General features: G+C 65.2%; 106 protein-coding genes, 1 tRNA gene and 1 pseudogene (1 of these 108 only partly in view). 61 read left to right on the forward strand and 47 right to left on the reverse strand.

Features of this window, described 5'->3' with window-relative positions; translation table 11 throughout:
* From H6G16_RS03165 to H6G16_RS03260, 20 genes and pseudogenes are all read left to right on the forward strand, one after another.
* On the forward strand, positions 1–702 hold a 702-nt coding region (locus H6G16_RS03165; RefSeq protein WP_190388880.1), incomplete at its 5' end, for a GDP-mannose 4,6-dehydratase.
* Positions 699–1,679: pseudogene (locus tag H6G16_RS03170) on the forward strand (GDP-L-fucose synthase). The gene H6G16_RS03165 and the pseudogene H6G16_RS03170, both read left to right, overlap by 4 nt.
* A 334-nt stretch (positions 1,680–2,013) precedes the next feature.
* Positions 2,014–2,511 carry an acyltransferase gene (locus H6G16_RS13255; protein ID WP_347238772.1) on the forward strand — a complete coding sequence of 166 codons (498 nt, stop codon included), beginning with the start codon at positions 2,014–2,016 and terminating at the stop codon, positions 2,509–2,511.
* 594 nt (positions 2,512–3,105) lie between these two features.
* On the forward strand, positions 3,106–3,528 hold the full coding sequence (locus H6G16_RS12950; protein WP_277874968.1) for a leucine zipper domain-containing protein: 423 nt from the start codon (positions 3,106–3,108) through the stop codon (positions 3,526–3,528).
* A 45-nt stretch (positions 3,529–3,573) separates the two neighbouring features.
* Entirely contained in the window at positions 3,574–4,062 is a 489-nt protein-coding gene (locus H6G16_RS12955; protein WP_347238773.1) for an integrase core domain-containing protein, read from the forward strand.
* A gap of 95 nt (positions 4,063–4,157) precedes the next feature.
* Positions 4,158–4,349: a hypothetical protein gene (locus H6G16_RS03185; protein ID WP_190388882.1), complete on the forward strand. Its 192-nt coding sequence runs from the start codon at positions 4,158–4,160 to the stop codon at positions 4,347–4,349.
* Between the two features lie 346 nt (positions 4,350–4,695).
* Entirely contained in the window at positions 4,696–6,396 is a 1,701-nt protein-coding gene (locus tag H6G16_RS03190; RefSeq protein ID WP_242036147.1) for an ABC transporter ATP-binding protein, read from the forward strand.
* 529 nt (positions 6,397–6,925) lie between these two features.
* Positions 6,926–8,026: a polysaccharide pyruvyl transferase family protein gene (locus H6G16_RS03195; RefSeq protein ID WP_190388883.1), complete on the forward strand. Its 1,101-nt coding sequence runs from the start codon at positions 6,926–6,928 to the stop codon at positions 8,024–8,026.
* A 2-nt stretch (positions 8,027–8,028) separates the two neighbouring features.
* On the forward strand, positions 8,029–8,964 hold the full coding sequence (locus H6G16_RS03200; protein ID WP_190388884.1) for a hypothetical protein: 936 nt from the start codon (positions 8,029–8,031) through the stop codon (positions 8,962–8,964).
* Positions 8,961–10,061, forward strand: coding sequence for an N-acetylneuraminate synthase family protein (locus H6G16_RS03205; RefSeq protein WP_190388885.1), 1,101 nt, complete (start codon positions 8,961–8,963; stop codon positions 10,059–10,061). Before H6G16_RS03200 ends, H6G16_RS03205 begins: the two co-directional genes overlap by 4 nt.
* 3 nt (positions 10,062–10,064) lie before the next feature.
* Entirely contained in the window at positions 10,065–10,760 is a 696-nt protein-coding gene (locus H6G16_RS03210) for an NTP transferase domain-containing protein (RefSeq protein ID WP_190388886.1), read from the forward strand.
* Positions 10,757–12,199 (forward strand): hypothetical protein, encoded by a 1,443-nt coding sequence (locus H6G16_RS03215; RefSeq protein WP_190388887.1) that lies wholly within the window; start codon positions 10,757–10,759, stop codon positions 12,197–12,199. Before H6G16_RS03210 ends, H6G16_RS03215 begins: the two co-directional genes overlap by 4 nt.
* A gap of 26 nt (positions 12,200–12,225) precedes the next feature.
* Complete coding sequence (locus H6G16_RS03220) at positions 12,226–12,549, forward strand: Uma2 family endonuclease (RefSeq protein ID WP_190388966.1); 324 nt, start codon at positions 12,226–12,228, stop codon at positions 12,547–12,549.
* An 869-nt stretch (positions 12,550–13,418) separates the two neighbouring features.
* Positions 13,419–14,654 carry a glycosyltransferase family 4 protein gene (locus H6G16_RS03225; RefSeq protein ID WP_190388888.1) on the forward strand — a complete coding sequence of 412 codons (1,236 nt, stop codon included), beginning with the start codon at positions 13,419–13,421 and terminating at the stop codon, positions 14,652–14,654.
* 115 nt (positions 14,655–14,769) lie between these two features.
* Entirely contained in the window at positions 14,770–15,561 is a 792-nt protein-coding gene (locus tag H6G16_RS03230; protein WP_190388889.1) for a glycosyltransferase, read from the forward strand.
* 1,924 nt (positions 15,562–17,485) lie between these two features.
* Complete coding sequence (locus H6G16_RS13260) at positions 17,486–17,962, forward strand: DapH/DapD/GlmU-related protein (protein WP_199289134.1); 477 nt, start codon at positions 17,486–17,488, stop codon at positions 17,960–17,962.
* 284 nt (positions 17,963–18,246) lie between these two features.
* Positions 18,247–19,062, forward strand: a complete 816-nt coding sequence (locus H6G16_RS03245) for a glycosyltransferase family 2 protein (protein ID WP_190388892.1) — start codon at positions 18,247–18,249, stop codon at positions 19,060–19,062.
* Positions 19,063–19,114: 52 nt separating this feature from the next.
* Positions 19,115–20,053 (forward strand): hypothetical protein, encoded by a 939-nt coding sequence (locus H6G16_RS03250; RefSeq protein WP_190388893.1) that lies wholly within the window; start codon positions 19,115–19,117, stop codon positions 20,051–20,053.
* Between the two features lie 245 nt (positions 20,054–20,298).
* Positions 20,299–21,066, forward strand: a complete 768-nt coding sequence (locus tag H6G16_RS03255; protein ID WP_242036139.1) for a glycosyl transferase — start codon at positions 20,299–20,301, stop codon at positions 21,064–21,066.
* Positions 21,066–22,946 carry a nucleoside-diphosphate sugar epimerase/dehydratase gene (locus H6G16_RS03260; RefSeq protein ID WP_190388895.1) on the forward strand — a complete coding sequence of 627 codons (1,881 nt, stop codon included), beginning with the start codon at positions 21,066–21,068 and terminating at the stop codon, positions 22,944–22,946. The genes H6G16_RS03255 and H6G16_RS03260 overlap by 1 nt, the downstream gene beginning before the upstream one ends.
* A 10-nt stretch (positions 22,947–22,956) precedes the next feature.
* On the opposite strand, the gene rfbB is transcribed toward H6G16_RS03260, so the two are convergent.
* From rfbB to rfbA, 4 genes are read right to left on the reverse strand one after another with little or no spacing between them, the layout of a single operon-like run.
* Positions 22,957–24,036 carry a dTDP-glucose 4,6-dehydratase gene (gene rfbB / locus H6G16_RS03265; protein ID WP_190388896.1) on the reverse strand — a complete coding sequence of 360 codons (1,080 nt, stop codon included), beginning with the start codon at positions 24,034–24,036 and terminating at the stop codon, positions 22,957–22,959.
* Positions 24,033–24,935, reverse strand: a complete 903-nt coding sequence (gene rfbD, locus H6G16_RS03270) for a dTDP-4-dehydrorhamnose reductase (protein ID WP_190388897.1) — start codon at positions 24,933–24,935, stop codon at positions 24,033–24,035. The genes rfbB and rfbD overlap by 4 nt, the downstream gene beginning before the upstream one ends.
* Complete coding sequence (rfbC, locus tag H6G16_RS03275; RefSeq protein WP_190388898.1) at positions 24,935–25,606, reverse strand: dTDP-4-dehydrorhamnose 3,5-epimerase; 672 nt, start codon at positions 25,604–25,606, stop codon at positions 24,935–24,937. The genes rfbD and rfbC overlap by 1 nt, the downstream gene beginning before the upstream one ends.
* Positions 25,596–26,480: a glucose-1-phosphate thymidylyltransferase RfbA gene (gene rfbA / locus H6G16_RS03280; RefSeq protein ID WP_190388899.1), complete on the reverse strand. Its 885-nt coding sequence runs from the start codon at positions 26,478–26,480 to the stop codon at positions 25,596–25,598. The genes rfbC and rfbA overlap by 11 nt, the downstream gene beginning before the upstream one ends.
* A gap of 29 nt (positions 26,481–26,509) precedes the next feature.
* Here rfbA and H6G16_RS03285 point away from each other — a divergent pair, with 29 nt between their 5' ends.
* Entirely contained in the window at positions 26,510–27,037 is a 528-nt protein-coding gene (locus tag H6G16_RS03285) for a GNAT family N-acetyltransferase (protein WP_190388900.1), read from the forward strand.
* Here the strand turns inward: H6G16_RS03285 and ribH are convergent.
* Both ribH and psbZ read right to left on the reverse strand, forming a co-directional pair.
* Positions 26,961–27,440, reverse strand: a complete 480-nt coding sequence (gene ribH, locus H6G16_RS03290) for a 6,7-dimethyl-8-ribityllumazine synthase (protein WP_190388901.1) — start codon at positions 27,438–27,440, stop codon at positions 26,961–26,963. The genes H6G16_RS03285 and ribH overlap by 77 nt on opposite strands.
* 40 nt (positions 27,441–27,480) lie before the next feature.
* Positions 27,481–27,669, reverse strand: coding sequence for a photosystem II reaction center protein PsbZ (gene psbZ / locus H6G16_RS03295; protein ID WP_190388902.1), 189 nt, complete (start codon positions 27,667–27,669; stop codon positions 27,481–27,483).
* A gap of 164 nt (positions 27,670–27,833) precedes the next feature.
* On the opposite strand from psbZ, the gene mutS reads away from it, so the two are divergent.
* The gene (gene mutS, locus H6G16_RS03300) at positions 27,834–30,605 is read left to right on the forward strand and encodes a DNA mismatch repair protein MutS (protein WP_347238774.1); all 2,772 of its coding nucleotides are present in this window, start codon (positions 27,834–27,836) and stop codon (positions 30,603–30,605) included.
* On the opposite strand, the gene H6G16_RS03305 is transcribed toward mutS, so the two are convergent.
* Positions 30,563–31,264 carry a precorrin-8X methylmutase gene (locus H6G16_RS03305; protein ID WP_190388904.1) on the reverse strand — a complete coding sequence of 234 codons (702 nt, stop codon included), beginning with the start codon at positions 31,262–31,264 and terminating at the stop codon, positions 30,563–30,565. The genes mutS and H6G16_RS03305 overlap by 43 nt on opposite strands.
* A 143-nt stretch (positions 31,265–31,407) precedes the next feature.
* Between H6G16_RS03305 and H6G16_RS03310 the strand changes: the two genes are divergently transcribed.
* From H6G16_RS03310 to H6G16_RS03320, 3 genes are all read left to right on the forward strand, one after another.
* Positions 31,408–32,199: a hypothetical protein gene (locus H6G16_RS03310; protein WP_347238775.1), complete on the forward strand. Its 792-nt coding sequence runs from the start codon at positions 31,408–31,410 to the stop codon at positions 32,197–32,199.
* Between the two features lie 12 nt (positions 32,200–32,211).
* Entirely contained in the window at positions 32,212–33,192 is a 981-nt protein-coding gene (holA, locus tag H6G16_RS03315; RefSeq protein ID WP_190388905.1) for a DNA polymerase III subunit delta, read from the forward strand.
* A 74-nt stretch (positions 33,193–33,266) separates the two neighbouring features.
* Positions 33,267–35,093 (forward strand): aspartate kinase, encoded by a 1,827-nt coding sequence (locus H6G16_RS03320; RefSeq protein ID WP_190388906.1) that lies wholly within the window; start codon positions 33,267–33,269, stop codon positions 35,091–35,093.
* Here the strand turns inward: H6G16_RS03320 and uvrB are convergent.
* The 3 genes from uvrB to H6G16_RS03335 all read right to left on the reverse strand — a co-directional run bounded on the left by uvrB (position 35,090) and on the right by H6G16_RS03335 (position 38,421).
* Positions 35,090–37,096, reverse strand: a complete 2,007-nt coding sequence (gene uvrB / locus H6G16_RS03325; protein WP_190388907.1) for an excinuclease ABC subunit UvrB — start codon at positions 37,094–37,096, stop codon at positions 35,090–35,092. The genes H6G16_RS03320 and uvrB overlap by 4 nt on opposite strands.
* Positions 37,097–37,147: 51 nt before the next feature.
* Entirely contained in the window at positions 37,148–37,573 is a 426-nt protein-coding gene (locus tag H6G16_RS03330; RefSeq protein WP_190388908.1) for a phage holin family protein, read from the reverse strand.
* Positions 37,574–37,641: 68 nt separating this feature from the next.
* A complete protein-coding gene (locus tag H6G16_RS03335) occupies positions 37,642–38,421 on the reverse strand; it encodes a DUF561 domain-containing protein (RefSeq protein WP_190388909.1) in 780 nt (259 codons plus the stop codon).
* A 26-nt stretch (positions 38,422–38,447) separates the two neighbouring features.
* Between H6G16_RS03335 and tilS the strand changes: the two genes are divergently transcribed.
* Complete coding sequence (gene tilS / locus H6G16_RS03340; protein ID WP_347238776.1) at positions 38,448–39,533, forward strand: tRNA lysidine(34) synthetase TilS; 1,086 nt, start codon at positions 38,448–38,450, stop codon at positions 39,531–39,533.
* Positions 39,530–40,192, forward strand: a complete 663-nt coding sequence (locus H6G16_RS03345; RefSeq protein ID WP_190388910.1) for a hypothetical protein — start codon at positions 39,530–39,532, stop codon at positions 40,190–40,192. The genes tilS and H6G16_RS03345 overlap by 4 nt, the downstream gene beginning before the upstream one ends.
* Positions 40,193–40,211: 19 nt before the next feature.
* On the opposite strand, the gene H6G16_RS03350 is transcribed toward H6G16_RS03345, so the two are convergent.
* The 3 genes from H6G16_RS03350 to H6G16_RS03360 are packed head-to-tail and all read right to left on the reverse strand — an operon-like array spanning position 40,212 to position 44,269.
* Positions 40,212–42,227 carry a ribonuclease J gene (locus H6G16_RS03350; RefSeq protein WP_190388911.1) on the reverse strand — a complete coding sequence of 672 codons (2,016 nt, stop codon included), beginning with the start codon at positions 42,225–42,227 and terminating at the stop codon, positions 40,212–40,214.
* Positions 42,228–42,287: 60 nt separating this feature from the next.
* The gene (gene dapA / locus H6G16_RS03355) at positions 42,288–43,193 is read right to left on the reverse strand and encodes a 4-hydroxy-tetrahydrodipicolinate synthase (protein WP_190388912.1); all 906 of its coding nucleotides are present in this window, start codon (positions 43,191–43,193) and stop codon (positions 42,288–42,290) included.
* Complete coding sequence (locus H6G16_RS03360) at positions 43,190–44,269, reverse strand: aspartate-semialdehyde dehydrogenase (protein WP_199289143.1); 1,080 nt, start codon at positions 44,267–44,269, stop codon at positions 43,190–43,192. The genes dapA and H6G16_RS03360 overlap by 4 nt, the downstream gene beginning before the upstream one ends.
* 228 nt (positions 44,270–44,497) lie before the next feature.
* Here H6G16_RS03360 and tig point away from each other — a divergent pair, with 228 nt between their 5' ends.
* The 5 genes from tig (at position 44,498) to H6G16_RS03385 (ending at position 50,592) form a co-directional block, all read left to right on the forward strand.
* Positions 44,498–45,931 (forward strand): trigger factor, encoded by a 1,434-nt coding sequence (gene tig / locus H6G16_RS03365; protein WP_190388913.1) that lies wholly within the window; start codon positions 44,498–44,500, stop codon positions 45,929–45,931.
* Positions 45,932–45,989: 58 nt separating this feature from the next.
* Positions 45,990–46,649, forward strand: coding sequence for an ATP-dependent Clp endopeptidase proteolytic subunit ClpP (gene clpP, locus H6G16_RS03370; protein WP_190388914.1), 660 nt, complete (start codon positions 45,990–45,992; stop codon positions 46,647–46,649).
* 77 nt (positions 46,650–46,726) lie between these two features.
* A complete protein-coding gene (gene clpX, locus H6G16_RS03375) occupies positions 46,727–48,094 on the forward strand; it encodes an ATP-dependent protease ATP-binding subunit ClpX (RefSeq protein ID WP_190388915.1) in 1,368 nt (455 codons plus the stop codon).
* A gap of 13 nt (positions 48,095–48,107) precedes the next feature.
* Positions 48,108–48,755 (forward strand): lecithin retinol acyltransferase family protein, encoded by a 648-nt coding sequence (locus tag H6G16_RS03380; RefSeq protein WP_190388916.1) that lies wholly within the window; start codon positions 48,108–48,110, stop codon positions 48,753–48,755.
* A gap of 49 nt (positions 48,756–48,804) precedes the next feature.
* Positions 48,805–50,592, forward strand: a complete 1,788-nt coding sequence (locus H6G16_RS03385) for a DNA polymerase III subunit gamma/tau (protein WP_190388917.1) — start codon at positions 48,805–48,807, stop codon at positions 50,590–50,592.
* 4 nt (positions 50,593–50,596) lie between these two features.
* Here the strand turns inward: H6G16_RS03385 and H6G16_RS03390 are convergent, their stop codons facing one another.
* The gene (locus H6G16_RS03390; RefSeq protein ID WP_190388918.1) at positions 50,597–51,961 is read right to left on the reverse strand and encodes a glycosyltransferase family 2 protein; all 1,365 of its coding nucleotides are present in this window, start codon (positions 51,959–51,961) and stop codon (positions 50,597–50,599) included.
* Between the two features lie 24 nt (positions 51,962–51,985).
* Complete coding sequence (locus H6G16_RS03395) at positions 51,986–53,569, reverse strand: SpoIID/LytB domain-containing protein (RefSeq protein WP_347238777.1); 1,584 nt, start codon at positions 53,567–53,569, stop codon at positions 51,986–51,988.
* Between the two features lie 77 nt (positions 53,570–53,646).
* Here H6G16_RS03395 and rpmI point away from each other — a divergent pair, with 77 nt between their 5' ends.
* Genes rpmI through H6G16_RS03410 form a run of 3 tightly spaced genes read left to right on the forward strand, consistent with a single transcriptional unit; the run spans position 53,647 to position 54,804 of the window.
* Positions 53,647–53,844, forward strand: a complete 198-nt coding sequence (rpmI, locus tag H6G16_RS03400) for a 50S ribosomal protein L35 (RefSeq protein ID WP_094558996.1) — start codon at positions 53,647–53,649, stop codon at positions 53,842–53,844.
* A gap of 50 nt (positions 53,845–53,894) precedes the next feature.
* A complete protein-coding gene (gene rplT, locus H6G16_RS03405) occupies positions 53,895–54,242 on the forward strand; it encodes a 50S ribosomal protein L20 (RefSeq protein WP_190388920.1) in 348 nt (115 codons plus the stop codon).
* 19 nt (positions 54,243–54,261) lie between these two features.
* Positions 54,262–54,804 (forward strand): tetratricopeptide repeat protein, encoded by a 543-nt coding sequence (locus H6G16_RS03410; protein WP_190388921.1) that lies wholly within the window; start codon positions 54,262–54,264, stop codon positions 54,802–54,804.
* Positions 54,805–54,835: 31 nt separating this feature from the next.
* On the opposite strand, the gene H6G16_RS03415 is transcribed toward H6G16_RS03410, so the two are convergent.
* Positions 54,836–55,480: a hypothetical protein gene (locus H6G16_RS03415; protein ID WP_190388922.1), complete on the reverse strand. Its 645-nt coding sequence runs from the start codon at positions 55,478–55,480 to the stop codon at positions 54,836–54,838.
* A 167-nt stretch (positions 55,481–55,647) separates the two neighbouring features.
* Here H6G16_RS03415 and H6G16_RS03420 point away from each other — a divergent pair, with 167 nt between their 5' ends.
* The 4 genes from H6G16_RS03420 to H6G16_RS03435 all read left to right on the forward strand — a co-directional run bounded on the left by H6G16_RS03420 (position 55,648) and on the right by H6G16_RS03435 (position 59,107).
* Complete coding sequence (locus tag H6G16_RS03420; protein ID WP_190388970.1) at positions 55,648–56,394, forward strand: thiazole synthase; 747 nt, start codon at positions 55,648–55,650, stop codon at positions 56,392–56,394.
* 101 nt (positions 56,395–56,495) lie between these two features.
* Positions 56,496–56,663 carry a ssl1498 family light-harvesting-like protein gene (locus H6G16_RS03425; RefSeq protein ID WP_190388923.1) on the forward strand — a complete coding sequence of 56 codons (168 nt, stop codon included), beginning with the start codon at positions 56,496–56,498 and terminating at the stop codon, positions 56,661–56,663.
* A 96-nt stretch (positions 56,664–56,759) separates the two neighbouring features.
* Positions 56,760–57,953 (forward strand): NAD-dependent epimerase/dehydratase family protein, encoded by a 1,194-nt coding sequence (locus H6G16_RS03430; protein ID WP_190388924.1) that lies wholly within the window; start codon positions 56,760–56,762, stop codon positions 57,951–57,953.
* 17 nt (positions 57,954–57,970) lie between these two features.
* Positions 57,971–59,107: a glycosyltransferase family 1 protein gene (locus H6G16_RS03435; RefSeq protein WP_190388925.1), complete on the forward strand. Its 1,137-nt coding sequence runs from the start codon at positions 57,971–57,973 to the stop codon at positions 59,105–59,107.
* Between the two features lie 7 nt (positions 59,108–59,114).
* On the opposite strand, the gene mrdA is transcribed toward H6G16_RS03435, so the two are convergent.
* The 5 genes from mrdA to cbiD form a co-directional block, all read right to left on the reverse strand.
* Positions 59,115–60,836, reverse strand: coding sequence for a penicillin-binding protein 2 (mrdA, locus tag H6G16_RS03440; RefSeq protein WP_190388971.1), 1,722 nt, complete (start codon positions 60,834–60,836; stop codon positions 59,115–59,117).
* 38 nt (positions 60,837–60,874) lie between these two features.
* Complete coding sequence (locus H6G16_RS03445; RefSeq protein ID WP_190388926.1) at positions 60,875–61,276, reverse strand: hypothetical protein; 402 nt, start codon at positions 61,274–61,276, stop codon at positions 60,875–60,877.
* 51 nt (positions 61,277–61,327) lie between these two features.
* Positions 61,328–61,909, reverse strand: a complete 582-nt coding sequence (locus tag H6G16_RS03450; protein WP_190388972.1) for a hypothetical protein — start codon at positions 61,907–61,909, stop codon at positions 61,328–61,330.
* Positions 61,910–62,003: 94 nt separating this feature from the next.
* On the reverse strand, positions 62,004–63,623 hold the full coding sequence (guaA, locus tag H6G16_RS03455) for a glutamine-hydrolyzing GMP synthase (protein WP_199289145.1): 1,620 nt from the start codon (positions 63,621–63,623) through the stop codon (positions 62,004–62,006).
* A gap of 33 nt (positions 63,624–63,656) precedes the next feature.
* The gene (cbiD, locus tag H6G16_RS03460) at positions 63,657–64,802 is read right to left on the reverse strand and encodes a cobalt-precorrin-5B (C(1))-methyltransferase CbiD (RefSeq protein ID WP_347238778.1); all 1,146 of its coding nucleotides are present in this window, start codon (positions 64,800–64,802) and stop codon (positions 63,657–63,659) included.
* Positions 64,803–64,884: 82 nt separating this feature from the next.
* Between cbiD and H6G16_RS03465 the strand changes: the two genes are divergently transcribed.
* Positions 64,885–66,036, forward strand: a complete 1,152-nt coding sequence (locus tag H6G16_RS03465) for an alanine--glyoxylate aminotransferase family protein (protein ID WP_190388927.1) — start codon at positions 64,885–64,887, stop codon at positions 66,034–66,036.
* A 119-nt stretch (positions 66,037–66,155) separates the two neighbouring features.
* A tRNA-Gly gene (locus tag H6G16_RS03470) sits at positions 66,156–66,227 on the forward strand.
* 147 nt (positions 66,228–66,374) lie between these two features.
* On the opposite strand, the gene H6G16_RS03475 is transcribed toward H6G16_RS03470, so the two are convergent.
* The 3 genes from H6G16_RS03475 to H6G16_RS03480 form a co-directional block, all read right to left on the reverse strand.
* Positions 66,375–66,557, reverse strand: coding sequence for a hypothetical protein (locus H6G16_RS03475; RefSeq protein WP_190388928.1), 183 nt, complete (start codon positions 66,555–66,557; stop codon positions 66,375–66,377).
* 217 nt (positions 66,558–66,774) lie between these two features.
* Complete coding sequence (locus H6G16_RS12965; protein WP_242036140.1) at positions 66,775–67,020, reverse strand: hypothetical protein; 246 nt, start codon at positions 67,018–67,020, stop codon at positions 66,775–66,777.
* A 44-nt stretch (positions 67,021–67,064) separates the two neighbouring features.
* Complete coding sequence (locus tag H6G16_RS03480; protein ID WP_242036141.1) at positions 67,065–67,382, reverse strand: chemotaxis protein; 318 nt, start codon at positions 67,380–67,382, stop codon at positions 67,065–67,067.
* A gap of 98 nt (positions 67,383–67,480) precedes the next feature.
* On the opposite strand from H6G16_RS03480, the gene H6G16_RS03485 reads away from it, so the two are divergent.
* From H6G16_RS03485 to H6G16_RS03495, 3 genes are all read left to right on the forward strand, one after another.
* Positions 67,481–68,002: an AbrB family transcriptional regulator gene (locus H6G16_RS03485; protein WP_190388929.1), complete on the forward strand. Its 522-nt coding sequence runs from the start codon at positions 67,481–67,483 to the stop codon at positions 68,000–68,002.
* A gap of 68 nt (positions 68,003–68,070) precedes the next feature.
* Entirely contained in the window at positions 68,071–68,535 is a 465-nt protein-coding gene (locus H6G16_RS12970; protein WP_242036142.1) for a DUF6554 family protein, read from the forward strand.
* Positions 68,516–68,953: a hypothetical protein gene (locus tag H6G16_RS03495; RefSeq protein WP_190388930.1), complete on the forward strand. Its 438-nt coding sequence runs from the start codon at positions 68,516–68,518 to the stop codon at positions 68,951–68,953. The genes H6G16_RS12970 and H6G16_RS03495 overlap by 20 nt, the downstream gene beginning before the upstream one ends.
* Before the next feature lie 5 nt (positions 68,954–68,958).
* Here H6G16_RS03495 and H6G16_RS03500 read toward each other — a convergent pair whose 3' ends face one another.
* Positions 68,959–70,548, reverse strand: a complete 1,590-nt coding sequence (locus H6G16_RS03500) for a DEAD/DEAH box helicase (protein WP_190388931.1) — start codon at positions 70,546–70,548, stop codon at positions 68,959–68,961.
* 74 nt (positions 70,549–70,622) lie between these two features.
* Between H6G16_RS03500 and H6G16_RS03505 the strand changes: the two genes are divergently transcribed.
* The 3 genes from H6G16_RS03505 (at position 70,623) to pdxA (ending at position 73,341) form a co-directional block, all read left to right on the forward strand.
* A complete protein-coding gene (locus H6G16_RS03505) occupies positions 70,623–71,045 on the forward strand; it encodes an HNH endonuclease (RefSeq protein WP_190388932.1) in 423 nt (140 codons plus the stop codon).
* A gap of 223 nt (positions 71,046–71,268) precedes the next feature.
* The gene (locus H6G16_RS03510) at positions 71,269–72,198 is read left to right on the forward strand and encodes an SDR family NAD(P)-dependent oxidoreductase (RefSeq protein WP_190388933.1); all 930 of its coding nucleotides are present in this window, start codon (positions 71,269–71,271) and stop codon (positions 72,196–72,198) included.
* 108 nt (positions 72,199–72,306) lie between these two features.
* Entirely contained in the window at positions 72,307–73,341 is a 1,035-nt protein-coding gene (gene pdxA, locus H6G16_RS03515) for a 4-hydroxythreonine-4-phosphate dehydrogenase PdxA (RefSeq protein WP_190388975.1), read from the forward strand.
* Between the two features lie 29 nt (positions 73,342–73,370).
* On the opposite strand, the gene accB is transcribed toward pdxA, so the two are convergent.
* Positions 73,371–73,856 carry an acetyl-CoA carboxylase biotin carboxyl carrier protein gene (gene accB, locus H6G16_RS03520; protein ID WP_190388934.1) on the reverse strand — a complete coding sequence of 162 codons (486 nt, stop codon included), beginning with the start codon at positions 73,854–73,856 and terminating at the stop codon, positions 73,371–73,373.
* Between the two features lie 5 nt (positions 73,857–73,861).
* Entirely contained in the window at positions 73,862–74,422 is a 561-nt protein-coding gene (gene efp, locus H6G16_RS03525; protein WP_190388935.1) for an elongation factor P, read from the reverse strand.
* A gap of 114 nt (positions 74,423–74,536) precedes the next feature.
* On the opposite strand from efp, the gene H6G16_RS03530 reads away from it, so the two are divergent.
* Entirely contained in the window at positions 74,537–75,640 is a 1,104-nt protein-coding gene (locus H6G16_RS03530; RefSeq protein WP_190388936.1) for a peptidylprolyl isomerase, read from the forward strand.
* Positions 75,641–75,724: 84 nt separating this feature from the next.
* Here the strand turns inward: H6G16_RS03530 and gap are convergent, their stop codons facing one another.
* Complete coding sequence (gene gap, locus H6G16_RS03535) at positions 75,725–76,747, reverse strand: type I glyceraldehyde-3-phosphate dehydrogenase (RefSeq protein WP_190388937.1); 1,023 nt, start codon at positions 76,745–76,747, stop codon at positions 75,725–75,727.
* A gap of 190 nt (positions 76,748–76,937) precedes the next feature.
* On the opposite strand from gap, the gene murC reads away from it, so the two are divergent.
* From murC to H6G16_RS03550, 3 genes are read left to right on the forward strand one after another with little or no spacing between them, the layout of a single operon-like run.
* Positions 76,938–78,398, forward strand: a complete 1,461-nt coding sequence (murC, locus tag H6G16_RS03540; protein WP_190388938.1) for a UDP-N-acetylmuramate--L-alanine ligase — start codon at positions 76,938–76,940, stop codon at positions 78,396–78,398.
* A gap of 5 nt (positions 78,399–78,403) precedes the next feature.
* Positions 78,404–79,315, forward strand: coding sequence for a UDP-N-acetylmuramate dehydrogenase (gene murB / locus H6G16_RS03545; RefSeq protein ID WP_190388939.1), 912 nt, complete (start codon positions 78,404–78,406; stop codon positions 79,313–79,315).
* Positions 79,316–79,350: 35 nt separating this feature from the next.
* Complete coding sequence (locus H6G16_RS03550; RefSeq protein WP_190388940.1) at positions 79,351–79,692, forward strand: YbaB/EbfC family nucleoid-associated protein; 342 nt, start codon at positions 79,351–79,353, stop codon at positions 79,690–79,692.
* Here the strand turns inward: H6G16_RS03550 and rsgA are convergent.
* The 4 genes from rsgA to grpE are packed head-to-tail and all read right to left on the reverse strand — an operon-like array spanning position 79,667 to position 82,836.
* On the reverse strand, positions 79,667–80,752 hold the full coding sequence (gene rsgA, locus H6G16_RS03555; RefSeq protein ID WP_190388941.1) for a ribosome small subunit-dependent GTPase A: 1,086 nt from the start codon (positions 80,750–80,752) through the stop codon (positions 79,667–79,669). The two genes, H6G16_RS03550 and rsgA, sit on opposite strands and share 26 nt — an antisense overlap.
* Positions 80,742–80,987 carry a sulfurtransferase TusA family protein gene (locus H6G16_RS03560; RefSeq protein WP_190388942.1) on the reverse strand — a complete coding sequence of 82 codons (246 nt, stop codon included), beginning with the start codon at positions 80,985–80,987 and terminating at the stop codon, positions 80,742–80,744. Before H6G16_RS03560 ends, rsgA begins: the two co-directional genes overlap by 11 nt.
* Positions 80,984–82,102 carry a molecular chaperone DnaJ gene (dnaJ, locus tag H6G16_RS03565; RefSeq protein WP_190388943.1) on the reverse strand — a complete coding sequence of 373 codons (1,119 nt, stop codon included), beginning with the start codon at positions 82,100–82,102 and terminating at the stop codon, positions 80,984–80,986. Before dnaJ ends, H6G16_RS03560 begins: the two co-directional genes overlap by 4 nt.
* A complete protein-coding gene (grpE, locus tag H6G16_RS03570) occupies positions 82,102–82,836 on the reverse strand; it encodes a nucleotide exchange factor GrpE (RefSeq protein ID WP_242036143.1) in 735 nt (244 codons plus the stop codon). Before grpE ends, dnaJ begins: the two co-directional genes overlap by 1 nt.
* A gap of 88 nt (positions 82,837–82,924) precedes the next feature.
* On the opposite strand from grpE, the gene H6G16_RS03575 reads away from it, so the two are divergent.
* The 3 genes from H6G16_RS03575 to H6G16_RS03585 are packed head-to-tail and all read left to right on the forward strand — an operon-like array spanning position 82,925 to position 87,127.
* On the forward strand, positions 82,925–84,760 hold the full coding sequence (locus tag H6G16_RS03575; RefSeq protein WP_190388944.1) for a GspE/PulE family protein: 1,836 nt from the start codon (positions 82,925–82,927) through the stop codon (positions 84,758–84,760).
* Positions 84,761–84,767: 7 nt separating this feature from the next.
* Positions 84,768–85,847 (forward strand): type IV pilus twitching motility protein PilT, encoded by a 1,080-nt coding sequence (locus tag H6G16_RS03580; RefSeq protein WP_190388945.1) that lies wholly within the window; start codon positions 84,768–84,770, stop codon positions 85,845–85,847.
* A 20-nt stretch (positions 85,848–85,867) separates the two neighbouring features.
* On the forward strand, positions 85,868–87,127 hold the full coding sequence (locus tag H6G16_RS03585; protein ID WP_190388946.1) for a type II secretion system F family protein: 1,260 nt from the start codon (positions 85,868–85,870) through the stop codon (positions 87,125–87,127).
* Positions 87,128–87,134: 7 nt separating this feature from the next.
* Here H6G16_RS03585 and H6G16_RS03590 read toward each other — a convergent pair whose 3' ends face one another.
* Positions 87,135–88,433 (reverse strand): aminoacetone oxidase family FAD-binding enzyme, encoded by a 1,299-nt coding sequence (locus H6G16_RS03590; protein ID WP_190388947.1) that lies wholly within the window; start codon positions 88,431–88,433, stop codon positions 87,135–87,137.
* A 44-nt stretch (positions 88,434–88,477) separates the two neighbouring features.
* Here H6G16_RS03590 and dusA point away from each other — a divergent pair, with 44 nt between their 5' ends.
* Entirely contained in the window at positions 88,478–89,503 is a 1,026-nt protein-coding gene (gene dusA / locus H6G16_RS03595) for a tRNA dihydrouridine(20/20a) synthase DusA (protein ID WP_190388948.1), read from the forward strand.
* 15 nt (positions 89,504–89,518) lie between these two features.
* On the opposite strand, the gene H6G16_RS03600 is transcribed toward dusA, so the two are convergent.
* From H6G16_RS03600 to H6G16_RS03630, 7 genes are all read right to left on the reverse strand, one after another.
* Positions 89,519–90,055, reverse strand: coding sequence for an RNA-binding protein (locus H6G16_RS03600; RefSeq protein ID WP_190388949.1), 537 nt, complete (start codon positions 90,053–90,055; stop codon positions 89,519–89,521).
* 90 nt (positions 90,056–90,145) lie between these two features.
* A complete protein-coding gene (gene argH / locus H6G16_RS03605; protein WP_190388950.1) occupies positions 90,146–91,540 on the reverse strand; it encodes an argininosuccinate lyase in 1,395 nt (464 codons plus the stop codon).
* A 64-nt stretch (positions 91,541–91,604) separates the two neighbouring features.
* Positions 91,605–92,993 carry a SpoIIE family protein phosphatase gene (locus H6G16_RS03610; protein ID WP_190388951.1) on the reverse strand — a complete coding sequence of 463 codons (1,389 nt, stop codon included), beginning with the start codon at positions 92,991–92,993 and terminating at the stop codon, positions 91,605–91,607.
* 69 nt (positions 92,994–93,062) lie between these two features.
* A complete protein-coding gene (gene ftsY, locus H6G16_RS03615; RefSeq protein ID WP_199289147.1) occupies positions 93,063–94,757 on the reverse strand; it encodes a signal recognition particle-docking protein FtsY in 1,695 nt (564 codons plus the stop codon).
* Between the two features lie 7 nt (positions 94,758–94,764).
* Positions 94,765–95,406 carry a transcription antitermination factor NusB gene (nusB, locus tag H6G16_RS03620; protein ID WP_190388953.1) on the reverse strand — a complete coding sequence of 214 codons (642 nt, stop codon included), beginning with the start codon at positions 95,404–95,406 and terminating at the stop codon, positions 94,765–94,767.
* 15 nt (positions 95,407–95,421) lie between these two features.
* On the reverse strand, positions 95,422–96,147 hold the full coding sequence (locus H6G16_RS03625; RefSeq protein WP_190388954.1) for a DUF502 domain-containing protein: 726 nt from the start codon (positions 96,145–96,147) through the stop codon (positions 95,422–95,424).
* A gap of 72 nt (positions 96,148–96,219) precedes the next feature.
* Positions 96,220–96,891 carry an HpsJ family protein gene (locus H6G16_RS03630; RefSeq protein WP_190388955.1) on the reverse strand — a complete coding sequence of 224 codons (672 nt, stop codon included), beginning with the start codon at positions 96,889–96,891 and terminating at the stop codon, positions 96,220–96,222.
* 47 nt (positions 96,892–96,938) lie between these two features.
* On the opposite strand from H6G16_RS03630, the gene queG reads away from it, so the two are divergent.
* Genes queG through H6G16_RS03645 form a run of 3 tightly spaced genes read left to right on the forward strand, consistent with a single transcriptional unit; the run spans position 96,939 to position 101,408 of the window.
* Positions 96,939–97,886, forward strand: coding sequence for a tRNA epoxyqueuosine(34) reductase QueG (gene queG / locus H6G16_RS03635; RefSeq protein ID WP_190388956.1), 948 nt, complete (start codon positions 96,939–96,941; stop codon positions 97,884–97,886).
* A gap of 24 nt (positions 97,887–97,910) precedes the next feature.
* Complete coding sequence (locus H6G16_RS03640) at positions 97,911–98,849, forward strand: tetratricopeptide repeat protein (protein ID WP_190388957.1); 939 nt, start codon at positions 97,911–97,913, stop codon at positions 98,847–98,849.
* 60 nt (positions 98,850–98,909) lie between these two features.
* Positions 98,910–101,408 carry a DNA topoisomerase (ATP-hydrolyzing) gene (locus H6G16_RS03645; RefSeq protein ID WP_190388958.1) on the forward strand — a complete coding sequence of 833 codons (2,499 nt, stop codon included), beginning with the start codon at positions 98,910–98,912 and terminating at the stop codon, positions 101,406–101,408.
* A gap of 35 nt (positions 101,409–101,443) precedes the next feature.
* Here H6G16_RS03645 and purF read toward each other — a convergent pair whose 3' ends face one another.
* From purF to H6G16_RS03680, 7 genes are all read right to left on the reverse strand, one after another.
* Complete coding sequence (gene purF / locus H6G16_RS03650) at positions 101,444–102,949, reverse strand: amidophosphoribosyltransferase (RefSeq protein ID WP_190388959.1); 1,506 nt, start codon at positions 102,947–102,949, stop codon at positions 101,444–101,446.
* A 75-nt stretch (positions 102,950–103,024) separates the two neighbouring features.
* Positions 103,025–105,352, reverse strand: coding sequence for a phosphoribosylformylglycinamidine synthase subunit PurL (purL, locus tag H6G16_RS03655; protein WP_190388976.1), 2,328 nt, complete (start codon positions 105,350–105,352; stop codon positions 103,025–103,027).
* 89 nt (positions 105,353–105,441) lie between these two features.
* The gene (locus H6G16_RS03660) at positions 105,442–106,227 is read right to left on the reverse strand and encodes an RNA methyltransferase (protein WP_190388960.1); all 786 of its coding nucleotides are present in this window, start codon (positions 106,225–106,227) and stop codon (positions 105,442–105,444) included.
* Between the two features lie 2 nt (positions 106,228–106,229).
* Positions 106,230–107,375 (reverse strand): DNA polymerase III subunit beta, encoded by a 1,146-nt coding sequence (gene dnaN, locus H6G16_RS03665; RefSeq protein WP_190388961.1) that lies wholly within the window; start codon positions 107,373–107,375, stop codon positions 106,230–106,232.
* A 398-nt stretch (positions 107,376–107,773) separates the two neighbouring features.
* A complete protein-coding gene (gene thrC / locus H6G16_RS03670) occupies positions 107,774–108,832 on the reverse strand; it encodes a threonine synthase (RefSeq protein WP_190388977.1) in 1,059 nt (352 codons plus the stop codon).
* Positions 108,833–108,918: 86 nt separating this feature from the next.
* Complete coding sequence (locus H6G16_RS03675) at positions 108,919–109,515, reverse strand: alpha/beta hydrolase (RefSeq protein WP_190388962.1); 597 nt, start codon at positions 109,513–109,515, stop codon at positions 108,919–108,921.
* 49 nt (positions 109,516–109,564) lie between these two features.
* A complete protein-coding gene (locus H6G16_RS03680) occupies positions 109,565–111,400 on the reverse strand; it encodes an AarF/ABC1/UbiB kinase family protein (RefSeq protein ID WP_347238779.1) in 1,836 nt (611 codons plus the stop codon).
* A 300-nt stretch (positions 111,401–111,700) separates the two neighbouring features.
* On the opposite strand from H6G16_RS03680, the gene recN reads away from it, so the two are divergent.
* The 3 genes in view from recN to uvrA are tightly spaced (at most 38 nt apart) and all read left to right on the forward strand, a layout consistent with a single transcriptional unit that may run on beyond the window.
* Complete coding sequence (gene recN / locus H6G16_RS03685; RefSeq protein WP_190388963.1) at positions 111,701–113,389, forward strand: DNA repair protein RecN; 1,689 nt, start codon at positions 111,701–111,703, stop codon at positions 113,387–113,389.
* Between the two features lie 29 nt (positions 113,390–113,418).
* Positions 113,419–114,387 (forward strand): oxidoreductase, encoded by a 969-nt coding sequence (locus H6G16_RS03690; protein ID WP_190388964.1) that lies wholly within the window; start codon positions 113,419–113,421, stop codon positions 114,385–114,387.
* 38 nt (positions 114,388–114,425) lie between these two features.
* Positions 114,426–114,489: the 5' end (the start) of an excinuclease ABC subunit UvrA gene (gene uvrA, locus H6G16_RS03695; RefSeq protein WP_242036144.1), read on the forward strand. 2,963 nt of this gene lie beyond the right edge of the window; the window shows 64 of its 3,027 coding nt (coding positions 1–64); the start codon lies at positions 114,426–114,428; the stop codon falls past the right edge of the window.

Raw genomic sequence — 114,489 nt, forward strand, 5'->3', positions numbered from 1 at the left:
CAGAAGGAAACCACGCCCTTCTATCCGCGCAGCCCCTACGGGGTGGCCAAGCTCTACGCCTACTGGATCACGGTGAACTACCGCGAGGCCTACGGCATGTATGCCTGCAACGGCATCCTGTTCAACCACGAATCCCCGCGACGCGGGGAAACGTTTGTGACGCGCAAAATCACACGGGGGCTGGCGCGCATCAACGAGGGCCTGGAGGACTGCCTCTACATGGGCAACCTCGATTCGCTGCGCGACTGGGGCCACGCCCGCGACTACGTGGAGATGCAGTGGCGGATGCTGCAGCAACCCGGCACCCCGGAAGACTTCGTGATCGCCACGGGCCGGCAGGAATCGGTGCGCCGCTTCATTGAGCTCACGGCCTTGGAGCTGGGCTGGGGAGCCCTCACCTGGGAGGGCAGCGGCGTGCAGGAAACGGGGCGCCGCAGCAGCGGCGAGGTGGTGGTGCGGATCGACCCGCGCTACTTCCGCCCCGCTGAGGTGGAAACGCTGCTCGGCGATCCCACGAAGGCGCGCGAGAAACTGGGCTGGACGCCCACCACCACCCTCGAAGAGCTGGTAGCCGAGATGGTGACGGCGGATCGAGAAGAAGCCCGCAAGGAGGCGATCCTGCGGCTGAAGGGCTTCAACGTGGTGGGCTCAATGGAGAACCCGCCCACCAATCCCTCTGCCGTGGCCGCTGCCCAACCATGAGTGCGCTGATCACCACGACCGACCGGATCTTCGTGGCCAGCCACCGCGGCATGGCGGGCAGCGCCATCGGCCGGGCGCTGCAGCGCGCCGGTTATGGCGATCTAGCCTAGGGGGGTGCCCTCCTCACCGCCCCGCGCGCTGAGATCGATCTTCGTGATGCCCAGGCGGTGCAGCGCTGGTTTGCCGAACACCAACCCACCGTGGTGGTGCTGGCGGCGGCGAAGGTGGGCGGCATCCATGCCAACGCCACCTACCCGGCCGATTTCCTGCTCGACAACCTCAAGATCCAAACCGCCGTGATCGAAACGGCCTTGCGCAGCGGGGTGCGGCGGCTGCTGTTTCTGGGCAGCAGCTGCATTTACCCCAAATTCGCCGAGCAGCCGATCCGGGAGGAGGCCCTGCTCACTGGGCCGCTGGAAGCGACTAATGAGTGGTATGCCGTCGCCAAGATCGCCGGCCTCAAGCTCTGTGCGGCGCTGCGGCAGCAGCAGGGCTTTGATGCGATCAGCTTAATGCCCACCAACCTCTACGGCCCGGGCGACAACTACCACCCCGAAAACAGCCACGTGTTGCCGGCCCTGATCCGCCGCTTCTGCGAGGCGGCCGACGCCGGCGCCCCCGCGGTGACCTGCTGGCGAACGGGCACCCCCCTCCGGGAATTTCTGCATGTGGACGATCTGGGCGAGGCCTGCGTGTTTGCTCTGGAGCACTGGCAGCCCGGCCCCGACGAGCTGCAACACCTCAATGTGGGCACGGGGGTGGATCTGACGATCCGGGAGCTGGGGGACGCGGTGGCTGCGGCCACGGGCTATTCGGGCACGATCCACTGGGATGCCAGCAAACCCGACGGCACCCCGGAGAAACAGCTGGACGTGAGCCGGTTGGCGGCCTTGGGCTGGCGCGCCCGGATTCTCCTGGCGGAGGGCCTGGCCAGCACTGTGGCTCAGTTCAAGGGCAACTCAGCCCAAAAACAATAAGGAATTGAATATAAAGCTTGGCATCACCAGCCGCGTTGCCCCAGGCCATGTGAGAGATGCACAATGCCGAGGACTCCAATCGGCAAACAGGTGTGCAAAGACGGTGCTGGCCCTCAACGCCGTGCGCATAGCCGACTAGAACAACTCTTATCCAGATCAGCTCATAGTAGACAAGCCTAGAACAAGGAGGCAGATGTAGTCAGGGAGCCTAGCCGAGCTCTCTCCATTCACAGCGGCGATGAGTTAATTTACACAAAACTAGCTTTAGCTGAGTAAAATCAGGCGACACACTAGCCAAAAACTGCATTTTAACATGCGTCACTTAATACTCTCAGTGCTCAAGCAACAGCGCTTACTCGTCAAGCATTACTACACTTGGCGAGTTAAGCGATCCGCTAAAGCCTGCGGGGAAAATTTAAAAGTTAACGGCAAGTCTTCAATAACCAAAAACACTTGGCTTGGCAATAATGTTAATTTCAACGGAATAATGATAACCGGTGGGGGCAAAGTTGTTATAGGCAATAATTTTCATTCTGGGCCAGAATGCCTAATGATTGCCCAAAACCATAATTTTGACACTGGCACGAAAATCCCGTACGACAATACATACATTTATAAAGATATTATTATCGAAGATCAAGTTTGGCTGGGAAGTCGAGTTATTGTTCTAGGCGGAGTCACTATTGGCGAGGGCGCGGTTATTCAAGCGGGGAGCGTAGTAGTCAAAGATATACCGAAATATGCCGTAGCCGGTGGCCATCCTTGCCAAGTTTTCAAATACCGTGATATTCAGCATTACAATTGCTTAAAAGCGCAAAGCGCATTTCACTAAGCCAAACCATGGCCGCCTGGACAAACCCAGGAAGCTTGATTGGAAATTAATTCGCAATAACTTAGCCCGTTAGCCGCGACAAAATCAGAACGAATTAAGGCTTAAATCCATCGGTCAGCTATTAGAGTTATGTAGACATGAAGCTTTTGCCATGACGTATCTTCGCGGGGAGAGCAATTCAAGCTGTATGACGTCTCCTCAACTTCGTCATAAACCAGTGCTAAATTGGGAGAAACATCACCGATAGCTCTTGCTTTTAGAAGAGTAATCTAATGCTTCGTCCTATCCGACCATAGTCATCGGCGGGTTCAATATTGATTGCCGCGCATGACTTGCTTGCAATTAAACATTGCCGCGCCCCATCAATAAAGCATAGTGATTGCGAATTAACGAACATACATTGGCAATGTGATCGATCAGCGCTAACAGATGCAGGCACGACAACTGGACGCCACTTCAGCAAAAATGCCAAATGCAGAGTCAAGAGCAAAGAACATGCTTAGATGTTCTGTCTCAGCAAGTTGTTCAGTAGCCAATGAGGTGTGAGGTCGCTACCGGTTGAGGTGTCACCGCCCAACCGAGACCTCACGTCCCATGCATACACACGCCAATGCCCGTCTGACGCAGAAGGGCAGGCTGCGATTGGCTTCTCAACACCTCAACGACCATCGCCCCCTGGCAGAACTGGCCGCAGAAGCAGGGATTTCACTGCGCTGTGCCTACAAGTGGCTGGCCCGCTACCGCTCAGGTGGACCACCCTCGCTGGCGGATCGACGCAGTGTTCGCCACAACCAGCGGCGGACGCTCGATCCGAACCGCCTCCAGCGCGCCGTGGAGCTGCGCCATCAGCGGCTGCACCTGCGTCATATCGCCCGGCCGCTGGTTGCACCCTTCTCCACCGTGTCCAGGAGCCTGAACCGCTTAGGCCTGGGGCGATTGCGGAACCTGGAGCCCAAACCTGTGGCGAAGCGTTATGAGCGCCAGACGCCGGGCGACCTGATTCACATCGACGTCTAGCCGAAGGCTTCTGCGAAGCAGTGGAAGCTGGCCCGCTTCCGCAAGGTGGGTCACCGCATCACCGGCAACCGGCAGCAGGGCCGTTCCACAGGCGTCGGCTACGACCGGGTCCACGTGGCCATCGACGACGCCACGCGGCTCGCCTATGTGGAGGTTCTTGCTGATGAGCAGCAAGCCACTGCGATCGGCTTCCTGAGCCGCTCCGTGGCCTGGTTCAACGGCCAGGGCGTCGAGTGCCGTCAGGTGATGAGCGACAACGGTTCGGCCTACATCTCCAAGGCCTTTGCCAAGGCCTGCAGCGTCCTCAAGCTCAAGCACATCCGCACCAGGCCCTACACGCCTCGCACGAACGGCAAGGCCGAGCGGTTTATCCAGACCCTGTGCAAGGAATGGGCCTATGCCATGCCGTTCGAGAACTCCCAGGAGCGGAACCCCTGGCTACCCCGTTACCTGTCGATCTATAACCGGATCAGGAAACACTCAGCCCTCGGCAGCCGATCCCCTCAGCAGCGGCTCAACGGGCTGCTCTGCTGATCAACGTGGTGAGACACAAAAGCTTAGGGAGGCTCTGGGAAACCCAAGCCTTCCGCGCGACAATGGTGCCTTGACCGCAGGCTAGGACTGAGGTGATGGGCGGCAAACAGCTCGGCTTCTCGGATTACGAGCTCACCACCGCCAAGAAGCAGACCAAACGCGAGAAGTTTCTCGCTTTCCAAAAGAGCCGTCTACGTGGCCTGGCCAAGAAGCGCTGCAAGATCCATGTGCTGTCAGCACTGACGAATCTATTCCTTGCCCGTCGCCGGCTGCTGACAGCAGAATGAGCATGGGGATAGTGTACCCAATCACCTCAATTCAGGCTCAGCTGCCATTCAGACGAGGGTGAAATGAGCAGATAGAGCCATCGGGACATGGCCTCAGAGTTACGTGGAGGCAAGAAACAGACCTGTCGAGCTCAGGCAGCCCTCAAGCCTCTGTTACCCAGAGATTCCTTACCATCCCCAAGCACTAAAGTCTCGAGGACTCTTATCGCAATCTAATATCGGATCAATTTTTATGCATGAGAGAAAAACAAGAACACAGCCCCCATCGACCCGCACACTGCTGCTAGGCATCTGGAGCCATCTAAGCTGGCGCCGGCGCATCCAGCTGGGCTTGCTTCTGGTGGTAATGCTAGCCAGTGGCGTGGCGGAGCTGGTGTCGCTGGGGGCTGTACTGCCGTTTCTGGCGGTGCTCAGCGACCCCGAACGGTTGTGGCAACAACCTCTAGTAAATGCGCTGTTCAGCCGGGCGGGCTTCACAGGGGGAAGGGAACTTCTGATACCCGCCACGCTGGCGTTTGCGGCGGCGGCGGTGCTGGCGGCGCTGATCCGGCTGGCGAACCTGTGGCTGAATGGCCGGCTCGCGGCGGCGGTGGGCTCCGACCTGAGCTGTGAGGCCTACCGGCGCACGCTGTATCAGCCCTATCGGATGCATGTACAGCGCAACAGCGCGGGTGTGATTACGGGCACCACCACCCAAATCGGTGGCACAGTGGCTGCGCTCACGGCGCTGCTGCAGCTGGTGACGGCGGCGGTGGTGGCGCTGGGGCTGCTGGCGGGCCTACTGCTGATTGATTGGGCGGTGGCGCTGGGGGCGTCGGCGCTGTTTGCCAGTGTGTATGGGCTGCTGGCAATAACGACCCGCCGGGAGCTGCAGCGCAACAGTCAGTGGATTGCGGCCGCGGCCAAACAGCAAATCAAGGCGCTGCAGGAGGGGCTGGGGGCGATCCGCGATGTGCTGCTGGATGGCAACCAGCCCACCTATGTGGCGATCTACCGGCAGGCGGATAGGCCGCAGCGCCAGCTGCAGGCCAAGAACCAGTTCCTGGGTGCGTTTCCGCGCTATGCAATGGAGGCGCTGGGGATGGTGGCGATTGCTCTGATGGGCGGGCTACTGGTGCTGCAGAAGGGGACGGGCGGCGCCACTATCCCGTTGCTAGGGGCACTGGCCCTCGGCGCCCAACGGCTACTGCCATCGCTGCAGCAGGTGTACAGCGGCTGGGCGGTACTGAAAGGTGCCAACGCAAACATCGCGGCTGTGCTGGCAATGCTTAACCAACCCCTGGAGCCAATAGTGCGCGTAAATGAACCAATGCCGCTGCGTGCGGGTATACGTCTGGAGGGAGTGCACTTCCGCTACGGCCCGGGGCAGCCAGAGGTGTTGCGGGGGGTGGAGTTGGAGATCCGCCGCGGCGAGCGGATTGGCTTGATCGGCACCACCGGCAGCGGCAAGAGCACCACGGTGGACCTGCTGATGGGCCTGCTAGAACCAACGTGTGGAAGGGTGCTGGTGGATGGGGCGGATCTGCATGATCCAGCTCATCCCGAGAGACTGGCGGCCTGGCGGGCAGCAATTGCCCATGTGCCACAGAGCATCTACCTGGCCGACACCTCGGTTGCCGAAAACATCGCCTTTGGCGTGGCACGCCAGCGGATCGACCTAGCCCGCGTGCAGCAGGCGGGCGAGCAGGCCCAGATCGCCAGCTTCATTGAGGCCAGCCCGGAGGGTTACGGGAGCTTGGTGGGCGAGCGGGGCATTCGCCTCAGCGGCGGCCAGCGCCAACGCATCGGCATTGCCCGGGCGCTGTATAAGCAGGCGCGAGTGCTGGTGTTAGATGAGGCAACTAGTGCGCTTGATACAGACACTGAACAGGCATTGATCGACGCGGTGAACGCGTTGAGCGAGGAGCTGACAATCGTGATGATTGCTCACCGGTTGACCACGGTGCAACGCTGTGATCGGGTAATTCGCTTGGAGCAGGGGACGGTGGTGGATGACGGGGTTCCGGAGCAGGTGTTGGCAAGGGAGCGGAGCACGCGCAGGCAGTGATCCAACCGTGATCTGTTTTGATAACATGAAATTGGTGAGTTTTAGCACTCACTCTGGTCACAAGTTGATCGCGACCTCTTACTTAGGAGCCATCGCTATGGCCGACCAGGCACTTAATGTGCCACATGACGAACTGATGAATCTGCGACACGCGCCCAAACTCAAACCAAGGCTCTATCATTCTAAAAATGCAATCATCCTTAAACATACTCAACATCGCCAACCCAACATCTTGCATCGAACTCTAATAACGTTAGCCTAACATTCTCTGTTAAAATACGGTGAGCTTGGTCGCCACGCCAGGCAGCGGTAAAAAATAACACTTGACTTAGTCCTTGGCCTGCTCGAAGCCAAAGAAAGCAAGCTAGAAGTTGAAAGCCCAGGCAACACCTAACACAACAAACGCGTTCAGAATCAAGCCATTGGGTATGTGCCTCAGCAGATCTATCTTGTCGATGCCATCATGACTGACAAGATCGCCTCTGGCTTAGACGCAAAAGACACCAAACAAAACCACATGAAGGCCTAAATGTACACAATCGCCAACATCCGCCCTCTTGGCTACAACGTCGGGAATCATGCCATTCATTTTGCTCTGCGACATATGCTTTACGAGACCTTTGGAAGGCTGGTGTCGATCATCGATTACCCCGCCACCAGCAAACATGAGTGCACTACAAAGGCTGGGTTGACTCCTGCCACTGTGCATGAGATCAACCGGTTTGCCGATGGGGTCATCGTCGGCGGTGGAAATCTTTATGAAAACGATGAAATAGCTGTTGATGCACGAGCGCTTGCGGCGCTGAAGCCGCCCTTGATGTTGTTCTCTAATTCGCGTGGACGGATTTATGACAGGCATGGGCAATTGTCAGACCGGTCAGATGTGATTCCAGATGCCAAGCTTACAGCACTTCTGAGGCGAGCAGATATATCTATGTCACGCGATAGTGCCACACAAGGATATTTACAATGTATTGATGCTCGCGAGCTAATTGGGTGGTGTCCAACAATCAACATGAACCGCTATGCGAATAATTTGCCTGAGTTGCCTGAAAACGAGGATGTTGGCGCATTGATTTCAGTGCGCACTCCACAGTTAATGAATGTACCCTACAGATATCAGAGCCGGATTCAATCGCATATCGAAAGTGCTATCGATGCGCTACGATCAGCCGGACATAAGCGCATCCGTATCTTATGCAATGACAGCCGCGATCTTGATTTTGCAACTGCATTTCGCTATACAAAGCAAGTTGATTCTGTATACACCAATGATGTTTATCAATATTTGGCATTATTGAGAGCAGCCCAGATGGTAGTCAGCTATCGACTACATGCATCACTTCCAGCAATTTCATTCGGAACACCAACAGTGAATATCGTTTATGACGAACGGGCGGATTCCCTTTTTGATGATCTTGGGCTGACCTCAGCGCGATTAAATTTAGTAGAATTGGGTGATAGATTTGTTGAATCACTAACCAAGTCAATAAGCTTGGGAGGATACGGGCCTCAACAACATGCGCAGCTGAAGACAGATTGGCAGGCGAAAACTGATATACAGTTCGATCACATGACTAACTTCAAGAGATTGATGGAAAACTATCTTAAGACGGGATTACGTTCGTGATAATGGCAAATCCTTCCTCTCTGGTGGTATTTCATGTCCAGGCAGGAAGCCGCATCGGCATGGGACATCTGTCTCGATCGCGGGCGATCATAGGGATGTTGCAGGTTATGGGTTTTAATTGCACTTTGTATCTAGATTCTGATGCTCAGGGTGCAGCAAAAGCTCGCGCATTGGGCCTAGAGCCGATAGATGCACTTCCGGCAGCTCCGTCCGCATTGGTGATCGATGCAATCACTCTGGATCGCATGCAGGCTGATGTATTGCAGAGCTATGCTCCGCGGATTCTGATCTCGCCAGTCTTTAATCGTGTAGATATCATCAGCCATGCACTGGTCCGCTCTGCTCCTTTTGGCTTGCTCGATAATCTGCCGGATGGAGCAACGCTGCATATCAAGACAGATTACGCCTTTGCCACTGCCCATGGCCTACATCTGCGTAAACTAGATTTTTCAAAGTTGGAAATCGGTCTTTGTTTGTCAGGGGGAGTGGACTCTATGGAGCCAAACACTGTGTTGTCTGTACTTGATGCCTTGCCACAGGTGGCCGGGGTTAAAGTGATTGATCCTCGTAGCCTGCCCCCAGTCAAAACCGATTTGCATCACGTATTGCACGCTGATCGACCATGGGATTTACTACAAGGCATAAATGTGTTTGTTGGCGGTGATGGAGTAATGCTCGCAGAGGCTATTGCTCAAGGATTGCCAACAATCTCTCTAAGTACGCCATCAGGTAATGCCAAGAATATAGGGCTAGTGAAGAGTGGTGCGTTGCGGATAATCGAACGTCACATTTACATGCAATATGCACTGTCGACTCTGCTGGACGATAGAGAAGAGTTGGAAGCGATGCACAGTGCAGCACTTAAACTGAACGGCGCGGCACGTTCCACTCGTCTCGCAGAAGATATCCGAACAATCCTTGAGGAGAAATCCCAATGACAAAAGCCCCCGAAATTATCGCTGAGGCCGGAAGCAACCACAATGGTGATCCTGACCGCGCCTGTGCCCTAATTGATCTAGCTGCGCGGGTAGGAGCTAGTTCGGTTAAGTTCCAGTTCATCCTGGCTAAGGGCCTCTATTTGGATGATTTCTATGATGGTAAAGGTTATGTGCCCAACCCCGTTTTCGACCAGCGTAGGTCTGAAGAGTTGTCCGAGGGCGATTGGAGACACATTTGGGACCATGCCAAAGCGAAGGGTATCCCTGTATCGGCGTCGGTCTTCTGCCAGGAAGGATTAGCTCTGCTGAGGCGGTTGGGCGCGCCATATGTCAAGATTGCCTCGACGGATCTGACGAATCACGCGTTGATCGAGAAGGCTTGTACCTTTTTCGATCGGGTTATCGTCTCAACTGGGATGGCAACGCTCGCTGAAATCGACACAATGTTGCGTTGTGTGCGTGCGTCACATCCGAAGACTGACCTACAGCTGATGCATTGCGTCTCAGCCTATCCGTGCCCGCTAGAAGATGCGAATACTCAGCGCTTAGGAATGCTCAAGCGAGCCTTCGGGCTTCCTGTGGGTTACTCAGACCATACGGGCGACAACATTTCCGCGGCTATGGCATTGATGCAGGGAGCCGATTTCTTTGAGAAGCATTTTACAACAGACCAGCGCCTGCCTGGTTTCGATCATCGTCATGCGTTGGATGGGTTGGGTCTAGAAAATTATGTTCGCACCCTGACTGCTGCCACTGCCTCGCTCAGTCGCCCCGCTAATCACCTGTCAGACCGCGAGCAGGTCACACGCATCCGTGCGCGAAGGGGGGTCTATGCAGCGCGCGATTTGCCGGCAGGCCATTTACTACGCCCGGAGGATCTACTATTCGTAAGGCCTAGCACTGAGTTCACCGTCACTGATCCGGCGGTTCTAGTTGGTAAGCGACTGGAAGTCGATGTTGCTCGACATGCCGCACTTGGCCCATCTCACGCTGTGAAGGTCGTGGAGTCGAGGTGGCAGGCTGCCAAGGACTATTGGGGTCGAGAAATGTCAGAAAAAGGCATGAGCATGTCTGAATCTGCGGAAAAAGCTGACTAAGCCATGCATCGTGCAGTCTTTGTCTATGCGCGTAACGATTCTAAGCGTCTACCTGGCAAGGCACTGATAGCTCTAGGTTCTGGCGGCCCACTTTTGAGCATAGTCCTGAACCGCGCCCGCATGGTTGGGGCCGAGTCCTGCGCCCTTGTGACTTCGAATCGAGGAGTAGATGACGGGCTGGCTGAAATGGGCGCAGCTCTTGGAGTTCAGGTGGTGCGTGGAGATGCTGTCAATCTTGTTCGGCGTACCATTCAAGCCATACATGCCACAGGGGCGTCGCATTTCCTGCGAGTGAATGGTGATTCGCCTTTTTTCTCACCGCGTCTGGCACAGCAGGCAATGACTCATCTGAATCGTGCCGTACTAATCAGTAATCTTTTTGAGCGCCGTTTCCCTTACGGCGTGGCCGTGGAATGGGTAGCTGCCTCAGCTTATCAAGCACTAGCCTCCAGCGCGGATGATGCTGAGTGTGAACATGTCACTGCCCATCTTTACCGGAAGCGTGCCGAGCTTTCTCTACTATCGATGACTCAGGCTAGAGACGATAGCAAGCTTCAACTAACTATTGATACAATAGCTGATCATAAGCGGCTCACCGCGTTGTTGGGACAAGCCGACCCAGTGCAAGCTGAATACTGGAATCTATATGGCATACCAGTTCCTCAGCCATTACTTAATCTACTCAAAGAAAATAGATGAACTGGCTTCAGAGAATATTACTTGCTTTGCATTATGAGCCAGAAGTTTGGGCTGCATATCTTTTGGGCCAGATGTTTAATGAACGTGCTTCCGGAATTCCGCCTAAACCACGTTACTCAGGGTTGCCGCTACGTCTGGTTGCATATACTCGTGAATTGATAAGGTCTGTTCGGTTTAAATTGTCAGCTCGTGAGCATCCTTCGGTAGATGTACTCGTAATAGCACAGACCGCCAACCAAGCAAGTTCATTGGCTACAACAGTAAAGCATCTTCGCAGCCAAGGTGTTTCTGTTCACGCCGTGACTAGTGGCCATAGTGCAATTACCATATTAGAAAGGTTTGCATGTGATGAACATGAATGGATAACACTTAGCCCAGTTGGTGTGTTAAAAGTTGCTTTACTAACGATAATTCGAACGCCGGTTATATGGTGGCATCTAGCAGGCAAAGATCAAAGGCTGGGGCAGTGGTTCTTAGATGAGTTTCTGCGCTGTCATATCTATCTAGTCTATTTCGATAAGAAGCTGGCCACAATAAACCCGCGACTTATTCTGGTGAGCAATGATCACAATACGCCCCAGAGATGTTTGCTAGCACTGGCAAGAGTAAAAGGCATCAAAACAGCTTATCTGCAGCATGCCTCTGTTTCACAGTTATTTCCAGCTCTCGTTTTTGATTACAGTCTTCTTGATGGAGAAAAGGCAATGCATACTTATATCAAATGCGAATCAAATAAGCCTGATATCGCAGCAAAACCGAATCAAAGGCATCTGTTCTTGACAGGCCAGAAGAAATCTATTCATCGCTCCAAAGAAGTATCGTCCAATACTGTTGGATTGGCCATTAAACCATTAGATAACATGCAGGATGTGATGAAGATTGCTACTGCGATTAGTCAAGCCGGATATCCAGTGCTGTTGCGTTGGCACCCTGCGATGAGCAGGGAAAAAGCCGATGAGTTTCGTAAAGCATGCTCATCGAATCCATCCGTCACATTTAGCGAACCATTACTTGAGCCAGTCGGTAATTTTTTAGCGCAGCTTGTCGTGCTTGTTGCGGCCAATAGCAGCATTCACCTAGAGGCTGCAGTTGCGGGCTTAGTGCCCATTTATTTTGAAATCTCGCCTGTAAGCACACGGGATTACTACGGCTTTGTGAAAAATGGGTTGAGCGCCGAAGCCAAAGATATAGATGCTATCATTCACTTGATTGGCGAAGTAATTGCTGGTCATCGCAAAATAGATTCGATAGCAGTGCAGACTTACAGCGCTACTTACGACACGGAGTGGGAAGGCCGGGAAGGTGAATTAGCTGGCAGCATTATTAAAGATCTTCTAGATGGCATCGAGCCTGCAGATTGCTGGGGCTATGCGGGCGTGCTGGGATCGGTGATAAGCCAGAAGATCGACGCTATGGAATCCCAGGAATCCAGAAATTGACCTACCCAACCATCCAGCTTCTACTTATGGAAGCGGCTTCCGCTTGCCAAAGGTTTCGGTTCGCAGCCCGGATAAACGCCACGTCTTTCCGTCGCTCTATCCCCGACCTAGTGGTGAATCTGGCCAGCTCCAGTGATGAGGGTCCACCGGGAGTGACTGCATTGCGCAAGAAGATGGCCGCCTATCAAGGCAATGGCGCCAGGCTGGTCTGGCTGCTGCCACACGCGCAGGCCGAGGAGGTAAGGCTCGCCAATGGCGAACCGCAACAGCTGGAGCAGGGTCCCGTGCTGGAGGCCAGCGCGGAGTTCCCCGGGCTGCAGTTGCAGCTGGCTGAGATTTGCATCGGGTGAGGTCTGGGCTCGATGACGTTAGTGATCCGGTGCTGTTTGTAAAGCTCACACCCACTCGCCAACCGCTAGGGCTTCCATGCCAAACAGCAGGTGCCTGAGAATTCACCAACGACAACCCCAAAAGACCTGCTTGAGAGCTGAACAGTTCGGCACCCCTACAAGTTGATTACTCTTCAACACCACATTTTGCGAACTGCAGCCCATCCTCCATCAAGCCCAGAAGCCTCAGATGGTGCGTGCCACGAGCAATACATTGATGACGCAGGAGGCCGCTCAACATTGCATGCAACTGGGCAAGGGGGGCCATGAATCGACCCTACATTGAAACGCAAATTCACGAAGTTAATTATAAGAACTGTGCTGCAGCCTGGAGGATCTGCTGACCCCGCATGCTGGGCCCGTCTTCGGTGCAGCCAAGGTGGTGGAACACGAGGGGCCGCATTTTGTGAGTTGCAGCGTGTCGGCTATCTTCCCGCCCAGCCCAATAAAAATGTAGCCATAATAGCAGCTTTTCGGGATCACTGGCGAAATTACCTGCTCCAGCCTTGTCAGCTTTAAGGGCAGATTTGGTTCCAGAGAGGATCAACAGGCTATCGTCGCTAAGATACTCAAGAAATAGGGCGTAGGCGGTGAGGACCTTCAAGGGCTGATTGCAGCAGTTGTTGGCCAACTCGGCAAGCGATCCGCTGGAATAGGAGGATAACGCATTGCAAAACAGATTGTGGATAGGATTTTAGATTTCCTTGTTGAAGGCGCTTGCAGACCCCTTTGAATCGGGGAAGGATGCCAGGCACAATCGCGTTCAACAGCACGATATGTTCCATTGACATCATATATTTTGTCGTTCTATTATGGCCGCCAGTTAATCGATGAAGATTCTACACATCGCAGCTGGGGAGCTCTCTGGTGGGGCGGCCAAAGGCTCGTATCTTCTCCACCAGGCGCAGTGCAAAATAGGTGTAAATTCAAAGCTTCTTATCTCCGGCGGTGATTCCTACGGTGATGAATCGGTAATCGCCCTCACGGCTTGCTCGCAGCACAAGCGCATCGAGCTTGCGCTGAGTCAGCGAATTGGGAACCTCCCTTTAAGCCTTTATCGGAGGCGTAGGCCCTGGATATTTAATACGGGCCTAGCTGGAATTGATTTCACTCGCTTGCCCGATTACAAAAGTGCGGACTTAGTCCATTTGCACTGGATCAATGGGCTTGTGGCAATACCTTCTCTGCAGAAGGTCAAAAAGCCGATCGTCTGGACGATGCGTGACATGTGGCCCCTCACCGGTGGCTGCCACTATTCGATGGAGTGCAACCGCTATCAAGAAGGCTGTGGCAAATGCCCACAGCTACAGAGCAGATCATATTTTGACATATCGCGCTTCACTGTCTCCATGAAACGGAGATGCCTGCCTGCCAAACTACAACCTGTTGGCATCAGCTTTTGGCTTAGTAATGCGGCATCTTCGTCGGCTGTGTTTGCTAATCACTCAGTACGGACAATCAGCAATAATATTGATACGCGTGTATTTGCCCCTACAGACCAAGGCACTGCCAGATCACTGCTTAGCTTGCCATCTGCTAACAAGATCATTCTTATTGGAGCCCAGAAGCTAACAGATTTTTATAAAGGATTTGATCTTTTTCTAGATGCCATCCGATACCTTGCAAGAGATGACATCCATGTAGTCACCTTCGGCCATGCCGCAAAGGCAGCAATGGCTTCCATTTTGATCCCACAAATCCACCTTGGCTTCTTGGCGGATTCAATCTCTCTGCGGCTTGCCTACAGCGCTGCCGATCTCTTTGTTGCGCCATCCCGGATGGAGGCCTTCGGCAAGACGCTAGCTGAATCGTTGGCGTGTGGCACGCCCGCTGTCTGCTTCAATGCCACTGGACCGAGGGATATCGTTGATCACAAGCGCACTGGCTACAAGGCACAGCCTTTTGATGCCGCTGATCTTGCTAGAGGAATCGACTGGGTTTTGGGCCTTCCGCCTGACCACTATCAGGCCATGCGATCAGAATGCCGAGAAACCGCTCTAAAGCGGTTTGATTCACGGGTCATCGCTCGCCAGTATCTTAATCTTTACCAAGAGATTCTTGAGTGATTGCATCACTTGAATCTAGCCTATCCGCCCAGTTCTCCTGGTTAGTTCTTCATTATTTTCTGACATTGCTACAATTGCATTTATTTTCCCTGATCCTCACAGCACATAAAACATTGTGACGTCTAATCCAAATGGGTCATGCTTACTTTCCATTCTTACCACTACACGCAGTGACCCTAGGCTGGCGAGGTGCATCCGATCGACACTGCCCTTGCTGAATTATCTGAACTTTGAGCATATTATTCACGAAGGTGGCTCAACCTCAGAAGAAGCGGAACTTCTCATTAATTCTTATTCGCATATCCGTTATTCATGCTATCCAGATGCTGGCATATATGATGGAATGAATATATGCCTTTCTGCTGCACTCGGAGATTATTGTGTTACTCTTAACTCTGATGACACACTGATAGAAGATTCATTTCCATTTTTGAAGCTATTATTAGATTTGGACGAGGATGTCTTTTGTTTTGACGTTCTTGTCTGCGGTCCTTCACCTGGAGCGTCCTCGTTTCTGTTTTCAAGTATATTATCTGCTCGTTTATCGCTAGTTCATCTTTCGCTGGGGATGGCCTATCCCCATCCAGGATTTATTTCTAAAACTAGCCTCGCTAAGCTAGTCAAATTTAATACTAATGCCGGAGTCCAGGCGGATTTGTTGTTTATATATAATATGCTTTCAATGCTCGCTCGTCGCCCGACGTTTCTGATCGGAATCCCCCTGCAGCGCTTTGAGCTGGGTGGGGCTAGTTGCAAACAAATTGGCCTAATAGCCTCCAATCCTCACATTCAAGGCTTACATCTAGTGTTTCTTAGTAGCTTGCCGCTACGAAGCAAGCTCATAGGCATACCCATAAAACTGCTTCAATCACTCTTTTATATTATTAAGCAACTGATGCCATCATAGCCTCACAGACTTAAATTAATGCAAAGGCTGCCAAGCATTATCCGCCTCGGGGTCCCGATAATCATTAGCAGCTGTAACTCTGTACCTCAAGGCATTTAGCCATAATAAGTGTTCATTTAAGATAGCAGACAGGATCGCCAAGCATCGCAGACTTCTGCCTGCCATAAACCCATAAGAGCCGTTTAATTTTTTTTGAGGGTTTTATCATAGCCTCTCTAAAGTGCGTCATGCGAACAATTTGTCGTTCAGATATTAAGCTTAGTGCAATAGTCTGGTTCGATTACTAAGCATCTCCGTTTCTCCATCCTTGCCTTTGGAATTACCCCGGTTCGTTGGAGAGGCGTGAAGCTTTAGCAATTTTAGTGTATAAGTTTTGACAAACTGCTGCTCATAGTCGATAGAGCTAAGGCAGCCTATTGTCGAGTGATAAAGCTTGTGACTGCAGTAACTCTCTATCTATAAGACAAACTTGCTGATCTAGTGCTGGGGGGTTGTTCAAGATCTCGCCTTCGTCATCGAGAGGCAATTCAAGTTTGAGGGTGGAGAAGAAGCTCTCCACCGCTGCGCTTGACACTGTGGTATGAAGTGGGTGATGTCACTGGCCCTACAGCGGTTAGGGGCTGATAGGTTGCAATCCTGCTAAGGCAAGTTCTTTGCGATTCCAGCGGCATTGGTGTTTATGTTGCGGGATGGCCTACCCCCGAACACCAACCTCACTGAAGCAGAGCTCTACAGCCTCCTAGCTTTGCTGCGCCGTAACCCTGCCTTATCTTTGTCCTTGGACATTGATGGACAGCCTGAGCCTCATGACGTGAGCCCCATAACCTTCCTACGAAATCAGAGCAAACACACTTGAATTATAAAGCGGTTTATTTGGAAAGTACATATTGCAACGAGGCTGTATTATTTGCACCCTTGCAGCTTCTTGTTTTCTGCCCATTATGACTGCCGAAAACAATAGTAAGCCAGTCCGCAACCTAACCGTCTTCTATCTTTGCTACAACCAATGGGATATCATAACAGAATCACTGCTTAATCTAGCATCCGGCCTGTCAAGCGACATCATATCTTCAGTCAGAGTGTTCATCTGCGACGATTGCTCGTCTCGCGATAAAAGCAAAGATCTCTTATTCAGCCTTAATTGCTATCCCAAGCTCGAAGTTAGGATTTACCGAAATAGCAATAATCTCGGCCCAGGCCCTTCACGGAATTATCTTTTAAGCATTTGCAATTCCAGCCACTTCTGTTTTGTGGATGGAGATGATGCAATATCGGCACCTGCGATCCATGAGTTCTTTAATGCCCCTGCTGATTTTGAGATATATCAATTTCCCATAATATTAGGTAGCAGATTCATTTCAACAGCTGTTTCGACTCCAAATTCATCATATTTGCATTGGCTGTATCCACGGTGGGGCTTATGCACTGGAAGACAAAAATTATTATTCACATCGTGCTCAAGAATAATCTCTAGTAGTTTTGCACGGAAATATTCTTATTGCTATGGCACATCTCGGAGATATGAAGATATTTTGCCGTACGCAATCTGCTCTATTTATGCAGGCTCAATTAGAATCTGCCTCGAGCCTCTGATCCGGGCAAGGGTATCCCTCACGTCAGGGTCAAGATCTGTAAAGCTTGCATTCTATAGATATCTGTTGGAGTCTTTGCGAAGCCTCTGGACTTTCGATTTTCCCTCTACTTCATTTATTTTTCTAACCAGCTTAACGCTGCAGTCTGTTAGGTCTGTATCGTTTTCCTATCTCCGTTCCCTTTTCCATAGACAATTTACTGCGATTAGTCGAAAATGAAGAATGTCGCATTTTTTAGATACTCGCTATTTGACTATGTCAGTTTAGCTTTAAATATACTCCTCAGCAAGTTGCTATACCCACGCTCACGCCTAATACGATTCCCCTTTTATGTGCGTGGATTTGCTCAGATTGAATTCGGGAAAAACCTGACGACTGGTCGTTTTTGTCGCATCGACGCACTTTGCTTATCTACAGTTTTACCTGAATTGCCTGTAAAAAAGCTCGTTTTTGGAGAGAACATTCAGATAGGTGATCGTGTCCACATTGCTGTTGCAGAAAAGATCATCATTGGAGATCACTGTCTGATTGCCAGTAATGTCTTCATATCTGACCATGATCATGGATCCACAGATCTAGACTCTATGTTAATCCCACCATCCGCGCGGGAACTCATCACGGCCCCCATCCAAATTGGTCATTCTTGCTGGTTAGGTCAGAATGTGTGCATTCTTAAGGGAGTGACACTCGGAGAGCACTGCATTGTTGCCGCAGGTGCTGTGGTGACACGTTCTTTTCCAGCTTTTTCCATTATTGGAGGTGTTCCCGCAAAAATCTTAAAATCCCCGCAAAAGATGCGGCCAAGCTAATTCTTGGCACATTTTCTACTCTTTCCTTGTTTGCTTGGAGCAGTTCTTAGCACGGTGACTTTCAGAAAAGGAATAACTCATTGCTGCTGATTAGGCAGCCTGCACCAACGATAGTCAAGGGGGATGCGTTAAGTTTATCTGGCGCCTGATTAATCCACACCACCTCGGGCTTTATCGGTTCCTGGATAATTTCCTTTTCGCATTTATAATGTTCTCTAGCTAGCTCACCTCAAGCCCTGAAGCTCATTGAGCCACTAGTCAATATCTTACTTATCTCTGCGCTGATGTCTATTCGAGTAAGCTTTTCTCTGGTTCTGTTCAGACATGTGTTGGGCGATATTAGCCCACTTCTGTCATCCATTGCGTCTCTTTCCCGTTTTCAGCCTCACCTTGGCATAGAGTTATGCATTTATAATGGCTCTGGCGCTAATTTTGCCGGGCCCACTTTTTCAGAGCTCCAAGCTTGTGTGCCTGGGGTAACACTCCTGTACGAAAAAGGGGGAAATATTGGGTTTGGCAGGGCGAATAACTTGAATTACCGCCAGGCTTCACTTTCCAATAATGATATCTTTATTGTAGCCAATCCTGATACATCTTTTGCTCCTTCTGACCTTGTTAGCCTTTTGGATTGGCTGATTTCCAAACCATCTGTTGCGTGTGTTGCTCCCCTTGTAATCGGAGCCGATGGAGCCTTACAGCACTCTGCTAAGCGAAACCCCACCGTTCTGTCCCTTGCCTTGGGGCGTTTCCCTTGTTTCGCAAGATTTCAATTCCTTCGGAGGTATGATGCTTGGCACAAGAATCTAGACAAAAATTATAAAACTGATTGCTTTAAAAGCCCTTATCTATCGGGTTGTTTTTTAATCATCCCTTCTCATTTTTACTCCGCAGTTGGCGGTTTTTGTCCTCGTTTCTTCCTCCATCTTGAGGATGCGGATTTGGTTAGAAGGCTTTCTTCGGTGGGTGAAACGCTGCACAATCCTATTGGCTCTATAACACATCGCTGGGCAAGGGGCTCCCATAAATCATTGACCCAATCGTTGCATCTACTCAGGTCGTGCATCACCTATTTTCGAATTTGGGGCTTTACCCTGCTTTAGTGCTTCTTCAATCCCCCTATTAGGCGGTACAACTTCTTGATTTTTCAAAGTAGTGCAAATCTCCTCGTCTGTATTGCCTCAACTTCACCTCTTCGGTGCAGCTACGCCAGCTGGCAACTCCTTCGTCGAGCTCGTGCGCGCTAACCCATGCCCATGGCCACTGTTTGGTTATTCGCGTGATCCCTCGAAGCAAGCAGAATGGATACATCGCGCTGACTTACACGATCCAAAATCTTTCAATCCACAAGGTGATCGAAGGTCATGCAAAAATGATCTGTGGATCAGCTTTGCGCCGATTTGGCTACTGGCCCCCTTTTTAGACCAGCTAACTGACAGCCACCCTGAGCGTTTGCAGGGTATTCGTGGCCTGATCGCCTGCTCATCCTCCTCGGTGATCACAAAGCGCTTTGCCTCTAATGGCTCTGATCGTGAGCTCGTGACCCGGCTCAGCGGTGCTGAAGATCAGCTGCTGGCCACTTGCCGCCGCTTGCAGGTGCCCTGCCATATCCTGCAGCCCACCCTTATCTACGGCCAAGCGGGGCCCTACAGCGATCGCAATCTCAGTAAGTTTCTTCAGATGCTCCGGCGGCTGCCCTGCTTACCCCTTCCTGCTGACTCCGGCCTGCGCCAGCCGATCCATGCCACCCAGCTCGCCGCCGTTGTGCTTCACATAGCTCAACAGATCAGTGCGACTGGCCGCGATCATTGCTTACCGGAACGCATCACCCTGGGTGGCGACACCACCCTCACCTACACAGCCATGATCAAGGCCCTGCAACAGTGCCAACCTCCGGGGGATCCTGCACGCCATTGCCACCTACTGCCCATCCCAAACCGCCTGTTCTTTTCCCTCGCTGCTCCCCTCTTGCTGCGGTCGCCCAAGGCCTTCGAAGCGGTGTTGCGCATAGGCGCCAACCTCTCTGGCTTCACCCCCGCCCACCAGCTACTGGGCCGTGAACCCCAGCCCTTTCCGGTGTTGCCGCTGGCCTGATGCTGCTGTCCGTGTTTGTTGGGGTAGCGCTACCTGCTTTTGCTGCCTGGTGGCTCCTACATGAGTTGATACCCAATCTGCGCCATCGCCTGCTCGACGAGCCCAACGCTCGCAGCTCCCACAGCCAGCCCACACCCCGGGGTGGCGGCGTGGCGTTTGTGCTCGTGGCCGTAGCTGCAAGCGCGATTGGCTGGTTTGGTTGTGCCTTCTCTGGTCAGCCGGGCCTTGCAGGCAGACCGTGGGCCATGGTGGCCTTGCCCCTGCTGGCCCTGCCGCTGGCTGTGGTGGGCTTTCTCGACGACCGCCACAACCTCCCCGCCAGCCTGCGCTATGGCGTGCAGCTGGCCACGGCGCTGCTGTTGATTCTGATGAGTCCGCTGCCGCTGCCATGGTTGGCGCTGCCCCTACTGTTCATTGCCGTCACTGCGGTGATCAACTTCACCAACTTCATGGACGGGCTGGATGGCCTGGTAACCGGCTGCATGGCCGTGGCCCTCAGCGCAATTGCCACGGAGCTCGCCGCCCCTTGGCCCCTCTGGGCGCTGGTGGGTGCCTTACTTGGCTTCCTGCTCTGGAACTGGAGCCCGGCCAAGGTGTTCATGGGCGATGTGGGCAGCACCTTTCTGGGAGCTGTGTTCGCCGGACTGGTGTTGCAGGCTCGCAGCTGGCCCGAAGCCCTGGGGATGCTGCTAGTGGCCACCCCCCTACTGGCTGATGCCTGCCTCTGCGTACCCCGCCGCCTAATGGCCGGCCAGCCCGTGTTCAAGGCCCACCGCCTGCACCTGTTCCAGCGCCTGCACCAGGCCGGCTGGTCCCATGGCCAAGTGGCCAGCCTCTACATCGCGGCCACCGCTGCATCGGCGGTTGCCCTGCTCTGGGGCGGATTGCAGGCGGTGCTGACGCTGGCCGCTACGGAGCTGCTGGTGGGACTCTGGCTCGATCAACGTGTGGCTGTTCCCTTCGCAAAGGCTCTGGCGGGCACACGCGCCCACCAACCCGTGGTGCCGGAGTGATGCAGGTCAATGTTCTCACCAACCAGCTCAGCCTTCGGGCACTGCGGCTGTCGCCCTTGCGGCGCCGCTTCCTCTTGATTGGGGCCGATGTCCTGCTGATCCCCCTGGCGGTATGGCTCAGCTTCTGGTTGCGGCTTGCCGATCCTTGGAGCCCCTTTCTCCAGGACAGCCTGTGGATGGTGCCCACGGCCTGGCTGATCGCCCTCCCCCTCTATGCCCTCACCGGCCAATACAAGGGGCTCACGCGCTACGTGGGCAGCGGCGCTCTCTACCGCCTGGCTGGGCGCAACGGGCTCCTGGTTCTCCTGCTGGCGATGGCTGGGGTGATGCTGCAACTGCCATTGCCCCCGCGCAGCAGCTGGCTCTTGCTGTGGCTCCTGCTCACCGGCCTCACCGGAACCGTGCGGTTTGCCCTGCGCGATGCCCTGCTCAAACTGCAAGACGGAATTGGCCAGCGCCGCGTCCGCGTGGCGATCTACGGAGCCGGGGCCGCCGGTGCCCAGCTTGCGGCCTCCCTGCGCCTCGCCGGCGGTCACAGCATCACCGCCTTTCTCGACGATGCTCCCCAGCTCTGGCGCCGCAGCATCAACGGCATCGCGATCCATCCCCCTGATCACCTGAACAGCCTGCGCCGCGAGGTGGATCAGGTGTTGCTGGCGATCCCATCGGTGAGTCGCCGGCGTCGCCGCGAAATCGTGGAGCAGCTCCAGGAGCTCCGCATCCCGGTGCTGCAGGTGCCCTCGGTGGAGGAGATCACCAGCGGCCGCGCCACGATTGATGCCCTGAGGCCCATCCCCATCGAGGAATTGCTGGGTCGCGACAGCGTGCCCCCCGATCCCCAGCTGCTCGGTCCGGGCATCCGCGGTGCCGTGGTGTGCGTGAGTGGCGCTGGCGGCTCCATCGGTGGCGAGCTCTGCCGCCAGATCCTGGCGCTTAACCCGCGGAGGCTGGTGCTGCTCGAGCGCAGCGAACCCAGCCTGTACGCCATCGATCAGGAGCTGCACCGCAGCCTCCCCGCTGATGTGGAGCTGGTGCCGGTGCTGGGCAGTGCCGCCGATGGCCCGCTGGTGGAGCGCACGTTGCGGGAGCAGGGGGTACAGGTGCTGTTCCACGCCGCCGCCTACAAGCACGTGCCCCTGGTGCAGGCCAATCCCCTCGCTGGCCTGGCCAACAACGTGCTCGGCACCCTGGTGCTGGCCCGCGCCGCCGCCCGCTGCGGGGTGGCCAGCTTCACGTTGATTTCCACGGACAAAGCCGTGCGACCCACCAACGTGATGGGCGCCTCCAAGCGCGCGGCCGAACTGGTGATCCAGGCCCTGGCCCAGGAGCCCAGCGCCACCCGCTTCGCCATGGTGCGGTTCGGCAATGTGCTCGGTTCGTCCGGGTCGGTGGTACCCCTGTTTCGCCAGCAGATCGCCAAGGGAGGGCCGATCACCCTCACCCACCCCGAGATCATCCGCTATTTCATGACCATTCCGGAGGCCGCCCAGCTGGTGCTCCAGGCCGCCGTGCTGGCCCGCGGTGGCGATCTGTTCCTGCTCGACATGGGCGAGCCCATGCCCATCCTCGATCTGGCCAGACAGATGGTGCGGCTCAGTGGCCTCACCCTGCGCGACAGCCAACACCCCCAAGGCGATATCGAGATCGTGTGCACAGGCCTGCGCCCCGGTGAAAAGCTCTACGAGGAGCTCCTGATCGATGCCGAAAGTGAACCAACTGCACACCCGCTGATCTACCGCGCCAGCGAACGCGCGATTCCACCCCAGCAGCTCTGGCCGCAGATCGAGGCGCTGCAATCAGCCGTGTGCCAGCAAGACGCGGAGGCGGCGCTGGCGGTGCTGGCGCAGCTGGTGCCGGAGTGGGTTCGAGACAACGGCTGAGCCGAAACGCTCAAGCCACCAGAGCCTGGCGTGAAGCGGCATGGGCCAGGGTCCAGCGCACGGTGGCCTCCAGCCCCTGCTCAAAGCTGTGCCGCGGCCGCCAGCCCAACTCCCGCGTGATCTTGGACGCATCAATGGCATAGCGGCGGTCGTGGCCGGGGCGGTCGGCCACCGGCGTGATCAAGCGGCTGTGGGGGGCACCAGCGGCACGCAGGCCATCCAGGAGAGCGCAGATCACCCGCACCACCTCCGAGTTGCTGCGCTCACTGGGGCTGCCGTGATCGCCGGCACCGCCCACGCAATAGCTCTCGCCCAGGCGGCCCCGGCTGGCCGCCAACAGCAGGGCCTCCACGTGGTCCTCCACGTACAGCCAATCGCGCACGTTCTGGCCATCGCCGTAGAGCGGAATCGGCTCCCCAGCCACCGCCTTGAGGATCACCACCGGGATCAGCTTCTCGGGAAACTGCCAGGGGCCGTAGTTGTTGGAGCAGTTGGTGAGCACCACCGGCAGGCCGTAGGTGTGGTGCCAGGCCATCACCAGATGGTCGCTGGCGGCCTTGCTGGCGGAATAGGGGGAGCGGGGGGCGTAAGGGGTGGTTTCGCTAAAACGGCCCGTGGGCCCCAAGGAGCCGAACACCTCATCGGTGCTGATGTGGTGCAGGCGGAAGCGCTCCTGCCGCTCCTGAGGCAGCTGCTCCCAGTGGGCCCGCACCGCCTGCAGCAGGTGGAAAGTGCCCTGCACATTGCTCTCGATGAAGGCCCCTGGGCCACTGATCGAGCGGTCCACATGGCTCTCGGCCGCCAGATGGAACACCAGATCTGGATCGGCCTGCCGCACCGCCTCAGCCGTGGCTTCGGCCTCGGCCAGATCCACCCGCAGCAGCTGGTGCCGGCCCTGCACCGCCGCGCCCAGCTCGGCCAGGGTGAGCTCGATGCTGGTGAGATCGCTCGCGTAACCGAGCTTGTCGAGGTTGAACACCGTGGCACCGGTATCCCGCAGCAACCGCCGCACCAGCGCCCCACCGATGAAGCCAGCGCCGCCGGTCACCAGTACCCGCTGAACACAACTGGCGAGCAAGGGGGTGGTCACGCAACTCGCCTCGATGGGTCCAGGGTAGGAGAGAGATCAGACAGCACCTGGGCTAACGCCGCTCTCCAATGCAGCGGCTCCAGACCCAGGGCCACGCGGCTGGCGCTGCAGTCAAGCAGGGAGTAGCTGGGACGCCGAGCCGGAGTGGGGTAGTCGGTTGTGCTGATCGGCAGCACGCGGGCGGCACGCTCCAGCAGGCCAGCCGCCACGCCCAGCTCGCCAATCGCCACAGCGAAGTCATACCAACTGGCGGCGCCGGCATCGCTCCAGTGCAGAATGCGCGGGACCTCAACCCCAATCGCCCGCCAGCAAGCCGCCGCCAGGGTGGCGGTGCTGGTGGGACAGCCCACCTGGTCGGCCACCACGCCGAGCTGCTGACGCTCCCGGTGCAAGCGCAGCATCGTGAGGCAGAAGTTGTGGCCCACCGGGCCATACACCCAACCGGTGCGCAGCACCAGGGCCCCGGGCAACTGCAACGCCGCCGCTTCCCCCGCCGCCTTGGTGGCGCCGTAGACCCCCAGGGGATCCACGGCTTGCTCTGGCTTGTAGGGGCTGCCCTGGGCGCCGTTGAACACAAAGTCGGTGCTCACCTGCAGGAGCCGGCCGCCCGTTTCGGCCAACGCATCAGCAAAGGCAGCCGGAGCATCGGCATTGACGGCGTGAGCCAGTTCGGGCTCGCTCTCGGCCCGATCCACGGCCGTGTAGGCGCCAGCATTCAGCACCCAATCCGGGCAGTGCGCCTGCACCGCAGCTCGGCAGTCCTCGGGGTTGGCGAGATCCAACGCCAGCAGGCCATCGCCGCCACTGCGGCTGGTGGCGATCAGCTCCACCCCATGGGGTTTCGAGGCGATCAGGGCGTGGCCCAGCTGGCCGGTGGCGCCCGTGAGCAGCACTTTCATCAGGCCTCTCCCCGAGAAGGCCCGTCCTGAATCTGTACAGGCTGTACAGAAGTCCAGACACAGCTGAGCAGCTCAGCGCGGAGCTCCGCCAGCAACGGCGCCACCGCGTCCTTGTCTGAAAGCTGGGGGGCCCCCAGGGCAGGCATCCCACCGGTCGAAGCCTCCATGGGCCAGGCGATCGCCACCTCAGGATCGTCCCAGCGGATGGCGCGCTCACAGTCGCGATCCCAAAAATCAGTGGTCTTGTAGAGCACTTCGGCCTGCTCGCTCAGGGTGAGAAAACCATGGGCAAAACCCGGCGGCACCCAGAGCTGCTGGTGGTTCTCAGCGCTCAAGTGCGCCCCCACCCACTGGCCAAAGCTGGCCGAGTCCGGGCGAATATCCACCACCACATCACAGATCTCCCCCACCACGCAGCGCACCAGCTTTCCCTGGGGGTGCGGCGGCAGTTGAACATGCAACCCCCGCAGCACGCCGCGGCTGGAGCGGGAATGGTTGTCCTGCACAAACGTGGGCGCGGGCTGCCCATGGGCCGCCAGCAGCTCGGTAAAGCGGCGGTCGTTCCAGCTCTCAAAGAAGAACCCGCGCTCGTCTCCAAACACCCGGGGCGTCAGCAGCAGCGGGCCCTGCACCGCCAAGCCGGCCGCCGTAGTGAGCCCTTCAGCCTGCATCGGGGGTCTCCAGCAATTGCAGTAGGTAGTCGCCGTAGCCACTTTTGCGCAGCGGCGAAGCCAGGCAGGCGAGCTCGTCGGCACTGATCCAGCCCAGCCGCCAGGCCACCTCCTCGGGGCAGCCCACCTTGAGGCCTTGGCGGTGCTCCAGGGTGCGGATGTAACTGCCGGCCTCATGCAGCGAATCGCAGGTGCCCGTATCGAGCCAGGCCATGCCCCGGCCCATCAGCTCCACCTGCAGCAGCCCCTCCTCGAGGTACTGGCGGTTGAGGTCGGTGATCTCGAGCTCCCCCCGAGCGGAGGGCTGCACCCGCCGGGCCCGCTCCACCACCGAACCGTCATAGAAATAAAGCCCGGTCACCGCATAGCGCGACTTGGGCTTGCTGGGTTTTTCCTCCAGACTCAGCACCCGGCCATCCGGCGCAAACTCCACCACGCCATAGCGCTCCGGATCCCGCACCGGATAGGCAAACACCGTGGCGCCCGCGCCAACGCCGTTGCTCGCCTGCAGCTGGGGGATCAGGTCGTGGCCGTGGAAGAGGTTGTCACCCAGCACCAGAGCCGCCGGAGCGCCATCCAGGAAGTGGGCGCCGATCAGAAACGCCTGGGCCAGGCCATCCGGGCTGGGCTGCACGGCGTAGGCGATCGTCATACCCCAGGCCGAACCATCACCCAGCAACCGCTGAAAAGCCTGCTGATCCTGGGGCGTGCTGATGATCAGCACCTCCCGAATCCCCGCCAGCATCAAGGTGCTGAGCGGGTAATAAATCATCGGCTTGTCGTACACCGGCAGCAGCTGCTTGCTCACCGCCTGGGTGATCGGATGCAACCGGGTGCCCGTACCGCCGGCCAGGATGATGCCCTTGCGGCTCATGGAGCACACTCCGCTGGGAAGATGTTGCCATGGCAGCACTGCAGCTCCTGATCCACGCCCCGGGTGCGCCAGGCCTGCGCTTGTTCGGCCTCGGCCCCGGCCTGCGGCCGAGCCGGGGCCTGTGGAAGCTGCAGCGCCTGTTCAACAAGCACGCCTTCTGGGCCCAGGGGCGCAGCGTTGCGGATCTGCGTCGCCTGCTCGCCGGCAGCCGCGTGGTGGTGAGCCTCTGGCAGGGCAAACGGCTGGTGGGCTTCGGTCGGGCGAGCAGCGACGGCATCTGCCGCGCCGTGCTCTGGGATGTGGTGGTGGCGGGCGACCTGCACGGCCAGGGCCTCGGCCGCCGGGTGGTGGAGGCCCTGCTGGCCGCGCCGGCCCTGCGCGGGGTCGAGCGCATCTACCTGATGACCACTAATAGTGCCGGCTTCTACGAGCAGCTGGGCTTCCGCAACGCGGCCCCCCAGGCCCTGCTGGTGAAATCCCTCAGCCGGGCAACGCCGCCATCAGACTGCCCATCTCCAGCGCCTGCAGGCCGTAGTTCCAGCCCAGGTTGCTCTTGATACCGGCCCGCTCCAGGGCTTGCTGCAGCGTATCGGTGGTTAGCACGCCGAAGATCACGGGCACGCCGGTGGAGCGGCTCACGGCGGCCACGCCCTTGCTCACCTCAGCCACCACCACATCAAAGTGGGGGGTGTCGCCGCGGATCACGGCCCCCAGGGTGATCACCACCTGGTAGCGACCACTGGCCGCCAGGCGCTGGGCCACCAGGGGGATCTCGAAGCTGCCGGGCACCCAGGCGATATCGAGCTGGGCGCTAGTGGCCGCAGTATCAATCCCGTGCCGGCTCAGGCAATCCAGACAACCGCTCAACAGCTTGCCGGTCACCAGATCGTTGAACCGGGCCACCACGATGGCGATGCGAAGACCACTGGCACCGGTGAAGGTGCCCTCGAAGCTGGCCACTGGGTTGGGATGCGAATGCCTTCAGGCTACGCAGCAGCGCCTAGACCACAAAGAAGCTCACGCCCCAGTTGAGCAGCACTAGGGCTACCCAGGCGATGCCGCCGAGCAGGATCAGGCGGTTGGAGCGGCCCGAATCCTCAGTGCTGGCGTAGAGCACCGGCACCGCCACGATCAGGGCGAACGACAGCACCACCAAGGCCAGAACGGTGAGGGTGTTGAGGATCTGCATGGCGGATGCGGCGAATAGCGCGGAGCCAGATCAGAGCGGGGCCTGATCAAGTCAGTGGGCGGATTCTCACACGACGGCCTGGCCACCCGCCGAGCGGCCCTGGCGATCCTTCACAAGTTGTGGGGTGCGCCTACCATCAGGCCCCTCTGAGCAACCCCGTCGCCGTGGCCGCGGAAGCCGACCAGCAGCTTTCGCTCGCCGCCGCCCTGGGCCTGCCCGAGGAGACTCCGGTCCCAGCAGCAACCGAGCCCGACTCTGAGCCCGAAGCGCTCGCCTCCGGCCCCGGGCGGCCCCGCACCCGCCAGCGCAAGACCACGCCGGAAGCCGCGCCGGCCACCAGCCCCGATACCCCCACCGAGCCCGACTCCGGAGAGCCCGACTCCGACCTGCCCGCCTGGCACCACCACGGCCTGGTGGATCCCGAGCAGCTCACGCCGATGCTGCGCCACTACGTGGAGCTCAAGGCGGCCCATCCCGATCGGGTGCTGCTCTACCGCCTGGGCGACTTCTTCGAGTGCTTCTTCGAAGACGCCATCACCCTTTCGCGCCTGCTGGAGCTCACCCTCACCGGCAAGGAGGGCGGCAAGAGCGTCGGCCGGGTGCCGATGGCGGGCATCCCTCACCACGCCGCCGAGCGCTACTGCGGTGAACTGGTGCGCCGCGGCCTCAGCGTCGCCCTCTGCGACCAGCTCGAAACCACCCCCGCCAAGGGCGAACTGCTCAAGCGCGGCATCACCCGGGTGCTCACCCCCGGCACCGTGCTCGAGGAGGGCCTACTGGCGGCTCGCCGCAACAACTGGCTCTGCGCCGTGGTGCTCGAGGGCGCGCACTGGGGCCTGGCGGTGGCCGATGTGAGCACCGGCGAATTCAGGGTCACCGAGCGCAGCGGCAGCGACGCCCTGCACCAGGAGCTGCTGCAGGTGGAGGCCGCCGAGGTGCTCTGGCCCGCTGCCAGCACCAGCGACGAGAGCAGCAGCCCCGCCTGGTGCCCCGAGGCCCTGCGGCTGACGCCCCTGCCCCGCACCCCCTTTGAGGCGCCGGAAGCCTCCGCCACCCTCAAGCAGCGCTTCGGCCTGGCCAGCCTCGCTGGCCTGGGGCTGGGCGAGCTGCCCCTGGCACTGCGGGCGGCCGGCGGCCTGGTGGCCTACCTCGACAGCACCCTCCAGGAAGCCCGGGTGCCCCTCGATCCCCCCACCACCTGGCACGCCGGCGACGCCCTGGTGCTCGATGCGGCCACCCGCCGCAACCTGGAGCTCACCAAAACCCAGCTGGGCGGCAGCGTGCACGGCTCCCTGCTCTGGGCGCTGGATCGCACCCACACCGCCATGGGCGGCCGCTGCCTGCGCCGCTGGCTGCAGGCGCCGCTAGTAGAGCGCGTAGCGATCCTGGAGCGCCAGGGGGGTGTGAGCGAGCTGGTGGCGAGCCGCGGCCTGCGGCTGACCCTGCGGCGCCTGCTGCGCCCGATGGGCGACCTGGAGCGCCTGGCCGGCCGCGCCGGCGCCGGCAGCGCCTCGGCCCGGGACCTGGTGGCCCTCGCCGATGGCCTGGAACGCCTGCCCCAGCTGGCCGCCCAGCTCACCCAAACCAGCAGCGCCCCGCTCCAGGCCCTGGCCCGCCCCTGGCCCGAGCTCGACGCCCTCGCCGCCGACCTGCGCCACACCCTGCTCGATGCCCCGCCTCTCTCCCTCACCGAGGGCGGCCTCATCCACGACGGCGTCGACCCAGCCCTCGACGATCTGCGCAACCAGCTCGACGACCAGGACGCCTGGCTGGCCCAGCAGGAGGCCGAGGAGCGCCGGATCAGCGGCATCAGCACCCTCAAGCTCCAGTACCACCGCACCTTCGGCTACTTCCTGGCGGTGTCCAAGGCCCGGGCGGCGGCGGTGCCGGAGCACTGGATCCGCCGCCAAACCCTGGCCAACGAGGAGCGCTTCGTCACCCCAGCCCTACGCAACCGCGAGGGCGCCATCCAGCAGCTCAAGGCCCGCGCCGCCCAGCGCGAATACGAGCTCTTCTGCGCCCTGCGCACCCGCGTCGGCGAGCAGGCCGCCGCCATCCGCACCGCCGCCCGGCTGGTGGCCGAGCTCGATGCGGTCGCCGCCCTGGCCGAAGTGGCCGCCACCTCCGGCTACTGCTGCCCCGAGATCACCGACCCCACCGGCCCCGAGGCCCGCCTGCTCCAGATCGAGGCCGGCCGCCACCCGGTGGTGGAGCAGCTGCTGGTGGAGGAACCCTTCACCGCCAACAGCGTGGTGCTGGGCGCCGACCCCGAGGGAGCCAACCCCGACCTCTTGATCCTCACCGGCCCCAACGCCAGCGGCAAGAGCTGCTACCTGCGCCAGACGGGCCTGCTGCAGCTGATGGCCCAGATGGGCAGCTGGATCCCGGCCACCGCCGCGCGCTTGGGCATCGCCGACCGCATCTTCACCCGCGTCGGCGCCGGCGACGACCTGGCCGCCGGCCAGTCCACCTTCATGGTGGAGATGGCCGAGACAGCCAACATCCTTCACCACGCCACGCCAAGCTCGTTGGTGCTGCTCGACGAGATCGGCCGCGGCACTGCCACCTTCGACGGCCTCTCGATCGCCTGGGCCGTGGCCGAACACCTGGCCACCGAGCCCGAACGCGGCGGCATCGGCGCCCGTTCGATCTTCGCCACCCACTACCACGAGCTCAACGCCCTGGCCGACCAGCTGCCCAACGTGGCCAACGCCCAGGTGCTGGTGGAGGAAACCGGCGACGCCCTGCTGTTCCTGCACCGGGTGGCCCCGGGCGGCGCCAGCCGCAGCTATGGCATCGAGGCCGCCCGCCTGGCCGGCGTTCCGGCGGCAGTGGTGCTGCGCGCCCGCCAGGTGCTGGGCCGCATCGAGGCCAACAGCGTCGTACGGGTGGATCAGGAACAGGACGACGGGCCAGACGGGGCGCTCGCCGCCTGACACCAGCCCGCCCGCAGCAAGGCGTTGCAGGCCGCGGCCACCAGTCCGGCTCCGCCCTTGGAGCCCTCGAGCCCGATGTGCGCCAGGCCACTCGCAGCCAGGTGACGCTTGCTCTCCGCCACCCCCACAAACCCCACCGGCATGCCGATCACCAGGGCTGGAGCCTGAACCGTGCCGGCGACCGTCTGATCGAGCAGCACCTCTAGGGCCGTGGGGGCGCTGCCAATCAGCACCACCGCCGGCTGCTCCAGCTGGGCCAGCGCCGCCCCCATTCCGGCGGCCGTGCGCGTGGAGCCCGCCGGCGCCTGGTCAGGGGCCCAATCCAACACGCTGCGCACGGCATTGCCAAAGGTGCGCCGCGCCATCGGCGCCACCGCCGCCGCCGCCATCGCCGTGTCCGTGAGGATTGGCGCCCCGGCGGCCAGGGCCGCCAAGCCGGCCTCACAGCCCCCCGGCGCAAACCGCACCGCACAGGCCAGCTCCGGATCGCCGCTGCTGTGGATCAGGCGCAACACCACGTCCTGCTGCAGCGGGGTGAGCGGCGCCAGAGCGGCCGCCGTGCCCGGCAGCACCCGAATCAGCCGCAGGCTCTCGCGAAAGATCGGGTGATCGAACCCGGCCCCGAAATCAGCCTCACCATCCGCGCCGGCAGCGGCCATACAACGTCCTCAGTCGCCGTCCAACCCTGCCGCAGCCCCTGGCACCTGAACCCAACACGACTCCATCCACCCCAAATCAACCCTGTCCCCAATTCTGTACAGGCTGTACAACTTGTACAGGTTGTACAGAATCCCGCAGGCACGTGCGCACACCCCAGCCCAGCTCAGCCACCACAGCGGAGGCCGCCTTTGGCGTGGAAGCGGCCCGACGCCGACTGCCGGAACTGATGGAGCGGGCCGCGGCCGGAGAGCGGATCGTGCTCCAGCGCCACCGCACCCCCATGGCCGCCCTGGTGCCCCTGGCGGGGCAAGCACCCACCGATCCGAGCCTGCGGCAGCGGCAAGTGCAAAGCCTGATGGCCCTGCAGGGCAGCGGCCGTGGCTGCTGGGACCCCAACCAACGGCATCCAGCCCGCCCAGCCCCGCCAGCCCCTGCTTTTGTGCAGCCCGTTCAGCACCTGGGGCCCCCAGGTGAAGCACAGCGCCAGCGCTCGTTTAACCCGCGCCTCCTGGCCCACGGCTCCCGGATCGCCCTCGACGGCACCGCACTGGTGGCCTTTCTGGCCGACGCCAAGGGCGCCGGCAAACACCTCGAACCCCTCCTGCAGGGCATTGCGGCGGGGTATTGGATCGGGGTCGTGAGCAGCGTGAGCCTGATCCGGGTGCTCGAGGGACCCCTGGCCCGTGGCGATGAGGCCCTGGCCCAGCGCTACGCCAAGGCCTTCGACAACCCCCAGCAGTGGCACGTGGTGCCCGCCGATGCCGCCATCGCGGCGGCGGCCGTGCGCCTGCGCCGCCAGGAACCCCAGCTGGATGACAGCGCCGCGATCGAACTGGCCACGGCCATTCAGAGCGAAGCGGTGGTGCTGGTCACCGACCATCCCGCCCTGGCCCAGACTGGCCAGCACCCCGTGCTCAGTGCCCTGCGCCTCTGAGTCCCCCACCCCATGCCCATCCACCTGTTCTGGGGCGACGACGAGGCGGCCCGCAACCGCGCCGTGGAAGCGCTGGTGCAGGAGCAGCTCGATCCCGGCTGGGCCAGCCTCAACCTCAGCCGCCTCGATGGCAGCGACGCCGGCCAGGCCGCCCAGGCCCTGGAGGAGGCCCGCACCCCCCCCTTCGGTGCCGGCAGCCGGGTGGTGCTGCTGCAGCGCAGCCCCTTCTGCAGCCAGTGCCCGGCCGAGCTGGCCGAGGGCTTTGAGGCCGCCCTGGCCCAGGTGGCGGATGGCTGCCACCTGCTGCTGGTGAGCGCCGGCAAGCCCGACGCCCGGCTGCGCACCACCAAGGCCCTGCAGAAGCTGGTGAAGGCGGGCCAGGCCAGCGAGCAGAGCTTTGCCCTGCCGGCCATCTGGGACGGGGCCGGCCAGGTGGAACTGGTGAGCCGCACCGCGCGGGAACTCGGGCTGAAGCTCGAGCCCGCCGCCGCCGAAGCCCTGGCCGACGCCATCGGCAGCGACAGCGCCCGCCTGGCCAGCGAACTGGAAAAACTCAGCCTCTACGCCGCCCCGGGCGCGCCGATCAGCCTGGCCGCCGTGCAGGCCCTGGTGGGCGGCCAGAGCACCAGTGCCCTGGCGGTGGGTGACGCCCTGCTGGCGGGCCAACCGGCCGAGGCCATCGCCTGCCTCGACGCCCTGCTGGAGGCCAACGAACCGGCCCTGCGCATCGTGGCCGCCCTCACCAGCCAGATCCGCGGCTGGCTGTGGGTGACCCTGCTGGAGCGCTCCGGCGAACAGGACGTGGCCGTGATCGCCAAGGCCGCCGGCATCGGCAACCCCAAGAGGATCTACGTGATGCGCAAGCAGATCCGGGGCCGCCAGCCCGCCGTCTTTCTGCGCCTGCTCAGCCAGCTGCTCGATGTGGAAGCCGCTCTCAAACGGGGCAGCGACGCCGGCGACGCCTTCCGCGACGGCTTCCTGCTCGGCTCCTGAGTCCTCAGCCCAAGCCATAGACCAGGACGGATAATCAAGCCTTCTCTCCCCAACGCCCGCCGCCGCGCCCCACCATGGCCCTGCTGGTTCAGAAGTTCGGCGGCACCTCGGTGGCCGATGTGGAGCGCATCCAGGCGGTGGCCCGCCGCATCGCCCACTGCCGCGAGGAGGGCCATGAGCTGGTGATCGTGGTGTCAGCCATGGGCCACACCACCGACCAGCTCACCGGCCTCGCCCGGGCGATCAGCACCGATCCGCCCCAGCGGGAGATGGACATGCTGCTGGCCACCGGCGAACAGGTGTCGATTGCCCTGCTGTCGATGGCGCTCCATGCGGAGGGCGTTCCGGCGGTTTCGATGACCGGCACCCAGGCGGGGATCGTCACCGAATCGGCCCACGGCCGGGCCCGCATCCTGGAGATCCGCACCGAACGGTTGCGCCGCCTGCTGGCCGAGGGCCAGGTGGTGGTGGTGGCCGGCTTCCAGGGCACCAGCAGCGGTGCCGGCGGTACCCCCGAGATCACCACCCTGGGTCGCGGCGGCTCCGACACCTCGGCCGTGGCCCTCGCCGCCGCGCTCGGGGCCGATGCCTGCGAGATCTACACCGATGTGCCCGGCGTGCTCACCACCGACCCCCGCAAGGTGGCCGACGCCCAGCTGATGGACACCGTCACCTGCGACGAGATGCTGGAGCTGGCCAGCCTGGGAGCCGCCGTGCTGCACCCGCGGGCGGTGGAGATCGCCCGCAACTACGGCGTGCCCCTGGTGGTGCGTTCCAGCTGGAGCGAAGAGCCGGGCACCCGCCTCACCAGTGGCACGCCGCGGCCGATCGGCCATGAGGGGCTGGAGCTGGGCAAACCGGTGGATGGCGCCGAGCTCGACACCGACCAGGCCGTGCTCGCCCTCTCCCACGTGCCCGACCGGCCCGGGGTGGCGGCCCAGCTGTTTGAGGCCCTCGGCCAGGCGGGCCTCAACGTGGATCTGATCGTGCAGGCCACCCACGAGGGGGCCTCCAACGACATCGCCTTCACCCTGGCGGCCGCCGAAAGCGACCGGGCCCAGCTGGTGTGCCGGGAGGTGCTGGCAGGAATGGGGGCAGCCCTGGGGGATGGGGGCGCCCAGCTCAGCGCCGAAGCGGGGCTAGCCAAGCTCAGCATTTCCGGCGCCGGCATCATGGGCCGGCCGGGGGTGGCCGCCAAGCTGTTCGACACCCTGGCCCGCACCGGCATCAACCTGCGTCTGATCGCCACCAGCGAAGTGAAAGTGAGTTGCCTGGTGGCCGGGCACCAGGCCGCCAAGGCCCTGCGGGCCGCGGCCGAGGCCTTCGAGCTGCCCGAGCAGCACCTGCGTCGCAATCCCGAGCCCTGCCACCTGGGCACCCCGGCCGTGCGCGGTGTCGCCCTCGACCGCGACCAGGCCCAGGTGGCCGTGCAGCGCCTGCCAGATCGCCCCGGCACCGCAGCAGCCGTCTGCCGCACCCTGGCCGATGCGGGCATCAGCCTCGATGCGATCGTGCAGTCGGAGCGCACCCACGGTGAGGGCGAGGCCAGCAGCCGCGACATGAGCTTCGTGCTCAAGCGCGACGATCTGGCCCGGGCCGAGCAAACCCTGGCCCCCCTGCTGCGCCAGTGGCCCGGCGCCCGCTTCGAAGAGGGGCCCGCCATCGCCCGCGTCAGCGCCGTCGGCGCCGGCATGCCCTGCACCCCCGGTACCGCCGCCCGCATGTTCCGCTGCCTGGCCGACGCGGGCATCAACATCGAGCTGATCGCCACCAGCGAGATCCGCACCAGTTGCGTGGTGGCCGAAGCCGACGGCCTTGCGGCCCTGCAGGCGGTGCATGCGGCCTTTGGGCTGGGCGGGGCCATCAACCACCGGGCCGAAGGCACAGAAGCACCCGTTTAGGCCTTGCCCACCAGCTTCTGGCGCAGGGTCTTGATCTTGTCGCGCAGGTTGGCCGCCTCCTCGAACTCCAGGTTCTTGGCGGCCGTTTTCATCTTTTCCTCGAGCTGCTGAATCAGCTCCGGCAGGGCATCGAGGGGTACGCCGTTGTGCTCAGCCTGCTCGGTGGCCTGCTCCAGCTGGTCGTCGTTGAGCCGGCGCGACACCTCCAGAAAGGCCAGGATCGAATTGCCCGCCCGTTTGCCCGCCGGGGTGGGCGTGATGCCGTGCTTCACGTTGTAGGCGTGCTGGATGGCGCGGCGGCGCTCGGTTTCCGAGATGGCCTTGGCCATCGAATCGGTGAGGTTGTCGGCGTAGAGCAGGGCCACCCCCTCGATGTGGCGGGCCGCCCGGCCGATGGTCTGGATCAGGGAGCGCTCCGCCCGCAGGAAGCCCTCCTTGTCGGCATCGAGGATCGCCACCAGGGACACCTCGGGCAGATCCAGGCCTTCCCGCAGCAGGTTGACGCCCACCAGCACGTCGTACTCCCCATTACGCAGATCCTGGATGATCTCGATCCGCTCAATCGAGTGGATCTCGGAGTGCAGGTAGCGCACCCGCACCCCGTTCTCGGCCAGGTAGTCGGTGAGGTCCTCAGCCATGCGCTTGGTGAGGGTGGTCACCAGCACCCGCTCCCGCTTCTCAGCCCGGGTGCGGATCTCGCCGAGCAGGTCGTCCACCTGGCCTTCGGTGGGGCGCACCTCCACGATCGGATCGAGCACGCCGGTGGGGCGGATCACCTGCTCCACCACCTGACCTGAGCTCTGCCCCAGCTCCCAGCCACCGGGCGTGGCACTCACGAAAATCGTCTGCCGGGCCTTCTCCCAAAACTCCGAGCCCTGCAACGGCCGGTTGTCCGCCGCGCTGGGCAACCGGAAGCCGTGCTCGATCAGCACCTGCTTGCGGGATTGGTCGCCGTTGTACATGGCCTGCAGCTGGGAGCAGGTGACGTGGCTCTCATCCACCACCAGCAGCCAGTCGTCGGGGAAATAGTCGATCAGGCATTCGGGCGGCGTGCCGGCTTCGCGGCCAGCGAGGTGGCGGGCGTAGTTCTCCACGCCGTTGCAGTAGCCCACCTGCTCCAGCATCTCCAGGTCGTAGGTGGTGCGCTGCTCCAGCCGCTGGGCCTCCAGCAGCCGGCCCTGGCCATTGAGCACCTCGAGCCGCTCCCGCAATTCGGCGCGGATCGCCTGGATGGCGTCGGCCAGCCGCTCCTTCGGGGTCACAAAGTGCTTGGCCGGATAGATGTTGATGCTGTCGAGGCTCTGCAGAATCTCACCGGTGGTGGGATCCACGTAGCGGATGGCCTCCACCTCGTCGCCGAACAGCTCGATGCGCACCAACCGGTCTTCGTAGGCCGGGCCGATCTCCAGCACATCGCCGCGCACCCGGAAGCGGCCACGGGAGATTTCGAGGTCGTTGCGGGAGTACTGGTTGTTGACCAGCTCCCGTAGGGAACCGCGCAGGTTGAGGGTTTCACCCACCTGGAATTTCACCGCCGCCTTGAGGTATTCCGAGGGAATGCCCAGGCCGTAGATGCAGCTGATCGAGGCCACCACGATCACATCTTTGCGCTCGAACAACGAACGCGTCGCCGAGTGGCGCAGCATGTCGATCTCCTCGTTGATCGACGCCGTCTTGGCGATGTAGGTGTCGGAGACGGGCACATACGCCTCCGGCTGGTAGTAGTCGTAGTAGCTGATGAAATATTCAACGGCGTTGTTCGGGAAGAATTCCCGCAGCTCGTTGCAGAGCTGGGCCGCCAGGGTCTTGTTGTGGGCCAGCACCAGGGCCGGTCGCCCCGTCTGGGCGATCACGTTGGCGATGGTGAAGGTCTTGCCGGTGCCGGTGGCCCCCAGCAGGGTCTGGTAGCGCTCGCCCCCCTCCACGCCCTGCACCAACCCAGCGATGGCCGTGGGCTGGTCACCCTTGGGCTGGTAGGGGGCGTGGAGCTGGAACGGAACCATCCCCCCATTCTCGGGGGCCACTGGAGTCGCTGTGACTCCGGCAAACCGAACTCAGGCCAGCGGCGCCGTGGTGATCAACGCGGCCGCCCGGGTGAAGTCCACGTCGAGGCCCAACAGCCTCAGGATCAGGGCCGAGAGCACCGCGTACACCACACCGCCCAGAATCGCGCTCAGCACCCCGTTCTTGAGGCGGAACCCCTTGATCAGCCAGGCCGCCAGGCCAAACAGGATCACGGTGATCACCCAGTTGAACAGCAGGCTCACCGGACTGATCAACCCGCCCAGGCTGGTGATCGCCCAGACGGGGCCCAGCACCAGCTTCAACGGCCAGATCAACAGGGTGCCCAGCAGGCCGATCACCACGGCGGAGAGCAGGGCAACCGGAAAGCTGCTCACCTCCACGCCGAGGGGCAGCCAGGCCACGATCAACAGCACAATGGCCCGGATCGGCCACTGCAACAGCCACATCAAACCCATGACAGACGAGCAGGGATCAACCCCCGCAACGTAGACATGGGTTCAACACAGGGCCAACTCTCCTGGCGTCAAACGGCAACGTTGGCGCGGTTGGCAAGGGCTTCCCGCAGACCACGCACCACCGCCACCATGGCCAGCTCGTCCTGGAGCCTGTTGATCGCCGACCCCACGCCCACCCCGGCGGCGCCGGCGGCAATGGCCAGCGGCACCGTGACGGCCGACAGGCCCGAGGCACACAGCACCGGAGCGATGGCCCCGGCCGACCGCAAAGCGCGGCTGATGCTGTGGGCCGCCGCCAGGGTGGGGGCCGCCTTCTCGATCAGGCCCAGGCTGCCGGCGCTGAAGGGCTTGGCGCTGGTGCCGCCTTCGGTCTGGATGATGTCGGCACCAGCCGCCACCAGATCCACGGCCAACTGCTCCTGCTGATCGAGGGGCAGCACATGGGGCACGGTGACACTCAACACCACCTCGGGCAGCAGGGCCCGGGTGCGGCGGGTGAGCTCCAGCACTTCAGCCGCGTCGAAAATTCGGCCTAAGGGGTAGAAGGCGTCGTAGTTGCCAATCTCCACCAGGGCGGCACCGGCAGCCACGGCGGCCGGGAACAGCTCGGGGTCCACGGCACTCACACAGATCGGCAGACCGCTCACCTCGGCCGCCAGGCGTACCAGGGCCGAATCGCAGGCCACATCGATCAGATCGGCGCCACCCAGGCCGGCGGCGCGGCTGATGCGCTCCACACTGGCGGCGTCGAAGTTGGTCAGGCCGGCGATCACCTTCAGGGCTCGGCGCTCGGCCAGGGCCGTGCGGAGCGAGGCGGGCAGCTGTGCCAGACGCGACTTCGCAACCATGGGGACACAAGCATTGGGATAGTGGGGTGATTCTCCCATCCAGAGGCCCTACGGCCCAGGCCCCAAGCCACCAACCCGCTCAGCGCTGGGGGCCCGACCACCTGCGGCTGCACCGTCACCTGCTGCGCCATCCGGAACTGCTGCCTGCGGGGGCCACCCTGCTGCTGGCCCTCTCGGGCGGGCAGGACTCCATGGCCCTGCTGGCCCTGCTGCACGACCTGGGCCGCCTGCACCAGTGGTCCCTGCGGCTCTGGCACGGCGACCACCGCTGGCGGCCCGACTCCAGCCACCAGGCCGCCGAGTTGGAGCGCTGGACCGCCTCCCTGGGGCTGGAGCTGCACATCGACACCTGGGAGCCACCAACGACCCAAAACGGCCGGGATCCCCGCAACGAAGCCGGCGCCCGCCAGTGGCGTTACGGCCAGCTGGAAGCCAGGGCCAGGGCCCTGGGGGCCACCCATGTGGTGACGGCCCACACCGCCAGCGACCGGGCCGAAACCCTGCTCCTGCACCTTGCCCGCGGCAGCCACCGCCGCGGCCTGGCCAGCCTGCGGGGCCAACGGCCCCTCAGCCCCGCAGGGGAAGACAGCACCCCCATCCTGTTGACCCGGCCCCTGCTGACCTTCTCCCGGGCCGACACGGCCCGCCTCTGCAGCCAGCTGGGCCTGCCGGTTTGGACCGACCCGTCGAACAGCGAGCGCCGCTTCAGCCGCAACCGCATCCGGGCCGAGGTGCTGCCCGTGCTGGAGGAGCTGCATCCCGGCGCCGCCCAGCGCATCAGCGCCCAAGCCGAACGGTTGGTGGAGGAGGTGAACAACCGCGATGCCCTGGTCGACCTGGCCCTGCAGGGCCTCGGGGCTGGTGGACGAGAGCTGGCCCTGCGGCGCCCCGAGCTGGTGCGGCAGGACGCCGCCACCCAGCGCCAACTGCTGCATCGCTGGATCGAACGCCTCACGGGCCAGGCCTTGACGGCCAGGCCACTGGAAGAGCTGCTGCCGCGGCTGCAGGCCGGCCAGCCGCCTGGCACAACGGCCCTGCGCGCAGGTTGGCAGCTCCGGTGGGATCGCTGCACACTGTGGCTGAATCCTCCCTCCCCACACCCCACGCAATGACCGCCTCGCCGGAGTCTCTGCAACAGCGCTACGAAGCCATCGAGCGGGTCTACAGCGAGCGGCAGTGGGACGACGTGGCCCGCCTGAGCGAGGCGCTGCTGCTGGAACTGCCAGACGACGCCGGCCACCCCCTGCGTCAACGGCTGCAGCTGTTGCTGGGCCACACCTACCTGTACGGCTACGAAGATGCCGCCACGGCCACCGGCTTCTACAACCGGGTGCGCGCCGCCACCTCAGAAGCCGTTCTGCGGGATATCGCCGACCAGGGGCTGGAGCAGTGCGCCAGCCAGGCCGCTGGAAACAAACCGACCTCAGGCCCAGGCCCGTCCTCGGCGGAGGGCTCCGCGGCTGCAGGCGGCCAGGCGTTCCCGTTCAGCTCCACACCCGTGGCTGCTGGGGCGGGCGCCACGGATGCCATACCCGCCATGCCCTGGATGACCCAACGGGATGAGATCCCTGTGCCGGAAGCCGAGCCGGAGCTGGTGGTGGACGTGGTCGAAGAGCCCGAGCTGATCGATGTGGCCCAGGCCGATCCTGCCCGGGCCGAAGAGCTGGAGGTGGCCATCCGTTCGGAGAGCACCCACGCGCCCGTGGGCGGATTCAGCCCCGAGGAGATTGCCGATCTCTCCAAGGGGCTGCTGCGGGTGGTGATCCGCTAGGGCTGCAACCCGGCCAGGCTCAGCCGGCGGCGGCGGAGCGGCGGCGGCGGGTGCGGCCAGCGGGTTCTGGCTCCAGCTCCACCGGTGCCGCTGAAACCGCTGCTGCCGCAACGGCTGTGGACGGAGCAGAGGCCGGAGCCGGGGTGGCCGGAGCGCCGACGGCGGCCAGCTGACGCTGGGGGGCTGGCGCCCGTCCCCGCTCATCCCGAGCTGCATCCCGACCACCCCCGCGACCACGGGGGGCCGGGCGGCTGTCGGGCTCGGCATCGGCCCGTCCCTTGTAGGCCGGTGTGCCGGCGGGGGCGGGCTGGACCAGGCAGATGATCAGGGGCTCCACCTGCAGCTCGCGGCGCAGGCGGCGCTGCAGGCCCACCTCCACCTCCCGCTGCACACCCACCCAGTCGACGTCGGGGGCCTTGCCACCGGTGTTGCGGCAGAGCTGGTTCCAGCGGTTCTCCAGCACCCAGCCGATTTCCCGCTCGGCCCACATCGAAAGCTTGCGGGCATCCGCCGTGGTGACCACACCGCGGAGGTTCACCCGGGGCGGCGCCGCCATCACGCCATCGATGCTGATCACCGCCAACAGGGTGATCACGCCGTCTTCCGCCAGCTGCTGGCGCTCCTTCAGCACCCGGGCATCGACGATGCCGTTGCGGGAAGCATCCAGCAGTTCGATACCCGCCTTCACCGGATCCCCCTTGCGGATCGAATCGGCGGTGAGTTGCACCACGTCGCCGTTGTCGATGATCAGGATGTTGTCGGCCGGCACACCCATCGATTGGGCAGTCTTGCTGTGGGCCACGAGCATGCGGTGCTCGCCGTGCACCGGCACGAAGTATTTGGGCTTGGTGAGGGCCAGCATCAGCTTCTGGTCTTCCTGGAAGCCATGGCCGGACACGTGAATGCCCTCGCCCTTGCCGTAGACCACCTTGGCTCCCTGCATCATCAGCCGGTCGATGGTGTTCACCACCGAGATGGTGTTACCGGGGATCGGGCTGGCCGAGAAGATGATCGTGTCGGTGCTCTTCACCTGCACCTGGGGGTGCTCGCCCCGGGAAATGCGGCTCAGGGCGGCCAGCGGTTCACCCTGACTGCCGGTCATCAGCAGCAGGGTTTCCCGGTCGGGCAGATCGCGGATCTGCTTGATCGGCACGAACAGGTCGTCGGGGGCGCGCATGTAGCCCAACTCCCGCGCCTTGGCGATCACGTTGAGCATGGAGCGGCCCAGCAGGCCCACCTTGCGGCCGTTCTTGAGGGCCAGCTCCAGGATCATCGAGACGCGATGGATTGAGCTGGCGAAGGTGGTGATGATCACCCGGCCTTCCGCCTGGGAGATGTGGCGATCCAGGCAGGGGAAGACGGAACGCTCGGGCGGGCAGAAGCCCGGCACCTCGGCGTTGGTGGAGTCGCTGAACAGGCACAGCACGCCCTGCTCGCCGTAGTGGGCCAGGCGGGCCATGTCGAAGGTTTCGCCATCCACCGGGGTGTGGTCGAACTTGAAGTCGCCGGTGAAGATCACCGTGCCCACGGGGGTGGTGATGGCCAGCGAGAAGCTGTCGGCCATCGAGTGGGTGTTGCGGATGAACTCCACCGAGAAGTGCTGGCCCACCTTCACCACGTCACGCGGAGCGACGGTCTGGAGGATGGTGCGATCCATCACGCCGGCTTCTTCCATCTTTCCGGTGAGCATGGCCAGCGCCAGGCGCGGCCCATGAATCACGGGGATGTTGAAGTTCTTGAGGTGGTGGGCAATGCCACCGATGTGATCTTCGTGACCGTGGGTCACGATCATGCCGCGAATGCGCTTCTGGTTTTCCTTCAGATAGCTGGTGTCCGGCATCACCACGTTGACGCCATGCATGCCATCGCTGGGGAAGGCCAGGCCGGCATCCACCAGCATGATGTCGTCGCCGTACTCGAACACGCAGGTGTTCTTGCCGATCTCGTGCAGGCCGCCGAGGGGGATCACCCGCAGGTGGGGCTGGCTGGGGCTGGCGGACCGGGTGCCGTGGTTGCTGCCATTGGAACTAGTCATAAAGGAGGGGCGTTCAGGAAAGGAAAACGGACGGAGCGGATCTGGTCTCAAGCCTTGGCGTCATGTGGGACGCAGGGCGGCCAGGGTTTCGGAGAGGCGTTGTCGCACGTCGGCAGGGGCGGACGGCAAAGGAAGACGGGGGGCACCCACCGGCCAGCCGCAGAGCTCCAGGGCGGCTTTGACGGGGATGGGATTGGTGGTGCAGAAGAGGGCCTTGCACAGGGGCAACAGCTGCTCATGCAGGGCCAGGGCCAGGGCCTGATCGCCCTCGAGGAAGGCGCGCACCATCGCACTGATCTGGGGGCCGGCCAGGTGGCTGGCCACACTCACCACCCCCACGGCCCCGACGGCGAGCATCGGCAGGGTGAGGGCGTCATCGCCGCTGTAGATGGCCAGACGGTCGCCACAGAGGGCCCGCAGCGCACTCACCTCTTCGGTGGTGCCGCTGGCGGCCTTGAAGCTCACCACATTGGGGCAGTCGAGCAGCCGCGCCGTGGTCTCCGGGCTGAGGCTGCAGCCGGTGCGGCCGGGGATGTTGTAAAGCATCAGCGGCAACGCGGGAGCCGCAGCGGCCACGGCACGGAAATGGGCTTCCAGGCCGTCCTGGGGAGGCTTGTTGTAGTAAGGCACCACCACCAGGGCACCGTCGGCACCCAGGGCTGCGGCCTGGCGGGTGGCCTCCACCGCCTCGGCGGTGCAGTTGCTGCCGCTGCCGGCCAGCACCTTGGCCCGATCGCCCACGGCTCCCTTCACCGCCGCAAACAGGGCGTGCTGCTCGTCCCAGCTGAGGGTGGGGGATTCGCCGGTGGTGCCGCACACCACCAACCCATCGGAGCCATGGCCCACCAGGTGGTCGGCCAACCGGGCGGTGAGGGCCAAATCCACCGAGCCATCGGCGGCAAACGGCGTGACCATGGCCGTCACCACCCGACCAAAGGGCGCACAGGCGTCTGGGCTGCGGCTCAAGCGGCACCTCCTGGGGTGGCGTTCGGGCCCTGGATCAGCAGTTCGGCGATCTGGATGGCATTGAGGGCGGCACCCTTGCGGATCTGATCGCCGCAGAGCCAGAGCTCCAGGGCATTGGGCTCGCTCAAGTCTTGGCGGATGCGACCCACGGCCACCGGATCCCGGCCGGTCACATCCGTGGGCATGGGAAAGCGGTTGGCCTCGAAGTTCTCCAGCAGTTCCACCCCGGGGGCCACCGCCAGCAGGGCGCGGGCTTCGTCCACCGGAAAGGGCTCGTGGAATTCGATGTTGACGGCTTCGGAGTGGGCCCGCAGAACTGGCACCCGCACACAGGTGGCCGAGAGCCGCAGCTCAGGAACCCCCATGATCTTGCGGGTTTCATTGACCATCTTCAACTCCTCCTCGCAGTAGCCGTTGGGCTGGAGCGGCGAGTTGTGCAGGAAGAGGTTGAAGGCCAGGGAGTGGGGCAACACCGCACTCACCGGTTCGCCCCCGTCGAGCACGGTGCGGCTCAGGCTGCGTAGCTCCTCCATGGCCCGGGCTCCGGCACCACTGGCGCTCTGGTAGGTGCTCACCACCACCCGACGGATCGCCCGACGGGCCGCCAGGGGAGCCAGGGCCAGGGTGAGCAGGATCGTGGTGCAGTTGGGGTTGGCGATGATGCCCCGATGGCTGAAGGCGGCCTCGGGGTTCACCTCAGGCACCACCAGCGGCACCTCCGGGTCCATCCGGAAAGCACTGGAGTTGTCGATCACCACGGCACCGGCCTGGGCCGCCACCGGAGCCCACTGACGCGACACCGAACCTCCGGCCGAGGCCAGCACCAGATCGACACCCGCAAAGGCAGCGGCCTCAACGGGCTGGATGGTGAGGGCCTGGTCCTGCCAGCGCAGGCTCTGGCCGGCGGAGCGGGGCGAGGCCAGCGGGATCAGCTCGGCCACGGGAAAGTGGCGTTCCTCGAGCAGTTCGAGCAGTTCTTGGCCCACCGCACCGGTAGCTCCCAGCACCGCCACCCGCAGGGGTCGGTTGGGAAGGGCGATCGGGGTGGGGGAAAGGGCGGTCTGGGCGGCGGTCAAGGGAGCGGGAACGGGATCGAAAGCGAGTGGCGGAACCGAGTGGGGGACGAAACCCGGGCCGAATGCTGAAGGGCCGGAGGGCTGAAGCTGCCGCAAAGCGCAGGGTCTGCATTCAGACCTGCGGATGCCGATTGGGAAGCTATCGCCTTCGTCGTGCGCCGTCCCGACAATACGCGTTCCGGGTCCGGAACGGTCAGTTTCTAGGATCGGCGGCTGCATCCGTTTTCCATGAGCTCTGCCGCCGCCCCATCCACCAGCCTGTCCGTCAAGGCCACCCCCCGCCCGGGCAGCCGCGTGGCCCTCGAGGTGGCCATCCCCGGCGGCCGCAGCCAGGCCAGCTACGACGCCGCGGTGGAGAAACTGAGCCGCAGCATCAAGCTGCCCGGTTTCCGCAAGGGCAAGGTGCCCCGGCCCGTGCTGCTGCAGCAGATCGGCCCCCTCCGCATCCGCGCCACGGCCCTGGAAGATCTGGTGGACTCCGCCTTCCGCGACGCCCTGGAGCAGGAGCCGGTGGCGGCCATCGGCCGGCCCGAGCTCAGCGAGGGCTTCGAGGCCGTGCTGGAACGCTTCGAGCCCGGCAGCGCCCTCACCATCACCCTGGAGCTCGACGTCGAGCCCACGCCCACCCTCAAGGCCACCAAGGGCCTGAAGGCCGAAGCCGAGGCCGTGGACTTCGATCCAGCCCGGGTCGATGAGCTGATTGAACAGTCGCGCAAGCAGCTGGCCACCCTGGTGCCCGTGGAGGGACGTGCTGCCGCCAGCGGGGATGTGGCCGTGCTGAGTTTCAGCGGGGTTTACGCCGACACCAACGAGGCGATCAGCGGCGGCAGCAGCGACGCCATGGAGGTGGAACTGGAGGAGGGCCGCATGATCCCCGGCTTCGTCGAGGGGGTGATCGGCATGGCCGTGGGCGACACCAAGACCATCGATTGCCAGTTCCCGGACAGCTATCCCCAGGAAGAATCCGCCGGCCGGCCGGCCCGCTTTGACATCGGCCTCAAGGACCTCAAGAGCCGGGAGCTGCCCGTCCTTGACGACGCCTTCGCCCAGCAGGCCAGCGACAAGACCACCCTGGCGGAGCTGCGCGCCGACCTGGAAACCCGACTGAAGGACGACGCCGAGCGCCGGGCCAAGGCCAACCGCCACGACGCCCTGCTCGCCGCCCTGGTGCAGGAGCTGGAGGTGGAGCTGCCCGAAACCCTGGTGCAGCAGGAAATCCGCAACCTGGTGGAGCAGACCGCCAGCCAGATCGCCCAGCAGGGCATGGACGTCAAGAAGCTGTTCACCCCCGACCTGGTGCGCAGCCTGATGGACACCTCCCGCCCCGAGGCCGAGGAGCGTCTGCGCCGCAGCCTGGCCCTCAAGGCCCTCGCCACCGCTGAGGCGATCGAGGTGGAGGCCAAGGAGCTGGAGGCCAAGGTGAAGGAGATCAGCCGGGGCCTGAGCCAACAGGGCAACATTGATCCCGAGCGCCTGCGCCTGGCCGTGGCCGACGACCTGCTGCGCGACAAGCTGCTGGAGTGGCTCGAGGCCAACAGCACCATCACCGAGAAGGCACCCGAATCGGCCTCGGCGGGCGACGGTGCGGGCAAGCCCAAGGCAAAGGCCAAAGCCAAGGCCGCCAAAGGCGAAACCAAGGCCGACGCCACCGCCGAGGCCTGATCCGGGCCCGGTGCCGGGTCAAAGCCCATAGATTGCAACCACGAGCCCTCCCCCGCGCGTGATCGACGCCACCATCCGCCACCCCATCCACAGCAGCTGGAGCCCCAGCGGCTCCCCCGGGGTGCTGCCCACCGTGGTGGAGCAGTCGGGCAAGGGCGACCGTGCCTTTGACATCTATTCGCGCCTGCTGCGCGAACGGATCATCTTCCTGGGCACCGGCATCGACGACCAGGTGGCCGATTCCCTCGTGGCCCAGCTGCTGTTCCTGGAAGCCGAGGATCCGGAGAAAGACATCCAGATCTACGTGAATTCGCCGGGCGGCTCGGTGACCGCCGGCCTGGCGATCTACGACACCATGCAGCAGGTGGCCCCCGACGTGGTGACCATCTGTTACGGCCTGGCGGCCTCCATGGGCGCCTTTCTGCTGTCGGGCGGCACCAAGGGCAAGCGGCTGGCCCTGCCCAATGCCCGGATCATGATCCACCAACCCCTCGGCGGCGCCCAGGGCCAGGCCGTCGACATTGAGATCCAGGCCAAGGAGATCCTGTTCCTCAAGGACACCCTCAACGACCTGATGGCCGAACACACCGGCCAGCCCCTCGAGAAAATCACCGAAGACACCGATCGCGACTACTTCCTTTCCCCAGCAGAGGCGGTTGAATACGGCCTGATTGATCAGGTGGTGACCGACTCCAGCGCGGCCACGGCCCTGGTTTGATCCTTAAGGACGGCTGACGAACCGAGTTTTCCGTCGATCCTGAATCCAGGACCCCCTGCCCGCCCGTCGCCGCCCCGATGGCCAAGTTCGACGCCCACCTGAAGTGCTCGTTCTGTGGCAAGTCCCAGGAACAGGTGCGCAAACTGATCGCCGGCCCCGGCGTTTACATCTGCGACGAATGCATCGATCTCTGCAACGAGATCCTGGATGAGGAACTGGTGGACGGCCAAGGCAGCGGCAGCAGTGGCGGCCGGCACGCCCCGGAAACCGGCCGCAGCAAGGCTCCCGCCAAGAAAACCTCCAAGCCAGCGCCCACCCTGGCCGAGGTGCCCAAGCCCCACGAGATCAAGGCCTTCCTCGACCGCCAGGTGGTGGGCCAGGAGGAGGCCAAGAAAAACCTGTCGGTGGCGGTCTACAATCACTACAAACGGCTGGCCTGGCAGGGCGACGGCAAGGGCGAAACCGATCAGACGGCCACCCGCCTGCACAAGAGCAACATCCTGCTGATCGGCCCCACCGGCTGCGGCAAGACCCTGCTGGCCCAGACCCTGGCCGAGATGCTCGACGTGCCCTTCGCCGTGGCCGACGCCACCACCCTCACGGAGGCGGGCTACGTCGGTGAAGACGTGGAAAACATCCTGCTGCGGCTGCTCCAGAAAGCCGATCTGGATGTGGAGCAGGCCCAGCGGGGCATCATCTACATCGACGAGATCGACAAGATCGCCCGCAAGAGCGAAAACCCCTCGATCACCCGCGATGTGTCCGGCGAGGGCGTGCAGCAGGCCCTGCTGAAGATGCTCGAGGGCACCGTGGCCAACGTGCCCCCCCAGGGCGGCCGCAAGCACCCCTACCAGGACTGCATCCAGATCGACACCAGCCAGATCCTGTTCATCTGCGGAGGCGCCTTCGTCGGTCTCGAAGACGTGGTGCAGAAGCGGATGGGCCGCAATGCCATTGGCTTCCTCAGCGCCGATGGCAGCAGCCGGCCCCGCACTGGCAAGGATCGGCACGCAGCCGAGGTGCTGCGCCACCTCGAACCCGACGACCTGGTGCGCTACGGCCTGATCCCTGAATTCATCGGTCGGCTGCCGGTGAGTGCGGTGCTCGAACCGCTCGACACCACCGCCCTGAAGTCGATCCTCACCGAACCGCGCGATGCCCTGATCAAGCAGTTCCAGACCCTGCTGAGCATGGACAACGTCCTGCTCGAGTTCGAGCCGGGGGCCGTCGAGGCCATCGCCATCGAGGCCCACCGGCGCAAGACCGGCGCCCGGGCCCTGCGCGGCATCGTGGAAGAGCTGATGCTTGATCTGATGTACGACCTGCCCTCCCGCAAGGACGTCACCTCCTTCACCGTGACCCGGGACCTGGTGGAACAGCGCAGCAAGGCCCAGGTGCTGCCGCTGGGCGGGACCGTTGAGGAAGCCCAGCAGGCCAGCGCCTGATCCAGCCCCACCGATGACCGCTGCCGACCACCTGCAGGTGCCGCGCCAGCATGGCCTGTTCCTGCACCACGGCATCGATCTGGGCGACGGCAGCGTGGCCCACTACCTGGAGGGGCGCGAAATTCTGCGCAGCCCGGTGGTGGACTTCAGCCGCGGCCAACCCGTGGCCGTGGTGCCCTACGCCGAAGGCACCTGCTCACCCGTCGGCGTGACCCTGCGGCGCGCCATGGGGCGGCTGGGCGAACAGAACTACAACCTGCTGTTCAACAACTGCGAGCACTTCGCCCACTGGTGCAAAACAGGCCGCCACCGCAGCGCCCAGGTCGAAGACTGGCTCCATACCGGCAGCCTGGGGGCCCTGGCCCTCGGCCAATGGATGCCCGCCGCCGTGCTCACCGGTGCCCGGATGCTGCTGGGCCAAAGCCCCCAGCTGGAGAAGGGCAAGGAGCTGGCGCGGCGCAGTCTTGACCAGCTCGACCAGCTCCGCCTCAGCCTGCAGCAGAAGCTGGAGGAGGAACTCGCCCGGGCCGAAGCACGCTGGGGGGAGGAGCGCTTCGAGAGCCTGCGGCTGGCGGCCCAGAACCTGGCCGACCGGCTCACGGAGGTGGAAGAACTGGAAGAGCGCCTGCGGCGCCAGTTCGAACCGGGACAGGACCAGTAATCTCAACCATCCGCCTCTTCGAGGCAGCCTCCCTGCGCGCCGCTGCCCCATGAGCCCAACGGCGATCCCCAGCTACCAGCCCCTCCACCACAAGTACCGGCCCCAGCGGTTCAACCAGCTGGTGGGTCAGGAGGCGATCGCCGCCACCCTGGGCAATGCGCTGCGCACCGGGCGAATCGCGCCGGCCTACCTCTTCTGCGGCCCCCGCGGCACCGGCAAAACCTCCAGTGCCCGCATCCTGGCCCGCTCGCTCAATTGCATCGGCGCCGCGGGTCCCACCCCGGAACCCTGCGGCGTCTGCGAGCTCTGCACCTCCATCGCCGCGGGCAATGCCCTCGATGTGATCGAGATCGACGCCGCCTCCAACACCGGCGTCGACAACATCCGCGAGCTGATCGAACGCTCCCGCTTCGCGCCGGTGCAAGCCCGCTGGAAGGTGTACGTGGTGGACGAGTGCCACATGCTCTCCACCGCGGCCTTCAACGCCCTGCTGAAAACCCTGGAGGAGCCGCCGCCGCGGGTGGTGTTCGTGCTGGCCACCACGGACCCCCAGCGGGTGCTGCCCACGATCCTGAGCCGCTGCCAGCGCTTTGATTTCCGCCGCATTCCGCTCCAGGCCCTGGAACAGCACCTGGCCTGGATCGCCGAACAGGAATCCATCGGCATCACCCCCGAGGCCCTTCACGTGGTGGCCCAGCGGGCCCAGGGGGGCCTGCGCGATGCCGAGAGCCTGCTGGATCAGCTGAGCCTGCTGCCGGCGCCGATCGAGGCCACGGCGGTGTGGGAACTGCTGGGGGCGGTGCCGGAACAGGAGCTGCTGGCCCTAGCCCAGGCCCTGGCCAGGGCCGAACCCCTCGCCCTGCTGGTGGGCAGCCGGGAGCTACTCGAGCGGGGTCGCGAGCCTGCCGCCGTGCTGCAGGGGTTGGTGAGCCTGCTGCGGGATCTGGTGCTGGCCGGCACCGCCCCCGATCGGCTGGAGCTCACCAGCGTGTCGCCCCAATTCCGCGGCGACCTGCCCGATCTGGCCCGGGCCATCGGCAAAACGCGGCTGCTGCAGTGGCAGGCCCAGCTCAAGGGCAGCGAACAGCAACTGCGCCACAGCGTCAATCCACGCCTGTGGCTGGAGGTGCTGCTCCTCGGGCTGTTAGCCGAACCGGTTGCCGTTGCCACGGCAGCCCCGGTGGCCACTCCTATTGCGACTCCCGCCCCAGCCCCCGCACCCCCGGCCCCACCCCTGGCAGCGACCCCGGCTCCAGCCGCACCCGCAGAAACACCCCCGGCCGCGACAGAGACCGCAACCGAAACGGCCGCAGCGGAGCAGGCCCCCAACCTGCCGGAACTGTGGCAACAGATCCTGGCCGGTTTGGAGCTGCCCTCCACCCGCATGCTGCTGTCCCAGCAGGCCCAGCTGGTGCGGCTGGACGAGCGCCGGGCCGTGGTGCAGGTGGCAGGCAACTGGATGGCGATGGTGCAAAGCCGCCTCTCCCTGCTCGAGACGGCGGTGACCAAGGCCCTCGGCAGCCCGCGCCAGCTGGTGCTCGAAGGCGGCGGGGAGCCCATGCCCCCGCCCAGCGCCGCCCCAGCCCCAACGGTCTCCCGGGTGATCCCGGCAGCAACGCCGACAGAAAAGCCGGCACCGACGCCGGCCGCCCCGGCCATGGAGGAGCCCCCCACTCCCGCTGCCCCGGAGAGTCCCACACCCGTTTCGGTTGCCGCTCCGGCCCCCACCGCCCCCCTGGATGAAAAGGCACGGCGGCTGGCCGAGTTCTTCAACGGCGAGGTGGTCGAACTCGATGGCCCCCTCGACGGGCTCCCCCCCGACGAAGCGGCGGCCTGAGCCCTCAGGCGGCGGCCGGATCCTCCATCGGCGCCTCGTCGTCTTCGCCGAGGTGCATGGTCTTGGCCCAGACCAGGCTCTTGGGCAACAGGGCCATGCGCAGGCTGGTCCAGGGAATCACCACAAACCAGTGGCCGAGATAGGCAATGCCCAGGGCCAAATTCCAGGGATTCATCGCGGGCAGGGGCGGACCCTCGCCGGGTCGACGACAGCCGGCCAGGATGGCGCCCCCCGAGAGTCCGAAGGCCACAAAGGACAGGGGCCAGACCGTGGGGGACGTGCGGGTGATCAGGGCTCCGAGCAGATCGGCGATCGCCACCACCGGCAGCCCGTACTGGAGCAGGAAAAAACAGGCCAGATCAAGCTTCTGGGCCCCACTGAGCCGGTCCGACAACAGGCCAGGCCCGTAGTCGAAGAACCGCTGCAAGCCCCCTTCAGCCCAGCGCTGGCGCTGACGCCAGAGGGCCGCCAGGCTGAGCACGGCCTCCTCCTGCACGGGAGGGTCCCAGAGCAAGCCCACCGGCTGGCCGTCGAGCAGAAGCCGGAAGCTGAGGTCAAGGTCGTCGGTGACCGTGGCCTCATTGAATCCACCGCTGCTGATCAGGGCATCGCGGCGCAGCAACTGGCCGTTGCCGCGCAACTCGACCACGCCACCCACCGCCAGCCGTCCCTGCTGGATCACGGCGTCCAGGGCCATCTCCATCGCTTGCGCCCGGGTGAGCCAATTGGCCGTGGCATTCACCTCGGCCTTGCGCAGCTGAACGGCAGCCCACCCGCCCTGCTCCGCATAGGGAATCAGGCGCTCCAGGGTGTCGCTCTGGAGATCGGCGTCGGCATCGAGCACGAACATCCAGCGACCCTGGAGCTGTTGCAACACCAAATTCAGGGCCCCCGACTTGCCACCCCCGGCATCGGCCTCGCGACGGAGCACCCGCAGAAAGGCATGGCGTTCCTGAAGCTCGGCCAGCACCTGGGGGGTTCGATCACGGCTGGCGTCATCGATCACCCAGAGCCGCAGTTGCCCCTCCGGGTAACGCAACTGGGCGATGCGCTCCACCAACCGCCCGATCACGGCCTGTTCATCGCGGGCTGCCACCACCACGTCCACCGCCGGCAACGCAGCCATCGCGGCCCCCTCGCCCTCGGCGAGCGGTGCCGCCGGATCGGCAGCGGAGGACGAGGACCCAAAGGCCCGCAGCAGCACGGTGCGCAGGGTGTATCCCCCCAGCAACACCGCCAGAGTGATGGCGGGAACCAACCGCAGGGAACCCTGCAGCCAATGGGGCGCCATCCCTGCCCAGCCACAGCCGATCAGGAACAGGGCAGACTTGCCACGACGGTGATCGGTGGAACGGCCACCCGCAGCCATGGCGATCCCAGAAGTCGCCGAACTCTAAGGGGAGCCTGCAGAAGCACCGGTGGGCTCGGCTCCAACCCCGCGGATGAGAGCCCGAAGGGGCTCCAGGCTGGTGCCCGGATAGTAGTGATGGAGGATTCGGGTCAGGCTCCAACCACGACGGGCCAGGTCGATCGCTCCCGCCTGGGACAGGCCAGCACCATGGCCAAACCCACCCCCGTCGAAACGCCACCGTCCCGGACCCTCAGGGCGCAGCACAAACAAGGTGCTGGGCAACTGCCGCAGGGTGCGCCGAATGGCATCGCGCCTCAGCACCAGTCGCTGGGGGGATCCGGCCGGAGCCTGGAGGGTGATGGCCAGGGCCAGGACCCGGCCACTGGGGCCCCGCTCCAGCACCGCCAGTCCGGTGGGCAGGCCAACCTGGGGGGCCGTACGGGCCAGGGCCTGGCGAATCTGGGCCGCGTCGAGGCTGCGGCTCCAGCGGAACCGGGGATGGTCAGCCCCGTAAGCCCGGGAGGTGGCCGCCAGGGCCGCGGCAACCCCGGCCGGCGGCAGGGGTAGGGCCACGCTGGCCTCCATGGCGGGCGGACCATCCACCCGCGGCCGGAGATAGGGCAGGGACGACCCACTCCAAACCTCCTCAAACCCAGCCGCCAGACCCCCGTTGGTGGCGTGATAGACCCCATGGATCGGGGCGCCCTGCCAGGCCAGCACCTGATGTCGGGTCGCCCCGACCGCCTGCCGCACGGCCGCTCCGGCCTGACGGGGATCGGCGTACACCTGGCATTGGGTGTCGGCACAGAGGTGGTAGCCATCCACGGCGAACCGCTCCTGGTTGCGCACGGCCCAGGTGCGGGCCAACACCGCCTGGGCTGCCAACGCGGCCGCAGGAGCACCGGCCCCAATCTCGTGGGGCACCACCCCGAGCAAGTAACGCTCCAAGGGCACCTGCTCCACCAGGGTCCAGCTGCCGTAGGCATCGCTCTGCAACCGGAAGGGCCCGGCATAGACGCCCCCCTGCCAGCGCAATCCCCCCGGGGCCTCCAGTCGCAGCGGACCCTCCAACAGCAGCGGGCCCTCAGGGCGCCGCAGCTCCAACACGAGGCGCTGGCGCTGGAGCTGCTCCAGTCGCCTCGGCGAAGCTCCGGGGGGCACGGGGGCCTGCAGGGGGGCCCACAACTCCCATTCGGCCGGATGGGCAATCACCGCAGCCGCTCCGGCCTGGCGCCAACGGGTGGCCGCATCCTGGGCGCTTTCATAGCTGGCAAAGGGACCCCAGACCTGGCGCCGCAGGGTCAGGGGCTGGGCCAAGGGCAGGCTGCGCCACTGCAACGTGAGCTGGGGGGCCCGGAAGCGCTGGCCCGACGCTGTCTCCAGGGTGAGGTTGCCGGCGGCGCTGCGCAGCAGCAGGGGGGCCGGAGGGCGCAGATGGGCAGCCAGGGCCACCCACAGCACCGGCGCTGCCGCATCCAGCGCGGGCGGGGCGGGCACGGGCCAGTGCGTGGTGCTCGATGGTGGGGCGGGCACGTCGGCCCGACAGCCCCCAGCCAGGGCCAGGGAACCGGCCCAGGCCGCCAGCGGGAGCAGCGATGGGAGCGAGGCCATCCGGAGCGAAACCATGGCTGGCGAAGAGGGGGCTTGGAGGAAGGCACTGCCACGTCGTACTCTGCTTGTTTGTGCACGCCGCGACGCGAGACATGCCGAAGCTCAAGACCCGCAAAGCAGCCGCCAAGCGGTTCAAGGCCACCGGCAGCGGCAAATTCCTGCGTCGCCGGGCGTTCCGCAGCCACCTCCTTGACCACAAGAGCCCGAAGCGCAAGCGCTACCTGGGCACGATGGCGGTGGTCGACGAGCGCGACGCGGACAACGTGAGCGCGATGCTCCCCTACGCCTGATCCCACGGGGCCCCTGCCCGTCCGTTTTCATTTTTTCCTGATTCCCTGCCATGGCTCGCGTCAAGAGGGGCAACGTTGCCCGCAAACGCCGTAACAAGATCCTTCGCCTCGCCCGCGGCTTCCGCGGTGGCAACGGCTCCCTCTTCCGCACCGCCAACCAGCGGGTGATGAAGGCGCTTTGCAACGCCTACCGGGACCGTCGGCGTCGCAAGCGCGACTTCCGCCGCCTTTGGATTGCCCGCATCAACGCGGCTGCACGCCTGAACGGTCTGAGCTACAGCCGCCTGATGGGTGGCCTGAAAAAAGCCGACGTGCGCCTCAATCGCAAGATGCTGGCCCAGCTGGCCGTGGTCGATCCCGGCAGCTTCACCAGCGTGGTGGGTGCCGCCAAAAACTGAGTCCCCCCGGTAGGTCCCCTTGGACGCCCTCCTTCCGCAGGCCTACCTGATTGGGCTGATTGTTCTTCTCGGGGTCGCCGCGATCGTGGTGGCCCGCCAAATCTGGCGGGTGCGTGCCGATGAGGTCACGCTGGCCAAGTTGGAACGCAACGACAGCGCCAAGCCCTCCGATGCCGCCAGCTTGTATGAACTGGGTTCGGTGCAGCTGCGCAAGCGGCTCTATGGGCAAGCCGCCGAATCCCTAAAGCAGGCCCTGAAGAAGGCAGAAGCCGAAAAGGAGCCGGCCGAAGCCAGGGCGGTGATCCAAAACGCCCTCGGATTTGCCCTCGCCGCCCAAAACAATTACAAAGCCGCCATGCGCCACTACAAACTGGCGCTTGAGGCCAAACCCGCCTACCCAGTGGCCCTCAACAACCTGGCCTACGCCCTCGAAAAGCAGCTCAAATGGGAAGAGGCCAGGGAGACCTACGAACGGGTCCTTGGCTTGGATGCCACCAACAAGACGGCGCGCAAACGGCTCAAGCTTCTCGAACGCAAGGTCGGCACTGACAAGGTGGCCTGAACGGCGCGTCCAGGCCCTTCGTGCCTACCGCTCACCAGAGTCCGCGGACCGCGGATCCGGAGCCTGCGCCTGAGCCTGACCCATAGGCATTGCGGCTGGTGGCCGTTCGGGTGGTGCTGACGGGCCGCAGATCGAGGCGACCACCTCGGCTGGTCAGTCGGGGAGCTTGCCAGCCGGACAGCTGCAGGCCCTCCAGACCGGTGAACACCCCACCCAGCTCCAGACCTGCGACATCGCACTGACACAGCACCAACAGATCCAGCTGGTCAGACTCGGCATTGAGATTGCCCTGCACGGGAGTGGTCACCCCCCCCACGGTGAGCTCACCCCGCAGGTCAATCATCTGGCCCATCGGCCGGGCCGAAGCCAACCGCAGCTCGGCGTTGACGGTCTGGGAATTGTCGAAAGACTGATACACCCCGCTCCAGGTGAGGGGCAGATCCACCGCCAGCAGCTGGGCGCGGGCGACGGGATCGAAGGTTTCGGCCCCACCCAGACCACTGAGGGACTCCCCGCCGGAGCTGGCGGCCGCGGGGGCCATGAAGGGGACGAAGGCCTCACTGGCCAGGGGTGTGGCCGCCCGCGCCGGGGACTGCAGCTGCGGCACCCCAAGGAGTGGAAGAACGGCCAGGGGCACAAAAGCCAGGGGCACGGCAGCCCGAACAACGACGGACACGACGGAGGGGAACCAACTGATGGGAGGCTAGGACCGTTGCCGAGATCTGGCCCTGTTCCGTGGTCACCACAGCCCCCCCCAGCGATCCGCACACCGATTCGCACCCGGATCCAGCCCCACGCCAGGACCCACTGCTGATCGGTGGCCGCCATTTTGGCAGCCGGTTGATGACCGGCACGGGCAAATATCCAAGCCTGGCGGCGATGCAGGCCAGCCTCGTGGCCAGTGGCTGCGAGATCGTCACCGTGGCGGTGCGACGGGTGCAAAGCCAGGCCGACGGCCACCAGGGGCTGATGGAGGCGATCGACTGGACCCGCATCTGGATGCTGCCCAACACGGCCGGCTGCGCCACCGCCGAGGAGGCCATCCGGGTGGCCCGACTGGGTCGGGAGCTGGCCAAGCTGGCCGGCCAGGAGGACAACACCTTCGTGAAGCTGGAGGTGATCCCCGATACAAAACACCTGCTGCCCGACCCATTCGGAACCCTGGAAGCGGCCGAGCAGCTGGTGAAAGAGGGATTCACGGTGCTGCCCTACATCAACGCCGATCCGCTGCTGGCCAAACGACTCGAGGAGGCGGGCTGTGCCACGGTCATGCCGCTGGGGTCGCCGATCGGCTCGGGCCAGGGCATCCGCAACGCCGCCAACATCGCCCTGATCATCGAGAACGCGGCCGTCCCGGTGGTGGTGGATGCCGGCATCGGCGTGCCCAGCGAGGCCGCCCAGGCCATGGAGATGGGGGCTGACGCCCTGCTGATCAACAGCGCCATCGCCCTGGCGGGCGATCCCCCGGCCATGGCGCGGGCCATGGCCCTGGCCACCGAAGCTGGTCGGAGTGCCTTCCAGGCCGGCCGGTTACCCGTGAGGGGGCAGGCGAGCGCCAGTTCGCCCAGCTCCGGACGGGTGGGCAGCTGACGCCCTCGGCCACAGGCCGGGCGCTCTGTGACGATCCATGCCAGGGCCTGGGCAGCCAGGGACAGCATCCATAAGTTGATCGTCCTTGCGCACCCTCTCCCATGCAAGTGACTGAAGAAGACGGCGGCAGGCTCAACGCCTTCGCCCGCGAACCCCGCATGGTGGTGATGGACCGGGCTGAAGCCAGCGCCTCCAACTCCCGCCTGCTGCTGATCGGCGGAGCCGTGCTGGTGGCGGTCCTGGTGCTGGTGGCCACCTGGATCAGCTGAGCCCTAGGCCGAACGCCTGTAGTAGCTTGCGAGGCAGAGCACCCGCTCGTCCTGCTGGAGTTGGGTTCACGGAATGAGTTCGGCATGGGGGTTGCGATGAAGGTCTTCGTTCTCGGCGGCGACGGCTTCTGCGGTTGGCCCTGTGCGGTGAACCTGGCCGACGCTGGCCACGAGGTCGTCATCCTCGACAACCTCAGCCGCCGCAAGATCGACATCGATCTGGAGGTGGAGTCGCTCACGCCGATCGCCACCATGGGCGACCGCCTCAGGGCCTGGGAGCAGGTGGGCGGCAAGCCGATGCGGTTCGTGCACCTCGACCTGGCCCACGAGTACCAGCGGCTGGTGGATCTCCTTCTGGCGGAGCGTCCTGATGCAGTCGTCCACTTCGCCGAGCAGCGGGCCGCCCCCTACTCGATGAAGAGCAGCGCCACCAAGCGCTACACCGTTGACAACAACGTCAACGGCACCCACAACCTGCTAGCCGCCATCGTGGAGAGCGGCCTCGACATTCACATCGTGCACCTGGGCACGATGGGGGTGTACGGCTACGGCTCCCACCGCGGCGCCACCATCCCGGAGGGCTACCTCAAGGTGGAGGTGCCCCAGCCCGACGGCTCGCGCTTTGAAGAGGAAATCCTGCACCCGGCGAGTCCGGGCAGCGTCTACCACATGACCAAGACGCTGGATCAGCTGCTGTTCCTCTACTACAACAAGAACGACCAGGTCCGCATCACCGACCTGCACCAGGGCATCGTCTGGGGCACCAATACGGAGGCCACCGAGCGGGATCCCCGGCTCACCAACCGCTTCGACTACGACGGCGACTACGGCACCGTGCTCAACCGCTTCCTGATGCAGGCGGCGATCGGCTACCCCCTCACCGTGCATGGCACCGGCGGCCAGACCCGCGCCTTCATCCACATCCGCGACTCGGTGAAGTGCGTGCAACTGGCCCTGGAGAACCCGCCGGAGCGGGGCGAGCGGGTGAAGATCTTCAACCAGATGACCGAAAGCCACCAGGTGGGCGAGCTGGCCCGCAAGGTGGCTGCCCTGACAGGTGCCGAGATCAACTACCTGCCCAACCCCCGCAATGAGGCCGTCGAAAACGACCTGATCGTGGACAACCGCTGCTTCATCGAGCTGGGCCTCAATCCCACCACCCTCGATGACGGCCTGTTGGCGGAAGTGGTGGATGTGGCCCGCCGCTGGGCCGATCGCTGTGACCGCAGCCGCATCCCCTGTGTGTCGGCTTGGACCCGCACCCAGGCCCAGGCCATTCAGACGGCCTGAGGCGCCCCAGATCACCCTTGAAGATCGCCTTTTTCACCGAGACCTTCCTGCCCAAGGTTGACGGGATCGTCACCCGCCTCACCAAGACGGTGCAGCACCTGGTGGCCGCCGGCGACGACGTGCTGATCTTCTGCCCGGAGGGGGCCCCCGACACCTACATGGGGGCGCAGGTGGTTGGGGTGCCGGCCATGCCGCTGCCCCTCTACCCCGAGCTGAAACTGGCCCTGCCGCGGCCAGCCGTGGCCGAAGCCCTGGACCGCTTCCAGCCTGACCTCGTCCACGTGGTGAACCCGGCGGTGCTGGGCCTCGGGGGCATCTGGCTGGCCAAGACCAAGGCCTACCCCCTGGTGGCCAGCTACCACACCCACCTGCCCAAATACCTGGAGCACTACGGCATGGGCATGCTGGAACCCCTGCTGTGGGAGCTGCTCAAGGCCGCCCACAACCAGGCCCGGCTCAACCTCTGCACCTCGACAGCGATGGTGCAGGAGCTGAGCGAGAAGGGGATCCAGCACACCGACCTCTGGCAGCGGGGCGTCGACACCGACCTGTTCCAGCCGGCCCTGCGCTCCGATGCCATGCGGGCCCGGCTGCTCAATGGCCAGAGCGACACCGGCAAGCTGCTGCTCTACATCGGTCGCCTCTCGGCCGAGAAACAGATCGAACGGATCCGCCCCGTGCTCGAGGCCATGCCCGAGGCCCGGCTGGCCCTGGTGGGGGATGGCCCCTACCGCCAGCAACTGGAAAAGATCTTCGCCGGCACCCCCACCCACTTCGTCGGCTACCTGGCCGGTGAAGAGCTGGCCGCCGCCTACGCCAGTGGCGACGCCTTCCTGTTCCCCTCCAGCACCGAAACCCTGGGCCTGGTGCTTCTGGAAGCCATGGCAGCGGGCTGCCCCGTGGTGGGAGCCAACCGGGGCGGCATTCCGGACATCGTCAGCGATGGGGTGAATGGCTGCCTCTACGAGCCGAACCAGGAGGGCAGCCTGGCGGCCGCGGTGGAACGGCTGCTGGGCGATGCCAGCCAGCGCTCCCAGCTCCGCCGCAACGCCCGCGAGGAAGCCGAGCGCTGGGGCTGGGCCGGGGCCACCGAGCAGCTCCGCGGCTACTACCGCCGGCTGCTGGACCATCCCGAACTGCAACTCGTCGCCTGAGCCTGAGTCAGGAACGGGGCGAGGGGCTGGGGAGACTGCCGCGAAACCAGGTGGTCATCAGCGCCTTCACCATGGGGGCGGCAACGGTGCCGCCGTAGCCCCCGGAATTTTCACCAAACGCGATGATCACCAGGGTGGGCTTACCGGCAGGGGCGTAGCCGCCGAACCAGGCGTGATCGGGACGGGGGGGATCCTCTCCGGTGCCGGTTTTACCCGCCACCGGCGGGAGGCTGGGATCGTTGAGCAGCGTGGCGGTGCCATTGGTCACCACCTGGCGCAGTCCATCGCGCAACACCTGAAGGGTGGCCGGTTTGAGACCGATCCAGATGCGTTCCGTGGGGCGCTCCACCAGGTGGGGCGTCACCAGCCAGCCGCCATTCGCCACCGCGGCATACAGCCGGGCCATCTGGATCGGCGTCACCTGCAGAGCCCCCTGGCCGATCGCTGAGGTGATCGTGTCCACAGGCGTCCAGGCCTCCCCCAGCACCTCCCGTTTCCAGGCCTGATCCCCCAGCAGACCCGGCGTCTCCTCCTCCTTCAGCTCAATGCCCGTGACCTGGCCGTAGCCCATGCGCCGGGCGGCCTTGAACAGCTCATCGGGACCCACCTTGAGCCCCACCTGGTAGTAGAAGGTGTTGCTGCTCACCGCCAGGGCCAAGGGGAAGCCGATCGCCCCATGGGCGCCGTGGTCGCCGTAGCAGAGGCCGGCGTAGCAGAAGGAATTCATCGTCATCACCTTCGAGCCAGCGGTGTAGCGGCCGGATTCCAGGCCCGCCACCGTGGTGACGATCTTGAAGGTGCTGGCGGGGGGGAAGCCCTGGAAGGCCCGATTCAACAGGGGGGCCGTCGGCGCGTTGAGGGCGGACCACTGGCTCGTGCTGGGCGCGGGCGAGAAGACGTTGGGATCAAAGGTGGGCCGACTGGCCAGGGCCCGGATGGCTCCGGTCTGGGGGTCGAGCGCCACGATCGCTCCCTTGCGCACCCCATCAAGGGCCCGCTCCGCCGCCTGCTGCAGAGCCAGATCGAGGGTGAGGCGCAGGTCCTTGCCGGCCTTGGCGGGTTTTTCGCCCAGGATCCGCTGCACCTGACCCGCCGCATTCACCTCCACCTGCTGGCCGCCCCATTCCCCACGCAGGTGCGCCTCGTATTGCTTCTCCACGCCACTGCGGCCCACCCGGTCCAGGATCCGGTAACCCTTGGCTTCGAGCTGGGCGTATTCCTCTTCGGTGATGCCGCTGGTGTAGCCGAGCACGTGGGCTGCCAAGCGCCCATGGGGATAGCTGCGCAGGATGTCCACATCCACCTCGGCCCCCGCCAACCCGGAGGCCTGCTCCCGGAAACGCAGGACCTGCTCGGGCTTGAGACCACTGGCGAGGGCAATACGGAACCCCTCCGCATTGGCACCGCTGCGCCGCCGCGCCTCCAGCTGGGCCGCAGGGACGCCCATCACCGCCACCAGTCGATCGCGCAGGGCGGGCCATTGGGCGTCGCTGACCTCCCGGGGCTGGATGTAGAGGTTGTAGGTGAGGCGACTGGTGGCCAGCACCTGGCCATGGCGATCCAGCAGCCGGCCCCGGATGGGATTGCGGGCCATCAGGCGGATCCGATTTTCATCGGCCCTGGCCCGGTTTTCAGCGCCATGCAGCAGCTGGAGCCAGGCCAGCCGGGCCACCATGGCCCCGCAGAACACCAACACCACCGCCAGCAGCAGCGCCGGCTGACGGCCCATGCCGGTGTGGCGCGATGCCCCGGAGACAAACGCCACGGTCAGTTGCCGCCCCCTTCGGTGGGGTTGGCGAGCCCAAGCCGCTGCTCCAGCAGCTCCAGGCGCCCGGCAATCAGGGCCAGGCCCTGCTGCAAGGCCAGGGCGTCCTGGGGATCGGCCCCATGGACATCACCAGCGTCAGGGTGGGCCATCTCGTGCACATCCACCTTCATCACGGGATTGCCCAGACCAGGACTGACCCGATCCAGTCCCTGCCGCACCTGACTGGCGGCAGGCTCACCCTCCTGGCGCAAGGTGCCGAGGGGATCGGCAGACCGGCCATCAAAGGCCGCCATCACCTCCTGGGCACCGCCCTTGCGGGCCCGCTCCACCACCGCCAGACCCACGGGCAGGACGTCCTGCATGAGGGTCAGCCGGAGGGCATCAAGGGGATCGGTGGCCATGGCGGCAGTCCTGGCACTGGATCTCCAGTCTGACGCGCCGGCACCCGAACCTCAGGGCGCCAACCGCTGAATCCCCGGATCGACGATCACCTGCCGGCAGTTCTGCTGGCTGCCCCACCACCAGCCAGCCGCCACCGCGATCACCAGAAGGGAGGCCAAGGGCACCAGCGCCTGGCGGGTCACATCAAGGGAGAGCCACTCGCCCCAGGCCCGCAGGGTGCGCTCGCGATCGAAGCGCCGGCGAGCCTTCTCCTCCTCCTGCTGACGCCGGCGCAGGGAACGGGCCACCCAGCGCTCAAACGACTTTTTCTTGGTGACCGCCATCTTGCGCTCAACCTCAAGCAGCTGACCGGCCGTGAGCTCGGGGTTGAAGGTGCTGATCAGCTCCAAACTCTTGAGGAACATCTCAACGGCGCCATCCTTGGCGGCCCGCTCCGCCTCATCGAGCAACTCCCAGTCGACCTCGGGATAGAAGCGGGCGCGGTTGCTGACGATCTGGTCTTCCATCAACTGGCCGGGCTCCCGGAGCCAGCGGTCGGTGTTGGCGTCGAACCGACGCCAATAGAGGAAGGGATTGAGGTAGATGGTCTTGCCGCCCAACAGGATGCTGTCCTGCTGCAGCCGTCGCTGCATGTCGGAATCGGGAGTTGTCGAGCTGGGGGGCGCGGAGGCGGCAGTCACGACGGCGGGGCTGGGAGCCGATGGTATCGAACGTCGACCGGCGGGGCTACTCCCACTCGATCGTGCCGGGGGGCTTGCTGGTGATGTCGAGCACCACCCGGTTCACGCCCTTCACCTCGTTGACGATGCGGTTGGAAATGGTCTCCAGCAGGTCGTAGGGGAGGCGCGACCAATCGGCGGTCATGCCGTCCTCCGACGACACGCAACGCAGCACGATCGGGAAGGCATAGGTGCGTTTGTCGCCCATCACCCCGACGCTGCGCACCGGCAGCAACACCGCAAAGGCCTGCCAGATCTCGTTGTAGAGGCCAGCCTCCTTGACCTCTTCACGCACGATCAGGTCGGCATCGCGCAGGATGTTGAGCTTCTCGCTGGTCACCTCCCCAAGGATGCGGATCGCCAGGCCCGGGCCCGGGAAGGGATGGCGACCGACGATCTCCTCAGGCAGGCCGAGGGAACGGCCCACCTTGCGCACCTCGTCCTTGAACAGGCGACGCAGGGGCTCCACCAGCTTGAACTGCAGGTCCTTGGGCAAGCCGCCCACGTTGTGGTGACTCTTGATCTTCACGGCCACCCGCTCGCCGGTCTTGGGGTCGATGTTGGTGCCCGCACTTTCAATCACGTCGGGATAGAGGGTGCCCTGGGCCAGGTAGTCGAAGGGGCCAAGGCGCTTGCTCTCCTCCTCGAACACCCGGATGAATTCCGTGCCGATCAGTTTGCGTTTCTCCTCGGGATCGGTGATGCCATCAAGCTTGCTGATGAAGCGCTCGCGGGCATTGATGTATTCCACGTTGATGTGGAAGCGCTTGTCGAAGAATTCGACCAGAAACTCGGGCTCGCCTTTGCGCATGAAGCCCTGGTCAATAAACATGCAGGTGAGCTGATCGCCGATCGCCTTGTGCAGCAGGAAGGCGAGGGTGGAGGAGTCGACGCCACCGGAGAGGGCGAGCAGCACCCGCTTGTCACCCACCTGACGGCGCACATCTTCGACCGCTTCGTCGATGAAGGCGGCGGTGGTCCAGTCGGCCTCACAACCGCAGATGTGATACACGAAGTTCCGCAGCATCGCCATGCCGCCGGTGGAATGCACCACTTCGGGATGGAACTGCACGCCGTACAGCCGGCGCTGGTGATCGGCAACCGCCGCCTCGGGCGTGTTGTCGGTGTGACCCAGGCGCACGAAGCCATCGGGCAGGCGCTCCACCGAATCGCCATGGCTCATCCACATCGTCGAACCGTCTTCGACGTTGGTGAGCAGATCCACCGGATCATCCACATGCAACGGCGCCTTGCCGTATTCGGCGCGGCCCGCCGCCACCACCGACCCGCCCAACTGCTGCACCATCAGCTGCATGCCGTAGCAAACCCCCAGCACGGGAATGCCCAGCTCCCAGATGGCCGGGTCGCACACCGGCGCGCCCGGCTCATAGACCGAGCTGGGTCCGCCGCTGAGGATGATTCCCTTCGGCGCAATCGCCCGCAGCTCCTCCGCCGTCGTGGTGTAACCCATCACCAGGGAGAACACCTCCGTTTCCCGCACCCGCCTGGCGATCAGCTCGGAGTATTGGGAACCGAAATCCAGGATGACGATCGCGGGGTGGCGCGACGACTGGGAGGTGGCGTCGAGCTGGGCCGACTGGGTAGGAGGGGACGCGGTTTGGGACATCGACAGCGTTGGACCCGGGGCATTCGGACCACCCTAGGCGGGGTCCCGCAGGGCGGTGAGCAACTCCAGACCCACCGGGCCCTGGGCGCAGATCTGGCGGGAGCGGTCAAACAGCACGGCCCCCGCCGCCATGGCCTCCTGGCCGTAGCGGGCCAGATAGCGCCGGCTGCGCTCCTCCACCGCCGCTGCGATGGACTGGCGCAACTGCTGGGCCCGGGATCCATCCCGCAGGGCCAGCTCCGCCAGGGCCGTCTCAACCGTGGGGGCGTCATACAGGGCCTGAAGGGCCTCCCCATCCAGGCCCCCCAGGGCGGCCAGGGCCGTGAGCACCTCGGCCCGTCCATCGGCCAGGTGGTGGTGGGTGTGGAAGATGCCCCCCGCCAACTTGATCAACTTGCCCTGATAGCCGAACAGCAGCAGACGCCGCACGCCCGCTTCGGCCGCCGCCACGAGCAAGGGACCCAGCCAGTTGCCCGCCTTGAGCAGCAACCCGGCCGGCAAGCCCAGCCGCGGGGCCAGGTCGAGGCCGTTCTCGCCGATCACCAGCACCAGATCTCCGCCAAAGCCCGGGGCGCTGCAGCGCGCGCGCAGCTCGGCCAGAGCTTGGGCCAGGGGATCGGGCCCGGCACTGCGCTGCACCTCGGCCTGGGTGCCGATCAGGGCCAACCCATCCACCACGCCGAAGGCGGCGTTGCTGGTGCGCTCCGCCAGCCGCCGTCCCTCGGGAATCACCACCTGCAGCTCCAGACGACGGCCCTGGGGCACCAGCGGTCGCAGATTGATCTCCAGGAGCTGGCGGGCATAGGCCGAGAGGCAGGGGTCGCCGCTGGCCTGGACAACCCCCACTCCCTCGCCGGCCCGGAGCGCCAACCAGTCACCCGGCCCTTCTCCCCAGCGCAACTGCACCCAGAGCCGCAGGCCGCGGGTGATATCCAGCACGTCTGATCCGGGATCACAACAGGCCATGGCCAACACCCAGCCATCCGCCAGGGGAGCCACCGCCTCCACCGGCACGGGCTGGGGTTGGGCACCGGCCGCCAGGGCCGTGGGATCCAACCAGAGCGGCTGGGTCCTGGTGCAGGGCTCGCCACGCAGGTGAATCAGCGCCGCCCGAGCGGCCGCCGCGAGCCACACCGGCACGGTGTAACCACCGCTGCAGTCCTGGGGTTGGGTCGACACGGCCAGGGGTCCCGGGAACTCTGTTTTTTATGGTGGTCGATTGTGCGGTCCGACGCCGCCCGCCGCAGCACCCCCCTACTCCATGCAGGACAAGCTCACCCTGATGATCCCCGGCCCCACTCCGGTGCCGGAAACCGTCCTGCTGGCCATGGGCCGACACCCGATCGGCCACCGCAGCGCCGACTTCCAGAAGATCGTCAAGCGCACCACCGAGCAGCTGCAGTGGCTGCATCAAACCAAAAACGACGTGCTGGTGATCACCGGTAGCGGCACCGCCGCCATGGAGGCCGGCATCATCAACGTGCTGAGCAAGGGCGACACCGTGCTCTGCGGCGACAACGGCAAGTTTGGCGAGCGCTGGGTGAAGGTGGCCCGGGCCTACGGCCTGAACGTGCAGGTGATCCAGGCCGAGTGGGGCCAGCCCCTGGATCCCGAGGCCTTCCGCGCCGCCCTGGAGGCCGACACGGCCAAGGCGATCAAGGCCGTGATCCTCACCCACTCGGAAACCTCCACGGGCGTCATCAACGACCTGGAAACCATCGCCAGGCATGTGAAGGCCCACGGCACGGCCCTCACCATCGCCGACTGCGTCACCAGCCTGGGCGCCTGCAGCGTGCCCATGGATGCCTGGGGCCTCGACGTGATCGGCTCGGGCTCCCAGAAGGGCTACATGATGCCGCCGGGCCTGGCCTTCGTGGCCATGAGCGACCGGGCCTGGGCCGCCGCTGAGCGCTCGGACCTGCCCAAGTTCTATCTGGATCTGGCCAAGTACCGCAAATCGGCCAAGGCCGACAGCAACCCCTTCACACCGGCCATCAATCTCTATTTCGCCCTCGAAGCGGCCCTGGAGATGATGCAGAAGGAGGGGCTCGAGGCGATCTTTGCCCGCCATGCCCGCCACCGCGCCGCCGCCCAGGCCGGCATGCAGGCCATGGGCCTGCCCCTCTACGCCGCTGAGGGCCATGGCAGCCCCGCCATCACCGCCGTGGCCCCCGAGGGCATCGACGCCGAGGCGATGCGCAAGGCCGTGAAGGAGAAGTTCGACATCCTGCTGGCCGGGGGCCAGGACCACCTCAAAGGCAAGGTGTTCCGCATCGGCCACCTGGGCTTTGTGTGCGATCGCGACGTGCTCACCGCCGTCGCCGCCATCGAGGCCACCCTGCAGGACCTGGGACTGCACAGGGGCACCATGGGGGCCGGTGTGGCCGCCTGCGCCGCGGCCCTGGCTGGCTGAGGACCCACGGGAAAAGCTGGGGAGCCATGGTGAGGCCCCCAGCTCCGGACCCACTCCTCTCTGCTAGTTTGTCAACTACACCATTTGGTGTGACTCTGGAATCCTCTAATTCCAGTATTGCGGGTGTAATTCAGTGGTAGAATGTCAGCTTCCCAAGCTGAACGTCGCCGGTTCGAGTCCGGTCACCCGCTTTTAGTTTTTGAATTCCAATTTCGCATTCCAAGCATGCAGGTTCAATGGGACCGCTGCCTGTTGCTTTGGTTCACTGTCGCCGTTTCGAGCTGCATCAGATCAGATCTGGTCGAGGCCCCTCTGTGGGATAGCCATGGCCAATCGGATCAGCCCCTGGGTTTGATCACCTGCAGCACCTGAGGTCCTGCGCCGGCCATGCGGCGTTCCGCATCGAGGGCGGCCAGGATGGATCGGGCAGCAGCAGCCAGGTCTCCCTGCCGAGCCGCCTGCTGAGCCTCGGCCTCATGGGCCGCAATGGCATCTTTGAGATGGGCACGACGATCGGCCACCTCACGGGCCGGGTCAGAAGTACCGGATGGTCTGGACAGAATGGCCGTCATTGAAGCTGGTGCCTGAAAAAAGATTGGGATGGTTCCGATGGTTCGGAAGCTGGCCCGACAACCTCACCGATGACCGAGACCTCAGGTTGGTGTTTCCGATAATTTAGACCCGCGAGAAGATCTCCACCTCAAGCTTCTCCAACCACAAACATTCGGCACAGGTGAATCAGGTGCCAGGTTCTTCCTGATTCCCCCCCAGGGCTGCAATCTGGTTGCGCAGATTCTCAGAACGCTGAAGGTCCCCGCGGGTGAGGGCCACAGCTAGAGCAAACTCCAGCTTCTCGAGCTGGTGATCGCCTTCGCCCGAAATGGGGGGGAATCCGGGACGCCCGCTGGACAGGGCCGAGGCTTGAGGGAACCGGGCTGCAGCCCCATGCTGGGAGCCGGGAGTGGACGGGGTGGGGTATGCCATGGCCACTTTCTTCCCATTGTGACACCGCTGACCAGCCCCCGTGGTCAGGCTGCTGTCGCCATCGTGTCGTCCTGGACACCGTGGTCGACACCGCCATCTCCGGCTTGATCCCCAGCGGTTGCCTGCTCAGACATGTCGTGTTCAGACATGTCGAGCAGGGTGCGGCAATCCAGCAGCAACCGCTCCACATTGTCGAGGCTGGTGCTCTCCTGGGGATCCCGCTCCACCTGGCGATCCACTTGCAGCTCCATGGCCCCCAGTCGCTGTTCGAGCTTGACCAGCCGCTGGGACAGGGCATGCACGGTCTGGGCGAGATCTTCAGCGTTACGACTGATCCGGAAGGAAACCGACTCGGCGGCCATGGCAAAAAGCGCAGTGGAGCCGATGACAACACACAAATGCAGCGGGGCCAAGACCAGACTGCGGCCACCGGTCCTTTGGCCATCCGACCCAGGTGACGATGACCCAGCCCTGGTCCCTGTTGGTTTACGGCCTCGCCGGTGCCGGGGGCGGCATGCTCGCCCTGCGCACGGGGATTCCCGCGGCCCCGCTGGCGGGAGCCCTGCTGGGCGCAGGCCTGGTGAGCATGACTGGCCGGCTGGAGACGGCGCAATGGCCTAGCGGGACCCGCACCCTGCTGGAAATCGCCATCGGCACCGTGATCGGCACTGGCCTGACGGCCGGGGCGCTGGTGGAGCTGCGCCACCTGTGGCGACCCGCCCTGCTGATCACCATCACCCTGGTGCTGACTGGCCTAGTGGTGGGCCTGTGGTGCAGCCGACTGCTCGGCATCGATCCGGTGGTGGCCCTGCTGGGGGCCGCGCCGGGAGGCATCAGCGGCATGAGCCTGGTGGGGGCTGAATTTGGGGTGGGGGCCGCCGTGGCCGCTCTGCATGCGGTGCGGCTAATCACGGTGCTAGTGGTGCTGCCCCTGGTGGTGCGCTTGGTGCTGCCTGGGGGACCCACCCCGCCGACCGGCTGAACCGGGGCTCGACTGGAACCGCTCCGATCGATACGTTGGGACCTGGTTTTCGACGTTGCCCCCAGGCCATGGCCCTGAGCCTTTTTGTCCCGCTGGAGCCCCAAGGGGACTCACGCCAGCGCCCCCGGCGGCGCAGCCTGGCCCTGGCCCTGGTCAGCACGATCGGTTGGGCCGCACTCGGCACCCTGCCCAGCCGGGCCCAGACCGCAGAAATCAACGCGGCGGCCAGCAGCGCTGGGGCCGGCGGCAAGGGGGCCCAGATCTATTGCTTCATGCGCAACAGCGGCAACAACCACCAAGTGAGCTGGGATGCGGCCTATGCGGTGATCAAACGCCAGAACGACAAACTGTTCAAGACATCCCCGGAACATGCCGCGGTGATGATCACCGAAGCCGTGGTGCAGAACCCCAGTGTTTATCCCGACTGCGGCCGCTATCTCGGCGACCTGTTCACCAAACCCGAACCCAAGCCCGAGAGCAGCACAAAAACGGCTCCCAGCGGCGTCAGCCGCAGTGAGCGTCTCGGTCAGTAGGGCGCCCCGCTGCCGGAGTCGCGGTGGCCTGAACGACCTGGCCGCCCTTGCCGCCCTGGTGGGGGTGTTGCTGACCAGCGGCTGCTCAGAGGAACCCCTGCCCCAGCGCCAGGTGCGCAGCGACGACTGCCTCCAGAACGTCAACCTGGCGCAACTCGACGAGCAGATCCGCCGCTGCGATGGGGTGGTGGCCGCCTTCCCGACCAACCCCGTTCCCCTGAACGATCGCTACCTGCTGCACAGCCTGGCCGGCAACGAAGCGGCTGCCTGTGCCGACATCGCCCGGGCATCGGCCCTGGCCCGTGCCAAACCCGCCGGCAGCCTGGATGCCCAGGTGCGCACGGAACTGAAACTCCGGCAGGAGCTCTGCCGAGACCCCGGGGACACCCCAGCGACCACCGACCGCCGCCAGCCCTGAACCGCTCACCAGCGGTCCATCAGGTCGCGCACCATGGCCGGCAAACTGCGCCGTTCGAACAGCTGGGGCCGGCGCTCCAGCAGCAGGGCGATGCGCTCCGCCTTGCTGGCAATCAGGCCGTCCACCAGTTGATCGGCCACCCCCAATTGCAGCCAGTGGCTGGTGAGACAGGCCCCCATGCCGATCCGATGGCAACGGTCCTCGGCCTGCTCGGCATCGCCGGGGGTCCAGGGACGTTCCACCAGCACCACATGCCGCGCCCGGTGCAGGGTGAACCCCAGTCCCCCGGTGCCATAGGTGGCAATCAGCAGGGGGTGCTCACCTCGCTGAAAGCCATCCACCTGCCCCTGACGCTGCGCTGGCGCCAGGGCCCCGGTGAGCAGGGCACTGGCCGGGAAACGGCGATGCAGCACCGTGGCGGTGGCCACAAAAGCCGTGAACACCACGACCGCCTCGCCGCGCTCCAGCAGCGAGGCGACCAGGGTCTCGGTGGCCGACAACTTGTAGTCGGAGCCGATCTGACGCAGGGCGGTCAGCACCGCCAACACTTCCGCATCCCGGCGCACCTCGCCGCGGGCCGCCCGGAGCCGGTAATCGTCCACCTTCATCTGCAGGCGATGGTTGAAGCCCCGGGCCTGCAGGTCGTCCAGCTCCACCGCCAGCAGCTGCCGGTGCTTGGGGGGCAGGTCGAGACAATCCTGCTTGCGCCGATGCAGCACCAGGGGACGAACCAACCGCTGCAGCTCGTGGAGATGGCTGGCGCCGGTGGCCTGCCAGAGCCTCCGCCCACCCTGCTCCCGCCAGTGACCCTGGCAGAACAACTCCTCGTAGGCCCGTTGATCGCGGGCGAGGGGATGGCCGATGGCCGCCAACAGGGGAAACAGCTGAGCCGGCCGGCCGTTCTTCATCGGGGTGCCCGTCAGCAGCCAGATGGCCCGCAGCCGGGGGTGCCGCGCCAGACGCAGCAGACCCTGGCTGCGCCGGGTCTGGCCGTTCTGGGCGTAGTGGGCCTCATCGGCAATCACCACGGTGCCGGCGGGGGGAAGGGCCTGGGGCAGCCGGGCCCAGCTGTGCAGCTCGAGGCGCAGACCCAGGGAGGCCGCCTCGCTCTGCCAGTGGCCGTGCAGACCAACCGGCGCGATCACCAGGATGCGGCAATCGGCCAGACGCACCATGGCGCGAGCCGCCACCAGGGCGGAGAGGGTCTTGCCGAGGCCCATGGCATCGGCCAACACGGCCCCCCGCCGGGCCAGCAACCAGCGCACCGCCGCCCGTTGGTGGGCAAACAGGTGACGACCATCCAGCAAGGTTTGCTCCAGATCAGCCGCCGCCACCAGCTGCCGATGGGGAGGCAGGGGGGGCAGGGGTTGGGCCAACCAGGCCAGCCACTGGGCCAGCTCTGGCTCCAGCGGGAAACGGCCCGCCAGGGCCTGCTGCAGGGCAGGGGCTGCCTCCAGGGGGAAACACCAGCAACGCGTCCGGCCCGACCAGACCCCCCGGGGACGGATCGCCCGTAACTGGGCCTGGGTCACCGCGTCGTAGGGACTGACCACCTCGATCTGCCCCGTCGCTCCCAACCGCAGCAGACAGCGCATCCGCGGAAGTGCAACCCTCGACACATTGACACCCTGGGCGATCGGGGCAAACTGCCGCCAATCGGGGCTCCGGGATGCAGGCCAGGGATGCGGTCTTCCTTGAGGATCTCTGCCCCAAGTTGCGCGTCAGGCGATGGCGGCAATCCCTGCACCAGGTCACTGATCAACGGTGCATCTACTGCGGTGATCGCTCCGAATCGATTGACCACGTGCATCCCCAGAGCCGGGGTGGGCTGAGCGTCACCGAGAACTGCGTGCCGGCCTGCCTCGCCTGCAACGGCCACAAGGGAGACGCCAATGCCTTCGAGTGGTATCGGCGCCAGGCGTTTTACGACCCGCGCCGGGCGATGGCCATCCGGGCCTGGACCGACGGAGACCTGCGCCTGGCCATGCGACTGCTGGAGTGGGTCCATCCGGGCCAACCCCGACCAGAACCCGAAGCTCACCAGACGCGGCAGGCCTCAGCGCCATTGTGGCGCTGGCAGATGGCCTCTTGAACCTGGGGGCGCTCCGGGGCGACCACCACAGCCACCAGCAGGAGCACGGCCGCCAACACCGCCGGCACCGGAAAGGAGCTGGCCGTGTTCAACCGACGGGGCCTGGAGGGCGCAACGGGGGTCGGGGACACTGGAGCATGAAACAGGCGCGCTGACGTCGCTGAAGCTGGGCATCCGGAGACCGCCATGGCCATGACTGTTGAGAGCTAATACAGATGTACTCATGACGCCTGCGCTTGTCAACCCTGGCCGGCGCTTGCTGGTGATCGGCGGCGGCTACACGGGTTTGCGCCTGGCCCAGGCCGCCCAGCGGCGGGGCATGGCCGTGCAGCTCACCAGCCGCGAACCCAGGCAGGACACCCACGGACTGGTGTGGCTCCCCTTCAACAGCGCCTCCGAGCCCCCCGCTCTGCCCCCCCGCCAGGCCCTCCAGGGCACCACAGACGTGGTGGTCTGCGTGCCCCCCGAGGCCGGGCTGGGCGATCCGGTGCTGCGGCTGCTGGGGCCGATCCTCCAGGAGCTGCCACTGCAATGGCTGGGCTACCTCTCCACCACCGGCGTCTATGGCGACACCGGTGGCGCCTGGGTCGACGAAACCGGCACCACCGCCCCCCGGCCTGGCCGCAGTCAGGACCGGCTGGAGGCCGAACAGGCCTGGCTCGCCAGCGGCCTGCCGGTGCAACTCTTCCGCCTGCCGGCGATCTATGGACCGGGCCGGTCCCCCTTTGAGGCCCTGGAAAGCGGCCGCAGCCGGCTGATCCACAAACCCGGCCAGGTCTTTTCGCGGGTGCACGTGGACGACATCGTGGGCTGTCTGCTGCACTGCCAAGCCCTGTCGCCTGAGCAGCGCCCGACCGTGGTCAACGTCGTGGACGACTGCCCCTGCCCCTCCAGCGAAACCCTGGGCTATGCCGCCCACCTGCTCAACCACAAACTGCCGGCCATGGAGCGCTACGACACCATTGCCGCGGCCATGAGCCCGATGGCCCGCAGCTTCTGGGCCGAGAACCGCCGGGCCAGCAATGGGCTGCTGCGCCACACCGTGGGCTACACCCTGCGTTACCCCAGCTATCGGGAGGGTTACCGAGCCTGTCTGGCCGAAGAACGGGGTGGCGGCGGACAATCCCCCAGATCGCCAGGATCGACCACATAGGGCAAGCCCAGGTCCGCCAGCAGGCGCCCCCAGCGCATCTCGATCCAGCCCTTGCTGAATCCCGTTGCCAAACCCAGCACCAGACCCCCCAGCACCAACCAGCGCAGCATGGGCTCGTCCACCAGCAGCCAGGCCCCATCCAACCCCAGGCGGGTCCGGCTGGCCATTGCCCTGGGAGATCCGGCCGGCATCGGCGCCGAGGTGACCCTCAAGGCCCTGGCCCGACCGGAATGGCGCCTCGACCCCACCCACCAACCCCTGCTGGTGGGCTGTCGCCGCTGGCTGGAGACCAGCTACCAGCAGCTCCGACTGCACAGTGACGAACCGCTGCGGGACCCCGCTGAGCTGGAGATGGTCGACCTGCCCCTGGCCGAGCCTTGCCGGGCGGGGATCAGCACGCCAAGCGGCGGGGCCGCCAGCTTCACCTGGCTCACCGCCGCCACCAACCTGGTGCAGCAGGGACGCTGCCAGGCCCTGGTCACCGCACCGATTGCCAAGGCGAGCTGGCATGCCGCCGGCCACCCCTACCCAGGACAGACGGAGCGGCTGGCCGAACTGGCGGGCTGTACGGACGCCTCCATGTTGTTCACCGCCCTGTCGCCCTCGGGCCAGTGGCGGCTGAACACCCTGCTGGCCACCACCCACATTCCCCTGGCGGCGGTGCCCCAGCGGCTGAATGGCGCCCTGGTCCAGCGCAAGTTGGATGACCTGCTGACCTTCTGCCAACGGTTCAACCCCAACCCCCACCTCGTGGTGGCAGGCCTCAATCCCCATGCTGGCGAGGCGGGGCAGCTGGGCCTTGAGGAAGCCACCTGGTTGACGGCGGCGCTGGAGGCCTGGGGTCAACGCCACCCCCAGGTGCGGTTGGACGGCCCAGTCCCACCGGACACCTGCTGGCTGGATGCTGCGAGCGCCTGGGCGGGGGGAGGCTCGGGTCCGGATGGCTACCTGGCGCTCTATCACGACCAGGGCCTGATTCCGGTGAAACTGCTGGCCTTCGATGCTGCCGTGAACACCACCCTCGGCCTGCCGTTCCTGCGCACCTCTCCGGACCACGGCACGGGCTTTGCGATCGCCGGCCAGGGTCAGGCCAGGGCCGCCAGCATGGCGGCGGCCCTTGTGACGGCAAGGGATCTGGGCTGAGGATCCCAGAGATCCTTCCCAGAGACCCGTCAGGCCGGCCGGACCCGCATCAACACCTGGCCAAACTCCACGGGCGTGCCGTTCTCCACCAGGATTTCAACCACCTCACCGCCCACTTCCGACTCCAGCTCATTCATCAGCTTCATCGCTTCGAGAATGCAGACGGTTTGGCCGACCTTGATCCGGGAGCCCACCTCCACGAAGGGGGCCTCGCCGGGGGCAGAAGCCCGGTAGAAGGTGGCCACCATGGGCGCGGTGACTTCCAGCAGATCGCCGCGACTGGCCGCAGCCGGCGGCGGCGGCGCCGAGGGGGCTACCGGCAAGGGAGCCGGAGCCGCCAGGGGCAGGACCTGGGCCGGAGCTGGGGTGGCCTGGATCACCGCCGTGGGAGCGACCCCCGGCAGATTGCGACGCACTTCCAGGCGAAAGTCGTCCCCCTCCAGCTTCAACTCCTGGATGTCGCTGTCCCCGAGGAGATCGAGGAGCTTATGGAGCTGGTCGTGATTGAGCTGCATGGCGATCAGTTCTCCCGGCCGAGGTAGCTGTCGGTGCGCGTATCGATCTTGATCTTCTCGCCGATCGAGAGGAACAGGGGCACCATCACCTGGGCTCCGGTTTCGACGATGGCGGGTTTGGTCCCACCGGTGGCCGTGTCGCCCTTCACACCGGGATCGGTCTGGGTGATTTCGAGCACCACCGAGTTGGGCAGTTCCACTTCCAGGGGCTTGCCATTCCAGGCCACCACGTTCACCTCCATGCCCTCCTTGAGGTATTTGCGGCTCTCGCCGATCTGCTTGGCGGTGAGCCGGGTCTCCTCGTAGGAGCCCATGTCCATGAACACGTAGTCGTCGCCTTCCATATAGGTGTGCTGCAGGGTGCTTTTCTCAAGCACGGCCTGGGGCAACATCTCGCCGGCACGGAAGGTCTTCTCCACCACGTTGCCGCTCTGCACCGCCTTGAGCTTGGTGCGCACGAAGGCAGAGCCCTTGCCGGGCTTCACATGCAAGAACTCCACGACCCTCCAGACCTGGCCATCCAGCTCGATTGAAGTACCGGTGCGAAAGTCGTTGCTGGAGATCATTCCGGCGGTTCGGATCTGGGGGATTGTACGGCTGGCTACCGGAGCCGGCCTGACCAGCACCATCCCAGGGGCCCGGAAGCTGTGCCAAAGTCCGCTCAACGACACAGGATTGCCATGGCATGGGGCCATTCCGGATGGACGCAGTGGTCCGGATGGGCCCGTCGATGGGCCGGCCTAGCCGCCCTGCTGGTGCTGCTGGTGCTGTCTGTGCCCGCCGCCTGGGCTGCCCTGCCCCAGGGCAACGCGGTGACCGACCCGGCCGCCCTGCTGCGCAATGCCCTGCCGATTCAGGCGCCCGACCTGCAGGATCTGCAGCATCGCCTCGAAGCCACCAGCGATGACCTACGGGCCAAGCGCTGGCCTGCCCTGAACAGCACGGTGCGGCGCTGCGGCTCCCTGCTGGGAACGCGCAAGACCGCCATCCTGGACGGCTTTACAGCAGACACCAGGCCCCAGGCTGCGGCTTTGCTGGACCAGCTGGAAGACCAGCTGCAGGTGCTTGCCGCGGCGGCTGAACGGCAGGAGCGCGATCCTTTCCTGGCTGCCCGGCGCGATGCCCTCAGCAGCATCGGCCAGGCCGAAGACCTGCTCGTGGGGCCGTTCCCCTACGAGATCCCGGCTGAGTTTGCGGATCTGCCCCGCCTGCTGGGCCGCGCCACCGTGCAGCTCACCACCACCAAAGGCGATCTCACCGCGGTCGTGGACGGGTACAACGCACCCCTGACGGCTGGTGCCTTCGTGGATCTGGTGCAGAGGGGCTTCTATGACGGCCTCCCCTTCATCCGTGCCGAGGATTTTTACGTCCTGCAGACCGGGGATCCGGAAGGGCCCCAGGAGGGATTCATCGACCCGAAGAGCAAGACGGAACGCCACGTGCCCTTGGAGATCAAGGTGCCCGGTCAGCCGGCCCCCTTCTACAACCAGACCTTTGAAGACCTGGGCCTGTTCAAGGCCGCCCCGGAGCTGCCGTTCTCCACCAAAGGCACCCTGGGCTGGGCCCACTCTGACGAGGTGCTCGACGACGGCTCCTCCCAGTTCTTTCTCTTCCTGTTCGAACCGGAGCTCACCCCCGCCGGCCTCAACTTGATCGATGGCCGTTACGCCGCCTTCGGCTACGTGGTGGACGGTTTTGACGTGCTGGAGGAACTCACAGCTGAGGACGGCATCGTCAGGGCCCGAGTGATCAGTGGTGGCGACAACCTCCAGCCCCACGCTTAAGAACGCGGCGGGCAGCCACCGAACCACGGGCCATCAAAAAGCCGCTCCCGAAGGAGCGGCCTTGAGAAAACCGAACCGGTCAGCTCACTTCCACTGCTTGGCGACGATCTCAGCCAGATCGACGACGCGCTGGCTGTAGCCCCACTCGTTGTCGTACCAGGCGATGACTTTGACCATGTTGCCGCCCATCACCAGGGTGAGCGGGGAATCAATGATCGTGGATTCATCGGTACCACCGTGGTCGCTCGACACCAGGGGCAGATCGCAGTACTTGATGATGCCCTTCATGGTGGTTTCCGATGCTGCCTTGAGCACCGCGTTCACCTCCTCCTTGGTGGTGTCCCGGCTGATGTCGAGCACCATGTCCACCACCGAGACGTTGGGGGTCGGAACCCGCATGGCGATGCCGCTGAGCTTGCCCTTCATCGGCGGGTAAACCAAGGCCACGGCCTGGGCAGCACCCGTGCTGGTGGGGACGATGTTCACCGCGGCAGCCCGGGCTCGGCGGAGATCCCGGTGGGCGGCGTCCAGAATCCGCTGGTCACCGGTGTAGCTGTGGGTGGTGGTCATCGTGCCTTTGACGATGCCGAATTCCTGGTCCAGCACCTTGATGACGGGCGCCATGCAGTTGGTGGTGCAACTGGCATTGCTGAGAATGTCCCAGTCCTCGTGGCGATATTGATCGGCGTTGACGCCGACCACAAAGGTGCCCACCTTGGCGCCCTTGCCGGGAGCCGTGAGGATCACCTTTTTGGCGCCGGCTTCAAAGTGCTTGCTGGCACCCACGTCATCGTTGAACACACCGGTGGACTCGATCACCAGATCGACGCCCCATTCCTTCCAGGGAAGGTTGGCGGGATTGCGGTCGTAGAAGGTTTTGATCGTCTTGCCATTGACGACGATCGTGTCGTCGGTGGTGGTGACGTCCACGCCCCGCAGGGGGCCGAGCATCGAGTCGTACTTGAGCAGGTGGGCGTTGGTGTTGGTGTCACCGGAGCCATTGATGCCCACCAATTCGATGCCGGTGTTGGCCCCACGGCTCAACCAGCAGCGGGTGAAGTTGCGACCGATCCGGCCAAATCCATTAATCGCAACGCGCAAAGTCATGGCCGATCGCGGCAAAAGCCGCTAGCGAAGGTGGTTTTGGCTGCAGATCATACAGAAATTGATCCGGTCTCCCCTCTTGCAGGAAGGCCGCACGCCAAGGACCATGCGCAAACGCGCAGCATCTCGTAAAGGTTTGCGGGCTGTTGTCGGCTTAATTTCGTGCTCACCTGACCCTGACCTGGAGCTGCCCTTGGCACCCCTGCTCGATCGCCACCAACCGCTGCACTTCATCGGGGTTGGCGGCATCGGCATGTCAGCCCTGGCCGGAATCCTGGCGGAGCGGGGCTATGGGGTCAGCGGCTCCGATCCCCGCGACAACGCCGTGCTCGACCGCCTACGCCGGCTCGGGGTGAGGGTGTTCCTGGAACAGAGCGCCTCCACCGTGGCGGCGATCCGCAGCGGCACCTCGGTGGCCCCCCTGGTGGTGATCAGCTCGGCCGTTCCTGACACCAACCCGGAACTGGTGGAGGCCCGGCGGCAGGGGCTGGCGATCTGCCACCGCTCCGACGTGCTGGCGGCCCTGATCAATGGCCAGGCCTCGATCGCCGTGGCGGGCAGCCACGGCAAAACCACCACCAGCACCTTGATCGCCACCCTGCTGGCCGCAACCCAACACGACCCCACCGCCGTGATCGGCGGCATCGTGCCCGCCTTCGGCAGCAATGGACGCCATGGGGAAGGGCGGCTGCTGGTGGCGGAGGCGGATGAATCCGACGGCTCCCTGGTGAAATTTCGCTCCTCCCTGGGCGTTCTCACCAACGTGGAACTGGACCACACCGACCACTACCCCGACCTGGAAGCCCTGATCACCACCCTGCAGCGGTTTGCCGGGAACAGCGAACGGCTTCTGGCCAACCGGGATTGCCCGATCCTGAGGGAACGGTTCAAACCGGCCCACTGGTGGTCGATCGAAACGACCGAAGCCGTGTCGTTTGCAGCCCTAGCTCGGGAGGAGCGGGGCGATGGCACCATCGCCGACTTCTATGAAGACGGCAAAGCGGTGGGTTCCTTTGAACTTCCCCTGCCTGGCCGCCACAACCTCAGCAATGCGGTGGCCGCCATGGCCGCCTGCCGCCTGGAGGGAGTGTCCTTCGCCGAGCTACGCCAGGCGGTCGCCAACCTGCAGACCCCCGGCCGGCGCTTCGATTTTCGTGGACTCTGGGAGGGCCGACTGGTGGTCGACGACTACGCCCATCACCCCAGTGAAGTGGCCGCCACCCTGGCCATGGCCCGCCTGATGGTGGAGAGCGGGCGCAGCTCCCTGCCCGTGCCCCCCCGGCGACTGGTGGCGGTGTTTCAACCCCATCGCTACAGCCGCACCGCCCAATTTCTGGAGGGATTCGCCGCGGCCCTCACCCAGGCCGATTCCGTGCTGATTGCTCCCCTGTATGCCGCCGGGGAAGCCCCGATCCCCGGTGTCACCAGCGCCGCCATGGCCCAAGCCGTGCGCGAGCTGGCCCCAGGGCTGCCGGTGCTCGTGGCCGACAGCCTGGAGGAACTGGCTTCCCAGGTGGCCGTCGCCAGCCGGGAGGGCGACCTGGTGCTGGCCATGGGTGCCGGCGATGTGAACAGCCTCTGGGATCGCCTGGGCCAATGGCAGCAGGCTGCGGAGCCGGGCACAACCGCAAGGGCAACGCCCCTGGCGGCCTGAGGGCGATGGTTGCGGCCCCCAGCTGCCCCCCAGCCCTACGCCAGGAGGTGAACCTGAGTGCCTTCACCACCTGGAAAGTGGGAGGGCCAGCCGAGTGGTTTGCCGAACCGGGCGACCAGGCTGAGCTGATCGCTCTAGCGGCCTGGGCCCACAGCCAGGGGCTAGCCCTGCGCTGCATCGGGGCAGGCTCGAACCTCCTGATCGCCGATGCCGGGGTGCCGGGGCTCACGCTCTGCAACCGCCGCCTGCAGGGCAGTCGGCTGGAGGCCCACACTGGCTTGGTGGAAGCCGAGGCTGGAGAGCCCCTTCCCACCCTGGCGCGCAAGGCGGCCCGGCTGGGACTGAGCGGGCTGGAGTGGGCTGTGGGCATCCCGGGCACCGTGGGGGGAGCGGTGGTGATGAACGCGGGGGCCCAGGGTGGCTGCACGGCCGACTGGCTGGTGTCGGTGCGGGTGCTGGATCCGGCGAAGCCAGAGGCACCCTTCGACCTCCAGGGCCATGAGCTCGACTTCGCTTACCGCCACAGCCGCCTTCAGGCCGAATCCTGGATCGTGCTCTCCGCCACCTTCCGGCTAGATGCGGGCCACGACCCGGCCAGCGTGACCGCCCTCACCAGCGCCAACCTGCACAGCCGCACCAGCACCCAGCCCTATCAGCAACCCAGTTGCGGCAGCGTGTTTCGCAATCCAGAGCCCCAAAAAGCCGGGCAGCTGATCGAATCGCTGGGACTCAAGGGGCTCCAGATCGGCGAAGCCCAGGTGTCGCCGATCCACGCCAATTTCATCGTTAACACCGGAGCGGCCCGCGCCGCGGACATCGCGGCCCTGATCCAGGACGTGCAGGGGCGGGTGATGGCCAGCCATGGGATCGCCCTACAGCCGGAGGTGAAGCGGCTGGGCTTCGAACCAGGGCGCTGACGGACCCTTAGCCTGCGGCAAACAACGACTAGGGCATGGCTGGCTTCGGACTCCCCAATTTCGGTCAGCTCACCGAGGCCTTCAAGAAGGCCCAGGAACTGCAGCAGAACGCCCAGAAGCTGCAGGAGGAGCTCGATGCCATGGAGCTCGAAGGCCGCAGCGCCGACGGCCGGGCCAGCGTGTGGCTCTCGGGCAACCAGCAACCCCTGCGGGTGCAGCTGGCACCAGAACTGGTGGCCGAAGGGGCTGCTGCCAGCGAAGCGGCCGTGCTGGAGGCCCTGCAATCGGCCTATGAGCTCTCCACCGGCACGATGAAGGGCCGCATGGAAGAGCTCACCGGCGGCCTGAACCTCAACCTGCCGGGTCTGGGGGGCTGAGCGCCCTGCCGGAGTCGTCCACCGTGTCCCCGTCCAGCAGCTGCTGGCGCTGGCGGCGCCTGGACGGCTGCCGCAGCTGGGGCGCCAGGCGCGGCTCCAGTCCCTGGCCGCGGCGGCGCAGCCCGGGGCCCTCAGCGCGGCTGGAGACCCGGGCCCGGCGCTCCGCGTCCAGCACCACATCGGCCAGGCACTGGAGGTAGAGCCCGTGGCGCTCCCAGTCGGCCCCCACGGCACAACCGGGATCTCCCTGGTGGAGGCAATTGCTGAAACGGCAGGATCCCTGGCTCAGCCGCTCCCGAACCTCAGGAAAGAGGTGTGCCAACGCGGCCGGTTCCGCCGGCAAGCTCGGACGGTTGAATCCGGGGGTGTCGGCGAGCAGGGCCCCGGGGGCCAAGGGAAAGAGTTCCACATGGCGGGTGGTGTGGCGCCCGCGCTGCAACCGGCCCGACACCGCCGCCACCCGAAGGCCCAGCTCGGGACACAGCCCATTGAGGACACTGCTTTTGCCCACCCCAGAGGGGCCGCAGAGCACGGCGATGCCGGGCTGGAGCAGCCGCTGGTGTAACCGGTCCAGGCCCTGGCCCGTCTGGGTCGACACCGCCAGGGCCTCGTAGCCCCAGGCCGCCGCCCGCTCACACCAGTTCTGGGCCAGCGGCGCGGGCACCAGATCCGCCTTGGAAAACACCAGCTGCACCGGCCGGCCGGTGGCCTCGGCAGTGAGCAGAAAGCGGGTGAGCTGCAGGGGATCCAGCTCCGGCTCCGCCAGGGCCACCACCACCACCACCCGTGCCACGTTGGCGACCGCAGGGCGTTCCAGCAGCCCATCCCGCGGCTCCAGGGCCGCCACCGCGCCCCGCCCCTCGGGCCAGTCGATTCCATCCACCCAGACCCGATCCCCCACGGCGATGCTTTGGCCGCTCTTACCCAGCCGGGTGCGGCGGGTGCAGAGCAGGCGGCTCAGGCCGGTGGGGCCCGGCCGGTCGAGCTCGACCCAGCAGTAGTTGGCCAGCAGGGCCACCACCTGGCCCGGCAGACGGCGCGGGCCAGCCTCAGCCGACATGGCGACAGATCAACAGACGCACCGCCCCTTCCTGCTCCGGATGGGGCGCCCAGGTGACCCCGTGGCCGGCCGTTTCCAATCCCTCGGTGACCAACTGTTGGGGCTCACCGGCATCGAGATCGACCTGGAGCAGCGCACCAGGGGCCACCTGCTCAAGGGCGAGCTTGGTGCGGATGAAATTGAGCGGGCAGGGGGTGCCGCGCAGATCAAGGGCCGGCGGCGGGGCCGGGCTCAACCGAACAGGCCCCCAAACAGACCACTCTTGTGGGGATGCTTCTGGCCCTTGCTGCTGTGGTGGCCAGCCAGCTGCTCCAGCAGCTCCCGCTCCTCGCCGTTGAGCTTGGTGGGCAGCTGCACCTTGACGCTCACCAGATGGTTGCCCCGGGCCACCGGATTGCCCAGCTTGGGCACCCCCTTGCCCTGCAGGGTGAGCACGGCCCCAGGCTGGGTGCCAGCGGGAATCTCCAGCTGCTCATGCCCATCGACGGTGTCGACCTCAATGGTGTCGCCCAGGATGGCCTGGAGGTAGTTGAGCGTGACCTCGGAGTGGATGTGGATGCCATCGCGGCGCAGCCCCGGGGCTGACTGCACAGTCAGAAAGACGTACAGGTCGCCAGCGGGGCCACCGCGCTGCCCCGCATTGCCCTCGTTGGCCACCCGCAGCCGGGTGCCGGAATCCACGCCAGCGGGAATGTTGATGCGCAGCTTCTTGCGCACCTGCTGCAATCCCTGGCCACCGCAAGCGCTGCAGGGATCGGCAATCACCTGGCCGGTGCCCTCGCAGGTCGGACAGGCCGCCACCTGGGTGAAGCTGCCGAAGGGGGTGCGGGTGGCTCGCCGCACCTGGCCGGCACCGCCGCAGGTGCCGCAGGTGGTGGGTCCACTGCCCGCCTTCGCTCCGGAGCCCTGACAGGTGCTGCAGGTTTCGAGGTGACGGATCTGCACCTCCTTCTCAATGCCGAACACGGCTTCCTGGAAGCTGATGGTGAGATCCAGGCGTAGGTCATCACCCTGGCGGGGTCCCCGGCGCCGCGGCGCGCCGCCTGCCGCCGCTCCGCCGAAACCACTGAAGAAGGTCTCGAACAGATCGGCGAATCCCCCCATGTCGCCCATGTCGGGCATGCCACCGCCGCCGCCAAGGCCGGCCTCGCCGAATTGGTCGTAGCGGGCGCGGGTCTGGGGATCGCTGAGCACCTCATAGGCCCGACCGATCTCCTTGAACTTGTCCTCAGCCCCCGGGTCCTTGTTGACGTCGGGGTGGTACTGGCGGGCCAGCCGTCGGTAGGAGCGTTTCAGGGTGTCGGGATCGGCATCGCGGGCGACACCGAGCAGGTCGTAATAGTCGGCCATCAGCCGCCCTGCTCCTCAGCGGATCCGTTGTCCCCGCTTGGGCCTGCTGCTCCGCCATCGGCCGGGCCAGGCCCCATCGACACCTTGACTAGGGCGTGGCGCAACACACGTCCATTGAGGTGGTAGCCGCGCTGCAACTCCTCGATCACCACATCCTCCGGATGGGCCTCGCTGGGTTCGCGCAGCACGGCTTCGTGCAGGCTGGGGTCAAAGGGCTCTCCCTCCACCCGCATCGGGGACACGCCCAGCTGTTTGAACACCTCCACCAACTGCTTGTAGAGACCCTGGTAACTGCGATGAAGCGTCTGGGCCTCCTCATGCTGGGGGTTGAGTTGCTGCCGGGCCCGATCAAAGTTGTCGACCACCGGCAGGATCTCCCCGAGGGTGGAGCAGGTGATCTGCAGGCGCAGGTCTTCGCTGTCCCGACTCTGGCGCTTGCGGAAATTGTCGAAGTCGGCGGCCAGCCGCATGTACTGGCCGTTGAGCGCCTCATGCTCGGCCCTCAGGGAAGCCAATTCGGCCTCGAGCTGGACGACCCGGTCCTGGGGTTGGGTGCCCGGGGAATTGGTGCCGCCTGCCTCCCCTGAACCCCCATCGGGGGACTCCAGCACAGCATCTGGTGTCTGCTGATCTCCAGCGCTGCCAGGCCCTGCCGGGGTCTCCATGGGGTCGGCGGAGGGAAGCGTTTCGGATCCAGGGTTGCTGTCACCGCTCATCGAGGTGTCACCGCTCATGGCTGACAAGGTCAGACTTTGGTTCTAGACATGTTGAAGCTCCGGGCCCACCTCCCACAAGCGGCGGAAGCCCGCACCTCCAGGCGCCATGACCCTCACCCCCACGCGTCCCGTTCCCGAAGCCAGCAGCGAAGAGCAGCAACGGCTGGAAGTGGAACTGCTGGTGGGTGAGCCCGTACTCCAGAAGGTCGAACTCCAGGCCGCCGGTCAAGACCTACTGATCGCTGGCAAGGGGCTCAGCACGGAACGCTGGCGTGAACTCGGCGCCCTTCCCCTACTCGAAGCCAACGGCCGGCTCAGCGTGGCCGTACCGAGCCACTGGCTCCAGCAGCAGCGTCAGGAGCTCAGCAACGAACTGGAAAAGGCGGGATTCGCTGCCGATCTCAAGCTGGCCCTGGCCAGCAACCTGACCGAGATGCTCGCGGCCAGGCCTGTTGCTCCGTCCTCGGAGGACTCCAGGGACTCCCAGCAGCCCAGAACCAGCCCAGCACCGAACGCCCCCCGCTCCCTGACCAGGGACCTGGGGATCCCCGGCGTGGGCAGCAGCGGGGAACTCCAGGAGGTCACCGATGTAGAGGACCTCGAGATCAACGCGGCCGCCGCCAGCAGCAGCGCCAATGCCTCACCCATCATCAGCCTGGTGGACCGGATCCTGATTGAGGCCCTCACCTCGGGCGCCAGTGACATTCACGTGGAACCCCAGGAGAACACCCTGGAAATTCGCTTCCGCCTCGACGGGGTGCTGCAGAAGCACTTCGAAGACCTGCCCAAGAGCCTGACGCCGGCCGTCACCTCCCGAATCAAGATCATGGCCGATCTGGATATCGCCGAGCGACGCCTACCCCAAGATGGCCGTATCCGTCGGATGTTCCGCGGCCGGAAGATGGATTTCCGGGTCAGCACCCTGCCGAGCCGCAATGGCGAAAAAATCTGCATGCGACTGCTGGACAGCGGCGCCACCCAGCTCGGCCTGGAAACCCTGATCACCGATGCCGACGCCCGAAAAACTCTGCGAGAACTGGGTTCCAAGCCCTACGGCATGATCCTGGTGACGGGGCCGACCGGCTCGGGAAAATCGACAACCCTCTACGCCCTGCTGGCCGAGCGCAACGACCCGGGCATCAACATCTCGACCGTTGAAGACCCGATCGAATACACCCTGCACGGAATCACCCAAACCCAGGTGAACCGGGAAAAGGGGCTCGACTTCAGTACGGCCCTGCGGGCCTTCATGCGTCAGGACCCGGACGTGCTGCTGGTGGGGGAAACCCGTGACCTGGAAACCGCCAAGACGGCAATCGAAGCGGCACTCACCGGCCACCTGGTGATGACCACCCTGCACTGCAACGACGCCGCCAGCGCCATCGCCCGACTCGATGAAATGGGCGTCGAGCCGTTCATGGTGAGCGCTTCCTTGCTGGGAATCGTCTCCCAGCGCCTACTCAGGAGGGTCTGTGCGGCTTGCCGGATCAGCTACAAACCCTCTCCTGAAGAACTCGGTCGGTTTGGCCTGCTGAGCAGCCATGAAACCGACGTGACCTTCTTCCGAGCCAACACCCAAAACAAAAACCAGGAGGGATGTTGTCCCGCCTGCAACGGGGCGGGGTACAAGGGACGCGTCGGCGTCTATGAAATTCTGCGGATGACCGACACCCTGGCCGCCGCGGTCGCCAAACGGGAAACCACCGACGTTCTGCGTCGCATGGCCCTTGAAAACGGCATGAAAACCCTCCTAGGCTATGGCCTTCAGCTCGTCCGCGAAGGTCACACCACCCTGTCGGAAGTTGAGCGCATGCTGCTGACCGACTCCGGACTCGAATCGGAGCGGCGTTCCCGCTCCCTGAGCACCCTCACCTGCAGCAACTGCGGAGCCGGTCTCCATGACGACTGGCTTGAATGTCCCTACTGTCTGACCAGCCGCTGAAGACCCCATGGCCGTGATGATCGAAGACCTGATGAGCCAGCTGGTGACAGATGGTGGCAGCGATCTCCACATCAGCGCCGGTCTGCCCCCCTATGGCCGCTTCAACGGCCAACTCAGGCCACTTCAGGATGATTTTCTAGGGGAAGAAGACTGCAACAAGCTGATCTTCTCGATGCTCAACAATGCCCAGCGCAAGCAACTGGAGCAAACCTGGGAGCTGGACTGCGCCTACGGCCTCAAGGGTGTTGCCCGCTTCCGCGTCAACGTCTACCGCCAGCGGGGAACCTATGCCGCGTGTCTGCGGGCCCTCGGTAACAGTGTGCCTACCTTGGAAAGTCTTGGCCTTCCTCCAATCGTGGAGGAAATGAGCCATATCCCCAAGGGCTTGATCCTGGTCACAGGCCCTACGGGTTCCGGCAAAACCACGACGCTGGCTGCCATGCTGGAGCACATCAACCAGACCCGAGCTGAACAAATTCTGACCATCGAAGATCCGATTGAGTTCACCTATAAACCGGTCAAAAGTGTCATTCACCAGCGTCAGCTCAACGACGACACCCGCAGCTTTGCCAACGCTCTCAAGGCCGCCCTGCGGGAAGACCCCGATGTGATCCTGGTGGGGGAGCTGCGCGATCTCGACACCATCCAGCTGGCGATCACCGCAGCCGAAACAGGCCACCTGGTGTTCGGCACCCTGCACACCAGCTCAGCGGCCCAGACTGTCGACCGCATGGTGGACGTGTTCCCGCCGACCCAGCAGACCCAGATCCGGGTTCAACTGAGCAGCAGCCTGGCAGCCGTGTTTGCCCAGACCCTCTGCAAACGCCATAATCCAAGTCCCGGGCAGTTCGGCCGGGTGATGGCCCAGGAAATCATGATCAACACCCCGGCCACGGCCAACCTGATCCGGGAAGGCAAAACGGCCCAGCTCTATTCCCAAATTCAAACCGGCGGCCAACTGTCGATGCAAACCCTGGAGAAGGCCCTCAGTGATCTGGTGCTCAGCAACCAGGTGACCATGGATGAGGCCCTGTTGAAAACCTCAAAACCCGAAGAGCTCAAACGCCTCATCAACCAACTGGGCTGATCCCTAGGACCCTCTGAGTCATGCCCACATTTGTCGCCACCTACGTCAACCCTCAAGGCAAATCGGCCTTGGTGGATATCGAGGCACCCAATCCTGTCCAGGCGAAGCGTGACCTGCGTCTGCGCGGCATTCGAGCGACGGAAATCAAAGCCAAACAGAAAGCCGGTGCCACCGGCTCCAGCGCGGCCATTCAGCTCAATCAGAAGCTCAAATTTTCAAAGCTGAACGAACTGCTGGAAGCCAAGCCGGGCATCAAAGAAAAAGCTGTGTTTGCCAGCAAAATGTCTGCGCTGATCAACGCCGGGGTGCCGATCGTGCGCAGCATCGATTTGATGGCCACCCAGCAAAAGATGCCCCTGTTCAAGCGCGCCCTCCAATCGATCAGCTTAGAGGTCAATCAGGGTATCTCGCTGGGGGAAGCCTTACGGCGCTGGCCCAAGGTGTTCGACAAGCTCAGTGTTGCCATGGTCGAAGCTGGAGAAGCCGGCGGTGTGCTGGATGATTCCTTGAAACGCCTGGCCAAACTGCTCGAGGACAACGCCAAGCTGCAAAACCAGATCAAGGGCGCCATGGGCTATCCCGTGGCGGTTCTTTTCATTGCCATTTCCGTCTTTCTGGGAATGACGATCTTCATCATTCCCACCTTTGCCGGAATTTTCGATGGTCTGGGAGCTGAGCTTCCCTGGTTTACCCAAATAATGGTTGATCTCAGCAGCCTGCTGCGGTCAACATTCTCGCTCTATCTGGTAATCGGCTTGGTGATTGCCTTCTTTCTGTTCGGCAGGTTTTATGCCACCCCAATCGGTCGGCGGCGGGTGGATGCCTTGATACTTAAGCTTCCACTGTTTGGTGATCTGGTTCAAAAAACGGCTACGGCTCAATTTTGCCGCACTTTCAGCTCACTGACCCGCGCCGGCGTGCCAATCCTGATGTCACTGGAAATTGTGCGAGAAATCAGCAACAACTCCATCGTCTCCGATGCAATCAACAACAGCCGCCAAGATGTGCTTCAAGGTATTCCACTGAGCGTCGCCTTGGGTCGCATGAACGTTTTTCCAGATATGTCAATCAGCATGATGGCCATCGGGGAAGAGACCGGCGAAATGGATGCTATGCTCTCCAAGGTAGCCGACTTCTATGAAGACGAAGTCGAAACTGCGGTGAAGGCACTGACATCGATGCTGGAACCAGCTTTGATCGTGCTAGTTGGTGGAATTGTAGGGTCAATCCTGCTGGCAATGTATATGCCGATGTTTTCCATCTTCGATCAAATCAAGTAATTCGAAATTACCCGGCTCCTAAATCCTGCCCCGCAAGCCAGCCGCTGCTCCAGCAGTGCTGAAAATTGAATCCGCCGGTCACCCCATCCACGTCCAGGAGTTCGCCCACTAAATAGAGACCCGGTTGCACGCGGCTGGCCATCGTGGCCAGATTCACCTCCCCCAGGGGGATTCCGCCGGCCGTCACGAATTCCTCCCCGAAGGGGCCCCGGCCAGTGACAGCCACCCGGGTATAACGGAGGGCCGTCACCAGGAGCTGCTGATGGCGCTTGGAGAGGTCGGCCCAGCGCTGCTGGGGATCAACACCATGGCGCTGCAGCAGGGCCAGCCACAGCCGCCGGCTCAAGGCCGGCCAGGGCCGCCAGTTGGCCAGCTGCCGTTTGGCCTGCTCCTGCTTCGCCTCGGCAAACAGGGCCTCGAGCTGGGGCTGAGCCTGCCCGTCGCTCCAGTCGATCCAAAGCTCACCGCGGTAACCGGCGGCCTTGAGGGCCCGGGCCGCAAAGGCCGTGAGCCGCAGGGTGGCCGGACCGGACAAGCCCCAGTGGGTGATCAACACCGCACCCCGCTGGCGGAAGCGCTGGACGCCGCGCTCGGGAGCTCCGGACCCTGGGTCTGCCGGCAGCTCCAGCAGCAGCTCCACCGACTCCATCACCACCCCCGCGAGCGCGCAGAGGGGATCGTTTGCCAGGGCCAGGGTGAACAGGGAGGGCACCGGCGCCACCAGCCCATGGCCCAGGGCGGCGGCCAGCTGGCGGCCGCTGGGGTGACTGCCGGTGGCCAGCACCAGCCGATCGGCGCCCATCAGCCGGCGTTCCCTGCTGCCCCCCTCGCCGGACAGGCTGCAGCGCACCTGCAGGGCAAATCCGCCGCAGCCCCCCACGGCCACCCCCTGCACGCTTGCCCCCGTGTGCAGCTGCACGCCGGCCTGCAGGGCCGCCCGGCGCAGGGTGGCCGCCACGGATTCAGACCGGTTGGATCGGGGGAACAGGCGGCCATCGGCCTCCTCCACCAGCTCCAGGCCATGCTCCTGGAACCAGGCCACCGCATCGCCGCTGGCAAAGCGGGAAAAGGGCCCCTGCAGGGCCCTGCCACCGCGGGGATAGTGACCCACCAGCGCCCGGGGATCCCAGCAGGCATGGGTGACATTGCAGCGGCCGCCCCCACTGATCAAAACCTTCTGCAGCGGCTCGGCGGTGGCCTCCAGCAGCACGATGTCGCGCACGCCCGCCTCAGCGGCGGCAATCGCAGCCATGAAACCGGCGGCCCCGCCACCCGCCACCACAACGGCGGCATGACTAGGCAACATCAGCAGGAGGGAAGCAGGGGGGCATGGGCGGGCAGCATGGGCTGATGGGGCAGACCGATCCGGCCAGCTATCGCTTCAGTGTGGCTCCGATGATGGACTACACGGATCGGCACTTTCGGGTGTTGATGCGCCAGATCACCCGGCGCAGCCTGCTTTACTCCGAAATGGTGGTGGCCCAGGCCCTGCATCACGCCAGCCGGGAACCTGGAGCTAGCGCAACCGGCGGTCGACTGGATCGGCTGCTGGGTTTCGACCCCCTAGAACACCCCGTCGCCCTGCAGGTCGGCGGTGACGATCCGGCCCTGCTGGCGGAGGCAACCCGACTGGCGGCCGACTGGGGCTACGACGAAATCAACCTGAATGTGGGCTGCCCCAGCGAAAAGGTGCAGAAGGGTCGCTTCGGGGCCTGCTTGATGGCCGAGCCCCACCGGGTGGCCGACTGTGTGGCGGCCATGGCGGCCGCCAGCCCCCTCCCCGTAACGGTCAAACACCGAATCGGCATCGACGGGCGCGATGCCTACGAGGACCTGCTGGCCTTCGTGGATCCGGTGGCCGCCGCCGGCGCGCAACGGTTCGCCGTGCATGCCCGCAAGGCCTGGCTGGAGGGGCTGGATCCAAAACAGAACCGCACCGTTCCCCCCCTCCGTTACGACGTGGTGCACCAGCTCAAACGGGATCGACCCGGGCTCACCATTGAGCTGAACGGCGGCCTGGAGAGCCTGGATGCCTGCCTGGAGCAGCTCGACCAGGTGGATGGGGCCATGGTGGGCCGGGCAGCCTATGCCCATCCACTCATGTGGGTGGACGTGGATCGAAGGGTGTTTGGAGATGGCAGCCAGCACCCCACCAGCGCCTCCCAGGTGGTGCGGGGCCTGATTCCCTATGCGGAGCGGTGGCGAAGCCGGGGAGAACGGCTCTGGCCGATCGCCCGCCACCTGGTGCATGTGGTGGAAGGGGTGAGCGGCGCGCGCCGCTGGCGCCAGCAGATCACGCAGGCCGCGGGTGCTCGGGATGCGGAACCAGCGGTGCTGGCGGCCGCCGCCCAGGACCTGGAGGAGCGAGGGCTCTAAACCGGAACCAACCCTCTAGCCTTCCGCACCGCCGTAGTAGTCACCACCACCGCTGTCACCACCGCCGCTGCGGCGGCGGCGGGTGCGGCCGGCATCGAAGCTGTCGCCTGGCGCGGAAGCCCCAGCTCCGTAGCTGCGGTCTTCCCAGCCGCGGGCCCCCGAACCCCGATCGGCACCGCCGCCGGCTCCTGCATAGCCACCGCCACCGCCGTAGCCACCGCCGTCATTCCCCCGGTTGTAGCCACCACCTCCTCCTCCATAGCCTCCGCCACCGCCATAACCGCCACGGCGCTGACCGCCGCCGCCACCACCGCGGGGCTCGGCCTTGTTGATGCGCAGGGGACGACCCATCAGCTCGGCCCCCTGAAGGGCATCGATGGCCTTGGATTCGGCGGCGTCATCCGCCATCTCGACAAAGGCAAAACCGCGCTTGCGCCCGGTGTCCCGCTCGAGGGGCAGGGAACAGTTCACCACGTCACCGAAGGGTGCAAACAATTCCGCGACGTCTTCCTGCTCAGCACGGAAGGGAAGGTTGCCAACAAAGATGCTCACGAACCAGAGATCGACCGCGTGGCCGATGCATGTGGGCCATTGGGCCGCTAACCAACCCACCCTAAGACGCTTGGCGAAAACTGCCCGCCCTCAGGAGGCCAGTTGCATCCGAATCCGCTGCAACTGCTGCTCCACTTGCTCGAAACCGGTACCCCCCTCACTGCGGCGGGCGGCCACCACCTGGCGCGGACTGATGGCCGCGTAGATATCCGTCTCAAAGGCAGGATGCAGCTGCTGCCAGCGCTCCAGCGGCAGGTCGGCCAGCAGCACTCCCTCAGCCAGGCACCCTTTCACCAGGCCACCCACCAGCTGGTAGGCCTCGCGGAAAGGCACCCCCTTCGCCACCAGGTAGTCGGCCACATCGGTGGCATTGGAAAAATCTGCAGCCACGGCGGCCTCCAGGCGCTGGGGCCGAAACTCCAGACCCTCCTCAAACAGGATCGCCATCGCCTCCAGGCAATCCAGACAGGTGCGTACCCCATCAAACAGGGCTTCCTTGTCCTCCTGGAAGTCCTTGTTGTAGGCCAGGGGCAGACCCTTGATCATCGTCAACAACCCCATCAGGTGGCCGAACACCCGGCCGCTCTTGCCCCGCACCAGCTCGGGGACATCGGGGTTCTTCTTCTGGGGCATCAGGCTGCTTCCCGTGGCACAGCGATCGGTGAGGCCCACGAAACCGAATTCCTCGGACGCCCAGAGGATCACCTCCTCACTGAGGCGACTGAGGTGCACCAGCACCAGACTGGCGGCGGCCATGAACTCCACGGCGAAATCCCGGTCGCTCACCGCATCCAGGCTGTTGGCGTAGATGGCCTCGAAGCCGAGCTCCGCGGCGGTCTGGCGCCGATCGATCGGCACCGGTGTGCCGGCCAGGGCCGCCGCCCCCAGGGGGCAGATGTTCACCCGCCGGCGCACGTCGGCCAGGCGCTCGCGGTCCCGCTCAGCCATCTCGATGTAGGCCAGCAGATGGTGGGCCAGACACACCGGCTGGGCCCGCTGCAGGTGGGTGTAGCCCGGAATCAACACCGTGCTGTGGCGTTCGGCCTGGGCCAGCAGGGCCCGCTCAAAACGCAGCAGGGCCCCATCAATGGCCTCGATCTGGCCCCGCAACCACAGGCGCAGGTCGGTGCCCACCTGGTCGTTGCGGCTGCGGCCGGTGTGCAGCTTCTTGCCCAACGGCCCGAGCAGCTCGATCAGGCGCCGCTCCACGGCGAAGTGCACATCTTCGGCCTCCAGGCCGGGGTTGAACGCGCCCCGGGCCGCCTCGGCCCGCACCGTCTCCAGACCCTCGATCAACTGGGCGGCCTCGGCCTCCGAGATCACGCCGCAACGGCCCAGCATGCGGGCATGGGCGATGGAGCCATCCAGGTCCTGCTGCAGCAGGGCAATGTCAAAGCCGATCGAGGCATTGAAGCGCTCAATCGCCGGATGCAGCCCCTGCTCAAAGCGCTGGCTCCAGGTGGAGGCGGTGGAATCAACGGCCATTCGAAACGTGGCGCTCAGGGCTGGGCAGAACGTCGGCTTTGCAAGCCATCAGCTTCGCAGGCCCTCAGCTTGGCAGGGAGGGCAACATCACCTCCTCCCGCACCTTCAGCACCACCATCGAGGCATCGTCATCCAACTGCCGGTCGGGACCCACGAAACGGTCGAGCCGGGCAAACAACTGATCGAGAATCCCCTGGGCGCCGATGCCGGAGCGACAGGCCGCCTGCAGGGTGCGCACCAGCCGCTCCTCATCGAACCGCTCGCCGCTGAACCCGGAGGCCTCGGTGACCCCATCGGTGTAGTACAGCAACACATCGCCCGGCTCCAGCACGATTTCAGCGATGCCGTAATCGGCATCGCTCTGCAGACCGATCAACAGACCCGGCGCATCAAGACGGTCCACCTGGTTGCGCTGCCGCCGCCAGATGAGGGGGGGATTGTGGGCCGCATTGGCGTAGCGCAGCCGCCGCGTGCGCGGGTCATAGTCGGAATAAAACAGGGTCACAAACCGGTGCGAGTGGGCCAGGTCCTCCTGGGCCAGCTGGTTGAGATCGTGGAGGATGCGCTCGGGCGAATGGCCGCTGAGCACCTCGGCCCTCAACATCCCGCGCAGCAGGGTCATCAGCAGGCCGGCCGGCACGCCCTTGCCCATCACATCCCCCATCACCAGGGCCCAGCGGGCCTGTTCGCGGCGGCGGCCCAGCAGCTGGGGCCGGGTGGGGATGAAGTCGTAGTAGTCGCCACCCACCTGGAAGGCCGGCCGGCAGCGGGCGGCCAGCTCCACCCCGTCAATCACCGGACAGTGGTCAGGCAGCAACTGGGCCTGGATCTCGGCACCGATGCTGAGCTGGCGGTCGAGCCGCTCATGGCGCCGCATGGTCTGCTGCAGGGCCTCATTCTCTAGGGCCACGGCGGTGAGATCGGCCACCAGCTGCAGGTGGCGGCGGTGCACTTCACTCCAGGCAAACCCCTGGCGGCCACTGAAGATGTAGAGACGACCGCGGGGCAAGCTGCGGCACACCACGGAGGTGGCGAACACCTGGGTGTCGCCGAGCAGGCGGCCCAGGCGCTGGTCGAGCAGCGCCACCACGGCCTCCTCGCCACTGAGGGCGGCCAGCTCGGCATCACCGAGGGCCGCCAGTTGGCGCATCAACTCGGCGCAGCGCTCCACCGGTGTGGCCTGCAGTTGCTCGCGCCAGAGCCGACCATCCTCGTGGAACACCACCAGCACCGCCCCCTCCGCCTCCACCAGCCGGGCCGCCACCAAGGGCACCAGCTCGAGGAAGCGACCCAAATTGGTGAAACTGCGCAGGGTGAAGGCCAGGGAGGCCAGCAACTCCTGGTTGCGGCGCTGCTCCCGGCTGAGGCTGTCCAGCAACTGCCGCAGGGATGCCGCCGCCGAGAGCACCGGCGGGGCCTGCTGGAGCGGGTGGGGGGGCGGCTTGTTGCTCACCGATTGCGCACGGGGCGGCCGCGGCGAATTCGCAAGATAGCGGGGTCTGCCGGCGCTGCCCGGGATGGCTCAGCGGGCGAGCAGGGCCTCCACAAACTCAAAGCTGTTGAAGGGGCGCAGGTCGCGAATGCCTTCACCGGCGCCAATGAAGCGGATCGGCAGGCCCGCCTCAGAGGCCACCGCCAGGGCGACGCCACCGCGGGCACTGCCGTCGAGCTTGGTGAGCACCACTCCGGTGAGCCCGGCGGCCTTGGCAAACGCCATGGCCTGGCGCAGGCCGTTCTGGCCCTGGCTGGCATCGAGCACCAACAGCGACTCCACCACCGCCTCGGGGGCCAGCTTGTCGACAATGCGGCGCACCTTGCTGAGTTCCTCCATCAGGTTGTGCTTGGTCTGCAGCCGACCGGCCGTGTCCACCAGGACCAGCTCGGTGCCCTTGGCCTGGGCGGCACCGATGGCGTCGTACACGACAGCGGCCGGATCCGCATTGGCGCTGGGGTTGGCAATCACCGGCACGCCACTGCGGTCGCCCCACACCTGCACCTGCTGCACCGCCGCGGCGCGGAAGGTGTCGGCGGCGGCGATCAGGCAGCTGTAGCCACTGCGCACCGCCAGGTTGGCGAGCTTGCCCAGGGTGGTGGTCTTGCCCACGCCGTTGACCCCCACCATCAGCCAGACATTGAGCTGCTGGCGCTGGGGAGCGAGCAGCGAGTGGCCGCTGGCATCAATCGGTTGGTCGAGGATGGCCCGCAGCTGTTCCTTGAGAAAGCGCAGGCCCTCGGTGGGATCCACCACCTCTTCGTTGAGGCGCTTGCGCAGGGCGTCCAGCACCTGATCGGTGGCCTGAACACCCACATCGGCCCGCAGCAGGGTCGTTTCCAGGTCGTCCACCACCTCCGGGGTGAGGGGGTCGTCACCGAGGGTGTCGAGCAACTGGGTGACGAAACCCTGGCGGGTTTTCTCCAGGCCCTGGCGCAGGCGTCCCAGCCAGTCGATCTCCTCAAGCGACACCTGATCGACCCGCTTGCCCTGGGCCGCCAGCACCTCGGCCGACCAGGTGAAGGTGGTGTCGAAGTCACCCAGGCTGGGCTCCGCCGAATCGAGGGGATCGATGGCGGGGGCGGGCACGAGTGCGGGGGCGGGCCCAGTGGCTGCCGCCGTAATGGCCTGCTGGCGCTCGGCCCGCTGGGCGGCCGCCTGCTCCAGCAGCGATGGGCCAGGGCTCGCCGATTCAGCAGGGGCTGGGTCCGGCACCTGGGTCTGGGGCGCGAGCGGAGGCCGATCTGGCTCGGATGGGAGGGCAGGCTCGGAGGTGTCGGCGGACGCCAGGGTCTGTAGGGACTCCGGGGTCTGCGCTGGCTGTTCCTGATTCTGTACAGGTTGTACGGAATCCCCGACGGGGGCTGCACTGGCCTCGGCAACCGATGATGGGGCTGACGCGGTGAGGGACGAGACGGCTGATTCCGCCTTGCTCTGCAACGCAAGCTTCTGGGCCTCTTGCTGCGCCTTGAGACGGGCGTAGGCCTGACGCGCCCACTCGAGGGCCTCCTGGTTGGGATCAGGCGAGGGGGCCCCAGTTGCATTGGCCACAGCCGAACTGGCCTCAACCGAATTGGCCTCAGCAGGGTCTTCCCCGGGCTGGGCAGCGGCGGGGGGCGCGGCAGGAGGTGCCTCTGGGGCGGCAGGCGGCTCAGATCCCTGACCTGGCTGGCTGGCTGCCTCGGCTGAGGCCGGCCCGGTGCGATTGAACCAGTCGTACACCATGGTGCGCTCAGGCCTCCGCCACGGTGCGGGCGGCCGTGAAACGCCGCAGCACGCCGTTGATCATGCGGCGCCCCTGCTCATCGCTGTAGCGGTTGGCCAGTTCCACGGCCTCGTTGCAGGCCACGGCGGCGGGGGTGTGGAAGCTGTCGAGATCCACAGCGGCCAGCCGCAGGATGTCGCGGTCGATGCGGGGCAAACGGGTGAGACGCCAGCCCTCCATCACCCCGTCGAGACGGGCATCGATGGCTTCCCGGTCACGCAACACCGCCTCCACCCGGGCGATGGCGCCGCGGCGCACCTCGTCCTGGTCGGCCAGCAACAGCAGCCGGGGCAGCTCCAGACCAGCGGAAAGGCGGTTGATGGCCTGTTCGGCCGCCACCAGGCCGGCATTGAGGTGCTGCCGCACCCGCGGCAACTGCAGTTCGCCCTGCTCCTGCAATTCACTGTCGAGCAGTTGCTGCTGGGCCGTCTGCAGATCCTCGGCGGAGCGGTCCAGGGCCTCGCGCACGTGCTGGCTGAGGGTGGCGAGCACCTGCTGCAGCAGCCCCTCCATGGCCGAGGGCTGGGCCCCAGGGGTGGCGCCGGCGCGGTCGCTGGTCTGGCCGAGCATCAACAGGGCCAGTTCACGGGAGAGGGTGCGGCTCTGCATCAGGACGGCTCTGCCTCAGGAGAGTTGGGGAGTGCGCAGCTGGGCCAGCAAGCTGGAAAAACTGCGGTTGGGCGTGGACTTTTCGTCGGGATTGACGATGCCGGCGGAAATAATCGTGCGGAAGGCATCCTCCACCGAGATCTCCAGGTCCTTGACCGACCCCTCCGGCACCACGGTGTACCAGCCGGTGGTGGGGTTGGGAGCCGTGGGGATGAACACACTCAGCATGGGCTCGGTGAATCCAGCCTGCAGGGCGCTGCCGATGGCGCCGGTGACAAAACCCAGGGCGTAGAGCCCCTCCCGGGGGTACTCCACCAGCACCACCCGGCGGAACTTGGAGGAATTGCCCTGCAGGAAGGTTTCGAGCAGTTGCTTGAGGGTCTTGTAGACCGAGCCGGCCAACGGGATTCGCAGCAGGGTGCCCTCGCCGAATTCCAGCAACCAGCGGCCGACGATGTTGCGGGCCATCAGGCCGATCAACAGGATCCCGAGCAGGGGCACCAGCAGGCCCACCCCAAGATTGATCAGTTCCTGCAACAGCGGGTTGAGCGTGTTGAAGGGGTTGAACTGCTTGGGAATGGACGTGAGAAACGCCAGCACAAATCGGCTCACCGTGGTGGCGAGCCAGATGGTGGTGGCGAGGGGAATCACCACCAGCAGGCCGGCGATCAGGTCGTTCTTGAGGTCGGCCTGAAGCCGATCCCCGAGGGGCTGATCCGATCTGGGACTGGATTGAACCAAGTGACAACCCGGGGACCCGGCCTACTAGCTACCTACTGGCAACTTAGCCAGCCACCGGCACCCGGCGATCGATCACAGCAGGGCCACCAGGGCCAGCAGCACGAAGCCGATGGCCAGCGCCACGGCGCTGCCGGTGCCCACGAAACGACGCTGCTGAATGGCCAGGTCACGCCCGAGACGGGCCTGGCCGAGTTGCTGCTCGGCACGCTGGAGCTGGGGCTTGAGTTGGGTGTCGATGAACTCGCGGGCCTTCTGCTTTTTGAGCTCCGCACTGGCCGTTGCCGGGATCTGGCCGTTCTGTTCGGCCTGGGCAATCATCTGATCGATGAAGGCCGGATCCTGGAGCTGCTGCTTCTGACGCTCCAGCTGGCTGGTCTGCTGGGCCAGGGCAAAATCGGTCTGGCTGGCCTGCTTTTCGAGCTCCTGAGTCGAGCTGATCGACAGGGGAATGGCCACCACCATCGCCAGAGCCAACAGGCCGGAAAGCACCACCACGATCCAGCGCAGGGGGGTACGCCCGGCAGCGGGATGGTCGAGGCGACTGCCGAACAACATCAGCAGCAGGCCCACCAAGGCCATCGGGGCCTCGCTGACCAGGCGGTCGGCGAACAGGGCACGGAACGGCTCCAGCGCCCAGTTCCAGCTGGCCAGCAGGGCCAGCAGATGCAAACCGAAGAGCACGACCAGGGTGAGGCCGAGCCAGCGGAGCAGGTGGCCCAGGCGGCCGAAGGAGGCGGTGCTCACAGGATGCGCTCGCGGCAGATTGAGGGAACGGCGCAACTGTACGGGCGATGACGCGCGACGCCCACCACGGGCTGGCACACCAGCTCAAAGAGCAAGCGCGGCAGCTGGGGTTTGATCCGGTGGGCCTCGCCGCCGTACCCGCCGGGGATCGCCTCAACCTGCGAACGGCGGCCCTGGAGCGCTGGCTCGCCGCCGGGTACCAGGCCGACATGGCCTGGATGGCCGACCCGCGCCGGCGCGCGGTGGAACAGCTGCTGCCTGGGGTGCGCAGCCTGCTGGCCGTGGGCCTCAACTACTACGTGGCGGCCGATCGGGCGCCGGGGGCGCTCAAGGTGGCGCGCTACGGCTGGGGCCGCGACTACCACCGGCTGATCGACGGCCGCCTGCGCCGGCTCGGGCGCTGGCTGGACGACCGGGTGCCGGGGGTGCGCTGGCGGGCCTGCGTGGACAGCGCACCGCTGATGGACAAGGCCTGGGCGGAAGAGGCCGGCCTGGGCTGGATCGGCAAACACGGCAACCTGATCCATCGCCGGCGGGGCTCCTGGCTACTCCTGGGCCACCTGCTCACCAACCTGGAGCTGCCGGCCGACGCCCCGGCCACTCCCCTCTGTGGCAGCTGCAGCCGCTGTCTGCCGGCCTGCCCCACCGGCGCCATCTCCGAGCCGTTCGTGGTGGACAGCCGCCGCTGCCTGGCCTTCCACACGATCGAAAACCGCGCTCCCGAACTGCCCGCCGCGATCGCCGGGGCGATGGAGGGCTGGGTGGCCGGCTGCGACATCTGCCAGGAGGTGTGCCCCTGGAACCACCAGCCCTTGGAGAGCAGCACCGATCCGGATCTGCAGCCCCGCCCCTGGCTGCTCGATCTGCAGGCCGAGGAGGCGCTGCACTGGAGCGACAGCGACTGGGATGAACGGCTGCGGGCCTCGGCCCTGCGACGCCTGAAACCCTGGATGTGGCGCCGCAATCTGCGGGCCAGCCAGGGGGGCACTGCCTAGGGTGGATGGATCTGTCCCCAAGCGATGGCACCGCGCTGGCTGCGCCCTGATTCCTCCCACGCAGGTTCCCGCCCAGCGGTGTTCTCCAAGGCTGTTCTGCTGGGTGTTCTGACGGTGGTGCTGGGCCAGGGCTTGCCCGCCCGGGCGCTGGTGCCCTACGTGTACCTTCCCCAGCGGCAGGAGCTGGAAGGCGCGGGGCTGGGAATCGCCCAGGCCGCCGCCCGGCTGCTGCGGATGGGTCAGGCCGGCGATGCGGCCCGGCTGGCGGCCCTCACCGTGCAGCTGCTCCCCGACGACCCCCGCGGCTGGGTGCTGCTGGCCGAAGCCCAGTTGCGCAGCAACCAGCTCGAACAGGCCGGGGTTTCCCTGGCCAAGGCCAAACAGCTCGATCCCCGCAACCCCGGCATCTGGTTTGCCGAGGGGTCCCTGGCCCTGCGGGGCGGCAAACCCAGCGAGGCGATCACCCTGCTGGAGCAGGGCCTGAAGTTGGACAAGGGCAACGCCGGCGCCTACTTCGACCTGGGCAACGCCCGCATCCTGCTGGGCCAGAGCGGCCAGGCCCTCGCCGCCTTTGAACGGGCCTCCTCCCTGCGCAAGGGCTTCTGGGAAGCCCTCAACAACCAGGGGCTGGTGCTGTTCGAACAGGGCAAGACCAAGGCGGCCGTGCAGCGCTGGCGCCAGGTGCTCACGATCAAACCGGATGCGGCCGAGCCGAGCCTGGCCCTGGCAGCCGGCCTGTTCGCCACGGGAAGCGAGGGCCGCCAGGAGGCCCTAGACCTGGCCAGCAAGGCACTCGACAGCGAACCCAACTACGTGCTGGAGAGCTACCAGAAGGAACAGCTGTGGGGACCGAAGCTGCGCAGCACCACCCAGGAACTGCTGCTCCTGCCTGACCTCAAGCCGGTCGTGGATCGAGCCCTGGCCAATGCCAGCCCCGAGGGCGAGAGCGGCGACGACGAGTAAGGGGCCTGGACAGCATCTGTAGGCTGAGCCCCACCTTCCCTCCCCAGATCCCAGTACCGGATGGCCGAGGAGCGTTCAGGGGAATCGATCGGACCGGGCAACGATCCGCGGAACGACCCACGGATCCAGCCGATCGCGCTGCACCAGGAGATGCAGCGCTCCTACCTCGAGTACGCCATGAGCGTGATCGTGGGACGGGCCCTGCCGGATGTGCGGGACGGCCTCAAGCCTGTGCAACGGCGCATCCTCTATGCGATGCACGAGCTGGGCCTCACCCCGGATCGCCCCTACCGCAAATGCGCCCGGGTGGTGGGCGACGTGCTCGGCAAATACCACCCCCACGGCGATCAGGCGGTCTACGACGCCCTGGTGCGTCAGGTGCAGACCTTTGCCAGCCGCCACCCCCTGCTCGACGGCCACGGCAACTTCGGCTCCGTCGACGACGATCCGCCGGCGGCGATGCGTTACACCGAAACCCGGCTGGCGCCGATCGCCAACGAGGGCATGCTCGATGAGATCGGCAACGACACGGTCGACTTCGCCCCCAACTTCGATGGCTCCCAGCAGGAGCCCACGGTGCTGCCCGCCCAGTTGCCCTTCCTGTTGCTGAATGGGTGCACCGGCATTGCCGTGGGCATGGCCACCAACATCCCGCCCCACAACCTGGGGGAGGTGGTGGATGCCCTGATCGCCCTGGTGCGCAAGCCGGATCTGAGCGACGACAAACTGCTGGAGCTGGTGCCCGGCCCCGATTTCCCCACCGGTGGGGAGGTGTTGGTGGGTCAGGGGGTGCGCGACACCTACCTGGGCGGCCGCGGCAGCATCCCGATGCGCGGGGTGGCCCACATCGAGGAGGTGCAACCCGGCAAAGGGCGACATAAACGGGGGGCCGTGGTGATCACCGAGCTGCCGTACCAGCTGAGCAAGGCCGGCTGGATCGAGAAACTCGCCGAGCAGGTGAACGAGGGCAAGATCGGTGGCATCGCCGACATCCGCGACGAGAGCGATCGGGACGGCATGCGGGTGGTGGTGGAGCTGCGCCGCGATGCCAATCCGGAAGCCGTGCTGGCCGACCTGCAGCGCCGCACCGCCCTGCAGAGCAATTTCGGCGCCATCCTGCTGGCCCTGGTGAACGGCCAGCCAGTGCAGCTGAGCCTGCGGCGCCTGCTGCAGGAGTTCCTCGAATACCGGGAACTCACCCTGATCCGCCGCACCCGCCACGCCCTCAAGCGCTGCGAAGACCGGCTCGAGGTGGTGGAGGGGCTGATCAAGGCCCTCGATGCCCTGCAGCAGGTGATCGCCCTGATCACCGCAGCCCGCGATGCCGCCAGTGCCCGGGCGGGTCTGCAGGTGCAATTCGACCTGAACGAACGCCAGGCCGATGCGGTGCTGGCCATGCCCCTGCGCCGGCTCACGGGACTGGAACAGGAAAGCCTGCGCAAGGAGGCCGCCGACCTGATCGAGGAGCGGGGACGGCTGCGGCACCTGCTCGATGACCGCGGCGTGCTGCTCGACACCCTGGTGACCGAGTTGAAGGCCCTGCGCAAGCGCTTTGCCACACCTCGGCGCACCCGGCTGGTGGAGGGCGGTGATGCCCTCGTGGCCCAGCGGGCCGCGGCCATCCGTCCCAACGCCGAGCTGCAGCGGCAGCAAGCCTTTGCCGCCCTGGCCCCGGACAGCCGCCTGCTGATCCAGGCCGATGGGGCGGTGAAAATCCTCAGCCCCCAGATGCTGGGACGGCTCCACTTCGATGCCGCCACCGATCTGGGTGAGCACCCCTCTCCCGCTCGGCTGATCCTGCCGATCAGCGACCAACCCCTGCTGCTTGCCTTCACGGTGAGCGGGCGCGTGGCCCTGTTGCGCTGGGAATTTGCCGGGCAACAACCGGGAAAGCTGGAGCGCTTCCTGCCCGACAGCCTCGAGGGGGAACAGGTGGTGCAGGTGATTCCCCTGCCCAGCCAGGGCAGCCTGGGACTGCTGAGCAGCGACGGCCGCTTCAAACGGCTGCCGGTGGAGGACTTTCAGGAGCTGTCGGGGCGGGCCACCTCGGTGCTCAAGCTGAAGGAGGGCGTCAGCCTGCGGCGGGTGGTGAGTGGCCAGGAGGGCGACACCCTGGTGGTGGCCAGCAGCACCGGCCGAATGCTGCGACTCCACCTGAACGAAGCCAACCTGCCCCTGATGGGCCGGGCGGCCCAGGGGCCGATGTTGATGCGGCTGTTGCCGGGAGAAACGGTGGTGGGAGCCGCCTGCGTCGCCGACGACGCCACAGTGGTGCTAGCCACGGCGGGCGGGCAACTGAAGCGGCTACTGGTGTCAAGCCTGCGCCCCTGCCAGCGCGGGGACATGGGCCAGATCGGCCTGCGGCTGCAACAGCGGGGCGATGCCCTGATTGATCTTCAGGGGGCGGAGTCAACCGTGATGAGCATCCTCACCAGCAAGGGCCTGAGTGGTCGGATCGACCTGGGCCAACTGCCGGCGGAAGACTGCGGCGGCATGGGCATCAGCCTCAACCTGCCGAGCGGGCAGCAGCTGCAGGACCTGGTGCCCCTGATCAGCTAACCGGGCTCTCGCAAAGCTGAATGCTCTCGCAAAACTCAATGCTCTCGCAAAACCGTGGCAGCGATGCCGGCGGGCTCCAGCATCAACTTGCTGGAACGCACCTGCTCGGCCATCTCGATCGGATAGGCCCCATCGAAACAGGCGGTGCAGAAGTGGGAGGAATTGGCCTGGGCCGCATCCACCATGCCCTGCTTGCTGAGGTAGGCCAGCGAATCCACGCCCAGGTGGGCCGAAATCTCCGCCAGGGTGAGCCGGGCGGCGATCAGCTGGTCCTGGGTGTCGGTGTCGATGCCGTAGAAGCAGGGATGGGTCACCGGCGGTGAGCTGATCCGCATGTGCACCTCGGTGGCCCCGGCATCGCGCAGGGCCTGCACCAGCTTGCGGCTGGTGGTGCCCCGCACGATCGAGTCGTCGATCACCACCACCCGTTTGCCGGCGAGCACATCGGGGAGGGGATTGAGCTTCACCCGAATGCCGGCCTCCCGCATCGCCTGGGTGGGCTGGATGAAGGTGCGGCCCACGTAGCGGTTTTTGATCAGCCCATCGCCGAAGGGGATGCCGCTGAGCTGGGAGTAGCCGATCGCCGCCGGAATGCCGGAATCGGGCACGCCGATGACGATGTCGGCCTCCACGGGGGTTTCCCGGGCAAGGGCCTCACCGATCCGCACCCGGTAGCTGTAGAGGGATTCGCCGAAAAAGCGGCTGTCGGGCCGGGCGAAGTAGATCATCTCGAACACGCACAGCTTGGCCGGCTGCTCGCACCAGCGGCTGCGGCTGGGAGCGGGATCCCCCTGGCGGAAGTGGATGATCTCGCCGGGCTCCACGTCGCCATCGAAGGCGGCGCCAATGATGTCGAGCCCGCAGGATTCACTGCTCACCACCCACTGGGCTTCGGCAGGCTCGCCGATGTGGCCGAACACCAGGGGACGGATGCCGTGACCATCCCGCAGGGCAAACAGCCCCTCCGGGGTGCCGATCACCAGGCTGAAGGCCCCGCGGCAACGTTCCGCAGCAGCCCGGATGGCCCCGTCCCAGTCGAGGCCACTGTTCACCCCCTGCTGCAAGGCAAAGGCAATCAGCTCGGAATCGGTGGTGGAGGTGAGCTCACTGGCAATGGCCGCCAGGTCGTGGCGCAACTCCCCGGCATTCACCAGGTTGCCGTTGTGGGCCAGGGCAAAGGGGCCAAGCCGGGTGTTGAGCACCACGGGCTGGGCGTTGCAGACCTTGCTGCTGCCGGTGGTGGAGTAGCGGTTGTGGCCGATGGCCAGATCGCCCGTGAGCCGCTCCAGCACGGCCTGGTCGAACACCTGGCTCACCAGGCCCATGTCCTTGTGCAGCCGCACCTTGCGATCGGCGTCAAACACGGCGATACCGGCCGATTCCTGGCCGCGGTGCTGCAGGGCGTAGAGGCCGAAATAGGTGAGGTTGGCCACCGGTTGGCCCGGCGCCAACACGGCATACACGCCGCAGGCCTCCTCAGGCTTATCGGGGCGCTGGTCCAGCTCGTGATCTGCTGCCTGAGCGTTGGGGTCCGGATGCATCACCACCACAGGCCCATCAACAATCACGGTGACAAGTCATTCTGCACCAGCGACCCCGACCCCACCGGCCCCCGTTCAAGCGGTGGGGGGCAGATCCACCCCCATGCGCCGGGGGATGGCCTGCTCGTAACAGGTGTGCAGGGCCGCGACCGCCTGCTCAATCACGACGCTGCCGGCCTGGGTGATGGTGAAGGAGGGAGCCGCCGTGACCTGGCCAATCGCTTCAGCCGGCACCGAGCCCGGCGCTGCCGCATTCGCCCGATCCAGGGCCTGCTGCCAGGCTGCCGCCTGAGCGGGCGCCACGCTCACCAGGATGCGGGCACCACCCTCGGCGAACAGCAGGCGATCGAGGCGGGCCGAACTGACCGGAAGCTCGAGGTGGGCACCGAGCCCCGAGGCCATGCAGCCCTCGGCCGCCGCCACCGCCAGGCCACCATCGCTGAGGTCGTGGGCGGAGGCCACCAGGCCCTGGGCAATGGCCTGGCGCAGGAAGGCCTGGACCGAGCGCTCCAGCGCTAGATCCACCTCGGGCGGGCGCCCCGTGACGGCTCCATGGAGCCGCTCCAGGTAGCTGCTGCCGGCCAGGCCCAGGCGCGAATCGGCGGGAGTCTCGCCTGTTTCCAAGGGCACTCCCAGCAGCCAGATTCCATCGCCCGCCTCACTCCAGGCCAGGCCGCGCACGTGCTCCAGGTTGTGGACCAGGCCCACCATGCCCACCACGGGAGTGGGGTGGATCGGTTGCATGGTGCCGTTCGGCAGGCGGGTCTCGTTGTAGAGGGAGACGTTGCCGCCGGTGACCGGCGTGTCCAGGGCGGAGCAGGCCGCCGACAGGCCGCGACAGGCCAGGGCCAGCTGCCAGTAGCCGGTGGGGGTTTCGGGGGAGGGGAAATTGAGGTTGTCGGTGATCGCCAGGGGCTCGGCCCCCACGCAGCTCAAGTTGCGGGCCGCCTCGGCCACTGCTGCCATGCCGCCGCGCTCGGGATCGAGGGCGACCCAGCGGTTGGGGCAATCCACCACCGCCGCCACCCCGCGGGTGGCCGCCACCAGGGAGCCCTCACCCTGCTGGGGACGCAGGCGCACCACGGCCGCATCAGCACCGCCCGGGAGCACCACCGTGTTGGCCTGCACCTGGTGGTCGTACTGGCGGTACACCCAGCGCTTGGAGGCGATGGTGGGATCGTCCAGAAGCGCCAGCAGGGCGTCGTTCCAGCTGAACGGCAACTGGGTGGGTAGGTCGGCCTCGCTCCAGCGCCAGTGGGCCTGGATCTCGGCCGGCGGCTCGCTGATCAGTTCGTGGTGGTTGATGGGGGTGTCATCGGCCAGGGCGCTGGCGGGCACCTCGGCGGCGACGGCACCGTGTTGGAGCACCCGCACGATGTTGTCTTGCAGCACCCGGCCCACCACGGCCGCCTGCAGGCCCCAGCGGGTGAAGCGCGCCATCAGGGCCTGCTCCGTGCCGGGCTTCACCACAAACAGCATCCGCTCCTGGGATTCGCTCAGCAGAAACTCGTAAGGAGTCATGCCGGCCTCACGAGCGGGCACCCGATCGAGATCCAGCTCGATGCCCAGGCCCCCCTTGGCGGCCATCTCCGAGCAGCTGCAGGTGAGGCCGGCGGCGCCCATGTCCTGAGCCGCCACCACATCACCGCTCTGGAAGGCCTCGAGGCAGGCCTCGATCAGGCCCTTCTCCAGAAACGGGTCACCCACCTGCACGGCAGGGCGGTCGTCGAAGGAGGCCTCGGTGAGCTCGGCCGAGGCAAAGCTGGCGCCGCCCATGCCATCGCGGCCGGTGGTGCTGCCCACGTACACCACGGGATAGCCCACGCCCTCGGCACCGGAGCAGACGATCTCGTCGGTTTCCATCAGCCCCAGGGCCATGGCGTTCACCAAGGGGTTGCCGGAGTAGCTGGGGTCGAAGGCCACCTCACCGCCCACGGTGGGCACCCCCACGCAGTTGCCGTAGTGGGCGATGCCGGCCACCACACCTTCCATCAGGCCCACGTTGCGCTCGTCCTCCAGGGGACCGAAGCGCAGGGCATTGAGCAGAGCAATGGGCCGGGCGCCCATGGTGAAGATGTCGCGCAGGATGCCACCCACGCCCGTGGCCGCTCCCTGGAACGGTTCCACCGCCGAGGGGTGGTTGTGGCTCTCGATCTTGAAGGCGAGGCGCTGGCCTTCACCCAGATCCACCACACCGGCGTTCTCACCGGGACCCACCAGGATGCGGGGGCCGGTGGTGGGGAAGCCCTGCAGCAGAGGCCGCGAGTTGCGGTAACAACAGTGCTCCGACCACATCACCCCGAACATGCCCAGCTCAGCCCGGTTGGGGGCGCGGCCGAGGCGGCGGCAGATCTCGTCGTAATCGGCCTGGCTGAGGTTCTCCTTCTTCAGCGCCTCGGGCACCGAATAGTCGGGGGGGGCGAACTCTGAAGCAGCAACCACGGACGACTGGGCAAGATCACTCCAGTCTTGCCGAGCGCCTCACCGGGGGCTCAGAACCAGGGATCCTCGTCGTTGGGCGGTGGTGCGGACCGGCGCTGACGAGGGCTGTCTTCGGCTGGCGACTCGGGAAAGGACTCCGGCCACTGGTCCCAAGCGTCGGTTTCATTCCAGCGACGGGGCTCGGGGTCCGGCCGATCCGGCCAATCCGGACGGGATTCACCCTGCCAGGGCGGCTCCTCCAGCCAGCCCTCGAGCCGCTCCTCAAAACGGCTACCGGCCTCCTGAACCTGATCCCGCCAGCGCCGCGACCGGCGCAGAAACTCCTGACGCACGCTGGCCCGGGCCAGGGGCAACTCATCCAGGCTGGCCAGGGCGGTGAACACCTGGCCGGGCTGCTGATCCACCAGCCGATCCAAACTCAAACGCCAGCGACTGCTCCCGGGCAGCCGCGGATCACTGCGGCTCACCAGGTAGTGCAGGATCCTGCCGGTGCGCAGCTCGATGGCGGCATCGGCCAGGGTGCCGATCAGCTGCTGCTGGCGGTCGAGCACCGCGGCATCGATCAGGCTGGGCAGGCGATCCACCACGGCTTGATCGGTTTCGGCCGGCGGGCCCTGGGCCAACACCTCCTGCTCGGTGAGCCCCCGCAACTGGTTGAGACGCCACACCAACCGGCGGGATCCGAAGGCCGAAGGCTTGGACACCCAGCCCAGCACCCGGTGCACGGGGGGATGCATCCACACCTGCAGCCCAGCGCCATGGTCGAGCCCCTGATCGCAGCGCACATGCCGGCGCAGCAGCTCACTCAGCAGCAACTGCTCCGGGAAAGCGGCCACCGTCAGCTGCGGATCTGAACGGGCATCACCAGATAGGTGAACTGGGCCCCATCGGCGGGGGTGAGGATCGCCGGGGTGGTGGGGGCGTTGCACTGCAACAGCACCACGTCGCAGGCCATGGCCTTGAGCCCATCGAGCAGGTAGCGCACGTTGAAGGCAATTTGGATGGCGTCGCCCTCAATGGTGGCCGCCAGGGCTTCCGAGCCACTCCCCACATCCTGGGCATCTGCCTGGATCACCAACTGGCCCGTGGCCGGTTCGGCACTGAGCTTGACCACGTTGTTGTGCTGGTCCGCCAGCACCGCCACCCGCTCCAGACCCGACACAAAGGCCCGGCGATCCAGGCTGATCGTGCGGCTGAAGGTCTCAGGGATGAGTTGCCGGTAGTTGGGATAGGTGCCGTCCAGGCTGCGGCTGGTGAGCACCTGGTCGGCCCAGAGAAACACCACCTGACCGCGGTCGCAGAACAGGCTGAGGGGTTCGTCCAACTGGCGACCGGAGAGCAGCCGTTCCAACTCCCGCAGGGAGCGGGCCGGCACGGTGACGGCAAAGGGCTCTCCGTCAGCGGCGGCGGTGGGGTCGCTGGCATGGGCGAGACACAGCACGGCCAGGCGATGGCCATCGGTGGCGGCGCATTCGAGCCCGGCCGGATCGAGGCGCAGATGCACGCCGGTGAGGAGCTGCTTGGCCTCATCGCCACTGCTGGCAAACAGGGTGGCCCGCAGGCCCTTCACCAGGGCATCGGCTTCCAGGCGAATCGGCGTGCCGCTTTGAACCAGGGGCAGGTCGGGGAAATCCTCCGCGGGCATCCCCCGCATTTGGTAGCTGCCGGAGAGGCTGGTGAGCTCCACCTGTTCAGCCCCTTCGGCGCAGGCGAGGGTGATGGGGCTGTCACTCGAGAGGCGGGAGACGATTTCGCCGAACAGACGGGCAGGAAGGGTGATCGCTCCGCTGGTTTCCACGCTGGCCGGCAGGCTGGTTTGGATGCCGAGGCTGAGATCAAAGCCGGTGAGACTCAACCGGCCGGTGCCGGCATCGGCGGTGAGCAGCACGTTCGCCAACACCGGATGGGTGGGGCGGCTGGCCACGGCCCGGCTGACCAGCTGCAGGCTGGTGCTGAGTTCGGACTGGGAACAGACCAGCTTCATGGCGTTCGGGCTGGCAGGCCTGACGGCTGCACGGAAGGTGCCCCCAAGCTTCCACAGGCGGACTGATTGCGCAACGCCGGTGAACCGTCCCCCAGGCCCTGTTCAAATCGTGGATTAAAGGATTTCAAGAGAAGAAAACAAACCGTCGTCGCAGGGGCTGGGGGAATCGGGGAAAACCTTCAGAAATCCAGTCATAACCGGATTTCTCTGGTTTGGTTGTCTGGGGTTTTGTCGAGGCACCCTGGGGTGAGGGGGCCGTTTTCCGCTCTTTCCAGCCCATGGGGAAAACCAAAAGGGTTGGTCGAGGCCAGGGCTGGGGATCCTGTCCCCCGAGTTGCCTCGGTTTTCCCCAGGCTTCCGGCAGACGCTTTGCCAATTGGTTGGCGTCGCCGAGTGGATTAGAAGCCCATCACGGCAGCCACTTTTGCCGTATCCGCTTCCAGGCCCGTGTGGAAGCGGGCGTCGTTGTGTTCGATGGCGGTGGTGGGGTCTTTGAGGCCATTGCCGGTGAGCACGCACACCACGGTGGCTCCGGCTGGCACCTCCTCCCGCCGTTTCAACAGACCGGCCACGGAGGCGGCGCTGGCCGGCTCACAGAACACCCCTTCACCGGACCCCAGCAGCTTGTAGGCGTCAATGATTTCGGCGTCGGTCACAGCCATGAAGTCGCCACCGCTCTCCCGGCGCACATTCAGGGCTTTGTCCCGGTTCACCGGGTTGCCGATGCGGATGGCGGTGGCGATGGTGTCGGGCTGCTCGACTGTGTGGCCCAGCACCAGGGGGGCTGATCCGGCGGCCTGGAACCCCATCATCCGCGGCAGTCGGCGGCAGTGCCCAGCAGCCTTGTACTCGTTGAACCCCATCCAGTAGGCGCTGATGTTGCCGGCGTTGCCGACGGGAATGCACAGCCAGTCGGGGGCTTCGCCCAGGGCATCCACCACCTCGAACGCCGCTGTTTTCTGGCCCTGCAGCCGGTAGGGATTCACCGAATTCACCAGGGTGATCGGGTACTGGTTGGCCACGTCCTGCACGATGGCCAGGGCCCGGTCGAAGTTGCCCTGGATGGCGATCACCTCCGCTCCATAGAGCAGGGCCTGGGCCAGCTTCCCCTGGGCCACGTAGCCATCTGGGATCAGCACGAAGGCCCGCATGCCACCCCGGCGGGCATAGGCGGCGGCAGCGGCGGAGGTGTTGCCGGTGCTGGCACAGATCACCGCTTCCGAGCCCGCTTCCTTGGCCTTGGAAATCGCCATGGTCATCCCCCGGTCTTTGAAGGAGCCGGTGGGGTTGAGCCCGTCGTATTTGAGAAACACCTTCACGCCCTTGCCGATTCGCTCGGCGATCACCGGCGCCGGAATCAGGGGGGTGGCTCCCTCGTGCAGGGTGATCACCGGGGTCTGGTTGGACACCGGCAACCAGCGCCGGTAGGCCTCAATCAGGCCGGGCCAGTCCTGCATCGTCGGACGGGCACCGAACGGACCCTTGCTCAGACGCCTCAGGGATTGAAGCAAGGGCACAGGTGGCTGCGGTGGCTGGGGCGAATCTACGGCGCGGCTTTGGGGCTGTCGCCGCGCAGGCCATCCAGGGGCGATTCGGAGAAGAAGCGCACCAGTTCTGTGATGGAACTGGCCTTGCTCATCAGGCCCATCAGAGCCGGGATGCTCACTTCCAGCTCCCGGGTGGGATAGGCCCGCAGGAAGGACAGGGCTGAGATCGACCCGTTGCCTTCCACCACCCCCAGCACCATGGCCGAGCGCAGCGCCGGAATCCCCACCTGGGAGGCCTGCAACGGGTAGACGATTGTGGCCACGCGCTGCAGGATCGCCTCGCCAATCCGGGTGTTCAGCAGCCTGCTCACCAGCGTCACGGGTAGGGCGATGGATTGGTTCAGAAGCTTGCCGATCTCGGCGGGGTTTTGGTTGCTGAAACGCAGCACATCGGCCAGGAGACCCTGGGCCTGGCCGGTCTGGGCCAGGTGCTCGAGGTCAGCCACGGCGATCGAGCGCCGAAAGGCCCCACTGACGAACACCAGGTTTTCGGCCGCCGTCGCCCGGGGTGGTGCCACCGCCACGGGGCTCAACAAGCCGAAGCCCAGCGCGGTGGCGGCCAGGGCCTGGCCAAGGGCCTGAGGGGTGCGCATGCGCCGGAATCTGTGCATGGACTCCAGCCTAGGGCTGCTTTCTGCCGGCTCAGGCGGGTACGAGCACATCGCGCACCAGGCGCACCACACTGCGTTCGGCCAGCCCCTTGGCCAGTTGCATTCCCATCTGGCGCAGTTCCGGTTCCCCCAGGAGTCGGGGCAGGCGCCGCACCAGCATCTGGGGTTCGAAGCCCGGCAGGGCTTGCAGGATGCCGAGTAACTGGCGCACCGGCTCCAGGTCGAGCAGGGGTTCGTTCGCATCACTGAGGCGGTGACGCCGCAGTCCGGGGGGCTGGAGCCGTTCCGGCAGCCGTTTGCCGATCCGCAGGGTGGTCTGCCAGGCGAGGGCATCCATGCGGGCCACCATGGCGTCCACCAGCTGCTGGCGCAGCAGGCCGCCGTTGGGGGAGAACAGGAAGCTGAGCACCTGGTCGAGCAGTCCCTCCAGATCCAGTTGGGCGCCCTGGGAGGCGCTGGCGATCAGGTTGTCGAGCCGCTGCCAGCGGAAGATGTCGCCATCGAACAGCATCTCCTTGAGGCTCTGGCGCAAACCGGGATCCGGATCTTCCATCAGCCGGCGGGCGAAGTAGGGATAGGCGGCGCCGAGGATCTTGAACTCGGGATCCACGCTCAGGGCGATGCCTTCGAGGGTCACCAGGGAGCGGATGATCAGGGCGTAATAGGGCGGAACCCGGAACGGGAAGCGATACATCACGCCGGAGAGGTCGTCGGTGACGGCCTTGAAGTCCATGCGGCTGACGCCCTGCTCGATCGCCTGGCCGAACACCTTTTCAAAGGCCGGCACGATCGGCTCGAGGTTCACGTCCTCGGCGAGGAAACCGAGGCTCACAAAGTCTTTGCTGAGCTTGCCGAAGCTGCGGTTCACCAGGTGCACCACCGCCTGGATCAGACCGGTACGCGATTCCCGACTCACCTCGCTCATCATGCCGAAATCCAGGTAGGCGAGGCGACCGTCTGAGAGGGCCAGCAGGTTGCCCGGGTGGGGATCGGCGTGGAAGAAGCCGTGTTCGAGCAGTTGCTGCAGGCTGCAGTTCACGCCCACCGTCACCATGTCGTCGGGATCGACGCCGATGCTGCGCACGGCCTCGAGGTTGGTGAGTTTGACGCCCTCGATCCACTCCATGGTCAGCACCCGGCGGCTGGTGGCCTGGTGGTAGATGCGGGGAACGGCGATGCGGGGGTTGTGGGCGTGCAGTTCGGCGAAGCGCTCGGCGTTGGCCGCTTCGTTGCAGTAGTCCATCTCCTCGAACACCCGTTTGCCCAGCTCGTCGATCAGGGCCACCAGATCGCTGCGGATCAGGCCCACGTTCTGGTTGAGCCAGGCGGCGATGTTGCGCACGATGTAGAGGTCGAGCGTGATCTGCTCCCGCAGACCCGGCCGCTGCACCTTCACGGCCACCGCTTGCCCGCCCTTCAGCACCCCCTTGTGCACCTGGCCCAGGGAGGCGGCGGAGATCGGTTCGGCGTCGAGCTGTTCGTAGATGGCCAGCACCGGAGCGCCCAGGTCTTCCTCGATGCAGGCCATGGCCAGGGCCGAATCGAAGCCGGGGAGCTGGTCCTGCAGTTGGGCCAGTTCTTCCAGCAGCAGGGGCGGCACGATGTCGGGCCGGGTGGAGAGGGCCTGGCCGGCCTTGATGAAGGCGGGGCCGAGGGAGGCCACCAGATCGGCAGCTTCCTTGGCCCGGGCCCGGGCCCGATCGGAGGTTTTCAATTGGCCGGTGAGCCAGTCGAAGCCCACCCCCAGCAGGTAGAGGCCAATGGGCACCAAGGTTTGCCAGAGGCGCCGGATCAGCCGTTGGGGGTGGCCGGCGTAGATGCGGGTGATGGCAGCCGGGTCGTAGCTCAGCAGGCCTGACGCCTCGATGAAATCGCTGAGGTCGCGGTTGGAGCTCTGCTCTGAGGGAGGCTGAGCCGCAGATTCCTGATCACTCCCAGATTCTGTACAACCTGTACGGAATTCAGGAGACGGCTGGGTGGGTGTGTCTCGCGTCTCCTCACCGATCACCGCCTCTTCGGGCGTCAGGGGGGCTGGAGGCTCTGGAGGGGCGCTCACCATGCCGCGGGCCACGGGGCCGATTGGAAGTTCTCCCCTTCTAAACGAAAGACACAGCCGCTACGGTCGGCTCTTACACCCGATGGCCGCCGAGCGCCACCCGCCGCGCCTGTGCTGACTGGACTGCGCCTCAGCAACATCGCCCTGATCGAGCGGCTGGAGCTGAGCTTCCGCGAGGGCTTCACCGTGCTCACCGGCGAGACCGGTGCCGGTAAATCGATCCTGCTCGATGCCCTCGATGCCCTGCTGGGTGGGGCCCAGGGCAGTGCGGGCGCCCGCTTGCTGCGCCGGGGCGCCGAGCGCGGCGCGATTGAGGCCAGTTTCAGCCTGTCTCCGCCCCTCCAAGCCTGGTTGCAGCAGCAGGATCTCGACCTAGATGAGGAGGAACTGCTGCTCAGCCGCGAGTGGCGCCTCAGTGAGGAGCGCCTCACCAGCCGCAACCGGCTGAATGGGGTGGTGGTGAGCCGTGCCCAGATCCAGGAGCTGCGGCCCCTGCTGCTCGATCTCACCGTGCAGGGTCAGACCCAGCAGCTCGCCCGGCCGGGTCAACAGCGGCGCTGGCTGGATCGCTTTGCGGGGGAAACCCTCCAGCCCCTGCTGGAGCCGGTGGCGGCGGCCTGGCGTGATTGGAAACAGGTGGCGGCAAGCCTGGAGCAGGCCCGCGCCGACTGGGACCAGCTGCAGCAACGCCGCGCCGAGCAGGAGCGGTTGCTCATGGAACTGGAGGCGGCCCAGCTGGAGGATCCCCTCGAGCGGCAGCGGCTGCAGGCGGAGGAAAACCGTCTGGCCCATGGGGTGCGGCTGCAGGAGGGGGTGATGGTGCTGTTGGGCCGGTTGGTGGAGGGCGCCGAGCAGGCTCCTTCGGTGCTCGATCACCTGGCGGCCTGTGAACAGGAGCTGGTGCAGATGGAAGCCCTCGATGGCGGTGTCGCCGCCCTGCGCAGTGGCTGCACCGATGGTTTGGCGGCCCTGCAGGATCTGGTGCGCGACCTCGAGCGCTATGGCGCCGCCCTTGAGAGTGATCCCGAAAGTCTCGATGCCCTGCAGGAGCGCATGGCCCAGCTGCGGGCCCTGGAGCGGCGTCACGGCCAGGACCTGGCTGCGCTGATTGCGCTGCGGGATCGCCTCCAGGAGCAGCTGGCCCCCGGGGGCGGGGAGGCGTCGTTGGAGGCGCTGGAGCGGGCTGAGCAGGTGGGGCGTCAGGTGCGCGACCAGGCCAATGGTCGGCTCACGGCGGCCCGGGAGGTGGCGGCCCGGCAGTTGGAGCAGCAGTTGATGGCGGCCCTGCGGCCGATGGGCCTGGCCAACGTGCGCTTTGCGGTGGCGATCACGCCGGCGCCGCCGGGGGAGGAGGGGGCCGATGCGGTGCAGTTTCAGTTTTCCGCCAACCCCGGCGTGCCCCTAGCCCCCCTGGCGGAGGTGGCCTCTGGAGGCGAGATGAGCCGGTTTTTGCTGGCCCTGAAAACCTGCCTGGCCGCCGCCGATTCCCACGTCACCCTGCTGTTCGATGAGATCGATACGGGCGTCAGCGGCCGGGTGAGCGGCGCCATGGCCGAGCTGCTCCAGCGCCTGGCCCAGCAGCGCCAGGTGTTCTGCGTCACCCACCAGCCCCTGGTGGCCGCGGCGGCCGACCACCACTTCCGGGTGTCGAAGCAGGTGGTGGAGGGCACCACCCACACGCGGGTGTCCCACCTGCGGGACACTCAGGCCCGCCAGGCGGAGCTGGCCGAACTGGCCGGGGGCGACTCGGGTGAGGCCCGCAGCTATGCCGCCAGCCTGTTGGACCAGCACGGTCGCTAGAACCGCCGCAGGTTTGCTGCTGCAGCTCCATGGCCCCATCCCAGGCCGTTGCCGTTCCGGCCCGCTGGAGTGGCGAGGCCATGCCGGACCAGAGCGGTCGGCTGGCCCTGATCACCGGCGCCAACAGTGGCCTGGGCCTGGAGAGTGCCCGCGCCCTGCTGGCCCGGGGGGCCACGGTGCTGCTGGCCTGCCGCAGCCTGGAGCGGGCGGAAGCGGCCCGCCAGGCCCTGCTCGCTGGCGCCGGCGCCCCTGGCAGCGCCGCGGGCGGGATCGAGCTGTTGGAGCTCGACCTGGCCGACCTGGACAGCGTGGTGCGGGCTGCCGCCAGCGTGGCCGAGCGCTTTGGGCGCCTGGATCTGCTGCTCAACAACGCCGGTGTGATGGCGCCGCCCCGCCAGCTCACCCGTCAGGGATTTGAGCTGCAGTTCGGCGTCAACCATCTGGGCCACTTCGCCCTCACCCGGTTGCTGCTGCCCCTGCTGCAGGCCAGCGCCGGGGCGCGGCTGGTGCAGGTGACCTCCGGGGCCCAGTATTTCGGCCGCTTGAACTTTGAGGATCTGCAGGGGGAGCGCCGCTACGACCGCTGGGCCGCCTATGGCCAGAGCAAGTTGGCCAACGTGGTGTTCGCCCATGAACTCCAGCGCCGCTACCCCGGGTTGCTGTCAGCGGCAGCCCATCCGGGCCTGGCCCGCACCAACCTTCAGTCCGCCTCGATTGCCGCCAGCGGTGCCCGCTACGAGGGGGTGGTGTATCGGCTGCTGGATCCCCTCTGCCAGAGCGCTGCCCAGGGGGCCCTGCCCCAGCTGTTTGCCGCCACTGCGGCGGAGGTGGAGCCTGCCGGTCACTACGGCCCCAGCCAATTTGGAGGGATGCGGGGTTGGCCGGCTGCGGTGCGGCCGGCACCGGCGGCCCTCGATCCAGCCCAGGGGCAGCGTCTCTGGCAGGTGAGCGAGGAGCTGTGCCGCCAGGCCTGTGCGGCCTTCGCCCCTGAGCCCTAGCGGAGATCCGTAGACTCCTCTGTTCCCGAGCCGTCTGGATGCCCCGCGCCAAGAGCTCTGCTGCCGACAGCTCTGCTACCAACGGTGCAGCCGCCAGCAGAA

This window comes from Cyanobium sp. FACHB-13342 (genome assembly GCF_014697415.1).
In the GTDB taxonomy this organism is placed as follows: domain Bacteria; phylum Cyanobacteriota; class Cyanobacteriia; order PCC-6307; family Cyanobiaceae; genus Cyanobium_A.

Excerpts from the sequence above, each read along its gene's own strand:
- H6G16_RS03420 (WP_190388970.1), top strand. The coding sequence starts at position 55,648 with ATGACCGGCACGGGCAAATATCCAAGCCTGGCGGCGATGCAGGCCAGC.
- uvrB (WP_190388907.1), bottom strand. The coding sequence starts at position 37,096 with ATGGTTCCGTTCCAGCTCCACGCCCCCTACCAGCCCAAGGGTGACCAG.
- H6G16_RS03465 (WP_190388927.1), top strand. The coding sequence starts at position 64,885 with ATGCAGGACAAGCTCACCCTGATGATCCCCGGCCCCACTCCGGTGCCG.
- murB (WP_190388939.1), top strand. The coding sequence starts at position 78,404 with ATGGTTGCGGCCCCCAGCTGCCCCCCAGCCCTACGCCAGGAGGTGAAC.
- H6G16_RS03225 (WP_190388888.1), top strand. The coding sequence starts at position 13,419 with ATGAAGATTCTACACATCGCAGCTGGGGAGCTCTCTGGTGGGGCGGCC.
- H6G16_RS03215 (WP_190388887.1), top strand. The coding sequence starts at position 10,757 with ATGAACTGGCTTCAGAGAATATTACTTGCTTTGCATTATGAGCCAGAA.
- gap (WP_190388937.1), bottom strand. The coding sequence starts at position 76,747 with ATGACTTTGCGCGTTGCGATTAATGGATTTGGCCGGATCGGTCGCAAC.
- H6G16_RS03690 (WP_190388964.1), top strand. The coding sequence starts at position 113,419 with ATGGCCCCATCCCAGGCCGTTGCCGTTCCGGCCCGCTGGAGTGGCGAG.
- H6G16_RS03450 (WP_190388972.1), bottom strand. The coding sequence starts at position 61,909 with ATGCAGCGACGGCTGCAGCAGGACAGCATCCTGTTGGGCGGCAAGACC.
- psbZ (WP_190388902.1), bottom strand. The coding sequence starts at position 27,669 with ATGCAGATCCTCAACACCCTCACCGTTCTGGCCTTGGTGGTGCTGTCG.
- H6G16_RS03380 (WP_190388916.1), top strand. The coding sequence starts at position 48,108 with ATGACCGCTGCCGACCACCTGCAGGTGCCGCGCCAGCATGGCCTGTTC.
- H6G16_RS03350 (WP_190388911.1), bottom strand. The coding sequence starts at position 42,227 with ATGACTAGTTCCAATGGCAGCAACCACGGCACCCGGTCCGCCAGCCCC.
- holA (WP_190388905.1), top strand. The coding sequence starts at position 32,212 with ATGCCCATCCACCTGTTCTGGGGCGACGACGAGGCGGCCCGCAACCGC.
- purF (WP_190388959.1), bottom strand. The coding sequence starts at position 102,949 with ATGCATCCGGACCCCAACGCTCAGGCAGCAGATCACGAGCTGGACCAG.
- H6G16_RS03190 (WP_242036147.1), top strand. The coding sequence starts at position 4,696 with ATGCTAGCCAGTGGCGTGGCGGAGCTGGTGTCGCTGGGGGCTGTACTG.
- rfbA (WP_190388899.1), bottom strand. The coding sequence starts at position 26,480 with ATGAGCCGCAAGGGCATCATCCTGGCCGGCGGTACGGGCACCCGGTTG.
- H6G16_RS03585 (WP_190388946.1), top strand. The coding sequence starts at position 85,868 with ATGCCCACATTTGTCGCCACCTACGTCAACCCTCAAGGCAAATCGGCC.
- argH (WP_190388950.1), bottom strand. The coding sequence starts at position 91,540 with ATGGCCGTTGATTCCACCGCCTCCACCTGGAGCCAGCGCTTTGAGCAG.
- H6G16_RS03480 (WP_242036141.1), bottom strand. The coding sequence starts at position 67,382 with ATGGCCGCCGAGTCGGTTTCCTTCCGGATCAGTCGTAACGCTGAAGAT.
- H6G16_RS03205 (WP_190388885.1), top strand. The coding sequence starts at position 8,961 with ATGACAAAAGCCCCCGAAATTATCGCTGAGGCCGGAAGCAACCACAAT.
- H6G16_RS03390 (WP_190388918.1), bottom strand. The coding sequence starts at position 51,961 with ATGGCTGCGGGTGGCCGTTCCACCGATCACCGTCGTGGCAAGTCTGCC.
- H6G16_RS03255 (WP_242036139.1), top strand. The coding sequence starts at position 20,299 with ATGGTGGCCTTGCCCCTGCTGGCCCTGCCGCTGGCTGTGGTGGGCTTT.
- nusB (WP_190388953.1), bottom strand. The coding sequence starts at position 95,406 with ATGCAGAGCCGCACCCTCTCCCGTGAACTGGCCCTGTTGATGCTCGGC.
- H6G16_RS03575 (WP_190388944.1), top strand. The coding sequence starts at position 82,925 with ATGACCCTCACCCCCACGCGTCCCGTTCCCGAAGCCAGCAGCGAAGAG.
- H6G16_RS12970 (WP_242036142.1), top strand. The coding sequence starts at position 68,071 with ATGGCCCTGAGCCTTTTTGTCCCGCTGGAGCCCCAAGGGGACTCACGC.
- H6G16_RS03330 (WP_190388908.1), bottom strand. The coding sequence starts at position 37,573 with ATGGGTTTGATGTGGCTGTTGCAGTGGCCGATCCGGGCCATTGTGCTG.
- H6G16_RS03640 (WP_190388957.1), top strand. The coding sequence starts at position 97,911 with ATGGCACCGCGCTGGCTGCGCCCTGATTCCTCCCACGCAGGTTCCCGC.
- H6G16_RS03445 (WP_190388926.1), bottom strand. The coding sequence starts at position 61,276 with ATGGCCACCGATCCCCTTGATGCCCTCCGGCTGACCCTCATGCAGGAC.
- H6G16_RS03675 (WP_190388962.1), bottom strand. The coding sequence starts at position 109,515 with ATGCGCACCCCTCAGGCCCTTGGCCAGGCCCTGGCCGCCACCGCGCTG.
- H6G16_RS12965 (WP_242036140.1), bottom strand. The coding sequence starts at position 67,020 with ATGGCATACCCCACCCCGTCCACTCCCGGCTCCCAGCATGGGGCTGCA.
- clpX (WP_190388915.1), top strand. The coding sequence starts at position 46,727 with ATGGCCAAGTTCGACGCCCACCTGAAGTGCTCGTTCTGTGGCAAGTCC.
- tig (WP_190388913.1), top strand. The coding sequence starts at position 44,498 with ATGAGCTCTGCCGCCGCCCCATCCACCAGCCTGTCCGTCAAGGCCACC.
- pdxA (WP_190388975.1), top strand. The coding sequence starts at position 72,307 with ATGGGCTCGTCCACCAGCAGCCAGGCCCCATCCAACCCCAGGCGGGTC.
- H6G16_RS03500 (WP_190388931.1), bottom strand. The coding sequence starts at position 70,548 with ATGCGCTGTCTGCTGCGGTTGGGAGCGACGGGGCAGATCGAGGTGGTC.
- rfbC (WP_190388898.1), bottom strand. The coding sequence starts at position 25,606 with ATGCAGGCTGAAGGGCTCACTACGGCGGCCGGCTTGGCGGTGCAGGGC.
- queG (WP_190388956.1), top strand. The coding sequence starts at position 96,939 with ATGACGCGCGACGCCCACCACGGGCTGGCACACCAGCTCAAAGAGCAA.
- H6G16_RS03195 (WP_190388883.1), top strand. The coding sequence starts at position 6,926 with ATGTACACAATCGCCAACATCCGCCCTCTTGGCTACAACGTCGGGAAT.
- H6G16_RS03345 (WP_190388910.1), top strand. The coding sequence starts at position 39,530 with ATGACCGCCTCGCCGGAGTCTCTGCAACAGCGCTACGAAGCCATCGAG.
- rfbD (WP_190388897.1), bottom strand. The coding sequence starts at position 24,935 with ATGAAAGTGCTGCTCACGGGCGCCACCGGCCAGCTGGGCCACGCCCTG.
- dusA (WP_190388948.1), top strand. The coding sequence starts at position 88,478 with ATGGGGCAGACCGATCCGGCCAGCTATCGCTTCAGTGTGGCTCCGATG.
- H6G16_RS03220 (WP_190388966.1), top strand. The coding sequence starts at position 12,226 with ATGGAAGCGGCTTCCGCTTGCCAAAGGTTTCGGTTCGCAGCCCGGATA.
- H6G16_RS03530 (WP_190388936.1), top strand. The coding sequence starts at position 74,537 with ATGGCATGGGGCCATTCCGGATGGACGCAGTGGTCCGGATGGGCCCGT.
- H6G16_RS03430 (WP_190388924.1), top strand. The coding sequence starts at position 56,760 with ATGAAGGTCTTCGTTCTCGGCGGCGACGGCTTCTGCGGTTGGCCCTGT.
- ftsY (WP_199289147.1), bottom strand. The coding sequence starts at position 94,757 with ATGGTGTACGACTGGTTCAATCGCACCGGGCCGGCCTCAGCCGAGGCA.
- H6G16_RS12950 (WP_277874968.1), top strand. The coding sequence starts at position 3,106 with ATGCATACACACGCCAATGCCCGTCTGACGCAGAAGGGCAGGCTGCGA.
- rsgA (WP_190388941.1), bottom strand. The coding sequence starts at position 80,752 with ATGTCGGCTGAGGCTGGCCCGCGCCGTCTGCCGGGCCAGGTGGTGGCC.
- thrC (WP_190388977.1), bottom strand. The coding sequence starts at position 108,832 with ATGCAGGACTGGCCCGGCCTGATTGAGGCCTACCGGCGCTGGTTGCCG.
- H6G16_RS03335 (WP_190388909.1), bottom strand. The coding sequence starts at position 38,421 with ATGGTTGCGAAGTCGCGTCTGGCACAGCTGCCCGCCTCGCTCCGCACG.
- rplT (WP_190388920.1), top strand. The coding sequence starts at position 53,895 with ATGGCTCGCGTCAAGAGGGGCAACGTTGCCCGCAAACGCCGTAACAAG.
- H6G16_RS03385 (WP_190388917.1), top strand. The coding sequence starts at position 48,805 with ATGAGCCCAACGGCGATCCCCAGCTACCAGCCCCTCCACCACAAGTAC.
- efp (WP_190388935.1), bottom strand. The coding sequence starts at position 74,422 with ATGATCTCCAGCAACGACTTTCGCACCGGTACTTCAATCGAGCTGGAT.
- dnaN (WP_190388961.1), bottom strand. The coding sequence starts at position 107,375 with ATGAAGCTGGTCTGTTCCCAGTCCGAACTCAGCACCAGCCTGCAGCTG.
- grpE (WP_242036143.1), bottom strand. The coding sequence starts at position 82,836 with ATGAGCGGTGACACCTCGATGAGCGGTGACAGCAACCCTGGATCCGAA.
- H6G16_RS03485 (WP_190388929.1), top strand. The coding sequence starts at position 67,481 with ATGACCCAGCCCTGGTCCCTGTTGGTTTACGGCCTCGCCGGTGCCGGG.
- dnaJ (WP_190388943.1), bottom strand. The coding sequence starts at position 82,102 with ATGGCCGACTATTACGACCTGCTCGGTGTCGCCCGCGATGCCGATCCC.
- H6G16_RS03505 (WP_190388932.1), top strand. The coding sequence starts at position 70,623 with ATGCAGGCCAGGGATGCGGTCTTCCTTGAGGATCTCTGCCCCAAGTTG.
- H6G16_RS03590 (WP_190388947.1), bottom strand. The coding sequence starts at position 88,433 with ATGTTGCCTAGTCATGCCGCCGTTGTGGTGGCGGGTGGCGGGGCCGCC.
- H6G16_RS03395 (WP_347238777.1), bottom strand. The coding sequence starts at position 53,569 with ATGGTTTCGCTCCGGATGGCCTCGCTCCCATCGCTGCTCCCGCTGGCG.
- H6G16_RS03210 (WP_190388886.1), top strand. The coding sequence starts at position 10,065 with ATGCATCGTGCAGTCTTTGTCTATGCGCGTAACGATTCTAAGCGTCTA.
- H6G16_RS03260 (WP_190388895.1), top strand. The coding sequence starts at position 21,066 with ATGCAGGTCAATGTTCTCACCAACCAGCTCAGCCTTCGGGCACTGCGG.
- H6G16_RS03645 (WP_190388958.1), top strand. The coding sequence starts at position 98,910 with ATGGCCGAGGAGCGTTCAGGGGAATCGATCGGACCGGGCAACGATCCG.
- H6G16_RS03200 (WP_190388884.1), top strand. The coding sequence starts at position 8,029 with ATGGCAAATCCTTCCTCTCTGGTGGTATTTCATGTCCAGGCAGGAAGC.
- H6G16_RS03425 (WP_190388923.1), top strand. The coding sequence starts at position 56,496 with ATGCAAGTGACTGAAGAAGACGGCGGCAGGCTCAACGCCTTCGCCCGC.
- H6G16_RS03580 (WP_190388945.1), top strand. The coding sequence starts at position 84,768 with ATGGCCGTGATGATCGAAGACCTGATGAGCCAGCTGGTGACAGATGGT.
- H6G16_RS03550 (WP_190388940.1), top strand. The coding sequence starts at position 79,351 with ATGGCTGGCTTCGGACTCCCCAATTTCGGTCAGCTCACCGAGGCCTTC.
- H6G16_RS03245 (WP_190388892.1), top strand. The coding sequence starts at position 18,247 with ATGTCTATTCGAGTAAGCTTTTCTCTGGTTCTGTTCAGACATGTGTTG.
- H6G16_RS03320 (WP_190388906.1), top strand. The coding sequence starts at position 33,267 with ATGGCCCTGCTGGTTCAGAAGTTCGGCGGCACCTCGGTGGCCGATGTG.
- H6G16_RS03510 (WP_190388933.1), top strand. The coding sequence starts at position 71,269 with ATGACGCCTGCGCTTGTCAACCCTGGCCGGCGCTTGCTGGTGATCGGC.
- H6G16_RS03185 (WP_190388882.1), top strand. The coding sequence starts at position 4,158 with ATGGGCGGCAAACAGCTCGGCTTCTCGGATTACGAGCTCACCACCGCC.
- H6G16_RS03305 (WP_190388904.1), bottom strand. The coding sequence starts at position 31,264 with ATGGCCGCTGCCGGCGCGGATGGTGAGGCTGATTTCGGGGCCGGGTTC.
- rpmI (WP_094558996.1), top strand. The coding sequence starts at position 53,647 with ATGCCGAAGCTCAAGACCCGCAAAGCAGCCGCCAAGCGGTTCAAGGCC.
- accB (WP_190388934.1), bottom strand. The coding sequence starts at position 73,856 with ATGCAGCTCAATCACGACCAGCTCCATAAGCTCCTCGATCTCCTCGGG.
- mrdA (WP_190388971.1), bottom strand. The coding sequence starts at position 60,836 with ATGGGCCGTCAGCCGGCGCTGCTGCTGGCGGTGGTGTTGGTGTTCTGC.
- H6G16_RS03285 (WP_190388900.1), top strand. The coding sequence starts at position 26,510 with ATGGCAGCACTGCAGCTCCTGATCCACGCCCCGGGTGCGCCAGGCCTG.
- guaA (WP_199289145.1), bottom strand. The coding sequence starts at position 63,623 with ATGTCCCAAACCGCGTCCCCTCCTACCCAGTCGGCCCAGCTCGACGCC.